The following is a 115343-nucleotide window of genomic DNA, read 5'->3' as shown; positions in this document are numbered from 1 at the left end:
TCGACCAGAACAACACCTGCTGGGCTTGTGCTGCGCCGGCAGCAAGCGACAACGCCAGCACCGCACTTGCCAATGTCCTCAACGCATTCATCGTCGTCTTCCTCCCTGGTTGTGCGCCGCTAAGGCGTCAGTTCCGTCCTGTGGGTGCCGGGCCATGGCTTGCCCGCGAGACAAGTGTCGGCCGGACCAGCCGCGTCAGTGGCGCGTCCGGCCTGTCGCCGATGACGGTCAGCAGCATCTCGCCGATCTCGCGCGCGCACTGGCGGATCGAGGCGTCGAAAGTGGTCAGCCCCGGCGGCGCATAGGCGGAAGCGGCTATGTTGTCGAAGCCGATCACCGAAAGGTCGCGAGGAATGGCAAGTCCGGCGCGCCCCGCCTCTTCCATCACAGTCAGCGCCAGCTCGTCGAACAGTGCGACAATCGCCGTCGGCCGCTCGGTGGCGTGCAGAAGCCGGTTGATTGCCTGGATGCGGGCACCGCGATCGAAACGCGGCGCCGTCGCCACATCGAGACTGACGGACGGATCGCCCCGGCGGGCGATCGCGGCGGCGAGCCCGTCCTGCCTGAGATGGCGAAATGTCATCGGCTCCGAAATCGTCACCAGGCCGAAATGGCGGTGTCCGAGATCGTAGAGCATGTCGAAGGCCTCGCCGAAAGCATGCGCGCCATCGGTATCGAGCCAATGGTAGGCAAAGTCGCCGTCGAGCAGCCGGCCATGCGCGACGAACGGGAAATTGCGCTGGCGCAGATAGGCAAGCCGCTCGTCGACCTCGGCGATGCGGGTGACGACGACCCCGTCGGCGCGGCCCGATTCGACGACATGGCGAAGCACGGAAAGTTCCGACTGGCCCTGCGCCGCTGCGGCCAGGATCAGGTCGGAGCCGTGCGAAACCAGCCCTTCGCCGAGCCCTGTGACGAATTCACCGAGGAAGGAGTCGACCAGATTGGGGCCGCGGATCGGAAGCACCATGCCGACAAAGCCGCTGCGGCCGGAGACCAGCGTGCGGGCTGCGGTGTTCGGCACATAGCCGGCCTGATGCGCAGCCTCGGCGACACGTTGGCGCGTTTTCAAGGCGATCTGCACGTGGCCGGCAAGGGCGCGCGAAACGGTGGTAATCGACAGGCCGAGCTGCGCAGCAAGTTCCTTGAGGGTGGTAACGCGGGCCGGCATCGTTTCTCCCGAACGAAGTTTGAAACGTTTGTAATGCGTCCAATCCAAATTGCAAACGTTTTAAATGCGCATGGTCGGTGTTATTTCTTGCCCGTTGGTTAGCGCGGCCCAATTCGGCCCCGGCCGGCAAGCTCCTGGCCGGAGATTTAAACGCAGCGGTTGCTTGACTCGGGCGACGCCTTGTGAAAAATTTTGCAGCAACTGATAAAAATATCAAAGGGCGGAAATGGTTGGTTTTGGCAACGGCCTGCTGCGCGACGATGAGACCGGGATGGCCGCCCGTGCCGCCTGGCTTCACTATGCCGGCGGCCTGACCCAGTCGGAGGTCGCCAAGCGGCTCGGCCTGACCAGTCTCAAGGCGCATCGCCTGATCACCAAGGCCAATCAGGAAGGCCTGGTCAAAGTCTACATCGACGGCGAAGTCTCAGAATGCGTGGAGCTTGAGGATGAGTTGTCCGGCCGCTACGGCCTCGACTACTGCGAGGTGGTTCCGGACTTCGATGCCGAAGACCTGCCGCTCAAGGCGCTCGGCATTGCCGGCGCGCAGTTTCTCAAGCGCGAGATCGAACGCGGCGAAGAGGCGCTGATCGGCGTCGGCCACGGCCGCACGCTTGCCGCCTGCGTCGAATATCTGCCGCGCATATCGGCGGGCAGGATCCGTTTCGTTTCGCTGCTTGGCGGCCTGACGCGCAAGTTCTCCGCCAATCCGCATGACGTCATCCACCGTGTCGCCGAACGCACCGGCGCGGAGGCCTATGTGATGCCCGTACCGATGTTCGCCAACACGGTCGAGGATCGAACAGTATTGCTCGGGCAGAAAGGCGTCAGCGATGTCTTCGACCTCGCCAAGTCCGCCGACTTGCTCATCGCCGGCATCGGCACCGCCGAACGTGAGGCCTCGCTTGTCGCCACCGGCATGATCGAGAAGGGCGAGATGGAGGAGATCCGCCGCAACGGCGGTGTCGGCGAACTGCTCGGCCATTTCTTCGACGATGCCGGAAAGGCCGTTGCGACGACGCTTTCCGACCGGGCGCTGGCACTGGCGCGCGAAGACATCAGCAACCGCAGGATTGTCGCCGTCGCCGGCGGCAAGGTGAAGGTTCGCGCCATCAAGTCAGTGCTGGAGGGCCGTTATCTCAAAGGCTTGATAACCGACGAGCGGACGGCGCGATCGCTCGTGGAACAGACGCCGGTCGGGTAGCCGGCAACCATTTCGTTGAAACTACCCTGTGGAGGAGAAGAGAAATGCATGAGAAAGAGAAAGACCTCATCGACGCATTCCTGCGTGGACAAGTCGACCGCCGTGGGCTGATCAAGGGCCTCGGTGCAATGGGCCTTGCCGCCAGCACCGCCGGCACACTGCTCAATTTCGGGCAGACCCGCGCCCTGGCGGCTGATTTCGACTGGCAGGCGCATAAGGGCAAAACCATCAAGCTGTTGCTCAACAAGCATCCTTACGCCGATGCGATGATCGCCAACCTCGACAATTTCAAGAAGCTGACCGGCATGGAAGTCGTCTATGACGTGTTCCCCGAAGACGTCTATTTCGACAAGGTTACCGCCGCGCTGTCGGCCAGCTCGCCCGAATACGATGCCTTCATGACCGGCGCCTACATGACCTGGACCTACGGCCCGGCCGGCTGGATCACCGACCTCAACGAATGGATCAAGGATCCGGCCAAGACCAACCCGAAATATGCCTGGGACGACTTCCTGCCGGGCGTCAAGAATTCCTGCGCCTGGAACGGCCAGCCGGGCGGCGCGCTCGGTTCGGAAGACGCCAAGCAATGGTGCATTCCGTGGGGCTTCGAACAGAACAACATCACCTACAACAAGGGCATGTTCGACAAGGTCGGCGTCAGCGTTCCCGGCAATATGGATGAGATGGTCGCTACGGCGGCGAAGCTCACCAAGGACGTCGGCGGTGGCGTCTACGGCATCGGCGTGCGCGGCTCGCGCTCCTGGGCAACGATCCACCCGGGCTTCCTGTCGGCCTACGCCAATTTCGACCAGAAGGACCTGAACGTCTCGGCTGACGGCAAGCTGTCGGCCGCGATGAACACCGCCGAATCCAAGGCTTTCCACAAGCAGTGGGTCCAGATGATCCAGGAGAGCGGCCCGAAGGACTGGTCGACCTACACCTGGTACCAGGTCGGCACCGATCTCGGTGCAGGTGCTTCGGCGATGATTTACGACGCCGACATCCTTGGCTACTTCATGAATGGCGGCGACAACAAGATGGCCGGCAAGCTCGCCTTTTCGGCATTCAAGGCCAATCCTGCCGCCAAGGCGCCGACGCCCAATATCTGGATCTGGTCGCTGTCGATGTCCAACTTCTCCAAGGACAAGGACGCCACCTGGTACTTCATGCAATGGGCATCCGGACCCGAGCATGCATTGTTCGGTGCGACCAAGATGGACTTCGTCAATCCGGTTCGTCAGTCGGTCTGGAACGACGAGATGTTCCGCGAGAAGCTGAACAAGAGCTATCCGGGTTATGTCGAGATGTTCGACGTCTCGGCGCCGGGCGCCAGCATCAAGTTCACCCCGCAGCCGCTGTTCTTTGATCTCACCACCGAATGGGCGGCGACGCTGCAGAAGATGGTGGCCAAGGAAGTGCCGGTCGACGAGGGCCTCGACAAGCTGGCCGAGAGCATCAACAGCCAGCTCAAGGAAGCCGGGCTCGGCTAAGCCGCGGCCAAGGCTGGCCCGTCCGCGGGCCAGCCTTTGAGATGTGATACGTTTGCGACGCGGTCCCGAAAGGTGCCGCCTGCTCGCCCGACCGGCCGCCTTGCTCCCTTGGGCGGCCGGGACGGCGAAGCAACAGGATGACGGAGCAGCCGATGACTGCGGCGACAATACAAAGAAACAGGCCGTCGGGCTTCAGGATCAGCAAGCGGGTGCTGCCCTATCTCCTCAGCCTGCCGGCTCTGCTGGTCTGCATCGGCATCCTGATCCCGTTCCTGACGTCGGTGGTCTATTCATTCCAGCGCTACCGGTTGAGCCAACCCTGGGCGCGGCAGTTCAACTGGGGCGACAACTATATCTCCTTCTTCACCGACCCGAAGTTCTGGAACACCCTGGAGATCTCGCTGCTCTACGCCGGCATCACCGTTGTGCTTGAACTGCTTCTCGGTCTCGGCATCGCCATGCTGCTGCAAAAGCGCTCGACGCTGAACAACTTCATCTCGATCATGCTGCTGATGCCGCTGATGACGGCGCCGGCGCTCGCCGCGCTGATGTGGAAGCTGATGACCAATCCCGGTTTCGGCGTGCTCAGCTATCTCGCCAGCCTGATCGGGTTGCAGGATTTCCGCTGGGCCTCGTCTCCGTCGACGGCGCTGCTCACCGTCGTGCTCGTCGACATTTGGGTCTACACCCCCTTCATCATGATCCTGCTGCTTGCAGGCCTGCGCAGCCTGCCGACGCAGCCCTTCGAGGCGGCAGCACTCGACGGCGTGCCACGCAGCTTCGTCTTCTTCCGCATCACACTGCCGATGCTGACCCCCTACATCCTGACGGCGACCCTGTTCCGCCTGCTTGATTCCATCCAGCAGTTCGACATCATCTACGCCATGACGCAGGGCGGTCCGGGCGACACGCTGACCGTGTTCCAGGTCGAGGCCTATCTCAATTTCTTCCAGTCGACCAATGTCGGCCGCTCGGCGGCACTGATGATCATCCTGTGGGCGATCACCTATTTCCTCTCGAACATTTTCATCAAGAACTGGCTGCGGCTGCGCGAACGCGCCCGCGGCCAGGCATAGGAGGCTGGCGTGGAACACACCTCGCTTCTCGAACGCATCCTGCGCGGCATTGCCCTGGCGCTGGTCGTGATCTTCTTCATGTTCCCGATCGTCTGGATCCTGATGATGTCGTTCCAGACCAACGAGACAATCCTGCGGATTCCGCCGCAGCTTGTCTTCGAGCCGACGCTCGCCAACTACACTGCCTTGATCACCGGCAAGCTGATGACGGCGGCCGGCACGCTCGACATCGCCTTCATGCGCAACCTCTGGAATTCCGTCTTCCTGTCGGTCACGTCGGTTGCCGTCGCGTTGCTGCTCGGCGTTCCGGCGGCCTACGCCTTTGCGCGGCACAAATTCCGCGGCTCGGAGGACATTGCCTTTACGCTGCTGTCGTTCCGGTTCGCGCCGGCGCTGCTGGTGCTCCTGCCGCTCACCCTCTATTTCCAGAAGCTCGGGCTGGCCAACACCTATATCGGGCTGATCTGGGTCTATCAGCTGATCTGCCTGCCGTTGATCCTGTGGATCGTGCGCGGCTATTTCGAGGACATTCCCGCCGACATCGAATACGCCTACCGCATTGCCGGACATTCCTGGTTTGCCACCTTCCGCAAGATCGCGCTGCCGCTCGCCGGCCCAGGCATTGCCGCTGCCGGTCTGCTCGCCTTCATCTTTGCCTGGAACAATTTCGTTTTTGCGCTGGTGCTCGCCTCGGCCGACAAGCAGCCGGTGACGGTCGGCGCGCTCGCCTTCATCACCTCCTCGGGCATCCAGTATGGCCAGATCTCGGCGGCGATCGTGCTGTCGATCACGCCAACGCTGGCGCTCGCGCTCTATGCGCAACGCTATCTCGTCGAAGGCCTGTCGCTTGGCGCAGTGAAAGGATAGTCCGATGGCAAGCCTCGAACTGCGAAACATCGTCAAGCGCTATAAAAGCCAGACTGTTCTCGACAATCTGTCGCTGACCGTCGCCGACGGCGAAACGCTGGTCCTGTTCGGGCCGTCCGGCGCCGGCAAGACCGTTCTGCTGCGGCTGGTGGCCGGCGTCATCGACCCCGACGAGGGAAAGATACTCATCGGCGGCGAGGACATGACCGATCTCGACGCCGAGTTCCGCGGCGTCGGCATGGCATTTCAGAACTTCGCGCTGTTCCCGCATATGACGGCGTTCGATAACATTGCGACGCCGCTGCAGGCGAAGCACTCATCGCAAGGCACGATAAAGACCGGCGTCGAGAGCGTCGCCAAGCTGTTGAAAATCGGCCATGTGCTCAGCCACAAGCCGCGGGCGCTGTCCAATGGCCAGAAGCAACGCACCGCGCTTGCCCGCGCCCTGGTCGGCTCGCCGCCGGTGCTGCTGCTCGATGATCCCTTGCGCAACGTCGATGCCAAATTGCGCTTCGAAATGCGGCTGGAACTGCCAAGACTGCTGGCGGATCGTGGCGCGACCGTCATCTACGTCACCCAGGACTACAAGGAAGCGATGGCGCTCGGCGACCGCATCGCGGTGATGTCGCAGGGCGTCGTCAAACAGCTCGGCACGCCCGAGCAGATCTATCGCGAGCCGGCCAATGTCGAGATTGCCCGGCTGTTCGGCGACCCGACCATCAACCTTCTGGACGTCAAGCCGGCGCGGGACGCCAAGGGCATCTATGTCGGCCTGTCCAACGTCCAGGTCCATCTTGCCGGCGCTCATGAGACGGCGGTCGGCCGCGACTGCGTGATCGGTTTGCGGCCGGAGGCGCTGGCGTTTGTCGATGAACGCACGCTCGGCGCCATCCCGGTGACGGTCGAGGCTGAGACGCCGCTCAACGAGAAGATCGTCACGCTGGTGCGCACCGTGCGCGGCCGTGAAATCCTGGTTTCGCGTCCTTCCGGGACACCGGGCCAATCCGAGGGCAAGGTCTACATTGCCGTCGACAGTAAAAGCGCCCTTTTGTTCGATCGCACAAGCGGCGAGCGCATCGGCTCGAAAAACGTCGTCAATTTGCGCAGCGGAGAAGCGGCATGAGCCCGACCGCAATCACCATTTCGGGCGTCGACAAGTTCTACGGTCCGATTGACCGTGGCGTACACGCCGTCAAGAACCTGACGATGGAAATCGTCAAGGGCGAGATCGTGGCGCTGCTCGGCTCCTCCGGCTGCGGCAAGACCTCGACATTGCGCATGATCGCAGGCTTCGAAGAGGTCTCGCGCGGCGCCATCGCGGTTGCCGGCCGCAAAGTGCACATGCTGCCGCCGGTCAGGCGCAACGTCGCAATGGCCTTCGAGGGCTATTCGCTCTACCCGCCGCTGACCGTGCGCGAGAACATGGCCTTCGCCCTCAAGGCCGCCAGGCTGGCGAAGAGTGCAGTCGATGCAAAGGTTGCCAACATCGCCAAGCTGCTCGAGATCGAGGACATTCTCGAGCGCTATCCGAGCTCGATCTCCGGCGGCCAGCAGCAGCGCGCCAGCCTTGGCCGGGCGCTGATCCGCGAGGCCGACCTGCATCTGCTGGACGAGCCGATGGGCCAGCTCGAGCCGCAGCTTCGCGCCGTGCTGCGCGGCCGCATCAAGCATTTCATCAAGGAGCGCGGCCTGACCGCGATCCTGGTCACCCACGACCAGACCGAGGCCAACGCGCTTGCCGACCGCATTGCCGTCATGGAGGGCGGCGTGCTGCAGCAGTTCGATACGCCTGACAGGCTCAAGGAGCGGCCGGCAAACCTGTTCACCGGCACCTTCGTTGGCGAGCCGCCGATGAATGTCTTCGAGGCCTATGTCGGCACGGCCGCCGGCAAGATCAGTCTCAAGCTGCCCGACGGGCTTTCGCTCGACTACGACAAGGATGCGTTCAGCGGCCCGGTTCGCGACGAATTGCTCAACCGGCAGCGCGTCGTCATCGGCGTCAGGCCCTATGCGGTCCGCCGCTCGAAGGATGGTGTGCCGGCGACGGTTTCGGCCAATCAATGGCTCGGCGACCAGACCCATATCGCCGCCGATTTCGCCGGCGGTTCGCTGGTCCTGGTCGAACATGACCGAACCCGCTTGGAGCTTGGCGCGCCGATCAAGATCAGCATCGATCCGAAAAACCTTCACGTCTTCGATCAGGCGAGCGGCAATGCCATTTCGCACGGCACGGAGCTGGCTTGATGCAGGATGTGCTGATCGGCATCGACGCCGGCACGTCTGTCATAAAATCCGTCGCCTTTGACACGGCGGGCAGGCAGATCGCGTCCGCCGCGCTGCCCAATAAATACGAGACACTGCCGGGCGGCGGCGCCGAGCAGGACCTGACACGCACCTGGGCCGATACCGCGACGACCTTGTGCGAGCTTGCCGACAAGGTGCCGGATCTCGCCAGCCGGACCATTGCCATCGCCGTGACCGGGCAGGGCGACGGTACCTGGCTGATCGACAAGGATGGCGAGCCGGTTGCCAAGGGCTGGCTGTGGCTCGACGCGCGCGCTGCCGCGGTCGTCGAGGAGATCCGCGCGCGGCCGGAGGACCGGCTGCGCTTCGAAAAGACCGGCAGCGGGCTCGCTGCCTGCCAGCAGGGATCGCAGTTCGCGTTCATGAAGCGCCACATGCCCGCGATGCTTGCCAATGCAGCGACGGCGTTCCACTGCAAGGACTGGCTCTATTTCAAGTTGACCGGCCACCGCGCCACCGACCCGTCCGAGGGCACCTTCACCTTCGGCGACTTCCGCACGCGCGGCTATTGCGATGATGTGCTCGAGGTACTCGGCGTCACCGATCTCCGGCATCTGTTGCCGCCCATCGTCGATGGCACCAGGCAAAGCACCTCGCTGTCGGCGGCAGCAGCCGATGCGACCGGCCTGCTCGCCGGCACACCGGTCGTTCTGGCCTATGTCGATGTCGCCTGCACGGCGCTCGGCGCCGGCCTGTTCGATCGCGAACGCAAGCCGGGATGCTCGATCATCGGCTCCACCGGAATGCATATGCGGCTTGCCGAAACGCCGGACGAGGTTCTGCTCAACGAGGCTGCAACCGGCTACACGATGACGATGCCGGCACCCGGCGTCTTTGCGCAGATGCAGTCGAACATGGCGGCAACGCTCAATATCGACTGGGTCCTTGGCCTCGCCTCCGGCATTCTCGCCTCGCAAGGTATTACGCGGACCAATGGTGAGATGATCGCGCTGGTCGACCAGTGGATATCGTCGTCCGAGCCAGGCTCGCTGCTCTACCAGCCCTATGTCTCGGAGGCCGGCGAGCGCGGGCCGTTCGTCGATGCCAATGCCAGGGCCGGCTTCATCGGCATTTCGTCCAGGCACGGCTATGCCGACATAGTCCGCGCGGTGTTCGAGGGGCTGGCTTTCGCGGCACGCGATTGCTACGCCGCCATGGGCCCCCTGCCCAAGGAAATCCGCCTGACCGGCGGAGCGGCCAGGAGCCCGGCTCTGCGCAAGATCCTGGGTGCTGCGGTCGGCGCCGACATTCGCACCAGCGAGCGCGAGGAGGCCGGTGCTGCGGGCGCCGCAATGATTGCTGCGGTCTGCGTCGGCCAATACGCATCGATGGACGATTGCGTCAGCGAATGGGTCACGCCTTTGCTCCGTACGGCCGAACCCAGCGATCGGAAACTTGCCGCTGCCTATGAGGCGATGGCTCCGTCCTACACATTGGCGCATGAGGCGCTGCGGCCGGTCTGGCGCTCGATGGCCGCGTCCAGGCAAACCGACGTGAATTGAGAAGAGCATGCCCAAGAAAATTGCGATCATCGGCGACCGCTTCATGCTTCCGGAAGTGTTTCGCGAGAAAATCGAGGCGGCCTGCGGCGACAATCTCGACATCCGCAGCATTGAGACCGCTTGGCCCGACGAGCCGATGCAATTCGGCAATGCCGCGCTTGGTCTGGACAAGGTCAAGGAGTATTTCGGCGATCCCGACGAGGTGGTGGATTTCATCGGCGACGCCGAAATCTTCGTCACCCAGCTTGCGCCGCTCTCCGAAAGCATGATGCAGCGCCTGCCCACGCTCAAGCTGGTTGCGGTCTCGCGCGGCGGACCGATCAACATCGACATGGCCGCCGCCAAGGCCCACGGCATCACCGTGGTCAATGTGCCCGGCCGCAACGCCAGCGCCGTGGCCGAGTTCACCATCGGCGCCATTCTCGCTGAAACGCGGCTGATCCGCGTCGGTCACGAAGCCTTGCGCAAGGGCGAATGGCGCGGCGATCTCTACCGCGCCGATCGCACCGGCCGCGAGCTCAACGAAATGACCGTCGGCGTCATCGGCTACGGCAATATCGGCACCAGGCTGGTTCGCCTGCTGCGCGCCTTCGGCTGCCGCATCTTGGTTTGCGATCCCTATGTGCAATTGAGCGCCGAGGACCGCAATGCCGGCGTCGAACTGGTTGCGCTGGACGATCTGCTGTCGCGCTCCGATGTGGTCACGCTGCATTCCCGGGTCACCGAGGAGACGCGCGGCCTGATCGGCAAGAACGCCATCGCCCGGATGAAACCCGGCGTAATCTTCGTCAATACCGCGCGCGGACCGCTGGTCGACTACGATGCGCTCTACGATGCGCTCGTCTCGGGGCAGATCGGCAGCGCTATGCTGGAGACGTTCGCCATCGAGCCGGTGCCTGCCGACTGGCCGCTGTTGCAACTGCCGAACGTGACGCTGACGCCGCATATCGCCGGCGCGTCGGTACGCACCGTGACCTACGCGGCCGAGCAGGCGGCCGAGGAAGTGCGCCGCTACATCGCCGGGCTGCCTCCGGTCAATCCATGCTGACGACAGGGCATAGAGCGAGATGAACGGTGAAACCGAAATCGTCGACCTCTTCGTCATCGGCGGCGGTGTCAATGGCGCCGGAATCGCGCGCGATGCGGCGGGCCGGGGTCTGTCGGTCATTCTTTGCGAAAAGGACGATCTTGCCGAGGGCACCAGTTCGCGATCGGGAAAGCTCGTTCATGGCGGTTTGCGCTATCTCGAATATTACGAGTTCCGCCTGGTGCGGGAGGCGCTGATCGAGCGCGAGGTGCTGCTCGAATCCGCGCCGCACATCATCTGGCCGATGCGCTTCGTGCTGCCACACAGCCCCGATGATCGGCCGGCCTGGCTGGTGCGGCTCGGCCTGTTCCTCTACGACCATCTTGGCGGCCGCAAGCGACTGCCGGCCACCCGCACGCTCGACCTGCGCACCGCGCCAGAAGGCGCGCCGATCAAGGACAGCTTCAAGCGCGGCTTCGAATATTCCGACTGCTGGGTCGACGACGCCCGCCTGGTCGTCATCAATGCGCTCGACGCCGCGGAGCGTGGGGCCAGGATATTCACCCGCACTGCCTGCACCGCTGCCCGCCGCGAAAACGGCCTGTGGTCGGTGGAGATGCGCGACGGTCGAACCGGCGTCAGGACCACAGTCCGGGCACGGGCGCTGATCAACGCCGCCGGACCCTGGGTCAACGACGTCATCAACCGCGTCGGCGGCCAGAATTCCAGGCGCAACGTGCGCCTGGTCAAGGGCAGCCACATCGTTGTGCCGAAATTCTGGGAAGGGCGGCAGGCCTATCTCGTTCAGAACAGCGACAAGCGGGTGATCTTCATCAATCCCTATCAGGACGATCTGGCGCTGATCGGCACCACTGACATTCCCTATGAAGGGCGGCCGGAGGACGTGACCGCCGATGCGAGCGAGATCGATTACCTGATCAAGGCAGTCAATCGCTACTTCAAGCGCCAGCTCGCACGAAGCGACGTCGTCTACTCGTTTTCCGGCGTCAGGCCGCTCTATGACGACAATGCCGACAATCCGAGCGCGGTGACCCGCGATTACATATTCGAACTCGACGCACCGGCTGGGCAGGCGCCGCTGCTTTCGGTCTTCGGCGGCAAGATCACCACCTTCCGCAAATTGGCCGAGCACGCGCTCGACCGTATCGCCCCGTTCTTTCCGAAAATGGGCAAGCCGTGGACCTCGAAAGGGCACCTGCCGGGCGGCGATATCGCCAATGCCGATTTCGAGCAGTTCCTCGGCGACCTCGGCCATGAATTTCCCTGGATGCCGGCATCGCTGGTCAAGCATTACGGCAGGCTCTTCGGCACAAGGACGCGCGATCTGGTCGGCGCGGCCACCTCGCTCGCCGAACTGGGCCGGCGCTTCGGCAAGGATTTTTTCGAGCGCGAAGCCAATTACCTGTTCGAGCATGAATGGGCCGAGACCGCCGCCGATATTCTCGAAAGGCGCACCAAGCACGGCCTGCATCTGTCCGCCGCGGAAAGAACCGCCTTCGAGGACTGGTGCTCGAGCCGGCTGGCAAAGGCCGGCTGATGGCCTTTACGCTTTCGCTCAACACCAATCCGCTGGTCAACCGCTTTGCGGAGCCGGACGACCTGATCGACGCGATCGCCTATCAGATCGGTATCAGGGACGTCCAACTCACCCATGAATTCGTCAATCCCGGCTGGCCGGCGGCGACGATCGCCAAATTCGTCCGCCTGTTCCGCTCCGCGCTCGACCGCACCGGGGTGCGCGTGACCTCCGCGATGACCGGCCCTTACGGCCGGCTCAATCATTTCGGCCATCCCGATGCCGACGTGCGGCGCTACTACGTCGACTGGTTCAAGACCTTTTCAGAAGTTTCGGCCGAGCTCGGCGCCGCAGGCATGGGCACGCAATTCGCGATCTTCACTCACCGGGATTACGACAATCCTGAACGTCGCGCGCGGCTTTTCGACATCGCGCTGGAATGCTGGCGCGAGGTCGCCGAGCATGCCAAAGCAGCCGGCTTGACCTACCTGTTCTGGGAGCCGATGTCGGTCGGCCGCGAATTCGGCCATACGATCGAAAGCTGCCGGGCACTGCAGCGCGAGATCGAAGCGGCCGGCATGGCCGTCCCGTTCAAGATGATGGTCGACATCGACCATGGCGACGTGACCTCGAGCAATCCGGCGGACACCGACCCTTATGCCTGGGCCGAAGCCTTTCCCAGGCAATCGCCGATCATCCACGTCAAGCAGTCGTCGATGAACAAGGGTGGTCACTGGCCGTTCATTGCCGCTCACAACAAGGACGGCCGCATCACGCCGGAAAAGCTGCTGGAGACGGTTCGCCGTGGCGGCGGCGTCGACAACGAGATCTGCCTCGAATTGTCGTTCCGCGAGCGCGAGCCCGTCGACCACCAGGTCATCGCCATGATCCGCGAGTCGGTCGACTACTGGGCACCCTTTATCGAGACCGGCAGGGCCGATCTCTTGCCGCGAGCATGATCGGATGAGCAGGAGCTGAGGCAGCTCCTGCTCAGAGCCGGAATACGTCAGCCAAATTTCGGATCGAGGCTTCCGGACTTGTAGCGCTTGGCCATTTCCGACAGCGGCAGCGGCTTGATCTTCGGTGCGTTGCCGGCGGTGCCGAATTGCTCGAAGCGCTCCTTGCACAGCTTCCGCATCGCGGCCATTGCCGGCGTCAGATATTTGCGCGGATCGAATTCGCTCGGGTTCTCGGTCAGCACCTTGCGGATTGCGCCGGTCAGCGCCATGCGGTTGTCGGTATCGATATTGATCTTGCGCACCCCGTGCTTGATGCCGCGCTGGATCTCTTCGACCGGCACGCCCCATGTCGGCTTCATCTGGCCGCCATATTTGTTGATGATCTCCTGCAACTCCTCCGGCACCGAGGACGAGCCGTGCATGACGAGATGCATACTCGGCAGACGGCGGTGGATTTCCTCGATGACGTTCATGGCCAGTACAGCGCCGTCCGGCTTGCGGCTGAACTTGTAGGCGCCGTGGCTGGTGCCCATGGCGACTGCCAGCGCATCGACACGGGTGTCGCGCACGAACTGTTCGGCCTGCACGGGATCGGTCAGCAGCTGGTCGTGGCTGATGACGCCCTCGACGCCATGGCCGTCCTCCTGCTCGCCGCCGCCCATCTCCAGCGATCCGAGAACGCCGATCTCGCCTTCCACCGAGACGCCGCCCCAATGCGCCATGTCGACGACGCGGTGGGTGATGCCGGAATTATAGGCGTAGTCGGCCGGCGTCTTGCCGTCTTCCTTCAGCGATCCGTCCATCATCACCGAAGTGAAGCCGTGCTGGATCGCGGTGACGCAGGTCGCTTCGTTGTTGCCATGGTCGAGATGCATGCAGACCGGGATATCGGGATGGATTTCGACCAGCGCGTCGATCAGCTTGGCCAGCACCACATCATTGGCGTAGGCTCGCGCGCCGCGGCTCGCCTGCAGGATAACCGGCGATTTGGTCTCCTCGGCTGCCTCCATGATGGCGAGGCCCTGTTCCATATTGTTCATGTTGAAGGCAGGCACGCCATAGCCGTATTCGGCGGCATGATCGAGCAATTGTCTCAGTGTGATGCGAGCCACTCAGTAGTCTCCCGTATCCGGTTTCGAGCCAGTGTTTGCGGGCCGTTCGGTTGTCGACGAGCCCCTGATGCTTCTGGCCGGATTTCCGCGGCACCGCAACCGCTGGGCGCTCGGCCGGCAGCAATTCTTGTTACAGGACGCGACCAGAAGCGTCATGATATCCCAAAGAGATATAACATTATCACAAAAATTTGGTGGCTTGTGCGACGTTTGCTGTTATATCTCGGAACCGGATTGCACAAGGATGCCGCGGAAATGAAGAGCGACGGCCGCCGGCAAGGCATCATGGATTTTCTGATGGACATCGGCACCGCCAGTGTCGACGATCTTGCCTCACGCTTCGGCGTGTCAAAGATGACTGTCCACCGCGACCTCGACGAGCTCGAGGAAAGCGGCTTCCTGCGCAAGGTGCGCGGCGGCGCCTCGATCCAGCCGAGCAGCCTTTTCGAGAGCGATTTCCGCTACCGCCAGCGGCTGGCCGGCGACGAGAAGAAGCGCATCGCCGCCGCTGCCGTGACGATGATCGAACCGGGTCAGACGGTGATCATCGACGATGGCTCAACCGCGGGCGGCGTTGCTCGGCATCTTGCCGATCTGCGTCCGCTGACGGTGATCTCGAACAATCTGGCCGTCATCCAGGATTTGGCGGGCGTTGCCGGCATCAACCTGATTGCGCTCGGCGGCCAATACAACAAGAAGTTTCACGGCTTCTTCGGCCTGCTCGCCGAGGACACGCTGAAATCATTGCGCGCCGATGTCGCGTTCCTGTCGTCATCGGCCATCCATGGTGCCTCTGCCTTTCACCAGGATCAGGAAGTGGTCCAGACCAAACGGCTGATGATGGCCGCAGCAGCGCGCAAATATCTGCTGGTCGATCATGGGAAATTCGGCCGCACTGCCTTGCACTTCCTGACAGATCTCAAGGCCTTTGACACGGTCTTCACCGGCCGCGAGCCGCAGCCGCAGATGCGCGCCGCGCTGGATGGTGCCGGCGTTTCGCTGACAGTGATCGCAGAATAGGAGGGCACGTATGGTTTATTGGGTCGGCACCAGCTGGAAAATGAACAAGACGCTCGCCGAGGCGATGGCTTTCGCCGAGGCGCTGGCGGAGTTCGTCCCCGGTTTCGACGAGCGCATCCAGCCTTTCGTCATCCCGCCCTTCACGGCGATCCGCGAGGTCAAGAAAGCGCTGTCGCCGACGCGCATCAAGGTCGGCGCGCAGAACATGCATTGGGCCGACGCCGGCGCCTGGACCGGCGAGATCTCGCCGGTCATGCTGAAAGACTGCGGCCTCGACATGGTCGAGCTCGGCCACAGCGAACGGCGCGAGCATTTCGGCGAGACCGACAACGCCGTCGGTCTGAAGACTGCGGCGGCGGTGAAGCACGGTCTCGTGCCACTCATCTGCGTCGGCGAGACCCTGGCTCAACGCGACAGCGGGCAGGCCGCTGCGGTGCTGGCCTTGCAGGTGCACGGCGCGCTGCAGTTTCTCGAAGGCGCGGCGAAGGCGGCGACGATCCTGTTTGCCTATGAGCCCGTCTGGGCGATCGGCGACAAGGGCGTGCCGGCCAGTTCGGACTATGCCGACACGCAGCAGGCGCTAATCAAGAAAATCGCACGCGACCTGCTGCCGGTGGTGCCGCCGGTGCTTTATGGCGGCAGCGTCAATCCGCAAAATGCCGCCGAACTGGTCGGCCAGCCCAACATCGACGGCTTGTTCATCGGCCGCTCGGCCTGGCAGGCGGACGGCTATATCGACATCCTCAAGCGCGCCTCGGCGGCGATCTGAATCACCAAACAGGAAGGAAACGGAACATGAAAATTGCCATTGGAGCTGATAGCGCCGGCAAGCCGCTGCTCGACGTCATTGCCGCTCACCTCGCTACCAAGCCTGGCCTCACGGTTAGCGACCTCAGCCAGTCGGGCTACTATGCCGACCTGTCACAGAAGCTCGCGCAGACCATCCTGGACGGCGAAAACGATCGCGGCATCCTGTTTTGCGGCACCGGCATCGGCGTATCCATATCCGCCAACAAGGTGCCCGGCATTCGCGCCGCACTCACCCACGACACCTATTCGGCCGAGCGCGCGGCAAAATCCAACAACGCCCAGATCATCACCATGGGCGCCCGCGTCATCGGCCCGGAACTGGCCAAGTCGATCGTCGATGCATGGCTTGCATCGGAATTCGATGAGAAGGGACCGTCGGCCGGCAATGTCCAGGCGATCGACAGGCTCGACGCGGCGAAGCGGGGTTAAGCCAGACTGTTCCACATCGCTCTGATAATCGTCACGGCCGATGCGGCGCCGGGGTCCATATGCCCGAGCGAGCGCTCGCCGAGCCGCGATGAGCGGCCCTTGGCGGCGATCATGTCCTTGGTCGCCTCGGCACCTCGTTCGGCCGCTGCAAGTGCAGCCTCCAGGCTCTCGGACAGGCTCTTGCCGGCTTCCTGCGCGGCACCCGCTGCTTGCGCAGCCGGCAGCCAGGCGTCGACCATGGTCTTTTCGCCGAGCTCGGCCTTGCCGCGATCCTGGATGCCTTGCGCCATCGCCCGGAGCATGGCGATGGTGTCAGCGTCCTCCAGAATTGCCTTGCCTTTGACGGCGGCGGCACCGCGCATGAAGGCGGTCGCATAGAGCGGGCCTGACGAGGCGCCGACCGCGTTGAGGAAGGATTTCGCCGCAGTGTTGAGCAGCGCCGTCGGCTCGGTCGCCGCGAGGTCGAGTTGTGCTAGTGCATCGCGCGCAGCTGTGAAGCCTAGTGCCATGGCGATGCCATGGTCGGCGTCGCCGATGACGCCGTCGAGTTGGCAGAGCCTGTCCTTGTCGGCGTCGATCGCCGCCGCGATCTCATCGAACATTCTTTTCAAGCCGACTGAATCGATCGAGGTCATGATGCTTTCTCAGCCGGCGCGGAACATGGCGCAGTCGCAAGGATGGTCGAGCATCGCCTGCAACTCGCCGTCGAGATGCATCAGCGTCACCGAGGCGCCAGCCATTTCGAGCGAGGTGCAGTAATTGCCGACCCAGGTCGCGTGGACGGAAATACCGACGTCATCCAGCCTCTGCTTGACGCGTCGGTTCATGATGTAGAGCTCCATCAACGGCGTTGAGCCGAGCGAATTGACCAGAACGGCGACCTTATCGCCGCGCGCCGGCGCCATCTCGTCGAGGACCTTGTCCAGCATTTCGTCGGTGATCTCGTCGGCCGTTTTCAACTTTCCGCGCGCGATGCCTGGCTCGCCATGGATGCCCATGCCGATCTCCATCTCGTCCGGTCCGATCTCGAAATTGGGCCGGCGGGTCTGCGGCAGCGAGCAGGGCGACAGCGCCACGCCCATGGTGAAGGTGTGATCGTTGGCCTTCCTGGCGATACGCTCGCATTCATCGAATGACAGCATCTGGTCGCATGCGGCACCGGCGGCCTTGAAGATGAAGAAATTGCCGGCGACGCCGCGCCGCTTCTGCCTCTGGTCGCGCGGCGCCGAGGCGACATCGTCGGTGGTCAGCACGGTGCGCACCTCGATGTCGTCCATTGCCGCCATTTCGGCGGCCATGTCGAAGTTCATCACGTCGCCGGCATAGTTGCCGTACATGAACAGCACGCCGGCGCCACCGCTGGCCGCCTTGGCGCATTCGAGGATCGGGTCCGGCGGCGGCGAGGCGAAGACATTGCCGATCGCGGCGGCGTCGGCCAGCCCCTTGCCGACGAAGCCGAGGAAGGTCGGCTCGTGGCCCGAGCCGCCACCGATGACGAGACCGACCTTGCCTGGGCGCGGTCCGTCGCGGGCGATAATGGCGCGCGGACTGCCGTCCGCGCTTCTGAGATGGCGCGGATGCGCGGCCAGGATGCCCTCCAGCATCTCGTCGACGGAGCGGTTACCGTCATTGATGATCTTCTTGGTCTGCACCGGCATCCTCCCTGGTTTTCGTGAGATACTACAGCGCCTTACCGGGATTTCCACCCGGCGGTGGAGGTTTCACGCCGCGATGTGTTCGCGTGCCGCCAGCAGTCGCACGCAGGCACTGGCCGCCTCTTTGCCCTTGACCTTGAAATGCTCGAAGAAGAAGCGGTGATGGTCCGCGCTGTCATGGTAGTTGTGCGGCGTCAGCACCGCCGAAAGCACCGGCACGCCAGTCGACAATTGCACATTCATCATGCCGTCGATGACCGCGCTTGCAACAAACTCGTGCCGGTAGATGCCGCCATTGACGACGAACGCGGCGCCGAGGATAGCGGCATAGCGGCCGGTCACGGCAAGCGTCTTTGCATGCAGGGGAATCTCATAAGCGCCAGGCACATCGAAGACATCGACGGCAACGCGTTTCTCTCCGAGAACCGCCAGTTCCGCCTCGAATGCTTCAACGCATTGGTCGACGATATCGGCATGCCAACGCGCGCGAATGACGGCAACGCGGATCGTTTCATAGTCGTTGTGGGAATGCTGATTCATGGGTCCATCCTTCCGTTTCGAACCAGAATCAGGACGCACGATATGGAGTCCGAACCGCGAAAGCGGACCGTCTTCCATTTCGTTCTCTTCCATCCGGACTGTGACCGTCGGCTCCGGAATCACACCGGATCTGCTGACCCCTCCGGCTAACCGGAAAGCGCTCGCGGGCTTGGGCCGAGACCCTTACCGCCGGTGGGGACTTTCGCCCCGCCCTGAGAACATTGACGGCGTTTGTATGGAAGGACCGGAAAGCGCTGTCAACCACCGGCATCGTCATCGATGGCGCAGAAATAGCGATCCGTTTCGACCTGGTCACCGTTGAGGGCGAGGGAGGAGAGCGTCAAATGGCGATCACAGATAAGGCAGGCAGCACCTTGTCCAAGGTGATGGGAAATTCACGCACTCGCACGCCGGCCGCGTTGTAAACGGCGTTGGCGACAGCAGCCCCCGCACCGCACACGCCGAGCTCGCCGAGACCCTTTGCGCCAAGCGGGTTGGCCTTGTCGTCGTCTTCCTCGAGGAAGGCGACCTCCATATCGGGGACATCGCCATTGACCGGCACATGATACTCGGCAAGATCGTGATTGACGAAGTGGCCGTAGCGCGGGTCGAGCACCGTCTGCTCCATCAGCGCTGCACCGATCCCCCAGGTCATGCCGCCGATGATTTGCGAGCGCGCGGTCTTGGCGTTGAGGATACGGCCCGCGCCGATCACAGCCAGCATCCGGCGCATGCGGATTTCACCGGTATCGCAATCGACAGCGACCTCTGCGAAATGCGCGCCATAGGAATGCTGCGAATAGGTCTTGTATGACTGGGTGGTGGCGCCCGCGGCTACGGAGCCTTCGGCTTCGAGCCCGTCGGGAGAGATCCCTCGGATAAGATCGGCCAGGCTCGCCGATCGCTGGCCGACCCTGACCTCGCCGTCGGCAAAGCTTGCCTCGGTGGCGTTCGCGCCGCGCAACGGCGAGGCTTCGTTCGACTGCGCCGCCTCCAGGATCTGTTTCTTGAGGATGTTGCACGCATCATGCAAGGCCGAACCCGCGCTTGCTGCGCCCCAGGATCCGCCGGAGCCGGCGGTACGCGGGAAGCGGCTGTCGCCGAGCTCCACCTTGACGGACGAGATCGGCAGGCCGAGGCTCTCGGCGGCAATCTGAGTCAGGATCGTATAGGTGCCGGTCCCAATATCGGTCATGTCGAGCCGCGCCGTCACCCGACCGTCCCGGTCGATCGCAACCCGCGCCGTCGCCGCGCCGATATAGTTCGGACGGATCGCCGCCGCCATGCCGTGGCCGATAAGCTTGCGGCCCTCCCGAGTTCGGCCCGGTGTCGGGTTTCTCCGCTCCCAGCCGAAACGGCGGGCGCCTTCCTCCATGCAGGCGACGAGATTGCGGGTGGAGAACGGCACGCCGCGCTCGGGATCCTGTGCCGGTTCGTTGCGGATCCTGAGTTCGATCGGGTCCAGACCGGCGCGCTCGGCGAGCTCATCCATGGCGCATTCGAAAGCCAGCATGCCGGGCGCTTCGCCGGGCGAGCGCATCCATTCGCCGCGGTTGATGTCCAGCGGAACCAGGCGATGGCGGGTGAGACGGTTCGGCGCCGCGTAGAGCGAGCGCGCAAAAACTGCCGTTTGTTCGCAGTACTCCTCGAAGCTGGACGTTGCCGACCAGACATCGTGCGCGATCCCGGTGAGCCGCCCGTCAGTGTCCGCGCCGAGACGTACCTGTTGGACCATCTCTGCGCGATGACCGGCATTGGCGAACATCTGTTGTCGCGTCAGCGCGATCTTCACGGGGCGCTGCAGCACCTGCGCTGCAAGTGCGGCCAGGATCGTGTCGGCATGGGCAATCAGCTTGGAGCCGAAGCCTCCGCCAATGAAGGGGCTGACGATGCGCACTCGCTCGAGCGGGATGCGAAGCGTGCTGGCGACCCCGGCCCGGAAGTTCGCGAGGGTCTGCGCCGATGTACGGATCGTCAGCTCGTTGCCTGACCAGGCAGCATGCGTCGCATGCGGCTCCATCGGATTGTGATGTTCGAAGGGGGTCCCGTAAGTGGAATCGATCTTGATCGGCGCCGTCGCAAAGGCGCGCTCGAAGTCGCCGACCACGCTGTCGGTCTCGAAGCCGGCATTGGTCCGCCTTGGCGCGTAGGCGTCGGCGATATGTCCCGGTAGATCGTAGAGGCCTGGCTCCTCGTCGTAGCGTACTCTGATGAGGCCCGCAGCAGCGCGTGCAGCCTCGAACGTCTCCGCAACGACCAGCGCGACCGGCTCGTCGTAATACCGTACCCGATCGCTGTTGAGCGCGGGCCGGGGGCGCGTGAAGACCTCCGGCACCGTTGGCGTGACCGTTGGGCCGAAATCCGGCTGGGCCGGCGCATTCCGGTGCGTCATGACGAGCAACACTGCCGGCGCCCGTTCGGCTTCGGTCGTGTCGATCTCGGCGATGCGGCCCTTGGCGACGGAGGCGCCGAGAATGTAGCCATAGGCTGTACCATCCAGCTTATTCTCGTAAGCGTATGTGGCGCCGCCCGTCACTTTGAGCGGACCGTCGATGCGGTCGATCGGCCGCCCGATGATGCCAGCATCGGCACGAGGTTTCACCCTTGAATGGGTGGCGGAGCCGGGCAGTCCGGGTATGGTCTCGTTCATAAGTCACCTAAAGATTTTTCATCTGGAGTTCGGAAACATCGAGGCCGCGACGACGCCGCTTCCTCGCACCTTTATGTTCGTCGCGCGGCGGCCGGAGCTCACGCGGCGATCTCGCCGAAATACTCGCGAAACTCGACCAGCCTCCCTGTTGGGCCGGCTCGCATGAAGATCGCATGCAGGCCAGTGTAGGGCGCGCCACCGATTGTCCCGCTCCCGCGATCGCAGACGATGACCCAGTCGGCGGCGAAGAGCTTGAGATCGACGGTCGATTTGGTGATCCTGTTCCCCAGCGCTTGGTGCGCGGCGGTCCAGGCTGCGAGTGCCCGTTTGCCCTCTGGCGGTCCGTGTCGGCCTCGTTGCTCGCCGACAGGGAATTGGAAGGTCATCGTCTCATCGCAACAGTCAAGGAATGCCGTCCAGTCGCCAGAGGCCCAGCCGGCAAAGAAGGCGTCTACGGCGGCCTCGAGGCCGTGACGAGCTCCCGGATCGGATGTGGCGCCCCAGGCTGTGGCGGCAGAGACGAGAAGGCCGCCACCCGCGGCGGCAACGGCGCGTCGCGTGAGTTTCATATCGATCTCCTGCTCGGCGCCTGCATCTGGGAACCGCGATTCGGGGTCGTCGTCTCTGTCATCGCATCACCTCATGCACTCTCGGCGGCAGCAGCGAGCGTGTGCCGCATCGTCCGTTTCGCCAGCGGGATCTTGAAATCATTGCCGCCATGCCCGACGGCTCCGGCGAGCGCGGCTTCGGCGGCGTCGCTAAAGGCGCCGTCGGATGCCGCCGCTCCTGCGAGCGTCCGCTCCGCCTCCGTCGCGCGCCATGGCTTGGCTGCCACGCCGCCCATGGCGATCCGAGTGCTTCGGATACGGTCGCCGCTTTTCTCGACGATTGCTGCCACCGACACCAGCGCGAAGGCGTAGGCACGGTCGCGCACCTTGCGGTAAACCTGTCGGCCGGGTGGCGGCGGCGGCAGGGCAACCGCGACGACTATTTCGCCGTGGCCGAGCACGGTCTCCACCTGGGGCGTCGCCTCGGGCAACCGATGGAAATCGCCGATCGGGATCGTGCGGGTCTCGCCGCCGGGCGAGACGGTCTCAATCCTGGCGTCGAGCCCGGACATGGCGACCGCCATGTCGGAGGGATGGACCGCAATGCAGGCTTCGCTCGCGCCGAGTACGGCGTGCATGCGATTGAAGCCCTGAAGTGCCGCGCAGCCCGAACCCGGCTGGCGCTTGTTGCAGGGCATGTTGCGGTCGTAGAAATAGGGACAGCGCGTGCGCTGCAGGAGATTGCCGCTGGTCGAGGCCTTGTTGCGTATCTGTCCGGACGCTCCCGCCAGCAGCGCTTGCGTGAGCATCGGATAGCGCGACCTTACCCGCGGGTCGGCGGCAAGATCGCTATTGCGGACCTGGGCACCGATCCGAAGTCCGCCTTCCGCCGTCTCCTCGATCCGATCAAGCGGCAGCCGGCTGATGTCGACGAGATGCGCTGGGCGCTCGATCTCGAGCTTCATCAGGTCGAGCAGGTTGGTGCCGCCGCTGATGAACTTGGCGTCCGGCCGGGCCGCAACCGCGGCCGCCGCCTGCTCAGCACTCGCCGCACGTTCATAAGTGAAGGACTGCATTGCTCATGCCTCCTCTGCCGCGTCGCGGATTGCAGCGACAATGTTCGGATAGGCGGCGCAACGGCAGATGTTGCCGCTCATCCGCTCGCGGATCTCGGCATCGGTGAGAGCGACGGAAGCCGCTGCCACGTCGGCGCTCGCATGGCTTGGCCAGCCGGCCCGCGCCTCGCCCAGCATGCCAACCGCCGAGCAGATCTGGCCTGGCGTACAGTAGCCGCACTGGAAACCGTCGCGGGCGACGAAGGCGGCCTGGACCGGATGCAGCCGGTCACCCTCGGCAAGGCCCTCGACCGTGGTGATCTCGTCGCCTTCATGCATTGCGGCAAGCGTCAGGCAGGAATTGATCCGGCGCCCATCGACGAGCACCGTGCATGCGCCGCACTGGCCGTGGTCGCAGCCCTTCTTCGAGCCGGTGAGGCCGACATGGTTGCGCAGCGCGTCGAGCAGCGTCGTCCGCGGGTCGAGCTCGACGGCAAGATCCTTCGCGTTGATCCGTAACGACATCGTCATCGTCGGTAGCGGCGAGGACGATGCAGCCGCCGTGACGGTCTCGGCCGGCTCGGCGTCAACCGGTAGTCCGGTAGCCAGCAGCACCCCGGTCGCAACACCGCCTTCCAATACCATCCGACGCGTCGGCCCGCTCCTGTTGTCCGTTTTGGCCATGCATGATCTCCCAGCCGCAATGAGGCGCAGACGGCAACTTGACCCGAGCGAACCCTCGGGTTCTGTCACCCAACGACACTGGAGGTGGGAGTGCGGGCGGCGGCTTTCTTTCAAGAAACCGGCGGCACTATCAGGATTCTGGAGAAGAATTCACCCGATAGGCACGAGGCGTCATGCCCCTCAGACGTCGGAAGGTCGTGGTGAAGTGGCTCTGGCTTGAGAAGCCGAGCCGAAAGGCAATGACACCGATCGACAAACCCGTTTCGCGCAGTAGCGCCTCCGCTCGCCGCACCCGTTCCTCGATCACATAGGCGTAGGGTGCAAGGCCGGTCGTCGCCTTGAAGCGACGCGCAAAACTGTCGACGGCCATGCCCGCGGCGGCTGCCAGCTCACTTAGCGAAATGTCGGAATTCATATGCGCATCGATGTAATCCCGAACGCGACCAAGTGCCCGGCGGCTGAGACAGCCGTGACGTACAAACCGCGGTTGCTCCCGGCTCAGGTTGGCCACGCGGAGACTGACGAGGGCGACCAGATGCTCGACATAGGCAGTGTCTGGCTTGTGGCCGAGTGCCATCTCGTCACGAAGCGAACTCAAGAGCGTGGCGACGACCGCGTCTTTCTTGTTTACCAGTATAGGCAGGTTCCTCAGGCGTTCGCATCCGGGAAGCCCGATATCGGGATCGATCCACAGGGCTGAATAGGAGAGGTTTACATCGCGATAGAAGCCCTGTCGTTCCGCGCCTGCCGGGACGAAGGTGAGGGCTCCGGGACGGTCCATTCCGTCGTAAAGGGATCGTGCCTCGTGCCGGATGGATGTATGGGACGTGCCGCCTTCTTCGGTCAGCACGATCAGATGATGAGGGGCTGTCCAGCGGAGCTCCGCCTCCCGGCACGCCCACCGCCGGTTGTCGAAGACGATCGAGGAGCTGACCCATGACGCGGTTTGCAGGGGCTCCGACTTCTCGTCCTGGCTCCGAACCCGTCCGTCACCAAGCAACGGTCTGAATGACATCGCGGTATCCCGCTGGTTCACTCGCCGAGCCGTGGGCAGCCCGGCTTCGAGCGTTGGGCGCCGCCCCGCCGCTACGCATACGGCCGTCCATGTGGGACAGGCAACGGGCGTTTTTAACCGTGCCGTGTTCAAGAAATCGTGAGATCAGGCAAATCCGGAGCGCCCTCCCGGAAAAGCGGATCATCCGCGCTCGGGAAACATCGCCCTCAGACCTTCGCGCGAGGCCGTAGCGACACCGCGTTCGGTGATCAAGCCGGTGACCAGCCGCGCCGGCGTCACGTCGAAGGCCGGATTGGCCGCCGGCGTGGCTTCCGGGGATACGCGGACCTGGGCGATCTCGCCGGAAGCGGTCTTGCCCCAGACCAGTGAGACCTCGTCGGGCGAGCGCTGTTCGATCGGGATGTCGGCCAGCCCGTCGCCCACGGTCCAGTCGATCGTCGGCGACGGCAGCGCGACATAGAACGGCACGTCGTTGTCGGCGGCGGCCAGTGCCTTGAGATAGGTACCGATCTTGTTGCACACATCGCCGTCGGCGGTGGTCCTGTCGGTGCCGACGACGACCATGTCGATCTGGCCGCGCTGCATCAGATGGCCGCCGGCGTTGTCGACGATGAGCGTATGCGGCACGCCGTGGCCGGCCATCTCCCAGGCGGTCAATTGGGCACCCTGGTTGCGGGGTCGCGTTTCGTCGACATAGACATGGACTGGAATACCGGCTTCCGTCGCCAGATAGATCGGCGCGGTGGCGGTGCCGTAGTCGACGGTGGCCAGCCAGCCGGCATTGCAGTGGGTCAGGATATTGACTGGTTCGCCCGGCTGCTTGCGCGCCGCGATCGCCTTGATGATTTCGAGCCCATGGGCGCCGATGGCGCGGTTGAGGCCGACATCCTCGTCGGCGATCTCGCCGGCACGCCGATAGGCAGCCGCGGCACGTTCTGCCAGCGGAAGCGTCAGCAGGAAGCGCTGCATTTCGTTCAGCGCCCAGCGCAAATTGATCGCCGTCGGGCGCGTTTCGTGCAAGGTTGCCCAGACGGCGTCGAGTGCTGCATCCGACGGATCGTCGGCCATCTGCATGGCGACGCCATAGGCCGCGGTGACGCCGATCAGCGGCGCCCCGCGCACCCACATGTCGCGGATTGCCGTGGCGATGCCGGCGACGGTATCGATCTTTTCGATGCGGAAATCATGCGGCAGCCAGCGCTGGTCGATGATCTCCACCGAACGCCCGTCGTCACTCGGCCAGATGGTGCGGTAGTGGCGGTCGCCGACGTTCAAATCCTGCTCTCCCGTTCGATCAGCGCGGCCAACCGGTTGACCTCGTCGATGCTGTGGATCTGGCGCCGGTTGACGGCGAGGTGACGGCCGAATTTCAGCGCCTTTGCCTCACATCTGGCGCGCAGATCCGGATCGGCAATGGTCTCGAAATCGGCATTGTGGGCAAGGCCGAGAATTCGCCGGTGAACCTCGACGCCGGCGAAGCCGAGCAGATCGGTCCAGATCGACTGCAGCATGTGGTCGAGCGCCTGCTCGGCGCCAAGCCTGTCGCCCTGATCTTCGAACAGGCTCTTCTGGTAGAGCATGCCAGTACGCCCGGTTCGCCACAGATGCGAGAACTCGGCGCGAAACACCGACCATGTCTCGACCGTAACGCCGAGCAGATAGCCACGCATGGCGTCGCGGCTTCCGTCCTGTTCATGGCCACGCTGCGAGAAGAACGCCATCCAGAAATTGGCGAGCAGCATGCCGACGTCGAAGGCGATCGGCCCGTAGAAGGCGAATTCGGGGTCGATCATCCTCGTTTCGGTGTCGGTGACCATGATCGAGCCGGAATGCAGGTCGCCATGCAGCAGCGTCTCGGCATTGGCAGCGAAGATGTGCTTCATGCGCTGCGCCTCGACCTTGAGGTCGCGGTCGGCGCGCAGCTCGGCGACAATGCCGTCGAGCTGCGGGCTGGTGTGCCGGTTCATCTTGGCATCGAAATACGGATCCGAGAAAACCAGGTTCTCGGTGATGTCGCAGAGTTCGACATTGTCGGCGAACAGCGCCAGATCGGCCTTGCGGTCCTTGGTCGCCATATGCAGGTCGGAGCCGCGAAACAACGTGCGGGCCATGAACAAGCCGATGTCTGTCGCGATGTTGGGCAATTGCCGGCCTTCGATCAGCGCCCGCCGCAGGATAATGTGCGGCGACAGATACTCCATGATGATCAGCGCCTGGCCTTCGTCGAAGTGATAGATATCGGGCACCGAACCCGGCGCCCGCGCCTGTTGCCGCGTCAGCGCATGGTATTCGAAGAAGGAGCGTTTTAGCGGCAGCGGCCAGCTGTCGCCGACCAGCCGGACGTAGGGCAGGGCCTGCTTGACGACGGCCGCACCCTCAGCACCCTCGACGATGAACACCAGGTTCAGATTGCCGTCGCCGACTTCACGAACCTTCCACTGGCTCGTATCCTTGCCGATCTGCGAACACAGGGCCTCGTTGGCACCGAGACGGCCCGCCAGTGTCTCGACCGACAGTGCTTCGAACGGCGATTTCCCAGTCATCCTCACCTCCCGCTCATGTGCTCCGATGATAGCGGAGCCAACGCGGTCGGGCCAAGCTAGGAAGCCTGCTGGCAATTGTCAATCGTGTTGACAATTGCCGATATAGCCCATAGCGTCATGGTCAGGGAGGAGCGAATGGGCAATGATGCCGTGTTCCGCGTCGACGGCCTGAGGAAATCCTTTGGCCATATCGAGGTGCTTGGCGGCGTCTCGCTCGAATTGCGTGCCGGCGAAGTGACCGTGCTGATGGGCGCCAACGGCGCCGGCAAATCCACCCTCGTCAAGATCATCAGTGGTGTCTACGACCATGGCGGCGGCACGATGTCGCTTGCCGGTCACGTGTTCGACCCGAAAACGCCGGCGGAGGCGATCCGCGCCGGCGTCGTTACCGTCCACCAGAACATCAATGACGCTGTCGTCGCCGACCTCGACGTCGCCACCAACCTTACCCTCGACAGGTTGAGCGGCAGCGGCGTGCCGACCCTGTTCAATCCAGGCCGGGTGCGTCGCGAGGCAAAGGCGGTGGCCCACCGCATGGGACTGGCCATCGACCTCAAGGCCCGGATCAGCGATCTCTCTCTGGCCGACCGCCAGATGGTGGCGATCGCCCGCGCCATGGCGCATCGGCCGAAAGTGCTGATCCTCGACGAGCCGACCTCCTCGCTGTCCAGCGCCGAAGCCGACCGGCTATTCGCGCTGCTCGACCGGCTTCGCCAGCAAGGCGTGGCCATCCTCTACATCTCGCACCGTATGTCGGATATCAGACGGCTTGCCGATCGCATCATTTCGATGCGCGATGGGGTTATCTCAGGTATCTTCGACAAGAAGCCGCTGGATTACGAAGGTGCGGTCAACGCCATGCTCGGCCGCAAGATCCAGCTCGAGCGGATCGTCGCCAGGAATTCGGCCAAAGCAATTTTCACTGCCGACGCGCTGCGGATTGCTGAAGGCGCCAGGCCGATCTCGCTGACCCTCGGCGATGGCGAGGTCGTTGCCATCACCGGCCTTGTCGGTGTCGGCAAGACCGTGCTCGCCGAGACGCTGTTCGGCCTGCGCCAGCCGCTGGCCGGGACCATGGTGCTGAACGGGAAACCTTATGCTCCGGCATCGACCGGCGAAGCGATTGCCGCCGGTGTGTTTCTCGTCGCCAAGGACCGAGGCGAAAACGGCATCGTCGGCGACTTCAACATCCAGGAGAATATCAGCCTGCCGTTCCACAGCCGCATGTCGCGTCTCGGTGTTCTCAAACGCCGTATCGAACGCGCCATTGCCCGCCAGCAGATCCAGGAGCTCGGCATCGTCTGCCGCTCGGAGAGGGACGAGATGGCGTCGCTTTCCGGCGGCAATCAGCAGAAGGTGATGGTCGCCCGCTGGATGTCGCAGGCGGCAAGGCTTTTCATCCTCGACGAGCCCTTTCAGGGCGTCGACATTTCGGCTAGGCGCGACATCGCCGCCAAGCTGCGGGCCAGCGCCCACGGCCGCGCGACGCTGCTGTTCGTCACCGAACTCGACGAAGCCCTGGAGACGGCCGATCGCATCCTGGTGATGTCGGAGCAGACGATCGTCGGCGAGCACCGCAATACCGATGTCGATCTCGAGCGTCTGCTGGCCGAAGTGGCGGGCGGGCCGTTGCACAGCGCAGCCTGACGGCGGGATGACGATGAGAATTGGAATGGAGAGGGCATGAATTCGGGTTGGATAAAGACGGTGCCGGCGTGCGGGAGCGCTGAATGATCCTGCGCGACAATGCTATTCGCTACGGCTTCATCGTTCTGTTGTTCGGGCTGATCGGCTATTTCGCCGTCGCTGCCGATGGTTTCGTCTCGCCGCAAAGTGCTGTCTTCATCTTCCAGTCGGTCGCCATCACCGGCGTTCTGGCGCTCGGCGTCACCGCCACGCTGGTCGTCGGCGGCTTCGACCTGTCGATCGGCTCTGTCGCCACCAGCGCCATGATGGCGGCTGCCTATGTCATGGTGGTGCTGGGGCAGAACGCCGTCGTGGCGGTCGTCGTCTGTCTTGTGATCGGCGCCGTCGTCGGCCTGATCAATGGCTGGCTGATCGTCTATATGCGGGTTCCGGACCTTTTGGCGACGCTCGGCATGATGTTCCTGCTTGTCGGCCTGCAGCGCATCCCGACCGAAGGCCGTTCGATCGCCACCGGCATGACCATGCCCGACGGCTCGGTCGCCAACGGCAGCTTCGGCGCCGCGTTCCTGGCGCTTGGCCGCCATCGCTTCGATTTCTTCATCCCGAACCTCATTCCGGTGTCGGTCGTCGTTCTGCTCGTGCTGGCGGTGCTGATCTGGTTTTTTCTCGAATACACGCGTTTCGGGCGCATGATGTATGCGGTCGGCAGCAACGAACGCGCCGCAGAACTCGCCGGCGCGCCTGTCAAGGCATACAAAATCTGGGCCTACGTTATTTCGGGAGTTTTTGCCTCGATCGGCGGCATTTTGCTCGCTGCCCGGCTTGGACGCGGCGACATCGCCTCGGGTAATAATCTGTTGCTCGACGCGGTGGCTGCGGCACTCATCGGTTACGCGGTTCTCGGCGCCGCCAAGCCGAACGCCTTCGGCACGGCTGTCGGCGCGGTGTTTGTCGGCGTGCTGCTGCAAGGCCTGACGATGATGAACGCGCCTTACTACACGCAGGATTTCGTCAAGGGCGTGGTTCTCGTGGTCGCCCTTGTCTTTACCTTCGCCCTTTCCGGCAGGGGCAGGAGATAGGGTTCGACCGGGTCATATTTTGGGTTCAACAAGTGGAGGAAACGACGTGAACATCACAAGAAGGCTTTTGGGGAAGGCAGCGCTCGGGCTTGCCGGCGCAACATTGCTGATGCAGATGCCGGCAATAGCGCAGGACAGGCCGGCGCCGTTCGACAAGCCGGGTGCCGTCAAGATAGCGCTGGTCCGCTATCTCTCGACCGGCGACTTCTTCCAGGCCTACCTTTCCGGCGTCGAGGCGCAGGCCAAGGCGCTCGGTGTCGACCTGCGCGTGCTCGATAGCCGCCAGGACGCGGCGCTTCAGGCGGACATGGTCGACCAGGCTATCGCGCTCGGCGTCCAGGGCATCATCATCCAGCACGGACTGACGGAATCGATGAAGGACGCCGCCCAGCGTGCGGTCGACGCCGGCATCAAGGTTGTCGCCTTCGACGTCAATGTCGAAAACCCCAAGATCCCGCAGATCGAACAGTCCGACCGCGACCTCGCGCGCCTGGCGCTCGAACAGGCGGTCAAGGACAATGGCGAGAGCTGGAAGGCCGGCTATGTCTATGTCGCCGGCATCGCGCCGCTCGACCGCCGCAACGAGACCTGGGTCGAATTCAAGAAGAAATATTCGGGCATCAACGAAGCCGCCATGTTCGGCACGCTCGACAATCCGATCGCCAATTCGGTCGCCAACCAGGCCCGTTCGGTGCTATCGGCCCATCCCGACATCAAGGTGATGTTCGCGCCCTATGACGAATTCGCCAAGGGCGTGAAGATCGCGGTCGACGAGGCCGGGCTGAACAAGGACATCAAGATCTATTCGGCCGACATCTCGACCTCGGATATCGCCGCGATGCGCGAGCCGGACAGCGCCTGGGCGGCAACCGCCGCCACCAACCCGGCCGTCGTCGGCCAGGTCTCGGTGCGTGCGCTGGCGCAGCTCCTGGCCGGCGAGGATCCCGGCCACAACGTCATCGTGCCGCCGACGCTGATCACCCAGAAGGATCTGCTCGACAAGGACATCAAGAACATGGAGGACCTCTCGGCCAAGCTGCCGCAATTCGCCCATGCCGATGTCGCGATGCCGACCTGGATGCCGAACCCGAACGCGAAGTAGCGTTTCAAGCAAAAGGAAAGAGCGGACAAGGCTATAAGCCTTTGGCGGACATGTGGAACTAGACGCGTACTCGGAACCAAGAGCCGCCTGCTGCAGGGTGTTGCAGGCGGCTCTTCTTGTCTTGCCGAAGATGTTTTCACCGCGGGTTTGCCGGATTTAATTGTCGCCAGTTCCGATTTTGCAACGTTGCAAAAATCATGCGCGAAAGTATCGGTTTATCGGGAGTTTTGCGAAAGGCTGATGATGTCAGCGAATGAGATTGATGTTGAAGTCTTTAAGCAGATCGAACAGCAATTGCACTGGCCAGAGGTTCGTTCTTCCCGGGACGCCGTCTCCCCATTTTTGGGGGAAATTTCTTGGATTTTGGCAGTTCTGGCGGGTTTATGACAAAGCTGTAGTGATTGATTCTCTGTTCCAAGAAACGCACTCGGGCAGAGCCACTCTACCTGAAATCCGTGATTTCGCCGTCAAGCCCATCGCGGCGGATGCTGTCTTGGTTCTATATCGTAGTATCCGCCGATCAGATGGGGGGACGCCTGAGAGGAGGACTGTTCGGAGTTCGATCTGGAAGCTTTTTGATGGGCGATGGCAGATGCTCTTCCATCAAGGAACGATTGTTCCGTATGTGTCGTCAGTTTCGGATATTTGCGAACCTCGGAGAGGTAGCTTGTGAAGATTGAGGTTTTGACAGAGGCAACTCCGACCGTGACGGAAGCGATCTCCCAATTGGTGTCTCAACTATCAACGACGGCAGCCACCCCAACATTCGACAGCATCACTAGGGTCGTAAAATCGCCTGCTACTATTCTTCTCGTAGCCCGTTCGGAAGAGGGTGCCTACGTTGGCATGTTGACGCTCGTGCTCTTCGAAATCCCTACGGGGATCAGGGCTATAATTGAAGATGTCGTTGTTGACGCTGGTCATCGAGGTCAGGGCTTCGCGGAAGCCCTGACACGAGAAGCGCTGAGGCAGGCACAAGAGGCTGGCGCAAGAACAGTGGACTTAACTTCCCGCCCGTCGCGAAAGGCTGCCAACGCCTTATATCAGAAACTTGGTTTCGAGCGGCGGGAGAGCAACGTGTATCGCTTCTCGTTCCCTTTCCAGTCGCAGAATTCCTAAGTTTCGCGACAGCTTCGGCTATTCGTTGAACAGATCGGAATGGGAGCCGGTGCGAGCTAGCTGGAGTTCATCGCCGGCAACTCGGTAGATCAAGAGCCAGTCCGGTTCTATGTGAGCGTCACGAAAGCCTTTCCAATCGCCTTTCAGCGAGTGGTCCTTATAGCTCGCCGGTAGCTCATCTCCGGCGAGCAGGAGGCCTAGCAGTTCGCGCAACTTGCCAAGATCTTTGCCCCGCTTCTCCGCACGTTTCACGTCGCGACGGAATTGCCCAGAGCGAACGGGCGTCAGCACGTCACATTCCCAAATCCTTGAACAACTCATCGGCCGAGGCGAAAGGCTTGCCCCTGCCACGTTCCAATTCGGTCATGGCCTTTCGAGTCGTTGCGTTCGGCACTTTCACCGGGAAGGGAAATTCCTTGTCGGCGGCGACGCGGACCAGCAGCAGGCGAATGGCGTCGGAAACGGACAATCCCATTGCCGCCAAGGCCTCCGTTGCCTGATCCTTTGTCGCCGTATCGATCCGAGCGCGGACCACGGTATCCGTTGCCATGTTGTGACTCCTTAAGAGAGCCACAATGTAGCTACAAAATACCAATTACGCAAGTGTGATCCCCGATCGCGCCTACCTCAACGCCGCCGCGATGTTGCCGCCATCGACCGTCGTCACATCGGCGGTGGTCCGCTCGGCCAGCGCCTGATGCAGGAAGGCCTGGGCCACGTCTTCTGCCGTCACTTCCTGCCCGAGCAGGTTGCCCGACATGTACTCCTTCTCCGACACGCCGCGCGCGCCCGAGCGGCTGGCGATCATGGCGTCGGTCAACAGCCCCGAACGGATGCGGTCGGCGTTGACGGCATTGGAGCGGATGCCATGCGCGCCGTAGTCGAGGGCATATTGCCTGGACAAAAACAGCGTTGCCGCCTTGGGAATGCCATAGGCGCCGAATTTCGGCCCCGGATTGACCGCCTGCTTGGAGGTATTGAACAACAGCACGCCGCCGGTGCCCTGTTCCAGCATGATGCGCACGGCATTCTGCGCCGCCGACTGGTGGGCGAAGAAATTGAGTTCGAAACTCTTGCGCAAGGTGGCGTCGTCGAGCTCGCCGATGCGGCCCTCCCAGGCAGCACCGGCATTGGAGACGAGAATGTCGAGGCCGCCGTAGACGTCGACCGCTTTGTCGAAGGCGGCGCGCATCTGCACCGGATCGGTGATGTCGGCGCCAATGCCGATCGAATTGTTACCGGCCTTTTTTGCCGCCTCGGCAGCCCTTGACCCATCGAGATCGACGACGACGGCATGGGCACCGTTGTCGGCGAACAGCTTTGCCGTGGCAGCACCGATCGCGCCGGCGCCGCCGGTGACCAGCATCACCTGGCCGGTCAGCGGCTTCGGCTTGTTGGCGGCGAGCTTGGCCTGTTCCAGCGACCAGTATTCGAGCGGGAACAGGTCGGCTTTGGAGAGCGGGCGGAAATCGCCGACGGCTTCGGCGCCGCGTACCGCCTCGATCCACATTTCGCCGACGTCGGAGGCGATCTTCGCATCCTTGAGCGTGCGACCGTGGCCGAACATGCCGAGGCCGGGCACCAGCGTCAGCCGCGGCATCGGGTCGAGCATGGTGCGCTTCACGTCGTCGAGCGCATCATTGGTTTCGAAATAGGCGCGATAGTCCTTGGCGAATTTCTCGACATGCTGGCGGATGACGGATTTGTAGTCGCCGACCTTGTCCGCGTTGGGCGCCGGCAGTGCCATCGGTCCGGTCTTGATGCGGATCGACAGGTCGGGTGTCGACACGCCGCGTCCGGCATAGTCGGCAATTTTTGCCGAATTGGTGAAATCGACGATCGCATCCGAGGTGCGGAAATCGCTGATCATGCGGTCGAAGCGGCCTTCGCCGCGTGCCACCGCCGCTGCGCCGCGCAGCATCGGCGCAATCTCCGCGGGCTTCGCCAGCCTGGCCGGCAGTGCCACCTTTTCGGTGCGCGGCTTGCCGTTCCCAGCGATGAAATCCTCGGCGACGTTCACATAATGGATCATCCTGTCATAGGCCTGCCTGGCATCGTCGCCGAAGGTGAAGATGCCGTGCTTGTCGAGGATCAGGCCTTCGACCGTCGGATCGGCGTCGAATACATCGGCGGCCGCCTTGGCCAGATCGAAGCCCGGCATGATGTAAGGCACGAATCCCATTTTCTCGCCGAACACCTTCCGGCTCAGCGCCTCGCTGTCCTCCTGGTCGACGATGGCCAGGATCGCCGTCGAATGGGTGTGGTCGACGAATTTGTGCGGCAGGAAGGCGTGCAGCAGCGTCTCGACCGAAGGGTTGGGCGAGGACGGGTCGATGAGGTTCGCCCGCTGCAGCGCGACCATGTCCTCGTCGGAGAGCTTCTTGAGCGACCGCGCCTTCAACAGCGCGCCGAGCTTGACCGCCGGCAGGCCCTGCGGCTCGATGACGCCCATGTCCCAGCCGCTGCCCTTGACGCAGAGCACGTCCCATTCGTCGCCGACAAGGTCGGTGGCCTTGGTCTTGCACGATGTATTGCCGCCGCCATGGAGGACGAGCCGCGGCTCGCCGCCCAGCAGCCTGGTCGTATAGACGCGCAGCGCCAGGTCGCGGGCCACACCCTTCTTTGCATAGTCGGCGACCAGCTTCTCCGCCTCGCCGTCATTCCACAGGTTCTTCATGTCAGCTTCGTCCGATTTCTCTTTTGTTGTGAACAGGAATACCGCGACGCCTTGATGACAATGCGTCGGCGGCTCTAGGTATCAGGCGACCTCTTTTGCTGCTGCTCCGGCATGGTCGAGCAGCCGTCGCGCCATGCGCGCGCCTACGACCAGATGGGTGCAGAGCCCGCCGGCGATCGCCGCGACGAGCGGTTCGAACTTGCTGTCCTCCTGCACCACCACAAGGCGCTTTTCGATGCTGTGCAGCGATGACAGCTCTGCCGAAATCAGCCGGCGGTTGTAGCTGCAGTCGAGCGCCTGGCCTCGGGCGTCGATGATCTGCCCGGCAATGACGCCGGCCGCACCCGCCTTGCGCAATGCAGCCATTTCGCTCTCGGTCAGCGCGCCGCATTTGACCAGATGGCTGTCGGTGTCCACCGAGCCGACCGAATACAGCGCCAGGTCGCACTCACCGATGCCCGACAATTGCTCGCGGATCACCGGCTCGGCGCGCAGGCCGCGTGCCAGTTCTTCCGTCGTCAGAACCAGCGGCGCGTAGAAATTCAGCCCCTTGGCGTTGAGCCGGCGCGCGATTTCCATCGTGCATTGGTCCGGCCGGTACGAATAGGGGGCGCCCAGATTGCCGCAGAGCTGCACCACGGTGACGTCCTGCAGATCGGCATAGGACATGATGTCGGCGATGGTGTAGATGGTCCGCCCCCAGGCGACGCCGATGCGGTCGCCCTTCCTGACCAGCTCGAGAAAGACGCTTGCCGCCAGCACCGCGATGTCGGTCGAGGGGTCGGCGACATAGCCGTTTTCCGGCGCTATCCAGACGGCGTCGAGTTGCAGTGCGTCTTCGAGCTTGCGCGCCAGCACGTCGTCGGTGAAAAGCTGGGTCGAGGTCGAGATGTTGACGATGCCGGTCTCGCGCGCCTTGCGCAGATACATCGCCACCGAGGCACGGGAAATCTTGAGCTGGCTGGCCACCTGGTCCTGGCGCAGGCCGTGTGCATAGTAAAGCCAGGCGGCCTTGTGGATAAGCTGTTCTGCCGGTCGGATCGCCATGCCATCTCCTCGCTGACATTATTCACGGCTCTCGACAAAAGTCAAACCTTAGGCTGCGCACCTGATCCGACACCTGGCATCCGGATGTCAGTAATTGCGCATTTATTGTTATCTCGGTACAATAAACCGATCAGGAGGTCCGACAATGAACGTATCACTGGGAGAGCGTTGGGAAACCTTTGTTTCCAACATCGTCAAGCGCGGCCGCTACGGTTCTGCCAGCGAAGTCGTGCGCGAGGGCCTGCGCCTTGTCGAAGAGCGCGAGGAAAAGCTGAAGGCGCTCCGTGCCATGGTGGACAAGTCGTTTGCTGAAGGCGGCGAAGCCACCGAGCAGGATATTGACGCCGCCTTGGAAGCCAAGGCCAAGCAACTCGCAAGGGAAGGCTTTTAGGAGTGCCACGGCTGCGCATGCTGCCGTCGGCACAAGCAGATTTGGTCAATATCCTTGAATACCTCACTCGTGAAAGCGGCAGCCTGTTGATTGGCGGGCGTTTTTGTGGATGCTCTGCGCCAGAAATGCCGTGATCTGGCGAGCTTGCCGGCGACGATTGGTCGTGCTCGTCCCGAACTCCGGCCGGACGTCCGAAGTTTCGCTTTCAGGGGATACGTGATTTTCTTCCGCTATAATGGCGACTTTTTCGAAGTGGCGAATATCGTGGAAGGGCATCGGGACATCGACGCTTTGTGGCCGGAGGGTGAGGGCGGGGAGGGGCGTCCCAAGTAATGGGCGAAGGGTCTGATGGCGGTGCACGAATCCAGTACGCGCTCAGGATCTGGTGGTAAGAAGGCTCGACCAGACATTCGGAGGACGGGATGGGCAATCCCTACGAACAGGATCTCGACAGGAACCCGGCCAACCACCAGCCGCTGACGCCGCTGACCTATTTCGAGCGGGCGGCAAAAACCTTTCCCGACCGGACTGCCATCATCCATGGCCGCCAGCGCACGACCTATCGCGATTTCTGGAAGCGCTCGCTGAGGCTTGCCTCGGCGCTGGCGAAGCGCGGCGTCGGCAAGGGCGACACCGTCACCGTCATGCTGTCCAACACACCGCCGATGCTGGAAGCGCATTTCGGCGTGCCGATGACCAGGGCGGTGCTCCATTCGCTCAACACCCGCCTCGACGCCGCCGTCATTGCCTTCCAGCTTGATCACGCCGAAAGCAAGGTGCTGATCGTCGACCGCGAATTCGCCGGCGTGGTCCGGCAAGCGCTGGCGCTGGCCAAGGTCAGGCCGCTGCTGATCGATTACGACGATCCCGACTATGCCGCCGATGCGCCCTATGCCAAGGGGGAGCGGATCGGCACGCTCGACTACGAGGCGTTTGTCGCCGACGGCGACGAGGATTTCGCCTGGTCGATGCCGAACGACGAATGGGATGCCATTTCGCTCAACTACACCTCCGGCACGACAGGCAATCCGAAGGGCGTCGTCTGCCATCACCGCGGCGCGGCACTGATGGCCTATGCCAACACCATCCATGCCGGGATGGGCAAGCACCCGGTCTATCTGTGGACGCTGCCGATGTTCCACTGCAACGGCTGGTGCTTTCCCTGGACGCTTGCCGTGCAGGCTGGCACCCATGTCTGCCTGCGCTGGGTGCGGCCGAAGCCGATCTACGACGCCATCGCCGATCACGGCGTCACCCATCTGTGCGGTGCACCCATCGTCATGTCGGTGCTGATCAACGCCAGGGACGAGGACAAGCGGCAGTTCCCGCAGACCGTCACCTTCAACACCGCCGCGGCGCCGCCGCCCGAGGCGGTGCTGTCGGGCATGGCCGATGCGGGCTTTGCCGTCACCCATCTCTACGGCCTGACCGAAACCTATGGCCCGGCCGTCGTCAACGAATGGCACGGCGAGTGGGACCGGCTGGAGAAAGGGGCGAGGGCGGCGAAGAAGGCCAGGCAAGGCGTGCGCTACGCCGCGCTCGAAGGCCTGACTGTGATGGACCCGCAGACGATGCAAGAGACGCCGGCCGACGGCGAGACCATCGGCGAGGTGATGTTCCGCGGCAACATCGTCATGAAAGGCTATCTCAAGAACCGCAAGGCGAGCGACGAGGCCTTTGCCGGCGGCTGGTTCCATTCGGGCGACCTCGGCGTCATGCATCCGGACGGCTACATCCAGCTCAAGGACCGTTCCAAGGACATCATCATCTCCGGCGGCGAAAACATCTCCTCGATCGAGGTCGAGGAGGCGCTGTACAAGCATCCCGCAGTCGGCTCCTGCGGCGTTGTCGCTAGATACGACGACAAATGGGGCGAGGTGCCAGTCGCCTATGTCGAGCTGAAGCCGGGCAAGGCGGCGACCGAGGCGGAGGTAATCGAGCACTGCCGCGCGCTGCTCGCCCGCTTCAAGGTGCCGAAAGCGGTGATCTTCGCGGAAATCCCGAAGACTTCGACGGGCAAGATCCAGAAGTTCCGGCTGCGGGAGATGGCAAAGCAGCCTTAGGGCCTGATCCGAAAACGGAACCGATTTCGGAAAGCATCTTTTCAAGATCCTTCGCAAAAAAACACGGGGCGGCGTTGCAGGCGCGCCCGGCGGAAACCACATGCGTTTCGTGGGCCAACTCCGTCGGGGGATGTCACCATCTGTCACTAGTAGCCAAAATCGTGGCTTGACAGGTGATGGTTTTCAATTTACGAGTGACGAAATTCTAAATTCGTCAGTCGTAAATTGGCCAACGAGATGCTTGAAACCCTAGACGCCACCGCCGATTCCGCCCGCCAGGAAAATGTCACGCGCATCCTGGATTGCGCGGAGCGATTGTTTCGCCACTACGGCTACGGCAAGACCAACGTCGCCGACATTGCGCGCGAACTCGGCATGTCGACTGCCAATATCTATCGCTTCTTCGCCTCCAAGGTGGAAATCCACCAGGCGGTTTGCGGCCGCATGCTCGAGACCTGCTACCGGTTGAGCTACGAGGCCTGCCATGGTTCCGGCACCGCCAGCGAGAAGCTCCGCCGCTACGTGCATACGCACTATCAGTGGACGCTGGAAACCATGATCGACCAGGAGAAGGTGCACGAGATGGTCATCGTCGCCATCGAGCGCGACTGGCACGTCATCGAAAAGCACATCGACAGCATCCATGAACTGGTCGCGGAAGTGATCCGCGAGGGAATCGCTACCGGCGAGTTCATCGATCAGGATCCGGTGATCGCTTCCCGGTGTTTCGGCGCTGCCATTATCAGCCTCTCTCATCCGCAGATAATGGCCCAGTGCCTCGCCAAGAAGAACCGGGCGACGCCGGACGAGCTTACCGAGTTTGCCATCAGAGCCTTGAAGAAATGACCATTGCCGCCCGTCGGGCGGTGATGTCGGCAATTCATCTCCACAATTCGGGAGTACGAAAAGTGTCTTTGTCCAAGTCCATCACCTACAGGCGACCGGCCGCCGGCCTGGCACTGATTGTCGTTGCCGCTCTCGGCCTCGCCGGCTGCTCGCAGGAGAAAGCCGAGGTCACCGAGATCATCCGCCCGGTCAAGGTGGTCGAGATCGCCAAGGCGAGCGATACCCGTCAGCTTTCCTATTCCGGATCGGTGCGTGCCCGCACCGAGATGAATCTCGGCTTTCGCATCAACGGCAAGATCACCGAGCGCCTTGTCGACATCGGTGACCGCGTCAAGCCGGGTGACGTTCTCGCCCGCGTCGATCCCACCGACTACGAGCTCTCGGTGAGAAGCTCTCAGGCCAGCCTCGATGCTGCCGACCGTCAGGTCGAGACAGTCGAGCTTACGCGCAAGCGGGCCGAACAGCTCTACGCCAAGAATTTCGCGCCGAAGTCGCAGCTCGAGCAGGCGACGCTCGCCTATAATCAGGCGGTCGCCACGCGAGACTCCGCCCGCTCGCAGCTTGCCCAGGCACAGAACCAGGTCCGCTATACCGATCTCAAGGCGGACAAGAACGGCATTGTCACCGCCGTTGCCGCCGATGTCGGCCAGGTGGTCGGCTCCGGCACGCCGGTGGTGACCGTTGCCATCGACGGCGAGAAGGAAGTCCTGATCGCTGTTCCGGAAACCGATATCGCCGAATTCAAGCCGGGCAAGACCGTGAAGGCTGGCTTCTGGTCCGATGAGGCGCTGACGCTCGACGGCAAGGTCCGCGAAGTCGCCGGCAGCGCCGATCCGCAGTCGCGCACCTTTGCCGTTCGCGTCAGCCTGCCCAACGATCCTCGCGTGCTGCTAGGCATGACCGCCTCCATCGAAGCCGCGGCGGACAACCGGCAGCAACTGGTGTCGATCCCGCTGGCCGCGTTGGCGCAAAAGGACAGCCAATCGATCGTCTGGACAGTCGACCGCAACGGCGGGACCGTCCATGCGCATCCGGTCAAGGTCGCCGCCTTCACCCCCGACGGCGTCAGTGTCGCCGATGGGCTGAAGCCGGGTGACGTCGTCGTCGCCGCCGGCACGCAGTTCATGACCGAGAATCTGAAAGTCAAGCTGACCGGTGATGCAGCGCAACAGTCGGCGTCGGCCGATGACGCTGCAAGGCGCTTGCGCTGACGGCCAGGCAATTCACGGTTTCCGGGCGGCAGGCGCCCCCGATTTTCGAGATCTCAGGTCGATGTAACCCCCACGTCGATCCTCGCGTCCCACCGCGATGTAGATCTCTCAACTCGGAAAGCCACGCCGCCCGGAAGCCCACATCGGAAGTTCCTTGGGCATGCAAAAGCGCGTGCTCTGTTGATCAAATTGAAACGGACTGACGCCGATGACCATCGACACAAATGAAAAGCGGTCTTTCAATCTTTCGCGCTGGGCAATCGGCCATCCGAGCATTGCCCGCTTCCTGTTCGGGCTGATCATCGTCGCCGGTGCACTCGGCCTGATGCGCATGGGCCAGAAGGAAGACCCCGATTTCACCTTCCGCGTGATGGTCGTCCAGGCGATCTGGCCAGGCTCCTCGATCAAGGAGATGGAGGACCAGGTGGTCAACAAGATCGAGCGCAAGCTGCAGGAAACGCCGCACCTCGATTTCGTTCGCTCCTACACCCGCGCCGGCAGCGCCATCATCACCTTGCAGGTCAAGGGCGACACCAATCCAGCGCAGGTCGCCGATGCTTTCTATCAGGTGCGCAAGAAGGTCGGCGATATCGCCAATGAGCTGCCGCAGGGGCTGCTCGGGCCTTACTTCAATGACGAATTCGGCGACACGTTCATCACCCTGCATTCGATCAGCGGCGACGGCTACAGCTATCCCGAGCTGAAGAAATTCGCCATCCAGGCGCGTGACATGCTGCTGACGACGCCCGGTGTCGAGAAGGCCGTGATCATCGGCGACCAGCCGGAAAAGCTCTACATCGACGTTTCATCCAAGGTGCTTGCCGAACGCGGCCTGACGTTGACCGACCTGCAGAATGCGATCCAAGGCCAGAACAATGTCGACCCGGCAGGTTCGGTCGACACCGGCCAGCGTTCGGTGCGTATTTCGGTCGAGGGCGATGTCACCAGGGCGGCCGACATCCGCGAGCTTCGCCTGCGCGCCGGCAACCAGGTGACGCGCCTCGGCGACATCGCCACCGTGACCTCCGGCCTCGAGGATCCGTACCAGCGCAAATACCGTTTCAACGGTCACGACAGCGTCCAGCTCGGCGTCGTAATGGCCAAGGGCTTCAACGTCACCGACGTCGGCAAGGACGTCGAAGCGACCTATAAGCGCTTCGAAGAGGCGCTGCCCTATGGCGTTTCGGTCGATCAGATTTCCGACCAGCCGCATGTCGTGAAGGAGGCTGTGAGCGAGTTCATGGAAGCGCTCGGCGAAGCGCTGCTGATCGTGCTTTTCGTATCGTTCCTGTCGATCGGCTGGCGCTCGGGCCTAGTGATCGCGATCGTCATTCCGCTGGTCCTGGCCGCCACGTTCGCCATCATGTACGAGCTCGGCATCGACCTGCAGCGCATTTCGCTCGGCGCGCTGATCATCGCCCTTGGCCTCTTGGTCGACGACGCGATGATCGTCGTCGAAATGATGGAGCGAAAGCTCGAGGAAGGCTTGGTCAAGGTCGAGGCGGCGAGCTTCGCCTATTCCTCGACCGCCTTCCCGATGCTGACCGGCACGCTGATCACCACGGCCGGCTTCATCCCCGTCGGTTTCGCGGCCTCGACGGCCGGCGAATATGTGCGCACCCTGTTTTACGTCGTCGGCATCGCGCTGGTCGTGTCCTGGTTCGCGGCGGTCTATTTCACGCCGTGGCTCGGCCACATGATCCTGAAGCAGCGCAAGCACGCCGGCAACCATCACGATGTCTTCGACACGCGCTTCTACCGCCGTCTTCGCTCGACCGTTGCATGGGCGGTGCGCCACCGCATCATCGTCCTGGTGATGACGCTGATGACGTTTGCCACCAGCCTGTGGGCGTTCCAGTTCATCCCGCAGAATTTCTTCCCGCAATCGTCGCGCCCGGAAATCCTTGTCGACCTCTGGCTGCCGGAAGGCACCAGCATCAAGGAAGTCGAGACCCAGGCCAAGGCGCTCGAAGCCAGGATGATGGACGACAAGGACAAGCGCTTCATCGCCACCTATGTCGGCGAAGGCGCGCCGCGCTTCTTCCTGCCGCTCGACCAGCAGCTTCGCAACCCGAATTTCGCCCAGCTTCTGGTGATGGCCAATGACGAACCGGCCCGCGAGCGGCTGATTGTCAAGCTGCGCACCATCCTGGCCAATGATTTCCCATCGATCCGCGCCAAGGTCGACCGCCTGTTCCTTGGTCCGCCGACCGGCTGGCCGGTGCAGATGCGCGTCATGGGTCCGGATCGCCAGGAGGTGCGCCGCATCGCCGACGAGGTGAAGGCGAAGTTCCAGGCAAATCCGCTGCTCGGCGCCATCCACGACGACTGGCTGGAGCCGGTGCCGATGATGAAGCTGGTGATCGACCAGGATCGCGCCCGTGCGCTCGGCGTCACCTCGCAGCGCATCCGCCAGACGCTGCAGGCGGCCATGTCGGGAGCGCCGCTCGATGATTTCCGCGACGGCGAGGAGACGGTTTCGATCGTCGCCCGTGAGCCGGAGGCAAGCCGTCACCTGCTGTCGGCGGTCGACTCCGTCTACATCCCGACCGATTTCGGCGGCTCCGTGCCGCTGTCGCAGGTCGCCAAGGTGGTCCCGGCGCTGGAGCAAGGCGTCGAATGGCGGCGGGACCGCTTGCCGACCATCAGCGTACGCGCCACGCTGCCGGACGGCGTGCAGCCGAACGATGTCGCCATGAAAATGTACAGCGAGATGCAGGGCCTGCGCGCCAGCCTCGCACCCGGCTACAAGATCGAGATACAGGGCGGCGCCGAGGATGCGGCCGAAAGCCAGGCCTCGATTGCGGCGAAAGCGCCGATCATGCTGGCCGTCATCGTCGTGCTGCTGATGATCCAGCTGCAGCATTTCGGCAAGGCCATGCTGGTGCTGGCGACCGGTCCGCTCGGCATCATCGGCGCGGCGGCGGCACTGTTGATCAGCGGCGCGCCGTTCGGCTTCGTCGCCATCCTCGGTGTCATCGCCCTGCTCGGCATCATCATGCGCAACTCGATCATCCTGGTCGATCAGATCGACCAGGACATCGCCGCCGGCGTGGAGCGTTCCGAGGCCATCATCGGCTCGGCGGTGCGCCGGTTCCGGCCGATCGTGCTGACGGCGCTGACGGCGGTGCTGGCCCTGATCCCGATCTCGCGCGGCGTCTTCTGGGGGCCGCTCGCCTACGCCATGATGGGCGGCATTCTCGTCGCCACGGTGCTGACCATCCTTGTCCTGCCGGCAGCCTATGCGCTGTTCTTCGGCAGGGAGCCCAAGAAGGTGGTGGAGCAGCCGGCCGAGACGGAAGAAAAGAACGAAAGGCCGCAACTGGCCCTGGCGGCCGAATAGCGGTCGAGCGAACGTCTTCCATAGATAACCCCGCCGAGGCGGGGATATCAGGGTCGGGTCAGGCCGCAATCAGTTCGTACGGCCGAGCATCGTTATTCATTTTCTGTATTTTGATCGGTTGCTCGTCCGCGGTAGGAACGCTCCGACGCGACAACTCATCGATTCCCGCGTCAACAGGCAGCCCCAGCTTTTCGATTGCCAAACGACGCACCAGGGCCTCAGCCGAGCTGTCAATGTCGATTTCGTTGCGCTCCCATCGGCCAATCGACTGCTTGTCACGGTGGACCATGGCGGCCAATTCAGCTTGGGTCAGACCCATTTCGGAGCGCAGGAAACGAAGCTCGTCCCCGCTCATGCCCTTGGCATGGCTTACGATCCCAAGCGCGATTACTTGATGCAGTTCATTCACAGCAGGAATCGTGATGATGTCGTCGCCATCGTCATCCACCTCAACGGCGATGCCTTCGATGTAAACGTTGAGCAGACCGCTTTCTGTGTAGTGGTGTGCGTTATTCATCAGCTTCAACTCCAATTATCGAGCCCGCTTTTCGCTCGAACTCATCGATCCACATGACCGAAATAACTTTGACGAGACATCCGTTCTTGGAAGGGATGATAACGACCCCGATGGATCGACTCCCGCTGTTCGGTGTCTTGCACTCCACGCGATAACGGAAATGACCCGGCCGGGTTGCGGGCACAGGTGGTTGGTACACATTTCCAAACTTGAGCGCATGCAGCACATCAGACATGATCAAGCCGCGTCGGAAAGCCGATCCTGCGCATGCAGCTTGTACGAGATGTTTAGTTTCAGATTTCTCGCGATAGATCTTATTTCAATCGTCGCACGGCCGGCATCCCAAGGTTGCGTGATCGTCACAAATCCCCCTTCTATGGCATTCCTTCCGGTGCTTCATCTATCATGGTGATACCTTACATAAGTGCTGAACGTCAATAAACAAGCGGCATGCCATTGACGCCCGTTGGGTGGTGACAAATTCGCTACCGAACACAGGACGACACCGCTATTAAGACTAGCGCGTGGTTGGAGGACAGTCATGACCATAGCTCAGACAAAGGCACCGCTGCGGCTGCCGATCGACGGGCGCCATCGCCGGATGTTCATCGGCGGCGGCTGGGTCGATGCCCGCTCCGGTCGGACCACGGAGAGCCGCAATCCCGCCACCGGCGCGGTCATCGCCACGGTGCCGCGCGCCGACCGCCAGGACATCGACTTGGCGGTGACTGCTGCGCGCAAGGCGTTCGAGGGCCCGTGGAGCCGGTTCAAGCCTTACGAGCGGCAGGTGCTGCTGCTGAGGATCGCCGACCTCTTCGAAAAGCACTGGGAAGAGATCAGCCGCTCCGACACCACCGACATGGGCATGCCGATCATACGCACCCGCGCCAATCGCAACCGGGTCATCGGCATGCTGCGCTACTATGCCGGCATGGCGACGGCGCTGCACGGCGAGACGATCGACAACTCGCTGCCCGGCGAAATCGTCTCTTTCACCCACAAGGAGCCGGTCGGCGTCGTCGGCGCCATCATTCCCTGGAACGCGCCAACGGCGGCGTCGATCTGGAAGATCGGCCCGGCGCTGGCGACCGGCTGCACCATCGTGCTGAAACCATCGGAAGAGGCGCCGCTGACGCCGCTTTTGATCGCCGACATCATGAACGAGGCCGGCGTTCCGGAAGGCGTCGTCAACATCGTCACCGGCACCGGCACCGAGGCAGGTGCCGCACTCGCCGAGCATATGGGCGTCGACAAGATCGTCTTCACCGGCTCGACGGCGACCGGCCAGTCGATCGTGCGGGCCTCGGCCGGCAACCTCAAGCGCGTCTCGCTGGAGCTCGGCGGCAAGTCGCCGGTCATCGTCTGCGCCGATGCCGATCTCGACAAGGCGGTGCCGGTGGCGGCGATGTCGGTGTTCGCCAATTCCGGCCAGATCTGCATCGCCGGTTCGCGCCTTTTCGTCGAACGGCCCGTCCATGACGAGTTCGTCGAGCGGCTCGCGGCATACGCCAAGGGTCTCAGGGTCGGCGACGGCATCGACCCGGCGACCGAGATCGGTCCGCTCGTCTCCGAAAAGCAGCTGCAACGGGTCACCGGTTACCTCGAGGCCGGCACCGCGGAAGGGGCGAAACTCGTCACCGGAGGCACCCGGCTTGTGGAAGGCGCGCTTGGCGCCGGCAATTTCGTCGCGCCGACTGTCTTTGCCGGCGTCTCGGACGACATGAAGATCGCCCGTGAGGAGATCTTCGGGCCGGTGATTTCAGCCTTGCCGTTCGATACGCTGGACGAGGCGGTCGAGCGGGCCAACAACACGCCTTACGGCCTGGCTGCAGGGGTCTTCACCCAAAATCTCGCCACCGCCCACCAGCTGTCGCGCAAGATCCGCGCCGGCTCGGTCTGGGTCAATACCTATCACGCCATCGATCCGGCCGTGCCCTTCGGCGGCTACAAGATGAGCGGCTACGGCCGCGAGGGCGGCGCCGAGCACCTCGCCGAGTATCTCAACACCAAGGGCGTGTTCATCAAGATCGATTGATCGGTCCGCCGCCCGCACAAAAAATGCTCCCCGACACCGGTTTTGCAAAACAGAATTCCTTCCCATGGCCGCAAAGCCATCCCATGCTCGAGCAATTGGAGCGTTACGCTCGTCGTCATCGGTGCGTTTTTCCATGGCAGAAAATCGACAATTGCGGCTTGGCGCTTTCATGCGGCCCGTCAGCCTTCATACCGGCGCCTGGCGTTACCCGGGCGCCTATCCCGACGCCAACTTCAATTTCGCGCATCTCAAGCACTTCGCGCAAAGGCTGGAAGCGGCGAAGTTCGACGCCTTCTTCATGGCCGACCACCTGGCCGTGCTCAACATGCCGATCGAGGCGCTGCGGCGCAGCCACACGGTCACGTCCTTCGAGCCGTTCACGCTGTTGTCGGCGCTTGCCGCCGTCACCGATCGTATCGGGCTGATCGCAACCGCCTCGACGACGTTCGACGCTCCGTACCACATCGCCCGTCGTTTCGCCTCTCTCGACCATATCAGCGGCGGGCGCGCCGGCTGGAATATCGTCACCACATCCAATCCCGACGCCGCGCTGAATTTCGGCCTCGACGAGCATGTCGAGCACGACGAGCGTTATCGCCGGGCGCGGGAGTTCTACGATGTCGTCACCGGCCTGTGGGACAGTTTTGCCGACGATGCCTTCATCCGCGACGCCGAAAGCGGGATCTATTTCGATCCGGCGAAGCTGCATGTGCTCGACCACAAGGGCGAATATCTTTCGGTGCGGGGACCGCTCAATATCGCGCGGCCGGTGCAGGGCTGGCCGGTCATCGTGCAGGCCGGCGCGTCGGAGGCCGGACGACAGCTCGCGGCGGAAACGGCCGAGGTGATCTTCGCCGCCCATGCCGATCTCGCCTCGGGACAGCGCTTCTTTGCCGACGTCAAGGGACGTGCGCAAAAACTTGGCCGGTCGCGCGACGACATCAAGATCCTGCCCGGCGCCTTCGTCATTGTCGGCGAGACTGCCGAGGAGGCGCAGACGAAGCGGGCCAAGCTCGACAGCCTCGTCTACTACGAGAGCGGCGTCGCCTCGCTGTCGATCGCGCTCGGCCACGACGCGTCGCGGTTCGATCCGGATTCAGTCTTGCCCGAAATCCCGGAAAGCAACGCCAGCAAGAGCGGCCGCGAGCGCGTCATCGAACTGGCGCGCAAGGAAAACCTGACCGTCAGGCAGCTTGCGCAGCGGCTGGGCGGCTATTCCGGTCTTGCCTTCGTCGGCACTTCGAAAACCATCGCCGACGAGATGGAGGAATGGCTGGTCACCGAAGGCTCGGACGGGTTCAACGTCATGTTCCCCTATCTTCCCGCCGGATTGGATGATTTCGTCGAGAAAATCGTGCCCGAATTGCAGCGGCGCGGCATTTTCAGGAGCGAATACGAAGGATCGACCCTGCGCGAAAATCTTGGCCTGAAGCGGCCGCCAAACCGGTTCTTCCAACCTGAGACGGCAGCGATCCGCAAAGCTGGCTAGAACCGGTAATGATTTTAGACCGTGGCAAGCATCCGTTCTTTTCGTTCGGCCCGAATGTCCATAGGGTCAGCAGCGGGCTGGCAGCCCGAAATCATCGCGAGGGCTTTGCATCATGACCAATCCGGCCGTTGTCGGTTTCTCAGGCAATTTCACCCGGCCGTCCAAGACGCGCGGCTTCGTCGATCGTATCGTGAACGAGGTAGCCGGCAGATATGGCCTGGCCGCCAGCACGCATGACGTCGTCGACCTCGGCCCCAGCCTCGGTGGCGCCAAATGGGCGCGTGAACTGGATGCGCAAGCGGGCGATATCCTCAAGCGCGTCGTCGCGGCGGACGTGCTCGTCGTCGGCTCGCCCACCTACAAGGGCAGCTATACCGGCCTGTTCAAGCACTTCTTCGATCTTGTCGACCCAACGGCGCTCAGGGGCAAGCCGGTGGTGCTGCTGGCGACCGGCGGCGGCGACCGGCATGCGCTGATCATCGAGCACCAGCTGAGGCCGCTGTTCGGCTTCTTCGAGGCCTTTACGCTGCCGACCGCGATCTACGCTTCGGACAGGGATTTCATCGACGGCGTGCTTGCGTCCGAGACGATCCAGGCGCGCGTCGGACAGGTGCTCGAGGATATCGGTGCAGCGCTTGGCGGTCGCTCCCGCGCAGGCACCGCTGCCGAATAGCCCCTAAAAAGAAAAACCCGCCTCGGCGGCGGGTCTCGGGGCGAATCAGCACCATACCGAAATTAGTAGCATAGCTGCCGGCACAAAGCAAGAACAAAATGCAGGGACCGAGCGCGCCTTGCGCGCCCGATCCCTCAAGGCAAGCCGTCAGATGACGAACAGCCAGTTGGCGAGCAGCATCACCACGACGCCGGCGACGAGCGTCAGATAGGGCAGCATCCCCGCCTTTTTCACCGCAAGGTCGGACGAGCTCATGCCGAGATCGGCCAGCATGTGGTCGGGGAATTTGCCCTTGTCCTGGATGTAATGCCGGAAGCAGAACACCGGGATGATCAAGGCTGCCGTGATCAGCCCGGCCCACAATGCCATCGGGTTCCAGACCTTGGCTCCGGCGCCCATGAAGACCGCGTTGACGTAGGCAAAGATCGCGCCGAGGCCGAGCAGCCAGCTCGGCGCCTTCCATGGCCGCGCGATGTGGCCATTGTCGATGCGGTGAATCCAGCCGGCATTGAGATTGAGGAAGTTGAAGATGATGTAGCCGCAATTCGACACGGCGAGGATGAAGAAGAAGCTCGTCGCGTCGGCCGAGGCGATGGCCAGCACGATCAGGTTGAAGATCAGGTCGGTCCACATCGCCCGCGTCGGGGCGCCGTGCTCGTTGACATGGCTGAGATAGCGCGGCAGCCAGCCGTCGACCGAACCTTGATAGAGCGTGCGCGAGGAGCCGGCCATCGCCGTCATGATGCATAGCACCAGGGCCAGGATCATCAGCATCACCAGCAGGCTGTGGATCAGCTGTCCGCCGCCGACCATGCCGGCCAGCGCATCGGCAACGCCGGAGCCATCGACGATCGGCGTCGCCAGCATGCCGTTCAAGCCGAGCACGCCCTGGAAGGTGAACGGCACCAGGATGAACAGCAGCATACACAGCAGGCCGGAATAGAAGATCGCCTTGAAGGTATCGGTGCCCGGGTTCTTGAACTCGGAGGTGTAGCAGACCGCGGTCTCGAAGCCGTAGGTCGACCATGCCGCGATGAACATGCCGCCGAGCACCAGCGTCCAGCCGGCGATGTTCCATGCGCCGGGCTCCGGCGCATAGGCGGCGGCGAGCGGCACCAGCGGCGAAAAATTTGCCCAGTTGATCTGGCCGGTGACGATCGGCACCACGCCGACGATGAGCATCGGGATGATGACCAGCAGGCCGATATATTTCTGCACGTTGGCCGTGCCCAGGATGCCGCGATGCTGAATCGAGAAGATGATCAGCATCAGCACCGCGCCGATGAAGAAGGTGGCGTTGAAGGTGAAGGAAACCGGGCCAAGCGTGTGACCGTAGAGCGTCCAGTTGCGGATCGCCGGCGTCGCCGCCGCGGTGACCGCGGTGATGGCGTCGGCGGCGCTGGTTCCGGCATGGGCCGCGATATAGGCGGCGACCTCGGGCGAAGTGTCGGTGAACAGCGGCACCGGTGCCAGCGCGTTGAGGATATAGGCGGCGGCGATCGAGCAGCCGAGCGACAGCACCGGTGACCAGGCGAACCAGTTGCACCACACCGAAAGCGGCGCGATGAATTTCGAATAGCGCAGCCACGCGGTGGCGCCGTAGACCGAGGCGCCGCCGGATTTGTTCGGGAACAGCCCGGCGATTTCCGCATAGGTGAAGGACTGCAGGAAGCCCATGACCATGGATACGGCCCAGATCAGGAAGGCCAGTGTTCCGGTGGTGCCGGCGATGCCGCCGATCGAAAACAGGACAAGGGCCGGAACGCCGCTTGCCACCCAGAAGGCGCCGCGCCAGTCGATGTTCCGGTGCAGCTGCCCTTCGGCAGGCGGCACCAAGGTGGTGACTATCGTGCTCATTTACGTGGATTCCCCATTTTTGATGTTCCCCATCGGCAACAGCCGCAATCTCGCGAGGCGTCATCGACGCTCACGTTGAACGGCCCCAGGCGTTTTCCGCTCAGTAGTATTTTTTTCTTAGCAGTGAAGATCGACCCAACGCGCTTTCACGTCAAGCGCTTTGTGACGCTGTGCACATTGCGCTTGTGAAACAGTCGAGCTTCGCTGGCGCTGCCGACGGGTGCGGTCTTTCCTTCTCCCCTTGTTGTGGGAGAAGGTGGCCGAGCGAAGCTCGGTCGGATGAGGGGCGTTCCAGATTGGCAAAACCGCACTTCGTCCAGCACCCTCAACCGTCTTGGCGCTGCGTGCCAATCCACCTTCTCCCACAAGGGAGAAGGGAAGAACCAGGCAGCGTCGGTCAGGAGCGCGGCCTGGTCTTTTGCGGGTCGTAATGGGCGAAGGCGACGACGCGCGCCGGCAGCCGCTTGCTGTGACCATCGAGCTTGCCTATCTCGACCTCGGTGCCGATCGCCGAATGCGTGACGTCGAGCCTGGCCAACGCGATGGTCTTGTTCAGCACCGGCGAACGCATGCCGGAGGTGACGACGCCGATCTGCGCCCGGCCGATATGCACGCAATCGCCGTGGCCGACGGCGACATTGGCGTCGACGTCGAGGCCGACCAGCTTCTTCTGCGGGTTTTCCTTGCGCCGGATCAGTGCCTCGCGGCCGATGAAATCGTCGCTCTTGGTCTTCAGCGGTACGGTGAAGCCGATGCCGGCCTCGAACGGATCCGTCTGGTCGGAAAACTCGTGAGCAGCAAAGATCAGCCCGGCCTCGATGCGCACCATATCGAGCGCCTGCAGCCCCATCGGCTTCAGGCCGTGCGGTTGGCCGGCCTGCCAGATCGCGTCGAACACCTTTTCGGCGTCGCGCGGATGGCACCAGATCTCGTAGCCGAGCTCGCCGGTGTAACCGGTGCGCGAGACAACGACCGGAATGCCGTTGCCGCCGCCGATGCGGGCGACGGCGAAACGGAACCATTCGAGTTCGTCGATCGACGGCTGCAGCGGCGAGGTCCAGATGATCTGCCGCAGGACGTCGCGGCTTTTCGGTCCCTGCACGGCAACATTGTGCATCTGGTCGGTCGAGGAGCGCACCAGCACGGTGAGGCCGAGTTTTTGCGCCGTTTCCCGCAGCCATTGGCCGGATAGATCGTCGCCGCCGACCCAGCGGAAATTATCCTTGCCGAGCCTGAGCAGCGTGCCGTCGTCGATCATGCCGCCATGCTCGTAGCACATGGCGGAATAGACGACCTGGCCGACGCCGAGCTTCTTGATGTCGCGGGTCAGCGTGTATTGCAGCAGCGCCTCGGAGTCCGGCCCGGTGACCTCGAACTTGCGCAGCGGCGACAGGTCCATGATCACGGCGTCCTGCCGGCAGGCCCAGTATTCATCGATCGGGCCTTGCTTGGCGAAGGAATTGGCCAGCCAATAGCCCTTGTACTCGACGAAGTTGCGGGTGTGCTTGGCAAAGCTCGAATGAAAGGCGGTCTCGCGGGTCATTTTCGGTTCCGAATCGGGCGTCATGCGTCTGGCGATCGCTCGCGAGAATTTGTGCTGGCCGGGATAGGTTCGCACATGGATGTCGGTCAGGTTCCAGCCATTGGCCGGCGTCGTATCGTCGGGGCAGGCGGACGAGACGCAGACGATGTCCGTGAGCGCCTTGAGTAGCACATAGTCGCCCGGCCGCGACCACGGCTCGTCCGATACCACGACGCCATGCGCGTCGATGGCCGTGTTGAAGAAGAAGTTGATCGCCATCCAGCCGGCGCGAGGCGTGACACCCTTGTCGGCCAGCGCGCGGTTGAAATTCTCCGAGCAGTTGGGATGGCCGGGATAACCGATGTCGTCGTAATATTTGGCCGCGCAGGCGAGCGCGAATGCATCGTGGCGGCCGCAAGTGTCCTGCACAACCTCGACCAGCGGCTCCATGTCCTGGTCGTAGTATTTTGAGTGCAGACCGGGCATCGGATAGCTCGAACCCATCAGCGTGCGCGTCGTCGTCACGTCGAGCGGATGATCGCGGCCCTTGTCCAGCTTGCGCGCCGAAAAGCACTGGAAGTCGGTGCATTGGCGCCCGTCGACATCGATGATCTGCAGATAGTCGCCCGCCTTGACGAAGTAGGCCTCCGCCGTCGCCGAATGGACGCGCAGGTCGAGCACGGGATCGGCCAGCGGGTCGGCAAGCCTGGATTTCGCTGCCGGGCGGATGGTGGCGCGGCGGACGATGACGCTAAGCGGCGTCGCCGTATCGTGGCCGTCGACCAGCATCGGCCCGCCGGGCGCGGCAATCAGCATCGACCCATCGCGGGCGACGGTAAAAGCCTGTTCGGTACCGGCAGGGGTGGCGCCGCCGAAAACGCGAACCGCCTTCGCCTGGTCGAGCTGCACCTGGCGCCGGTCGAGCCCCCGGCGCAAGGATGCGAGGCTGTGGTCGCCTTCGGCCAGCAGCGCCTTGATGCCGGCGGCATTGCTGTTCGATTTCTCGCCGAGAATGCCGGGATCGGCCGCCTCGCTGCTGTCCCATGCCAGCAGCTCGCAGGCCTGCCCGCCCTCGACATCGCGCACGGTGACAATGTCGCCGGCCTCGACCTCGATCAGCACCGCGCCATTGCCCTGAACCGTGTAGCGCTCCATTCCGGCCGGCAGCGTAATCTGGCCTGGCCGCAGGATCAGGCTCGGCCGGGGCGGTCCGGCGACGACGGCGGGGTAGGGCGACTGGCTCATCTCAACCTTGGTTTCGAGAAACAAGTTTGCCTGTGTGTGAAATTATTTTAGCGGGAAGAATAGGATAGAAGAGCCGGAGTTGGCAAGTGAAGGCGAGGCGCGCGCCTCTTCCTTCTCCCCTTGTGGGAGAAGGTGGATCGGCGCGCAGCGCCGAGACGGTTGAGGGGTGTTGGACGGAGTGCCGTCATAGCCAAGCTGGAGCACCCCTCATCCGACCGAGCTTCGCTCGGCCACCTTCTCCCACAAGGGGAGAAGGGAAGGTGGCGCACAATCCTACCCCAATTCCTCGGAATGCCCGATCTCGACGCCATACTCGGCGGCAGCGTCCAGTATCGTATGCGACAGGCTTTCGGCGAAGGTGGCGAACACCAGAAGATTGAACACCGCCTGTCCGTCCGGCCGGTCATTGCCGCGCCAGAGATTGATGCTGGTCTGATCGACCGAGGTCGCCGCAGCGGTGCCGGCCGGGAACACCGCGGGGTGCAGGTCTAGCGACGACAGTTTGGCCAGCATCGCGCGCGCCTTTTCTCCGGAAACGCTGATCAGCGCGCGAGCATGCGACTGGTCGGACAACGAGGCGGATTGCGCAAACGTCTGGCTCAGCGGTTCGCTCGCGTGCTTGCCGCCATTGGACAGGACCAGGAACTGATCCGGTCCCGACCAGATTAGCGTAGCGTCGGGAGTTCGGGTCGCCTTGGGCGTTTCCGGGGCGGCAACGCCGAAGCGGGTTTCGGCGGCCTTCGCCAGTTCTGCCGCTTTGCCGCGCCGCGCCATCACCTGGATCAGGTCGAAATTGCGGATCTCGGCGAGCGATACGCCGGCCGCCGTGCCACGCGCGCCATAGGCGCCGACAACAAGCGCTTTCTCCAGCGGACTGCGGGCAATCCAGGAAAACTCAGCCACGCTGGCGCCCTCCATCCGGATCGTAGAAGACCGGGCTGCACAGCTCGACGTCATAGTCTTCGCCGCGCAGCGGGTCATGCGCATGGACGATCTCGCCAATGCGCTCGCGGCCACGCTCAACAAGCGCCAGCCCGATCCACTGGTCGAGCATGGGCGAGAAGCAGACCGAAGTGACGTAGCCCTGGTCGTTATCGGGACCGGGCGTCTCGCCCTTCGGGATGATATGCGCGCCGGAACGCAGGCGGCGCGTCTTGTCGACCGGCTTGATGCCGACCACGACCTGGCGGTCCGGCGCAATCAGCGCCTCGCGCCCGGCCATGACGCGGCCGATGAAATCTTTCTTGCTGGACATCATCTTGCCCAACCCGAGGTCGGCGGCGGTCGTCGTGCCGTTCAGCTCCGGGCCGGCGACATGGCCCTTTTCGATGCGCATGACGCCGAGCGCCTCGGTGCCGTAGGGCGTAACGCCGAACGGCTTGCCGGCCAGCATCAAATTGCGCACCAGCGCCTCGCCATAGCGGGCGGGAACCGAAATCTCGAACGCCATTTCGCCCGAAAACGAGATGCGGAACAGCCGCGCCTTGATGCCACCGCGAAGCGCGACTTCCCGCGCCCCCATGAAGGGAAAGCCCTCGTTCGACAAATCCTCCGCCGGATCGACCATTTCCCGAAGCAGGTCCCGGGTCTTCGGCCCGGCGATCGAGAACTGTGCCCATTGATCGGAGACGGATGTCAGCTGCACGTCGAATTCGGGGAACAGCACCTGCCGGCAGAATTCGAGATGCTGCATCACCAGCCCGGCCTTGGCGGTGGTGGTGGTCAGGAAATAATGGTCTTCGGCCAGCCGCGACGTCGTGCCGTCGTCATAGACGATGCCGTCCTCGCGCAGCATCAGCCCGTAGCGGGCTTTGCCGACGGCGAGACTGGAGAAGGTGTTGATGTAGACGCGGTCGAGAAAGGCGCCGGCATCCGGGCCGTGCACGTCGATCTTGCCGAGCGTCGAGACATCGCAGAAGCCGACGCCGGAGCGCACCGCCTTGACCTCGCGGGTGACCGATTCCAGCCAGTCCTTTTCGCCGGCGCGCGGATACCATTGCGCGCGCTTCCACAGGCCGGTGTCGACGAACACCGCGCCCTGTTCGGCTGCCCAGTGATGCGACGGCGTCAGTCGTGTCGCATGAAAATTCTCGTCGCGATGATGGCCGGCGAAAGCGCCGATGGCGACCGGCACATAGGGCGGGCGGTAGATCGTCGTGCCGGTTTCGGGGATCGATTTGCCGCTGATTGCCGCCATGATGGCGAGACCGGCGACGTTCGAGGTCTTGCCCTGGTCGGTGGCCATGCCGAGCGTCGTATAGCGCTTGAGATGCTCGACCGATTCGAAACCTTCGCGCTGCGCCAGCTCGATGTCGGACGCGGTCACGTCATGCTGGTAATCGACGAAGGCTTTCCCTTTGCCGGCCACATACCAAAGCGGCGTCAGCGAAAACGCCTCGCTGTCGGCGACCGGCGATGTGCCGGCATTGCCGCCGCGTCCAGCACTCTGCGCTGCCGCAGCACCCGCGGCAAAGCCCTGGCGCAGGCAGTCGCCCAGCCCGAAGGCGCCGTTGGCGGCGCCGACGGCCATCATGCCGGGCGGCGCACCATCCGGCACGAAGGCTGCGATATCGTCCTGCCATTTCGGCCGGCCGCGATGATAGGAGGTCAGCCCGACCGCCGGATTCCAGCCGCCGGACACGGCAAGCCCGTCGGCTTCGACTTCCGCCCGTGCGCTGCCGGTCAGCGCCACCACGATTTTCCGGACCCCGTCCTTGCCGCCTTCGACCCCGCTGACCGAGCCGTTGAGCACGGCAAAGCCGCCCTTGGCGGCAAGCGCGCGATGCGCGGCGGAGACGTCCGGGCGCGCATCGACGACCGCCGCGATCTGCAAACCGGCGCCAAGCGCGGTCTCGACCGTGCGCCAGCCATCCTCATTGTTGGTGAACAGCGCGATCCTTCTGGCAGGGGTAACCGCGTAGCGCGCGACATAGGTCCGCATCGCCGAAGCCATCATCACGCCCGGCGTGTCGTTACCGGCAAAGACGATCGGTCGCTCGATGGCGCCGGCGGCGACGACGCAGCGCTTGGCCACGATCCGCCACAACCGCTGGCGCACCTGGTGCTCGGGCGGCGAGGGCAGGTGGTCGTTGACCCGCTCGATGGCGCCATAGGTGCCGCCATCATAGACGCCGAACAATGTCGTGCGGGTCATGATGCGGACATCGGGCAGTGCGGCGAGTTCGGCCAGCGTGCGCGTAATCCATTCGGCCGCCGGCGCGCCGTCGATCATGCCGCCGTCGGCGAGCAGACGGCCGCCAAGCGCAAAATCTTCCTCGCACAGGATGACGCGGGCGCCGCCGCGCCCGGCCGCCAGTGCCGCAGCCAGCCCGGCCGGGCCGGACCCGGCAATCAGCACGTCGCAATGCGCCCACGCCTTGTCGTAATGGTCGGGATCGGCGACGCCAGCAGCGCGGCCGAGCCCGGCGGCGCGGCGAATCGTTGGCTCGTAGATCGTTTCCCAGAATTTCGCCGGCCACATGAAGGTCTTGTAGTAGAAGCCGGCGACGAAGATCGGCGCGAACAGCTGATTGACTGCCATCAGATCGTGGCGCAGCGACGGCCAGCGGTTCTGGCTGGCGGCTTCGAGCCCGTCATAGAGTTCGGCTGTGGTCGCCTTGGTGTTCGGCTCGCGCCGCGCTCCGCTGCGCAGTTCGACCAGCGCGTTGGGCTCCTCCGAACCAGCGGTCAGGATGCCGCGCGGCCGATGGTATTTGAACGAGCGGCCGACCAGCTTGACGCCATTGGCGATCAGCGCCGAGGCCAGCGTGTCGCCTTGGAAGCCGGCAAAGCTCTTGCCGTCGAAGCGGAAGGCCAGCGGCGCGGCGCGATCGATGAGACCGCCTGATACGAGACGATAGGGCTGGCTGGAGGTCACGTTTGCTGGCCCTTAAGCAGGAGCGCCGCGCTGCCCCTCATCGCCCTGCCGGGCACTTCTCCCCGTATAGGGACGGGGAGAAGGGGGCTGCCCGCAACCTCGGCGCCTTTCAGGGAACGTCGATGATTGGCGAAACAATCGGCGACGGCGCCCCTCTCCCCGTCTCTATACGGGGAGAGGAGGCCGGCAGGCAGGTGAGGGGCGGCGCTAACCTGGACAGAATTCATCTTGCAGCCTGCCTCGCACCAACGCCGGCCGCCGGCTCGACGGAGGAAATCTCATGCGTCAGCGTGTTGCGGGCGACCTTCAGCCAGGCCCGGCAGCCGCCGCCATGGTACCAGTATTCGCTCATCGGCCCGGCGACATTGTCGCGCAGATAGACGTAGTCGAAGACCTCGTCTTCGGTGGCGCCGGCCGCCGGACGCACCGGCTTGGCGTCGCCCAGATAGGTGAACTCGCCGAGTTCGCGTTCGCCGCAGAAGGGACAGACAATGCGCATGCTTCTTCAGCCAGTCTTCAATGCAGGTTCGGCTGGGCGCCCTGGCCCTTTTCGTCGATCATCGCACCTCGCCGGAAGCGGTCGAGGCGAAAGCGGGCAGCCTCCTTGTGCGGCTCGTCGCGCGCCAGCAGATGGGCAAAGACCAGGCCGGAGCCGGGCGTCGCCTTGAAGCCGCCATAGCACCAGCCGGCGTTGAGATAGAGCCCGTCGACCGGTGTTTTGTCGATGATCGGCGAGCCGTCCATCGACATGTCCATGATGCCGCCCCACTGACGCAGAAGCCGTATCCGGCCGATCATCGGCATCAGCGCCATGCCGCCTTCGCAGACGTCTTCCATGACAGGCAGATTGCCGCGCTGGGCGTAGGAATTGTAGCCGTCTATATCGCCGCCGAAGACCAGGCCGCCCTTGTCGGACTGGCTGACGTAGAAATGCCCGGCGCCGAACGTCATGACATTGGGGATCAGCGGCTTGATCGCCTCCGAGACGAAGGCCTGCAGCACATGGCTTTCGATCGGCAGCCGCATGCCGGCCATCGCCGCGACGCGCGACGAGGAGCCGGCGACCGCCATGCCGACCTTGCCTGCGCCGATCCTGCCGCGGCTCGTGTCGACGCCGGTCACCTTGCCGCTGCCATCGCGGACAAAGCCGGTCACTTCGCAATTCTGGATGATGTCGACGCCGAGCGCGCTCGCCGCATGCGCGTAGCCCCAGACCACGGCATCGTGTCGTGCCGTGCCGCCGCGTCGCTGCAAGAGGCCGCCCTGCACCGGGAAACGTGCGTTGTCGAAGTTCAGGAACGGCATCATCTTCCTGACCGCCGCCAGATCGAGCAGTTCGGCATCGATGCCGTTGATGCGCATGGTGTTGCCGCGCCGCGCATAGGCGTCGCGCTGCGCGTCGGAATGGTAGAGGTTGATGACGCCGCGCTGGCTGACCATGGTGTTGTAGTTGAGGTCCTGCTCCATCCGCTCCCACAGCTTCATCGACAGCTCGTAGAAGCCGGTATTGCCGGGCAGCCCGTAATTGGAGCGGATGATGGTTGTGTTGCGGCCGGCATTGCCGGAGCCGATCCAGCCCTTTTCCAGCACCGCGACATTCCTGATGCCGTATTCGCTGGCGAGGAACCATGCCGTCGCCAGGCCATGGCCGCCGCCGCCGATGATCACCACGTCGTAGTGGCTCTTCGGGCTGGCGTCGCGCCAAGTGCGCTGCCAGTTCTTATGGCCGGAAAATGCCGCCCGGGCGAGGGAGAAGATCGAGTATTTCATGAACCTGTTTCGCGCCGGGCGTGCAACAATTCCGGATCAGATGTCGAGCGTGTGGTCGCGCTCCCACTGGGTGAAGTGGGAAGCATAGGAATTCCATTCCTGCTGCTTGAGCTTTAGATAGGCCGACGAGAATTCCTCACCCAGCGCCGCCTTGAGCGATTTGTCGTTGTCAAACTCGCGCAACGCGTCGAGCAGGTTGAGCGGCAGCTTCGGCGCGCCCTCGACCGTATGGCCGAACTGGTACATGTCGATATCGTAGCGCCGGCCGGGGTCGGCCTTCGAGCGGACGCCGTCAAGGCCGGCGGCGATGATGACGGCCTGCAGCAGATAGGGGTTTGCCGCGCCGTCCGGCAGGCGCAGCTCGAAGCGGCCGGGGCCGGGCACGCGCACCATGTGGGTGCGGTTGTTGCCGGTCCAGGTCACCGTGTTCGGCGCCCAGGTGGCGCCGGAGATGGTGCGCGGTGCGTTGATGCGCTTGTAGGAATTGACCGTCGGGTTGGTGATGGCGGCAAGCGCGGACGCATGTTTCATGATGCCGCCGAGGAAATTCCTGCCCTTGGCCGACAGGCCGAGCTCCATCGCATTATCGGCAAAGACATTGGTCTTGCCGTCTTTGTCCCACACCGAGATATGCGCATGGCAGCCATTGCCGGTCAGGCCCTGGAAGGGTTTAGGCATGAAGGTTGCGCGCAGGCCGTGCTTTTCGGCGACCGATTTCACCATGAATTTGAAGAAGGAATGCTTGTCGGCGGTCGCCAGCGCATCGTCGAAGGCCCAGTTCATCTCGAACTGGCCGTTGGCGTCCTCGTGGTCGTTCTGGTAGGCGCCCCAGCCGAGCGCCAGCATGTGGTCGCAGATCTCGGCGATCACGTCGTAGCGGCGCATCACCGCCTGCTGGTCGTAGCAGGGCTTCGACGCCGTGTCATATTCGTCGGAAATCGTCTTGCCATCCGGCGAGATCAGGAAGAATTCGGCCTCGACGCCGGTCTTGATGTGCATGCCGTCGCCAGCAGCCTCGGCGATCAACCGCTTCAGCGTGTTGCGCGGCGCCTGCTCGACCGATTTGTCGTCCATGATGCAGTTGGCGGCGACCCAGGCGACCTCCGGCTTCCAAGGCAACTGGATCACCGAGGCCGGATCCGGCACCGCCAGCATGTCGGGATGCGCCGGCGTCAGATCGAGCCAGGTGGCAAAGCCGGCAAAGCCGGCACCGTCCCGCTGCATGTCGGCGATCGCCTGCGCCGGCACCAGCTTGGCGCGTTGTCCACCGAACAGGTCGGTGTAGGATATCATGAAATATTTGACGCCCTTTTCCTTGGCGAAGGCGGCGAGATCGTTCCCCATTATAGTTCCTCGCTTACTGGCATTTGGTTTGTCTTAGAAGCCGTTCTTGCCCGGTATCCAGTTGGTGCCGGCCAGCGGCACGCCGGCCATGGCGGCGGCTTCGATCGTCAAGGCCACAAGATCCTCGGGCTCGAGATTGTGCAGGCTGTTCTTGCCGCAGGCGCGGGCGATTGTCTGAGCCTCAAGTGTCATTACCTTAAGATAATTCGCCAGCCGTCGGCCGGCCGCAATCGGATCGACCCGTTTCATTAGCTCGGGATCCTGCGTGGTGATGCCGGCCGGGTCGCGACCCTCATGCCAGTCGTCATAGGCGCCGGCGGTGGTGCCGAGCTCGTTGTATTCCGCCTCCCAGCGCGGGTCGTTGTCGCCGAGCGCGACAAGCGCTGCCGTGCCGATCGACACCGCATCGACGCCGAGCGCCAGCGCCTTGGCGACGTCGGCGCCGTTGCGGATACCGCCGGAGACGATCAGCTGCACCTTGCGGTGCATGCCGAGATCCTGCAGCGCCTGCACGGCCGGCCTGATGCAGGCAAGCGTAGGCTGGCCGACATTTTCAATGAACACTTCCTGGGTCGCCGCAGTGCCGCCCTGCATGCCGTCGACGACGACGACATCGGCGCCCGATTTCACCGCAAGCGCGGTGTCGTAATAGGGCCGCGCGCCGCCGACCTTGACGTAGATCGGCTTTTCCCAGTCGGTGATCTCGCGCAGTTCGAGGATCTTGATCTCGAGGTCGTCCGGCCCGGTCCAGTCGGGGTGGCGCGAGGCCGAGCGCTGGTCGATGCCTTTCGGCAGCGTGCGCATTTCGGCGACGCGGTCGGAGATCTTCTGGCCGAGCAGCATGCCGCCGCCGCCTGGCTTGGCGCCCTGGCCGACGACCACTTCGATCGCGTCGGCGCGGCGCAGGTCGCGCGGGTTCATGCCGTAGCGTGACGGCAGATACTGGTAGACCAGCGTCTTCGAATGGCCGCGCTCTTCCTCGGTCATGCCGCCGTCGCCGGTCGTCGTCGAGGTGCCGGACAGCGTCGCGCCGCGGCCAAGCGCTTCCTTCGCCGGGCCGGACAGCGAGCCGAAGCTCATGCCGGCAATAGTGATCGGGATTTTCAGTTCGATCGGTTTTTTCGCATAGCGCGAGCCGAGCACGACGCTGGTGTCGCAGCGCTCGCGATAGCCTTCGAGCGGGTAGCGCGAGATCGAGGCACCGAGGAACAGAAGGTCGTCGAAATGCGGCAGCTTGCGCTTAGCGCCGGCGCCGCGGATGTCATAGATGCCGGTCGCCGCGGCGCGGCGGATCTCGGAAAGCGTGTAGTCGTCGAAGGTCGCGGATTTGCGCGGCGTCGTCGGCGGGTTGCGATAGGTCATTGAGCCTCAATACGCGTCGGCGTTGTCGATATTGAAATTGTAGAGGGTACGAGCCGAGCCATAACGCTTGAACTCCGTCGCCTTGACGCCGGTCACACCGGCGCGGTCGAGCAAGCCTTGCAGCAATTCGAGATGCTCGGGCCGCATCTCCTTGGCGATGCAGTCGGCGCCGAGGCTTTCGACCTTGCCGCGCACGAAAAGCCGCGCCTCGTAGATGGAATCGCCGAGCGCATCGCCGGCGTCGCCCAGCACCACGAGGTTGCCGGACTGCGCCATGAAAGCCGACATGTGGCCGATATTGCCGTGGACGACGATGTCGATGCCTTTCATCGAGATGCCGCAGCGCGACGACGCGTTGCCTTCGATGACGAGCAACCCGCCCCGGCCGGTGGCGCCGGCATACTGGCTGGCATCGCCTTTGACGACGATCTGGCCGGACATCATGTTCTCGCCGACGCCGGGCCCGGCCGAGCCATGCACGGTGATGGTGCCGCCGTCGTTCATGCCGCCGCAATAATAGCCGACGCTGCCGCGCACATCGATGGCGAGCGGCTGGTCGACGCCGACGGCGACCGAATGGCTGCCTCGCGGGTGGAGCACCTCCCAGGCGGTCTCGTTCGAACCGGGCGCCAGATCGTGCAGCGCCTGGTTGAGCTCGCGCAGCGACATTTCGGCCAGATCGAAGACCCGTGACGCATGGCCCGGCTCGCGAGCCGCCTTGGAGAGGTTAATTGCCGGCATTGGTTCAATGCTCCCAGAAATAGACGGTTGCGGGCTCGGGTTCCCAGACCTTCGCATTGTCTATGCCGGGCAGTTTGGTGAGCGCACGATATTCCGAGCCGAAGGCGACATACTGGTCGGTTTCGGCCATTACTGCGGGCTTGCAGGCGATCGGGTCGCGCACCACGCCGAAGCCGTTCTTGGTGCCGACGACGAAGGTGAAAAACCCGTCGAGATCGCTCAGCGTGCCTTCCAGCGCCTCGCCGAGGTTCTTGCCATGCGCCATCTGCGAGGAGAGATAGGCGGCAGCGACCTCGGTGTCGTTCTCGGTCTCGAATGTCATGCCTTCGCGGATCAGCTCGCGGCGGACATTGTTGTGGTTGGACAGCGAGCCATTATGGACCAGGCACTGGTCGGCGCCGGTCGAGAACGGATGCGCGCCCATCGTCGTCACCGCCGATTCGGTCGCCATGCGGGTATGGCCGATGCCGTGCGTGCCGGTCATCTCGCGGACGCCGAAACGGTCGACGACCGCTTCGGGCAAGCCGACTTCCTTGTAGATTTCGACGACGTCGCCGGCGCCCATGATGCGGATGTCGGGGCGCAGCGCCTGGATCGTCTCGCGTGCTTCGTCGATCTTGGCAGGCGTCGTCCGGACCACGGCATGCGTCGACTTCGCAGCAATGCTCACCGGCGCGCCGATTGCCTTGGCAAGTTCGGCGTCGAGGCCGCGGAAATCGCGCTCCGGCTTGGCCGACTGGATGGTGATCTTGGCTTCATTGGAGGACGCGCCATAGATGGCGATGCCGGCGCTGTCGGGACCGCGATCGCTGAGCGAGATCAGCATCTCCGACAGCATCGCGCCAAGCTGGGGCTCGAGCGACTTGTCCTTCAAAAACAGTCCGACGATTCCGCACATGTCAGCCTCCGCGAGTTTGTTCCCTCCGAGATGTATCGAATGAGTCCCGGGAATTCAATTGGTATGAAAAAAATTTTCCTGTCGTTATATATCGGCTGAGGCGCCGCCGGCCGCACTATCGCTGCGCTGGCCGCCATTGTGAACCCATTTGGCATAGCGGATGCGGGCGATCTTGTAGGCATCCAGGATCGACAGGGCATAGATCAGGAAGCCGCCGGCATGGCGTCCGACGAAGCTGGCGTCGGGCGGCGCGATCTTGGCGGTGATCCAGGCAAGGATCACCATGAAGAACAGGAATTGCAGGCCGCGCACCGGCACGCCGAGCACGACATGCCCGCTCGCCGGCAAAACGATCGCAGCGCCCAGAACCAGATAGGGGCTCGGTGGTGCGGGGGAGGTGGTGATCTGGCTGATCATGCCGCTTGCCGTTCGCTTTGATTGATGGCATCGCGCAGCGCCGAAGCCGACGACAGCAGCCTCTCGATCAGCACCGGATCGAGCCTGACCGCGCCGAATTCGGCCTGCCGGAATACGCCGTAGCGCGCCCGCTCGGCCTCGGCCAGCAGCCAGACGATGCGCACGCCGTTCGGCGTGATCAGCAATTCCTTGGCGCGCTCCTCGGCAAAGACATCGAGGTGGCCGGCGATGATGGCTTCGGGGAAGCGCACGCCCTTGCGGTCGCTCCGCAGCACCGCCTCGGCCGGAAACCCCGCCGCCTTCGGCAGCGGATGGACGAGATGATCGAAATTGGAAAAAGTCGTCGGCGATCCGGGCCGCATCATCATATCGAAAGTGCCTGGTATCGCGACCTTTTCGGTGATCGAAACACTCAGCCAGCGCGCCGGCAGCTTCCTTATCGCCAGCGTGTCGACGATGGTCCGTACCTGCACCCGCCGACCGTTCCACGAGCCGGCGAAGGTGACGACGCCGGCGGTGCCGTCCGAGACGTTGGCCGCGTCGGGGATGACGGCGCGGACGCCGGCTTCGTCGGCGGCAAGCCCGGTCGAGGCCTTGGCGCGGCTGGCCCGCGCGAGCCAGGCTATATGGAGGAAGAGAGCCAGGGCAACCGCCCCGGCGAGCAATGCTGAGATCACCTAACGCACCTCGTCACACAAATGCCCGCCCAGACCGGGCGCGCCGTCAGTAGCCCTGCGGCTTCGGCCACGGCATGGTGAACTGGGCGCCACGGCGCACGAATTTGTAGCGGTAGAAGTGGAACCACAGCGAGATCAGGAAGTAGAAGGCGACCATGGCGATCAGCTGCGAGCCGAAGCCGAGGAAGATCGCAAAGAAGGTGACCACGCAAAGGCAGAACAAGACGATCGCCGGCAGCGGGTGGAACGGATGGGTGTAGCCGCGGCGGATCGAGCCGAGCGGCCACTTTTTCCTGAACATAATGATGTTGATGCTCATGAAGGTGTATTGCAGCACGCCCGACAGGATCGAGAAGGTGATCGCCTGGTTGAGGTCGGCGATGAAGGCGAAGGCGAGCGCGATCGGCAGCAGAAACAGGATCGAGCGATAGGGCGTGCGGTATTTCGGATGCACCGCCGAGAACCAGGTCGGCAGATAGCGGTCGCGGCCGAGCGAAAACCAGGCGCGCGCGGCGTCGTTGATGCAGCCATTGGCGGAGGCGAGCGCGGCAAGCAGCGTCGCGATGAACAACAGGTTTTCCAGCAGCGCACTGCCGGTCAGTTTGCCCGCGTCCCACAGCGGATAATAGGTGATGCCGAGATATTCCCAGGGCATCAGCGAGGCGCAGACATACCAGGTCATGGCGGCGGCGATCAAAAGCGTGATCATGCCGGCCATCGTGCCATAGGGCAGCGAGCGCGCCGGCGAGCGCACTTCCTCGGCGGCCTGCGTGGTGCCCTCGATGCCGAGATAGTACCAGATGCCGAACTGGAAGGCGGCGATGACGCCGATCCAGCCATAGGGCAGGGCGTTGCCCGGGGTCACCAACTCGTTGAGCTTGAGCACGGCGCCTTGCGTCCACGGGCTGACCGAGAAGAACAGGATGACGATCGAGACATAGGCGATGGCAGTGATGACGAAGTTGACGTTAAGCGTCATCAGCACGCCGCGATAGTTCAGCCATGCCAGCACGACGATTGTCGCGGCGATGAAGGAATTGTGGGTGAGGCCCTCGACGCCGGCTTTGGCGACGATGGTGTCGCCGAGCAGGATCGCGTCCGACACTTCGAGCATGGTGTAGGCAAAGACCAGGAACAGCGCGACGTTGAAGGCCATCAGCGGCCCGACAATGTGCTTGGCCTGCGCATATTGGCCGCCGGCGGCGGCAACCGTCGAGGTCACTTCGGAATCGATCATCGCGACCGAGGTGTAGAGCAGCCCGACGATCCAGCAGACGATCAGCGCCGCCAGCGCGCCGCCCTTGTCCGCCGCGAAATTCCAGCCGGTGAATTCGCCGACCAGAACGATGCCGACACCGAGCGCCCAGACATGGGCGGGGCCGAGCACCCTGAGCAGTGAAACCCTGTCGCCCTGCACTTGCACCGCTGGTTCAGCCGTGATCGTCATCGTTCAATCCCCCACTCAGATCCGGTGTTTTTCGGACACGGCTTCAAGTTCGCCTTCCCTGGACGAGGTCAGCATCTCTTCGGAATAGGTCGTGTCGATCTTGAACCAGTCGTAGAGCATCCACAGCGCGAGCACGATCGAGATGCCCCAGCATGCGTAAGAGAGTGCCACCCACATGACGATGCTTCCTATCTATTTGTCGCCGAACTTTTCGTCGATGACGTCGCGGTATTCGCGGTCCGATGCGCGGAACAGAAAGATGAAATAGCCGATCAGCACCGCCGCCATAATGATCAGCGTCGGCCAGTCGATGATGTAGTGGAACCGGTTCTGGATGATGTCGTGCGCGGTTTCCGGCGTGTAGCCGAGCTTTTCCCAGATCGAGGCCATGGTCGGGTTCTGGCCGAGCGCTTCCCACGTCTTGGCGTCGAGCGCGTCGATGGATTTTGCCGCCCCTGCCAGACCTAGTTTCAGCGGCAGCCACAGCGCGACGAAAATCGCGACCACGACGACGGCGATATCGAAAACCTGTCCGGCCTTGCTCTGTTCGGGCGGTGTATAGCGGGCCATGCGTCTCCCCCTCAGGACTTGCGGTTGCGGTAGGCGTCGGCGTTCTTGATGTCGAGGCCGTAGATGAAGTCCTTGTCTTCCTTGTAGTGGTTGACCATCGCCAGGATGGCGGCCGTGTTGAAGATCAGCACGGCGGCGGCGGCGACCGCGACGACGAGCTTGATGCCTGGGTCGGGGACGTATGGCCATGTCATGAACAGGACAAAGAGGATCGTCGCCCACAGGCAGATGATCAGGAGCATGGATCCACGCACGTCGGAACGGTACAACGCTTCCACGCGCTGTTGCAGGTCGGACATCGGCTTTCCCCTTTTTCAACGCCGGTCCGGATTGGCCGGTCATTGCCCTCTTTCAAGAGAGTGAAATTTTTTTCATAAAATCCGGCCGAATTCTGGAATTGTCAAGACGATTTTACGCGACGTTAACCGTTTGTTTGGGCGCGCCGGATTTGCCTGACAATGAAATTATTTGCTTACGGGTATTGCAGGCTCCCGGCGTTTGCGATCAATATTCAAGGCAACGCTCCCGCCTGTGTGCAGGGAGCAGGGGAAAGCAAAAAAGTTTCTTTCGAACGGAGGACAGCGGATGACGGCATCCTGGAGATTTTCGACGCTTGCGGATCGCCATCGCGCGCTCGGCTCGAAGCTCGAGGACTGGAGCGGCATGGGCACCGCCTGGACCTACGACAAGGACGCCGACGAAGAGTATATCGCCATCCGCACCAAGGCCGGCCTGATGGACGTGTCCGGCTTGAAGAAGGTCCACATCACCGGGCCGCACGCCTCGCACCTGATCGATCTGGCGACGACGCGCGACGTCGAAAAGATCTATCCCGGCAAGTCGGCCTATGCCTGCATGCTCAACGAGGCCGGCAAGTTCACCGACGACTGCATCCTCTACCGCACAGGCCCGAATTCCTGGATGGTCGTGCATGGCTCGGGCACCGGCCATGAAGAGCTGCAGCGCGCTTCGGTCGGTCGCGACGTGTCGCTGCGCTTCGACGACAATCTGCACGACCTTTCGCTGCAGGGGCCGCTAGCCGTGGATTATCTGGCAAAGCATGTGCCCGGCATTCGCGACCTCAACTATTTCCATCACATGCAGACGCAGTTGTTCGGCTTCCCGGTGATGATCTCGCGCACCGGCTACACCGGCGAGCGCGGCTACGAGATCTTCTGCCGTGGCCAGGACGCCGGAACGATCTGGGACAGGATCCTCGACGAGGGCAAGAGCGCCGGCATCATCCCGTGCCGCTTCACCACGCTCGACATGCTGCGCGTCGAGAGCTACCTGCTGTTTTACCCCTACGACAATTCGCAGAAATACCCGTTTGAGAACGAAGGCCCGGGCGACACGCTGTGGGAGCTTGGTCTCGACTTCACCGTCAGCCCCGGCAAGACGGGCTTTCGCGGTGCCGAGGAGCACTACCGCCTCAAGGGCAAGGAGCGCTTCAAGATCTTGGGCGTGCTGCTCGAAAGCAAGGAGCCGGCCGACGAGGGCGCACCGGTCTATCGCGACGGCAAAAAGGTCGGCGTGGTGACCTGCGCCATGTATTCGCCGCTGGTCAAAAAATCGATGGGCATTGCCCGGCTAGACGTCAACTGCGCGGTGCAGGGCACCAGGCTCGAGATCCGCAACAAGAGCGGCACCATCAGCGCAACCGCCGAGCCGCTTCCCTTCGACGATCCGAAGAAGACCAAGCGCACGGCGAAAGGCTGAGGCATACTGCGGGTATGGCAGCGAAAAGCATCATCAGCCGGCCGGTCTATGGGACCCTGTCTCCGCAGCCCGGCAAGCATCATCTTTTCGTAGCGGACGCAGAGGGAGCGCTGGCGATTGCCGATCTGGCCGCCAAGGCACCGGCGGATTTCTTCGGCGGCGCCCACATCATCTTCATTCCCGGCCGCGACGGTAAATATGCCGATGCGCTCGAAGCACTGAAGCCGGCGCAGTTCTACCTCGGCCATTCCTTCGCCAGCGCCCTGCCGCGGCTGAAGCAGACGCTGGCCAACGCCCATATGGGCCTCAGGCTCTATCTCGCCGGCACCGAAGGGCTTATCGGCCAGGCCATGCAGGCGGCGCTCGAAGCCGGCATCGACCACACCTCGATCCAGACCGAGCATCGCGGCTCGCTGGCGCGCCGCATGCAGTGCGTCCATTGCAAGGGCATCACCGACAACGTGACGACGCAGCCAGCAACCTGTTCGCATTGCGGCCTCTTGCTTCTGGTGCGCGATCACTATTCGCGGCGCCTCGCCGCCTTCCAGGGCGTCTGCATCAACGCCGAGGACCGCAGCGAAATTCCTCCGATCGAGGAGGTCTTTCGATGAGCACCGGCACCACCAAGCTCGATGTCGTCGTCAGTGATGTCGTCCCGGTCAACGAGCTGGTGACGCGCTTTCATTTCCGCCGGCGCGACGGCGAGCTTTTGCCGACCTTTTCCGGCGGCGCCCATGTCGTCGTCGAGATGCGCGATGGCGAACGCACCAGGCTCAATCCCTATTCGCTGATGGGCTCGCCGCTCGACACCCGCGAATACACCATCTCGGTGCGCCGCGACGACGCCGGCCGCGGCGGCTCGCTGTTCATGCACAGGCAGGTCAGGCCGGGCACGGAGATGGTGGTCAGCTATCCCGTCAACCTGTTCTCGCTCGATCTGCGCGCCAGGAAGCATCTGATGCTGGCCGGCGGCATCGGCATCACGCCGTTCATGGCGCAGACCGCGCAACTGGCGGCGGAAGGCGGCAATTTCGAATTGCATTACACCTGCCGCACCGCCTCGCTAGGCACCTATGCCGACCTGCTCAGGGAGCGCTACGACCGCCGGGTCAGGCTCTATCACGACGACCGCGACGAGCGCGTCGATCTCGACCGGCTGCTGTCGTCGCAGCCGCTTGGCACGCATCTCTATGTCTGCGGCCCGTCGGGCATGATTGGCTGGGTGCGCGAGCGTGCCGCCGCCCTCGGCTGGCCTCCCGAGACTGTCCATTTCGAGCATTTCGCCGCACCCCAGCCCGGCGCGCCCTTCGACGTGACGCTGGCGCTCAGCGGCAAGACAATCCGTGTCGACGAGCAGCAGAGCCTGCTTGAGGCGATCGAGGCGGCCGGCGTCGATCCGCCCTATCTCTGCCGCGGTGGCGTCTGCGGCCAGTGCGAGACCAACGTCATTTCGCATGACGGCAAATTCATCCACAACGACCACTGGCTGAGCGAGGAAGACCACCGTTCGGGCTGCAAGATCATGCCCTGCGTCTCGCGCTTCGAGGGCAGGTCGCTGGTGCTGGAAAGATAGGAGGCGAGCTTGGGCATCACCTTTCGCAAGGAAACCTTCCGCGACGACTTCACCTTCAGGAACAGCCCCGAGCACATCAGGCGGTTCCCGTTCCCGTTCCACGAAGACAGCTACATGTATGCGGTCAACATCGAACCGCATGTCGTCGGGCCGAAGGGCAGCGTGCTGGAGAATTTGATCGACGTCGACGAGCACTATGTCGCCGAGATGCAGGACCGCGCTTTGGTGCTGGCCGAGGACCCGCTGCGCTGCCAGTCGCTGCCGCACATGACGCTGGCCGGCTGGGATCTGCTCGAGCTTTTGATGGAGCAGCAGGCGCTGGGCTATCCCGAGCATTTCACGCTGACGCGCCATGGCGACCGCTGGCGCTGGATCAACCGGCCGCTCGGCATCGACGACAGCTTCACCTTCGGCGACGTCTCGACCCTGCCTTATGGGCCGATGGAGTACATCACCCGGCAGAGCCAGGGCGATTTCTGCATCCTCGATCAGCGCGACGGCAATCTGTGGATGGATGCCGGCATGGTCACCACCCAGGCCGACTGGTCGCTCGATTTCGACATCGGCATGAACTTCTTCGAATGGCACGCGCCGGTGCCGCTGGCGCATGAGAAGGGCATCTTCGTCCGGGCGCTAAAATTCCTCACCAACATCCAGCAGGGCAAGCCGGCGCGCCGGCTGAACTGGACGATGACAATCAATCCTCGCCTCGATACCAGCCCGGAAAATTACCACAAATGGGGTCCGGACCGCGCCACGGTGACGCCCGAGAATGTCGGCGACAAGGTGCATCTTCGCGTCGAGCTGCAAAGCTTCTGGCGGCTGCCGCGCTCGAATTCGATCGTCTTCCCGATCCGCTGCTACCTGATCAAGATGGACGAGCTGGTGACGCAGCCGAAATGGGCAAGGCGGCTGCACCGCGTCATCCGCGACCTTCCCGACGAACTCGCCAACTACAAGGGTCTGACGCGCTACCGTGCGACATTGGTCGAGTGGCTGTCGAAGCTGGATGACGGCAGTGCGACGTCGGTGGGTTTTGGGCCGGATTGAGTTTTTCCTGCTGATATTTGCGCTGCCCTCTCAAGCTGCCAATCTCCCCCCAAGAGGGGGAGATGCCCGGCAGGGCAGAGGGGGGCGCCGTAGAGCGCCGGCCTTTAGCCCCCTTGCGACCAATCGAGGACGAGCTTGCCCTGCAGTTCAACGTAGCAGAGACCCTAGGATCCATGCCGTTACCGTGGCCGTGGAGTGCAGCGATCCAGGATTGCTTGCGCGCCCTCATCTCCGGCTCACCCCGCGCTGCTCTGCGGATAACAGATGATCGACAAATACCGCATCGGCAGGACGCTCAGCACTTCCGGTCCGTGCGGCGCATCGGCGTCGAAGAACAGGCTGTCGCCAGGCCTCATCGGGTAGAGATTGCTGCCGTGCCGGTAAACCACCTCGCCCTCGAGCATATAGAGGAATTCCATGCCTTCATGCTGGAAGGTCGGGAACACGTCGGAATCCTCGGTCAGCGTGATCAGATAGGGTTCGACGACGACGCCGCTGGTGTTGGAGCCGATATGGCCGAGCAGATTGTACTGGTGGCCGGCGCGCGTGCCGCGGCGTTCGACGTCGAGGCCTTCGCCGGCCTTGACGAAGACGGCACTGCGCTCTTCCTCGAAGCGGCGGAAGAAGGCGGTGACGGGAACGCCGAGCGCCCGCGACAGCGCCTGCAACGTGGTCAGCGATGGCGAGGTGATGCCGTTCTCGATCTTCGACAGCATGCCAAGCGAAATGTCGGTGGCGGCAGCCAGATCGGCGACGGTGATACCGAGCTTCTTGCGGAAGGCCCGCACCTCGCGGCCGATCGCGACCTCCAGGACTTTTTCGCGGGTGTCGCGAATGGCGTGCGGGTTCTGGGTGAGCGGCGCGCGTATCTTGCGCGGATCGACTGCAGCGACCGACGGCTTGGCCTTGGCGGCGACGACGGCCGCAGCGGGCTTTAGACTGGATGCTTTTTTCGCCATGTTGCCACCCCGGACCTTGCCGATTCATTTCACTCACGGTGAACATATTCGGTGCCGATACAGAAGCGCAACTGCCACGGCAAGCCACCCGTGTCGAATTGCGCAATGTCTGGATTTCGCCCGAGCTACTGCGTCGCTTGGAAATCCAGCTGGGCGAAACGCGGTTTCGCGACAAGCCCTGTTGACAGCATCGAAGGGGCAATTACTGTCCTGTCAGTGAAATTTGTTTCGTTAGGGAAATGAGATCGGGAGGCCCGCAATGAAAGATCGTGTTGCCGTCATCGGAGCCGGGCCGTCCGGCATGGCTCAGCTCAGGGCCTTCAAGTCGGCTGCCGACAAGGGCGCCGACATTCCCGAGATCGTCTGCTTCGAAAAGCAGTCCGACTGGGGCGGCCTGTGGAACTACACCTGGCGCACCGGCCTCGACGAGCACGGCGACCCGGTGCACGGCTCGATGTACCGTTACCTCTGGTCGAACGGCCCGAAGGAATGCCTCGAATTCGCCGACTACACCTTCGAGGAGCATTTCGGCCGGCCGATCGGCTCCTATCCGCCGCGCGCCGTGCTGTGGGACTACATCAAGGGCCGCGTCGAAAAATCCGGCGTGCGCCAATGGGTGCGCTTCAACAGCCCGGTGCGCATGGTCACCTTCTCCGAAACGACAAAAAAATTCACCGTCACCGCGCATGACCGCACCAGCGACGTCACCTACTCGGAAGAGTTCGACCATGTCGTCGTCGCCTCGGGCCATTTCTCCGTGCCCAACGTTCCCTATTTCGAGGGCTTTTCGACCTTCAACGGCCGTATCCTGCACAGCCACGATTTCCGCGACGCCATGGAATTCAAGGGCAAGGACATTTTGATAATCGGCCGCTCCTATTCAGCCGAGGACATCGGCTCGCAATGCTACAAATACGGCGCCAGATCGATCACCTCCAGCTACCGCTCGAAGCCGATGGGCTTCGAATGGCCGGAGAACTGGAAGGAAGTGCCGCTTCTGCAGAAGGTCGTCGGCAAGACGGCGCTTTTCAAGGACGGCAGCACCAAAGACGTCGACGCCATCATCCTGTGCACCGGCTACCTCCATTCCTTCCCGTTCCTCACCGAGGATTTGAAGCTGAAGACCGCCAACCGCATGTGGCCGGACGGGCTCTACGAGGGCGTCGTCTGGGAGAAAAACCCGAAGCTGTCCTATATCGGCATGCAGGACCAGTTCTACACCTTCAACATGTTCGACGCGCAGGCCTGGTTCGCCCGCGACGTCATCATGGGCCGCATCAATCTGCCCTCGGCCGAAGCCATGGCCGAGCACGGCCGGAAATGGCGGGCACGCGAGGAAACGCTTGAAGACGCCGAGCAGATGATCTGGTTCCAGGGCGACTACACCAGGGAGCTGATGGAGCAGACCGACTATCCGGGCTTTGATGTCGAGGCTGTCAATCAGACCTTCATGGAGTGGGAGCACCACAAGGCGCAAGACATTATGGGCTTCCGCGACCATGCCTACCGCTCGCTGATGACCGGCACGATGGCGCCGCTGCATCATACGCCCTGGCTGCAGGCGATGGACGATTCGATGGAAAGCTATCTCGAGATGAAGGGCGTGGCGGCGGAGTAGCAGTCCGAACGGCGATTGACTTGCCTCAGACAACTTCCCGCGCCGGGTCGGCCGCCAGCGCCAGGGAATTTGCGACGTGCTCGAGGTGCTCCTCGTTCAGAATGCTGGTCGCGACGCGGACAGCGTTCGTTTTTCCGGTCGAAAACTTCGCCCCGGCATGGACCGCGATGCCGTGGGCGGCCAGCGTGACCATCGCGTAAGGTTCCGAAGCAACCGGAATGAGGACGCTGAGACCGTGTCCGGCGTCGATATCGACATTGCGTTTGGCCAGTTCGCCGGCGAGCCGTTCGCGACGGCCGCGGTATACCTCCTTCGCCTGCTCCACCAGGGCGGCCGTGGCCGGGTCGTGCAGCAGCCAGGCGGTGGCCGCCTGCAGGATGCGGCTGGTCCATCCCGAGCTGAAGCTGCGGTAGGACTGGATCTGCTCGACGATCGTCGCCGATCCGGACAGCACGGCGAGCCGCAAATCCGGGCCGTGGGTCTTGGAATAGGACAGGATATGGACGACGCGATCGGGAAAACGCCGGCCAAGCGAAATGCGCGGCGCCGAGGCAATATCGCCGACGCCGTCATCTTCGACAATCAGCACGTCGGTGCCGGCGAGCAGGTCGCCGATGACTTCCAGCCGCGCCGACGACATGCAGGCGCCGGTCACCGAATGGACGCGCGGCTGGAACAGGAACGCGACGGGCCGCTGCCGCAGAGCGTTGGCAAGTGCATCCGGCAAGGGACCGTCGCTGTCGCAGTCTACCGGGATGATCGGCACATCGAGATCCTCGAGGATGTCGAGCAGGCGAAGCGCCGTCGGGTTCTCGATGGCCACCGGCGCTCCCGGCGGGACCAGCGCATGCAGCAAGGTGTAGATGGCGTTGTAACCGCCATTGGTGGCCAGGAACGCGCCGGGATCGTACGGCCATGACGGGCGCACTGCCGCCTCCAGCTCGGGCAGGATGCGCACCCGCTCGTAGCTGTTGAGCTTTTCGGCGCGCGCACCATGCGCCAGCGCGATGTCGAGCGGCGGCAAGAGCCTCACATCGGGCTCCGCGATCGCCAGGTTCAGAACATCCTGTCCGTAATTGCCGCCGCTCATGTGGCGCTCGGGCCGGGCGGCAAAGCGGTTGCCCATGATCCAGGTGCCGTTGCGTCCGCGGCCGCCGATGATCTTGTAGCGCCGCAACTCGCTCCACGCCTGCGAGACCGTCGCCGGGCTGACGCCAAGCACATAGGCCAGATCGCGCACCGGCGGAAGCTTTGCGCCGACAGGCAGCGCGCCGCTTCTGATCAGCGCTCCGGTCTCGCGCGCGATGCCGCGCATCGTGCGGTCGCCAAGGCGTTCAGCGAACCATCCTGCATCGAAATCCATCGGCACCCGCGACCATCAAAGCTAATGTTCAATAACATAATAACATTTGATCGGCCAAAAATAAACATTTACCAATCGCCGGTCAAACATAGCTTTGAAGTTCATGCCGATGCCCGTCTCCATCACCATAGCCACCCGCGATTGGGACTATCTCACCCCTTTGGTGCTGGGTGACGTCGCTTCGAGCCGCTTGTCGGTGAAGGTTGACCGCGTCGCCACGCTCATTCCGGATCTCGGCACCGATCCGAACTACGATGCGGCGGAGGTCTCATTCAGCCGTTATGTGTCGGCCATGGCTTCGGGCAGGGACACGGTGGTTGGAACACCGTGCTTCATCATGCGCGGCTTTCGCCATCGCTGCATCATAACGGTCGAGGCCAGCCCGCTGGAACGGCTTTCCGACCTTGCCGGCAAACGCATCGGCGTGACCGGCTGGCGCGATTCCGGCAACACATGGACGCGCGCGGCACTTCGCCGGGCAGGCGTCGGCGTCGAGGATGCCTATTGGTTCGCCGGCAGGCTGACATCGGAGCACCCGATCGCCGATCGCCTCGACGGATTCGGCAGGCCGGGGCGCATCGAAGCAGCACCAGGCGAGCGCCCGATGATCGAGCTGCTGTCGCAAGGCGAGCTCGACGCCGTTTTCACGCCCTTCATGCCGGACGGCTTTTTCGGCCCGGCTTCCGGCTTCCGGCAAGTGCTGCGCGATTTTCGCGCGGCCGAACGCGCCTATTTCGCCGACGTCGGTTATGTCCCGGGCATGCATCTGGTCGCCGTCAAGGCGGCAGTGGCCAGGGAGCACCCCTGGCTGCCGCAGGAACTCGCCAGGCTGATCAACGAAAGCCAGCGCGTCTGGACGGCAAAGCGCCGAAAATATGCCGATACCTCGCCCTGGATCCTCGAGGAGCTGCTTCATGCGGGGCGCGACCTGCCTGCCTCCTGGAACGCCAGCGGCCTGCCGGCCAACCGGCGCATGATCGAGGATTTCGTCACCGAGCTCCATGCCCAGGGCATTCTGGCGGAACCGATTTCCGCCGAAGCCTTGTTTCCTTTCGAGGCCAGATCGCGGGCCACCGCAGCCTGACAACGTACAACGAAGAACACGAAGGAGAATGCCATGAGGACAATCAGCTTCATATTCGCCTCGCTCGTCACCATGCTGGCGCAGGCCAGCTTTGCCCAGGATATCCAGAAGCAATCGGTGAACGAGGATTTGCGGGCCCGGCTGCCGGGAGAGATCCGCACGGCGGGAAAGATCACAGCCGTCAACAACGGCTCGTTCCCGCCCTATGAGATCGTCACCGGCACCGAACTGTCGGGGGCGACCAGGGACATTTCCGACGCCATCGGCCAGCTGCTCGGTGTCGAGATCGATCATGCCTCGGTCGCCGGCCTGCCGGCTTTGCTGAGCGGCATCAATGCCGGCCGTTATCAGTTCGCGATGGGGCCTGTCGGCGACTATCCCGACCGGCAGAAATCCAACGACTTCATCGATTGGGTGCGCGAATACGTCGTCTTCGCCGTCGAGAAGGGCAACCCGCAAGGCATCACCTCGCTCGACACCACGTGCGGCAAGCGCATCGCGGTCATGTCGGGTGGCTCGGCCGAAAAGGTCATCAAGCAGCAGGCGCAGAAATGCACCGAGGGGGGCAAGTCGGTCGTCGAGGTGCAATCCTTCACCGACCAGCCGAGCTCGATACTGGCCGTCCGGTCGAAACGCTCCGACGCATTCTTCTCCTCGCAGGCGCCGCTGACCTATTTCGTCGAGCAGGCGAAGGGCCAGCTGGAACTCGCCGGGATCGGCCAGGCCAACGGCTTCAAGGACATCTATCAAGGCGCCGTCGTCAAGAAGGGCTCTCCGCTGGGCGGCGTGCTGCTCGACGCGTTCAAGATCCTGATGAAGAACGGCACCTACGCCGCGGTCATGAAGAAGTGGGGTCTCGAGAAGAACATGATCGATGCGCCAGGCATCAACCAGGGCCAGTAGAGGCTGCCATGACCGACGCCACCGCTGCCTACGCGGCCGGGCTGCCGCGACGTCCCGACGACGCGCTGCGCGACGTCAAACGAGCCCACCGGCCGTTTCCGCTCGCCCGGCTGGCGCTCTGGGCGTTCACCGTCGCCGTGGCAGCCGGCTTCGCCTATATCGTTGCAGTCAACCCGAATTTCGGCTGGCCGGTGGTCGCCCAGTATTTCTTCGATCCGACGGTCATGCAGGGGCTTTCGGTGACGCTCGGCCTGACGGTTGTGGCAATGATCCTGGGCATCGTGCTCGGCCTGCTGCTCGCCATCGCGCGCATGTCGAGCGACAGGCTGGCATCCCTTCTCTCCGGCCTGTTCATCTGGTTCTTCCGGGGAACGCCGCTGCTGGTGCAATTGATCCTGTGGTACAACCTTTCGACGCTGTTTCCGCGCATTTCCATCGGCTTCGCCAGTTGGAACACCAACGACCTGATCACGCCGTTGACCGCCGCCGTTCTTGGTCTGGCGCTGAACGAGGCCGCCTACATGGCCGAGATCATCCGTGGCGGGCTGCTGTCGGTGGACAAGGGACAGGCCGAAACGGCTGAAGCCTTCGGCATGACCCGCGCGCGGGCCTTGCGGCGCATCATCATCCCGCAGGCGATGCGGTCGATCGTGCCGCCGACCGGCAATCAGCTGATCAGCATGATCAAGGCAACGTCGCTTGTCAGCGTCATCGCCATGGCCGACCTACTCTACTCGGTGCAGTCGATCTACAACCGCACCTTCGAAATCATTCCGCTGCTGATGGTTGCAGTGCTGTGGTACCTGCTGATCACCTCGGTCCTCAATGTCGCGCAAGGCGCGATCGAACGCCACTACAGCCGCGGCGATCGCGGTGCGCGCGAGAAGACGGCGACCGCCACCCTGGAGGCCGCCAATGAGCGCGCATGACACGCCCCTGGTCCGGGCGCGCAACGTTCACAAGGCCTTCGGCCCGCTCGAGGTGCTGAAGGGCATTGATCTGGACGTCGCGCCTGGCGAGGTGGTGGTCATTCTCGGACCGTCCGGCTCCGGAAAGTCGACCTTCCTGCGATGCATCAATCATCTCGAGGCGATCGACCAGGGGTCGATCGAGGTGGACGGCGAGCAGATTGGTTACCGGTTGCACGACGGCCGCCTCGACAAACTTTCCGACCGCGCGATCGCCGCGCAGCGGCGCAAGATCGGCATGGTGTTCCAGCAGTTCAATCTCTATCCGCACATGACGACCCTGCAGAACGTCATCGAGGCTCCGGTCGGCGTTCACCGGGAGAACCGCAAGGAGGCGATCGGCTACGCCCGCGAACTGCTGACCCGTGTCGGTCTTGCCGACAAGATCGACGCCTATCCGCGCCAGCTTTCAGGCGGCCAGCAGCAGCGCGTCGCCATCGCCCGTGCGCTCGCCATCCGCCCGAAATTGATGCTCTTCGACGAGCCGACCTCGGCGCTCGATCCGGAGCTGGTCGGCGAGGTGCTCGCCACCATGCGCGATCTCGCCAGGCAGGGCTTGACCATGATCGTGGTCACGCATGAGATCGGCTTCGCCCGCGAAGCGGCGGATCGGGTGGTGTTCATGGACGACGGTAATGTGATCGAGGCCGGGCCTCCGGACGAGGTTCTCGCTAAACCCAGGCACCCGCGCACGCGGGCTTTCTTAAGCCGTTTCATCTAACAGCAAAGCCGGCGCGATTTACCTATTCGGCCGGCAAAGGACCTTCCATGCCAAAGACCTCCAACCAGTTCGCCGATATTTCCGACTTCGCCGACAAGGCCGCCGAGCTTGCAGCGGCCCGCCAGCACCTGCACGCGCATCCCGAGCTTTCATTCCAGGAGCGCGAAACGGCTGTATACGTTGCCGAACGGCTCGAAAGCTGGGGCTATGAGGTGACGCGCAATGTCGGCGGGTTCGGCGTCGTCGGTCGCCTGCGCCAGGGCAGCGGCCGCAGCATCGCCATCCGTGCCGACATGGACGCCCTGCCGATCACCGAAGCTACCAATCTCCCTTATGCCAGCCAGGCCAGCGGCAAGATGCACGCCTGCGGTCATGACGGCCACACCACGATGCTGCTCGGCGCCGCCGAATACCTGGCGCGCACACGGCATTTCAACGGCACGGTGAACCTCATCTTCCAGCCGGCCGAGGAAGCCGGCAAGGGAAGCGGGGCGCAGGCGATGATCGCCGACGGCCTGTTCGAGCGCTTTCCCTGCGATGCGATTTTCGGGCTGCACAACCACCCGGGCGCGCCGACGGGTTCGTTCCTGATGCGCGCCGGGCCGCTGATGGCGGCGAGCGATACCGTCACCATCAGGATCGCCGGGCGTGGCGGCCACGCCTCGCGTCCGCACCTGACGGTCGACCCGATCGTCGCTGCCGCCAACATCGTCATGACCCTGCAGACGGTTGTGTCGCGCAACGTCAACCCGATCGAGACCGCTGTCGTCACCGTCGGCACGATTCACGGAGGCACGGCCTCCAACGTCATTCCGGAACACGCCGAAATCACGTTGAGCGTCCGCTCCTTCTCCGCCGAGATCCGCGACACGCTCGAGCAGCGTATTCGCAATATCGCAGCACTTGTGGCGCAGGCGCATGGCGCAACGGTCGAGATCGATTACGAGCGCGGCTACCCGGTGGTGGTCAATTCCGAGCGCGAGACGTCCTTTGCGACAGACATCGCTGTCGAACTCGTCGGTCAGGACAAGGTGTCCGTCTGCCCGTTGATCCCCGGCAGCGAAGACTTTTCTTATTTCCTCGAACACAAACCCGGTTGCTTCCTGCGCCTCGGAAACGGCGAGGATTCAGCCATCCTGCACAGCTCGAAATATGATTTCAACGACGGCAATCTGACCGTCGGCGCAGCGCTCTGGGCTCGTTTGACCGAGAGATTCCTGGCCGCCTGATCCATGACTGCGGCTTGGATTGTCGATCGGCCGGTCGAGCATTATTGGGGCGACCGGCCGCGCGACGATGCTCAACGAATTCTCACGCATTCCCCCTCTTCGAATGCGATAAGAGCTTCGCTTTCAGACAAACAAAAAGTCGCTCGTCGTCAGCGGGCTTGTAAAGTTTGCGAGAGTAACTTGATCGACTCCTGCGGTAATGATGGTGTCGGTTCCACTTTGCGCAATTGTGAGATCATCGAACGATTGCACGCCCTCCACGCCACTAAATACAATGGTGTCGTCTTGGGTCTGGCTGAAATCGTAGATGGTGTTTTGGGTTCCGACCGTCATTGAACCATCGTCCTTGAATATGAATTGATCTCTGCCGCCCTGAGCCAGTTCGCTCAGTTGCCCGTCACCCCACATGTCGTTGACGACGATGCAGCCGGGTGCCGCGCTCCCGGCGTACAGGGTATCGTTTCCGCCCAGAGCCGAACCGGACATTTGCAGGGCGTCGCCGCACAGGAAGTTGCGGACCTGGCCGCTTTCGCTGTTGTGGCCCCCGGTAAGAATGTCGTTGCCGCCCGCGGCGGACCCGGACATAGCGAATGTGTCGCCATACAACTCGCTTTGAACATCAGGACCAGAGCTCTTATTGCCGCCGGTTAGGATATCATTGCCGCCCACAGCATTGCCGGCCATCGCGCCAGCGTCGCCATAGGCGAAATTATGGGTGCCTTGCAGCACGGCCACGTCATCGCCCCCGCTAGCAGAGTCGGACATGATGCCGGCCGCGTCACCATAGAAACTTATCACGAACCCACCCACGCTCGTGAAGGTGTCGTCGCCGCCCTTAGCAAAGTCGGACATATGTAGGCTCGCGTCGCCAAAGAAGGTTTTGGTCTGAATCGTGCCACCAAAGTCTGTGTAATGGTCGTCGCCACCCTGAGCATGGCCAGACATGCTGCGACCGGCATCACCGTAGAAAATAGTGTTGGCGTCACTAGCGCCATTGAAAGTGTCGTTGCCGCCCTTGCTGTAGTCCGACATATCGCCGCTGGTGTCCCCGTAGAAAGCGTTGCTGGAGTCGCTCCTGGCCGTGAAACGGTCGTCGCCACCTTGAGCATGGCCAGACATGTTGTTCCCGGCGTCGCCAAAGAAAATGTTGACGGCCACGCTGGTGCCCTCGAAGGTGTCATTGCCACCCTTGCTGTGGTCGGACATATCGACGCCGGCGTCACCGTAGAAAGTGTTGAAGGAGTTGGGAAAGGCCGTGAAACGGTCGTCGCCGCCCTGAGCATGGCCGATCATGTTGCCGCCGGCGTCGCCGAAGAAAATGTTGCTGGCTTGCGCGGCGCCCGTGAAAGTGTCGTTGCCGCCCTTGCTGTGGTCCGACATATCGTCGCCCGCGTCACCGTAAGCAGTGGTGGTGGAGGAGCTCGACACCGTGAAGGTATCGTCACCGCCCCGAGCAAAATTGAACAAGCTCCGAGCCGCGTCACCGTAGAAGGTGTAGGTCGACGGTGCGGTTTCCGTAAAGGTGTCGTTGCCGCCTCTTGAGAAATCGAGCAGGCTGCCGCCAGCGTCGCCGGTCAAGATATTCGTATTCGGATCGCCTGTGAGGGCGTCATCGATACCCCGCTGATGATCTGCCAGATCACCGGTAGTAAAGGGAACGCGTTTAGACATTATCCGCTCTCCTGTTGAGCCTACCCGTCCCATCACAGCCGTACGATGTGAGGCAAAAACGAGCAATAATCCCGAATGGCTATGTCTTTAGACGTAGGGATCGGTGCCTCGTTAACGGCGCGCTTGGCGGCAGCTTCCTGAGGCCGTCCTATTCCGGACTATCCCAGCCTTGCCCGAGCCTTCGCCGTCCAGGCGTTGAACAGCCGGTCTGCGACGATGCCGATGAAGGCGATGGCTAGGCCGGCGACGATGCCGCGACCGGAATCGGCCTTGGACAGGGCGATGAACACCTCCTGGCCGAGATCGCGCGTGCCGACCATGGCGCAGATGATGATCATCGCCAGCGCCATCAGGATGGTCTGGTTGACGCCGAGCATGATCTCGGGCAACGCCAGCGGCAGCTGCACGCGAAAGAAGGTCTGGCGCCTGGTGCAGCCCGAAACCTTCGCCGCCTCGATCAGCGCCGGCGGCACCTGCCGGATCCCGTGATTGGTGTAGCGGATCGCCGGCACCACGGCGAACGCGACGGTGGCGATCATCGCGGTGACGTCGCCGACCCTGAACAGCATCACCACCGGAATGATGAAGCAGAACGACGGCAGCACCTGCAGCGTGTCGATGACCGGAGTGACGGTCTTTTCGAAGCGGTCGCTGCGCGATGCCATCAGCCCGATCGGGATGCCGATCAGGCAGGCGATAAAGGCCGAGATGCCGCACAAATAGACCGTCGCCATGGTCTTTTCCCAAAGTCCGGTGACGGCGCAGAACGCTGTCAAAGCCGCGACCAGGGCGGCGAGGCGCAAGCCGCCGAGCTGGTAGCCGGCAAGGCCGAGGAGACACACCGCGCCCAGCCACGGAAAACCCTCGCAGAAGGCGCGCACCGGGTTCAGCACGTTGAGGATAAGCGCCACGCGGAACGCTTCGATCGTGTCGAAGAAGTTGATGGTGATCCAGTTCACCGCCGCCTTCCACAAAGGCGCGGTGGTGAAGGTGATCGCTTTCGGCACCGCGGCGAACGCCGGCACGAACAGGCCGAGCAGCGTGGCGACGGCGAGGATGGCAACAGCCAGCGCCAGATTGGGATAGCGCCGCCAGAAACTGGTGCTGGCCTGGTGGCGGACATTGCCCTTGGCGTGATTGTGCGCGATCGCCTGGCTCAGCCGGTCGAGTGCAATTGCCAGTGCGACGATGGCTAGGCCAGCTTCCATCGCCTCGCCGACCTTGAGCGCGCGCAACGCCAAAAGCACGTCATAGCCGAGCCCACCGGCACCGATCATCGAGGCGATGATCACCATATTGAGCGCCAGCATGATGACTTGGTTGACGCCAACCATCAATGTCGGCCGCGCCGACGGCAACAGCACCCGCCACAGTTTCTGCCGTGCCGTGCAGCCGGCCATCTCGCTGAAATCGTCGATCTCTGACGGCACCCGCGACAGGCCGAGCATCGTCGCCCGCACCATTGGCGGCGTCGCGAAAATTGCCGTCGCGATCATTGCCGAGACCGGGCTGTTGCCGAACAGAAGCAGCATCGGGATCAGATAGGCGAAGGTCGGGATCGTCTGCATCAGATCGAGGGCAGGGGAGATCAATAACCTCTCCGCCCAAGGCTTGCGCCATGCCCAGATGCCGGCGAACAGCCCGGTGACAATGCAAAACGGCACGGCGATCGAGATCAAGCCCAGCGTCAGCATGGCGCTGGTCCACTGCCCGAACAGCGCGATGTAGAGAAAACAGCCGCCGGCCAGCGCACCCAGCTTCCAGCCGCCGGCGGCGCGTCCGGCAAGGTAGGCGGCAGCGCAGACGCCGACCCAGGACAGGCGCGGCAAGACGATCATATCCGCGCCATGGCCGATCTTGAAATTCTTGGCCAGAAGACCGAGCGCGAAATCGAGCGGCACGCCGAGCACCGCGGTGATCGAGCGGGTCAGCCAGGAGAAGTTCGACTTCACCCAGTTCATCAGCGCACCGACCCAGTCTGCGACAGGAACGATCGCGCCGGCCGGGTAATTGACCGCCCAGGGCAGGCTTTCCTGCAGCAGGAAGACAATAAGCACGGCGGCGAGCGCGCAGGCCCAGATCGCCAGCCAGGTCTGAACCGGCCGGGGCCTCGCTGCGCTGGCGCTTGCCGTGACCGTCATGCGCCGGCCCCACGACGTTCTATGCCGGCGAGAAGATCGATCACCGCCTGCGGCGTGACTAAGCCGATCGGCTTGCCGGTGCCGTTGACCACCGCGAAAGGCTTACCGGCAGAGACGATATCAGCCGAAAAACTTGATATCTTGGCATCCGGCACGACCGTGCCGCCGTACTCGGCTCCGTCGCAGGCGCGCATCAGGCTGCGCGCCGATATCACCTTGGCGCGATCGACATCGCGGGTGAATTCGGCGACATAGTCGGTCGCCGGATTGACCACCAGTTCTTCCGGCGTGCCGATCTGGATAACCTCGCCGTCCTTCATGATGGCGATCCGGTCGGCCAGCCGGATGGCCTCGTCGAAATCATGGGTGATGAAGACGATGGTCTTGTGCAGCATGGTCTGCAGCCGCATCAGCTCGTCCTGCATCTCACGGCGGATCAGCGGATCGAGGGCCGAGAACGGCTCGTCGAGGAACCAGATTTCCGGCTTTGTGGCGAGGCTGCGGGCGATGCCGACACGCTGCTGCTGTCCGCCGGAAAGCTCGCGCGGATAGAAATGCTCGCGGCCGCGCAAGCCAACCAGCTCGATGACTTCACGGGCCCGCTTCTCGCGCGTCGGCCGGTCCTGCCCCTGGATGCCCAAGGGAAAGGCGATGTTCTCCAGTACGTTGAGATGCGGCAGCAAGGCAAAATTCTGGAACACCATGCCCATGCGATGGCGTCGCAGCTCGATCAGCGCGGCATCGGAAATCTTGAGCAGGTCCTTGCCTTCAAACTCGACCTTGCCGTGGGTCGGCTCGATCAGCCGTGACATGCAGCGCACCAGCGTCGACTTGCCTGACCCCGAAAGTCCCATGATGATGAAGATCTCGCCCTGGCGGATTTCGAGATCGACGGCGCGCACCGCGCCAACCAGTCCGGCAGCGGCGATGTCCGCCAGGCTGGCCTTGCCGTCGCGCCGGCGGATGAAATCGGCCGCGTCCGCCCCGAACAGCTTCCAGACATTGCGACAGCCAAGCTTTATCGGGCGGGCATCCTTGCCCGTTGCTTTCACCGCCTGTTCAATCGTATCGCTCATGCAATCGTCCTTCTGGAATAGGGGATCGAGACCCGGCCCTGACTGGCCGGGTCGTCGCGTTTCCAGTCAGACGGTCACTCGGCCCAGGCTTTCCAGTCGGCTTCGTGGGCGGCGATCCAGGCGGCGGCGACGTCTTCCGGCGTCTTGCCTTCGAGATCGATCTCGCCGCTCATCTTGTTGAGCTCGTCGGTATCGACCGTGTAGTTTTTCGCGACCTTGTAGGCGACCGGCCATTTGTCCTTCATGCCGGCCCAGGAATATTTCCAGATCTCGCCATGCGGCTTGCCGCAGTCATATTTCGCGTCGGGGTTCACACCCCATTTCGGGTCAGTGTAGCACTCTGTCGTATAGTCGGGGAATTCGACCCATTCGCCCTTGTATTTGGCTGGCGCCCAATGCGGCGAATAGATCCACAGCATGATCGGCGCCTTGCGCTGATAGGCCGAGTCCAGTTCGGCGAACATCGCCGCGTCGGTGCCGGCATGGATGACGGTGAAGGGCAGTTTCAGCGCCTCGACGCGTTCGTCGTCAAAACCTTCCCATGTCACGGGTCCGCCAAGATAACGCCCCTTCGGCGCGGTTTCGGCCGTCGAGAAGGCCTCGGCGCATTTCGGGTCTTTCAGCGCTTCCCAGTTCGGCAGGCCGGGGCATTTCTCTTTCATATATTCGGGAAACCACCATTCTTCCTTGGCCTTGGGTCCGAGCTTGCCGAGGCGTTCGGTCTGGCCCGTCGCGTCCGAGGCCTTCATCGCCTCGCCGGCCGTCGTGTCCCAGAATTCCAGGCCGACATCGATGTCGCCATTGGTCAGGCCGGTGGTCAGGCTGGAGAGATAGTCCGCGGTCGGATACTCGACGGTATAGCCGAGCTTTTCGAGGATGCCGCCGAGTATCTTGGCGTTCAGATTGACGCTGGTCCAATCGAACAGCGCGATCTTGATCGGGTCGTTGGATTCCGGCGCCGCCGCATAGGCCGAAGACGTCAGCGCGCTCGCTGCGGCAAGTGTTAAGGCTCCCATTGAGAAATTCGAAATCATGCTCCGAAGTGACATGCTTGTTCTCCTGTCAAGCTCTGGTGGAAATTATCGTTAGTTCCCTTCTTGCGTCTTTTTTTGATTGTGTTGGAAAAGCTGGTCGTTGCGCAAGGCCGTAGGCGCCACAATGCTGCCGAAGCGGATGCCGGCGCAAAACGGGGGTGGTGCCCAAATTGGTGAAGATGTGGCGGGACCGGCCGCGTCATGACTGCCGAAGGATTGCTGCCAAAGCAGTCATCCACGGATCGATCGCCGGTCTTGAGGGGCAAACCATCAAAGTCCCATGATCTCGGCTGTTGGCTCCGCAACTCGCCCAGAGCCACTTTCATGAGATGAAATTATATATACCAACGGTCATGTCGCGCAACGAATAACGCCGGTGCCAATTTCACAGCCCGTCTTTTTACATGGATCCGCAGATCGGTTCGAAAAAAGCCAAGGTTGCCGATCATCCCGTATGCGAGCCGCAAGATAGGGTACCGATACAATGCAGCAGACCTCTTCCTTGAACAGACTGCGCATCGCCGTGCTCTTTGGCGGACGTTCCGCCGAGCATGACGTTTCGGTGCTTTCAGCAACCAATGTCATGCGTGCGCTGCTGCCCGCCAAATACGATGCCGTCCCAATCTTCGTCACGCGCGAAGGACAGTGGCTGCTGAGCAGCTTCCAGGATGGTACGCTCGCAAAGCCTGCGGGCGGTTTGGAAGTTTGCCTGGTTCCGGGCGGGCACGGACGGATGATGGCGATCCCGGCCGACGGCACGCCCTATGACCTGCCGAAGATCGACATCCTGTTTCCCGTACTGCACGGCTCTCATGGCGAAGACGGCTCGGTACAGGGGGTGGCCGAGGTGGCTCGGGTGCCGCTCGCCGGCTGCGGCATCCTGGGTTCGGCAACCGCGCTGGACAAGGACATCGCCAAACGGCTCCTGGAAGCGGCGGGGCTGCCAATCGCGCGCTCAGTGACGATCCATGAAGGTGCGGCGCCCGCCCTCGCCACACTGGAAGGCGAGCTCGGCCTGCCGTTCTTCATCAAACCGGCGCGTCAGGGATCGTCTGTCGGCGTCGGAAAAGTCCATGCCAGCCAGGAATTCGATGGAGCGCTTGCTGAAGCCTTCCGGCACGATTGCAAGCTGTTGGCTGAGGAATTCATTCGTGGGCGCGAGATCGAATATAGCGTGTTGGAGGACCCGGCAGGCGACCTGTTCGTCTCGCGGCCAGGCGAGATCGTGCCGGCCGAAAGCCACGATTTCTATAGCTACGATGCCAAATACATCGACGAGAACGGCGCGGCGCTAAGAGTGCCGGCCGATCTGCCGCCGGAGGTCGAGGCAGGCATGCGGGACGTGGCCGCAAGGGCTTTCAGAGCCGTCGGCTGTGACGGGATGGCCCGCATCGACTTCTTTCTGACGCCGGACATGCAGTTCCTGGTCAATGAAATCAACACCATCCCCGGCTTCACCGACATCAGCATGTATTCCAAGGCAATGGCGGCAAGCGGCGTCAGCTATTCCGAAATCATCGACCGGCTCGTGGAACATGGATTGGCTCGGGCGGGCCGAGCAGCCTGAACGCAGCGAAGCGGCATTCATATCCGGTCGATGGTACGTCGGCCCGCGCCGCTCACGACATGATCAGGCCGCCATCGACATTGATGGTCTGGCCGGTGATGTAGGCCGCATCGTCGCTGGCGAGAAAGCTGACCAGGCCGGAGACATCCTCGCCGCTGCCGGCGCGGCCCATCGGGATGTTCTTCACCCATTCGGCCATCAACTCGCCGGGCTTGTACTCGCCCATCAACTTGCCCCATGCGGCGTCGTTATAGGCCCACATATCGGTGTCGATGATCCCGGGGCAGATCGCGTTGACGGTGATCTTCTCCTTCGCCACTTCCTTGGCCAGGCTCTGGGTGACGCCGACGACGCCGAATTTCGACGCCGCATAATGCGGCGTGTAGATAAAGCCCTGCCGCGCCTGGCCGGATGCGGTGTTGATCAGCCGGCCGCCATCGCCATGCTTGCGGATGCGCGCGATCGCCTCCTGGCAGCACAGGAACACGCCCTTGGTGTTGACCGCCATCACCTTGTCCCATTCGGCCTCGGTCATCGCCTCGATCCTGGCGATGGTGATGACACCGGCATTCTGCACGGAGATATCGACGCGGCCGAACTCCTGCTCGGCCAGGTCATAGAGGGCGACGACTTCGTCTTTCTTCGTCACATCCATGCGCAGCGATGCGACCCTGGCGCCCGCAGCCTTGAGATCGGCGGCGACCTCTTCGACGCGCGCGTCGATGGCGCTGACGACGACCGCGGCACCTTCCGCCGCGAAGCGCCTGGCCATTGCCGCGCCGATGCCGCCGCTGGCGCCGGTGATGACCGCCGTTTTTCCCTGGAATCGCTTCTGCATCTTTTCTCCTACCAGCAGACGAAGCCGCCATCGACGATCAGGTCGATGCCGGTGACGAAACTCGAGGCGCGGCTGGCCAGGAACACGGTCGGGCCGACCATCTCTTCCGGCGCCGCCATGCGGCCCATCGGCGTGTCGCGCTCAAAGATCCTGACCTGGTCGGCGACCTCCGGCCGCTTGTTCATCGGCGTCAGCGTGTAGCCGGGGCTGACGACATTGACGCGCAGGTCGCGATCGGCCCATTCCATGGCGAGGCTCTTCGACATGTGGATCACCGCGGCCTTCGACGAATTGTAATGCGCCTGGGTCAGACCGCGATTGACGATCGAGCCCGACATCGACGCGATGTTGATGATCGAGCCCTTGCGTCGCGTCAGCATGGCGCGGGCCTCGGCCTGGCAGGACAGGAACACGCCGCTGACGTTGACGTCATAGAGCTTCTGCCATTTCTCCAGCGACAGCGTCTCTGCCGGCTCAGCTCCGGCGACGCCGGCATTGTTGACGGCGATGGTCAACGCGCCGAGTTCCATCTCCGTACACTCGATCGCGGCCGCGAGATCGGCGTCTGAAGTCACCGTGCCGGTCAGCACCAGCGCCTTGCGGCCGAGTGCCGTGATCCGGTGCGCGGTCTCCTCCAGCCCGCCTTTCGAGGCATGGCCGAAGCAGGCTATGTCGGCGCCGGCCTCGGCCAGCCCAATGGCGATTGCCTGCCCGATGCCGCTGCCGGCGCCTGTCACAAGTGCCACGTCACCATGAAGGTCGAATAATTTCATCGTCGGTCCCTCTGCTCCAACCGCCGTCCTCCGGAAATAAAGGGGCGCCAACTCTGTTGCTGGCGCCCCGCGCGGTCTGGTGCCCGGGAGGATACCACCTGCTGCGCTTTGTTTCGATGGGCGTCCTAGCTCGTGGCTAGTTCCATCACGGCGATATTGCTTGCTTCGCTGCGGTCGAGAATGCCGCGTTGCCGGCCGCGGCTCAGCACCAGCACGCGATGTGACAGGCCGAGCACTTCCTCGAGGTCGGAGCTCACCACCACCACCGCCATGCCGGAGCGGGCAAGGTCGGCGATGACATCATAGATCGCGGCGCGTGCACCGACGTCGATGCCGCGCGTCGGCTCGTCCAGGATGAACACCTTGGGCGGGCGCGACACCCATTTGGCGATGATCACCTTCTGCTGGTTGCCGCCTGAAAGCTTGCTGACCGCCTGGTTCGGCCGGCCCTTGACGCCAAGCCGGCGAATGCCGGCCTCGGCGAATTTCTGCACCGCCTTCGGAAACACCCAGCCATTCGGCGCGACATGGTCGAAATTGCCGATCGCCAGGTTCTCGCCGATCGTCTGGTCGAGCACCACGCCCTGCGCCTTGCGGTCTTCCGGTACCAGGACGACGCCGGCCTTGATCGCCGCCGCCGGGCCATTGAGATGCACCGGCTTGCCGGCGACGCGCACCGATCCCGATGAGATCGGATCGGCACCGGCGATCGCCCGCACCAGCTCCGTGCGTCCGGCGCCGATCAGCCCGGCAATGCCGAGGATTTCGCCGGCCCGCACTGAAAAGCTGACATTTTGAAAGCTGCGTTCCGGCGAGGACAGGTTCTCGACCTCGAGCAGCGTGTCGTTGCCCGGCGCCGATATCGTAGGGAACATCCGCTCGACACTGCGGCCGACCATTTGCTCGACGACGGTGCGCACCGGAATGTCGGCGCGCTCGTGCCGGGCGACGATGCGCCCGTCGCGCATCACCACCACGCGATCAGCGATCTGGGCGATCTCGTCCAGCCGGTGGCTGATATAGATGAAGGACATGCCTTCCGCCTTGAGCTTGCGGATCTGCTGGAACAGGAGCTCCGTTTCCTCGCCGCCAAGGGCGGCCGTCGGTTCGTCGAAGATCAGCAGCTCGGCATTGAGCGTCAGCGCCTTGGCGATCTCGACCTGCTGCTGGGCGGCGATACGCAGCGTGCGCACCTTGCGCTCGGGCGAGACATCGAGGCCGAGGCGCTTCAACTGGGCCGATGCCCGTGCGTTCATTGCCGCGCGGTCGATGCGGCCGCCACGCATCGGCAGGCGGCCGACATAGACATTTTCGGCGACCGACAGATCGGGCAAGAGCTTCAGCTCCTGGTGGATCATGCCGATGCCGGCGTCGATCGCCGCGGCAGGATTGGCGGGGGAATAAGGGTTCCCCCGCCAGGAGATGGTGCCAGCATCGGGTTTGGTCGAGCCGGCGATGATGTTCGAGACGGTGGACTTGCCGGCGCCGTTTTCGCCAAGCAGCGCCACGACCTCGCCCGGCCGCACCTCGAAGCTCGCATCGGCCAGGACCTGCACCGGCCCGTAGCTTTTGCAGAGGCCGCTGACGACGAGCCCGTTATTGGCGCTGTGCGTGTGGCGAGGATCGGTGGACATCGTTGCGCTCGTCGACTGCCGGACTGGTCTCAATCAGGGATGCTTGGCGATGAACTGCTCGACATTGTCCTTGGTGGTCAGCGTCGCATCCTGCAGTTGTTCGGCGGGAATGGTCTCGCCGGCCACCAGCTTGATTGCTGCGTCGACGGCGAGCCGGCCCATGCCCTGGGTTTGCTGCGTCGCGGTCACGTCGAAGACGCCGTCCTTCAGTGCCTTGAGCGCCGCCACATCGCCGTCGAAGCCGGCAACCCAGACCTTATGGCCGGGATTGGCGACCTTGACCGCCTGCGCCGCACCGAGCGCCAGCGCATCGGCCTGGCCGATGACGATCGACACGTCGGGGTGCGACTGCAACAGATCCTGCGTCAGCTTGAAACCTTCGTCCTGGTGCCAGCCTTCGCTCCACAATTCTCCGACAACCTTGATGTCGGGATAGCCTTTCAGCGCTTCGCCGCAGCCCTTCGAGCGGTCGACTTCGGGCGTCGTGCCCTTCTGGCCGTGGATGATGATCAGCTCGCCCTTGCCGCCGGCCTGCTTGGCGATGTAGTCGCAAACCGCCTTGGCCGATGCCACGCTGTTGGTTGCGATGAAGGTATCGCCGGGCGCGCCATCGGCGTTGCGGTCGACATTGACGACCGGGATGCCGGCAGCCTTGGCGGTCTTGGTCGGCACGGTGGCGGCGGTGGCGCCGGCCGGAATATAGATCAGCGCATCGATGTTCTGCGTGATCAGGTCCTGCACCTGGCTGACCTGAGTCGCCGAATCGCCCTTGGCGTCGACGGTAACGACCTCGATGCCCTTTTCCTTGCCGTAGGCTTCGACGGACTGCTTGATCTGGTTGAAGAAGTCGGCCTGCAGATTGGCGACGGCGAGCCCGAGCTTTTTGGCCTCCTTGGCCGAGGCCATGTCGGACAGGCCAAGCAGCGGGATGACGGCCGCGGCGGCAAGCAGCAATGAACGTTTGGTCAGCATGTTTATTCCTCCGTTGATGTTCAATCTGTCCTGCCCGCGCATCGCGGCGCCCCTTGGCCGAACAACTCCCAGTTTCGGATCACCGATCCGTTTTCGCCCGAATATCGGGGCGAATCTCATTGAGCCCAATTCTTCATTGTGCCCCATTCTTCATTGTGCTCGGCGCCGCCACGTGTCGGTGGCCACCGCCAGCGCGATCACCACGCCGATAACCACTTGCTGGATGAAGGGCGAGACACCGAGCAGGTTCAGCCCGTTGCGCAGCACGCCGATGATGAGGACGCCGATGGCTGTGCCGCCGATCGAACCGACGCCGCCCGACAGGCTGGCGCCGCCGATCACCACCGCCGCGATGGTGTCGAGTTCGTAGCCAAGGCCGGAGCTCGGCTGGACGGAATCGAGCCGGGCGGCAAGCACGATGCCGGCGAGACCGGCCAGCACGGCGCAGATCGCATAGACCCAGTTTGTCAGCGACTTGACCGGTATGCCGGACAGCCGGGCGACTTCGGCGCTGCCGCCGATTGCGTACAGGCTGCGGCCGGTAGCGCGATAATTCAGGAAGATCGCGAAAATGACGGCAAGCACGATCATCAGCCCGACGGTGACCGAGAGGAATCCGAAATGGCGGATTATCGACAGGCTGGTGAACCAGTCGGGAAAGCCGACGATCTGCGAGCCGTCGGTGATCATGTTGGCGAGGCCGCGCGCCACCGACATCATCGCCAACGTGGCGATGAAGGGCGGTAGCCTGGTGACCGTCACCAGCAGGCCCGAAACCAGGCCGCAAAGACCGGCGACGACGAGGGCCGCGGCGATGCCGGCGGGCAGGCCGAGATTGAGATAGTCCGGATGGGCGACGAAGCCCATCACCATGGAAGCCAGCGCCAGCACCGAGCCGACGGACAGGTCGATGCCGCCGATCAGGATGACCAGCGTCATGCCGATCGCCATGATGCCGAGCACGGTGACCTGGTCGAGCACGTTGAGGATGTTGCGGATGGTCAGGAACGTGTCGGTAGTCAGCGAGAGCGCCAGGCACAGCAGAGCCAGCCCGATCAGCGGACCCATGGTTCCGGCAAAGACAGCCGAAAACCTTGCGCCCGCCGTAGCCTGCGCGCCAGAGCCTGCCTTCAACTCGCCTGCCTTCAAATTGCTTGCGTCGTTGCTCACAGCCACTTTGTCTCCTCCACAGCAATCCGGCGCTGCATCACCGGGCCACTTTGCTCACCAGGCCCCTCCCTGTGAACAATTTATCTTTAACATGCAATTTTGTTCAGCTAAACTGTTCGTCGGAAAATTGTCAAGGCCTGCCGCTTCATTCGACGACGGGTTTGCGCTGTCCGCCGGTTTGCCTTACGCAAGGTCTCCGAAATCTTGGGCATTTCGAAGTCGCCGGATTGGAATATCATGAGCAGAGCCGGCGGCTGCGGCAAGGCAAACAGATGACGATCGTTGAGAACGAAAAAGCCTCGCGCTTCCCCGACGCCGAACTCAAGGCCCGCGCCGCCTGGCACTATTACGTCGAGGGTCTTACACAGGAGCGGATTTCCGAAATTCTCGGCGTCGGCCGCATCAAAGTGCATCGCATTCTCTCCGCCGCCCGCGAAGAGGGTGTCGTCCAGTTTCGCATCCGCGACAGCGTCGTCGAATGCGTGATTTTGGAGGAAAGCCTCAAGCAGCGGTTCGGGCTCAGCCAGGCTGTTGTCGTGCCGTCGGCGGCCGACCGAAGCAACGCGCCGCTGATGATCGGCCACGCCGCCGCCGCCTACCTGGCCGACCATGTGAATGCCGGCGATGTCATCGCACTGGGCTGGGGGCGGACACTGAAATTTGCCATCAATGAATTGCCGCGGCGGCCCATCGCCAGGACGACGGTGGTTTCGATGCTTGGCGGCCTCACCCATGCCCAGCCGCTTAACCCGACAGAAAGCGCCTGGGATTTCGCCGAAAAGATCGGTGCGGAGTGCTTCCTGCTGCCGGTGCCGGTCTATGCCGACAGGCCGGAGCAGCGCGACGCTTTCATGAGCCAGCGCAGCGTTCAGGACGTCGTCTTCCGTGCACGCCGGGCAAACATCGCCGTGCTCAGCGTCGGCTCGTTTTCCAACGACAGCCCGATCGCCAATTACGGCTTCATCAAGCCAAGCGAACTCGAGGAATTGCAGGCGGCCGGTGCCGTCGGCGATATTCTGTGTCATTTCATCGACGCCGAGGGCCGCCCGGTCGACCACGAGGTCAACCGCCGCGTCTGCGCCTATCCGCTGCAGGATCTGTCGGATATCCCGAGCATCATCCTGGTGTCGGGAGGCAGCGAGAAGGTAGCGGTAATGCGGGCTGCGCTCGCCAACACCAAGGTATCGGTTCTGATCACCGACGAAGACGCGGCCAAGGGCCTGCTCAACCGCTAGATTTCGCCGAGAGCGCTGAGGCGGGTGTGGATGTCGCGCGTCGCCTGATAAAGGTCGCGGTAGATTTCCTTGCGGCTGCGATAGGCGGCGACAAGCCCGTCGACCGGATCGACATGCCTGGTGGGAGCGGCAGCCATTGCCTGCGCGGCGGCTTCCGGCGAGGCAAACCAGCCGACAGCCGCTGCCGCCAGCATGGCAGCGCCGAGTGCGGCGGCTTCGTTGACCGGCGAAACCGAGAGCGGCCGCTCGAGCACGCTTGCCATGATCTGCATGAGCAGCGCGCAATTGGTGCCGCCGCCGGCGGCAATCATCGCGGCCGGTCCGCCGGCCTGGGCTTCCATGGCCTCGGTGGCGACGGCCTGCTCGAAGGCGATGCCTTCCAGGACAGCGCGGAAGAGATGCTCCGGCCGGTGATCCAGCGACAGGCCGACAATGGCGCCGCGCGCCGCACCGTCCCAATACGGGCTCATGACGCCGGCCCAATAGGGCATGATGAGCAGGCCCTCGCTGCCCGCGGCAACATCCAGCGCCACTTTCTCCAGCGCTGCCGCCGAGGGCGAACCGGTGGTTCGCACGATCCAGTCGACCAGCTGCATGCCCGAGCGCAGCACGGTCTCCAGCATGAAACCGGAGCCGGTCGGCGAAACCAGCGTGCGAAACGCGTCCGAGGTTTTCACCTTGCCGGAATAGCAGCCGCTGACCACGCCGGAGCCGAGCGAGAGATAGCTCTTGCCCTCCCCGTAGACGCCCATGCCGAGGCCCATCGCCTGGCCGTCCCCAGCGCCGGCAACGACCGGCGTGCCGGCCCTCAGGCCGGTCAGCTGCGCTATGCTTGCGGAAAGACTGCCGCAGACCACGCCTGGCGCGACCAGCTCGGGCAATTGCTCCGTCTGCAGTCCGGCGGCCGCAACGAGGCGGGGATGCCAGGTACCTTTCTCGACGTCGAGCAGCCCGAGCGGATCCGCACTTGCGGTGCTGGTGACCAATCGCCCGGTCAGCCGCTGGACGAAGAAACCGTGCACGTCGACCAGTGCCGCTGCCTGGCGAAGCACTTGCGGCTGGTGCTCGGCAAGCCAGGCAATGGCGTAGAGCGCCGGCGTCGGGTCCGGCGGCTTGCCGCTCCAGTCGCGGATCGCCTCGCGGCCGAGTTCGGCCGAAAGCCTGATAACTTGCGGCCGGGCGCGTTCGTCCAGCCACAGGATTGCCGGCATGAGTGCTTTGCCGGCGCTGTTCACCAGCGTGAAGGTCTCTCGCTGGTGAGCGATGCAAACCGCCGCCACCCGCGCTGCGCCGACCGCCTCGGTGACCTGCTTCAATGCGCCAAGCAGCGCCGTCCACCACTGTTCGGCCTCCTGCTCGAAATGGCCGGGCTTCGGATTTGAAAGCGGATAGGTCTCGCGCGCCTGGAACAGCTCCTCGCCGGCGCGGGTGAAGGCAATCGCCTTCACGGCCGTGGTCGAGGCGTCGATCCCGATTACGACATCGTCCATCAGGCGGAGATCCGGCGGGGTCAGGCTGCGTTTGTAACGAACCGTCCGTCCGACTGGTCGAGACGGCGGCGGATCTGGGTTATCACCATCGAATCGTCGGGTACACAATTTTCATAGGTCAGGAAGTCGCCGGTCTTGAGCGGCTTGACCACCTTGGCGCGTTCGGCAAGGCCGAGCGGCAGGGCGCCGCGGGCGCGCGCATCCCCCCAGGTCATGGCGAAGCCGCGATAGTCATTCTCGCCGATCATGCCGAGAGATTGGCCCACACCAAGATCGCTCTTGGCGACCGCCACCGCCTCGGCGACCGGATGGTCGAGCGGCTCCATGTCCGCACGCTTGTAGACCACCGCACGCGCCGCCGACAGCGGCACTTCCAGGCTGGTCAGATGATAGGGCCGGAAGATCGTGAAATAGGGCCCCTTGCCGACCTTGAGGTCGATCATGCGCTCCAGCACACGCGGATGCCGGGTCTCGATGATGCAGAACACGCCGGGCGCCACACCCTTGCCGATCGAGTAATCGACCACGCCCTTGCGATGCAGCACGCCGCCATCCTCGCGCGGGCAAAGCACGCTGGCCAGTTCCTCCAGCGTCGCGGTCGGGCCGTGCATGCCCGGCACGTCGGGCACCAGCCCGGTCGCATTGGCGATCGCCACCATCTCGATCGCCGTCTTCGAGCCGTCGACGAATTCGACCAGCATGCGCGCATTCATGTTGCGCTCGGCCGCCTCCTTCTCGTAGTCGGCCGGCATGGCGTCGATCTTCAGCGGATTGTTCTTGCCCTTGCCGGCGGCGATGATGTTGAAGCCGAGGCTCTTGGCAAAGCCGATGATCTCCAGCGTGCAGGCGGGCTCGTCGCCGGCCGCACCGGTATATACGACGCCAGCCTTACGCGCTTCGTCCTTGAGGAAACGGCCAATGGTGATGTCGGCCTCGACATTGAGCATGACGATGTGCTTGCCGTTCTTCATCACTTCCAGCGCGAACAGCGTGCCGATATTGGGATTGCCCGTCGCGTCGATGATGACGTCGATCCGGCCGGCCGCCGCCAGTGCATGCAAATCTTCGGTCACCGCGATCTTGCCGGCCTCGATGGCGCGGTCGATCGCGGCCGCATTGCCGGCCTGGACGATGTCCGAATGGTCATGGCCAGCGAGCAGCGCCGCGTCGATCGCTGCCTGCGGCCTGACTTCGGAAATAGCGCCGATCCGCATGCCCGGCATCAGCGCGACCTGGACGACGATGTCGGTGCCCATCTGTCCGGCGCCGGCAAGCCCGATGGTGATCGGCCCCTGCTGTTCAGCGCGCTGCAGAAGTTCCGCTGCAAATTGCGGATGGGACATGTCGTTTCCTCCAGTTCCTGACGCGCCGCAGCGTCCGAATCAGCATTTTGAACATTTCTATTTGCAAATGAAAAATATTTCAACCGGCAATTGGGCATTGTCGCTCTGCAATCGGCCGAAGACGATTGGATGAGCGGTCAATCCACACGGCCGTGCCTCCGCAGTCAGAAGGACGCGGCATATTCAGCTTGATTGGGTGCAGCCTTATTGCAGCTCAGCTGCCGATTTCGAAGAAGGGCGCACCAAGCAGGCCGGGAACGACATCGATGCCGAGGCCCGGCCCGTCCGGAATGCCCATGCGGCTGCCCGAAACCGGCGGCATGTTGGATGCGGTGCGCACCGTCACCCATTCGTGGAAGGCAATGGCGTGCAGCCGGCGCTCCTCCGGCGTCGACAGCGACAGATGCGCCATGGCCGATGTGTCGATCTCGGCGCCGCCAGTGTCCTCGACCGTGATCATGAAGCCGAGGTCGACGGCAAGGTCGCGGATCTGGCGCGTTTTGGTGACGCCACCGAGGCGTGAGATCTTCAGCGTCAGCCCGTCGGCCGCGCCCTTGCGATGGATATCGAGCATATCATCAAGCGAGGCGACGGATTCATCGAGCACCATCGGCTTGTCGAGCGAGCGGCGCACCGACAGGCATTCGTCGATCGTCGTGCAGGGCTGCTCGAACGTGTAGTCGATGGTGCGCGTCGCATCCACGAACTGGCGCGCCTGGTAAGACGTCCAACCGGCATTGGCGTCGCAGAAGATGACGGTGCCCTTCGGCACCGCGGCGGCAATGGCCGTGACGCGTTCGATGTCGTCATGGACGTTGCCGCCGACCTTGACTTGCAGCCGATGAAAGCCGTCCTTGACGATGCGCTTGGCGAGTGCGGCCATCGCGTCGACCGTGCCGTGGGTGACGACTTTGTAGAGTTCGGCCGTCTTGCTTTCGCGCCCGCCAAGCAGGGTGACCAGCGGCACGTCGGCGGCGCGCGCCGCGAGATCCGAGCACGCCATGTCGAGCGTCGACTTGACGTAGGGATGGCCCTTGAACACCGTGTCCATCAGCCTGTTGATACTGGCAAGCCCGCGTGGGTCATGGCCAATGAGATGCGGCGCGATCTCGACGACACCGGCGCGAGTACCCGCAGCGAAGGCAGGCGAATAGAAATTGCCAAGCGGCGCCATCTCGCCCCAGCCGGTTAGCCCGCTATCGGCGGTGACGGCGACGATCACCGCGTCGAACGCATCGGCGACACGCCCCTTCGACATGCGGTAGGGCCCGTCGACGAAGGGCTGCACGACATGGTAGGCCTTGATGGTTTTGATCTGCACGTTTTCTGTCCGTTGTCTCTGTTCCGGGATGTCCGTCAAATTTGTCGGGCTCAGCCGCCTCTAGGTCGGCCGGCACGATCGGCACCGGCGCCCTTTGAGCCGCGCTGTTCCAGCCCGCGCGCATAGGCGAGCAGTTCTTCGAAATCCAGGTCGATATGCTCCTTGGCGTGGCGCTGTGCGGCGCGCATGTCGCTGCCCTTGAGCAGCCGTACATAGGTCTCGTGAGCATCTTCGGCAGGCACCGGCTCGTTGCGCGCCCGCTGGTGCAACGCGAAATACATCTGCAGCCGGCTGGTCAGCCGTTGCCACGTTTCAAGCAGCACCGAATTGTCGGCCCATTCGTGGATCAGGCCATGCAGTTGCAGCGCTGTTTCGATCTGCCGCGTCGTGTCCAGTTCGCGCGTCGCCTGCTTCACCGCCGCATGACGCCGGTCGAGTTCGTCGAAGAAGCGCTGGTCGCGAAGCGGCCAGGTCCGCGCGATGGCGAACTCGTCGAGCACCTTGTTGAGCGAATAGGCGTCGTCGATGTCCTTGGCGGTGACGTCGATGACAAAGGTTCCGGCGTAGGGAATGCTGGTCAGGATGCCTTCCTGCACCAGCTCGCGCATCGCCTCGCGCAGCGGCGCGCGGCTCACCCGCATCTGCTCGGAAATCCTGAGTTCGTTGAGCTTCTGTCCAGGTTCCAGCTGGCCGGTCAGGATCGCCCGCCGGAGCAGCCCTACGATCTCGGCCCTGCGTGTCGTATCCGCGATCGGACTGAAATCCAGCTTTGCCATTCGGCTGCTCCAGGGAACCGAAATCAAGACAAGCAGATTGTCGACAATCTAACAAGAGGCGGGTTGTGGATTTCTTGACTTCCGCTTGGCCGGCTGGCTTGCGGCGCCGGCAAGGCCGTCAGGCCGCACGGCCGCAAAAACCGACCCGTCTTTCATCGCTGAACATCACACCGGCTTCTCGAAGCCGGCGTATGTAGCGCTTTCCCCAAGGAATTGCGTAGAACGAAACATAGCAAAACGGCGCCCTTGGCGTGGGAGCCGAGGGCGCCGCGGAACCGGACCTGATGGGGGTTATCAGGTGGCCGGTTTCTCGGGCAGCGGCGAGACCGGCATTCCCGGGCCGATCTTCTGCAGATTGCCGGTAATCACCCGGTCGCCTTCGGCCACACCGCTCAAGATGGCGACCTGATCGCCATTGGTCGGTCCGAGCGAAACGATACGCTGGTCGACCGTGTTGTCCTTGCCAACGACATAGAGGTATTTGCCGAGCTGGCCTGAGCCGAGTGCCGTCTGCGGTACCATCAGCGCATTGGGCTGCTCTTTGACGTGCAGCCGGACGCGGACATATTGGCCGGGCAGCAGCGTGAACTTGCCGTTGCCGATCGTCGCCCGTGCCGTGATGGTGCCGGTCGAGCGATCGATCGTGTTGTCTATGAAGGTAAGATCGCCCTTCTGGCGCGGTTCCGTTTCACCGGGAAGCAGGACGTCGACGCTGATCGGTCCCGCGGCCCGGGCTTCCTCGATCTGTGTCAGGTCCGTTTCGCTCGGATTGAAGGTGACGTAGATCGGATCGAGCTGCACCAGCGAATTGAGCACGGTGCCGGCAACGCTGACCAGCGTTCCAACGGAAGCCTGGCTGCGTCCGATGCGTCCCGCGAACGGGGCACGGATTTCGGTATAGCTCAAATTGAGCTCGGCGGTCCGCAAGGCGGCCTGGTTCACGGCGAGCGAGGCCTGAGCCTCACGCAAGGTGCTGGTGCGCTGGTCGAACACGTCCTTGGCGAGATAGCCGCTCTTGGCGAGTTCGCTGCCGCGCCCGAGATTGGAGCGCGCATAGTCGAGCGTCGCCGTGTCGCGCTGGATAAGCGCCTTCGCCTGCTCGAGGGCAGCCTGAAAATCCTCCGGCGCGATCTTGTAGAGAAGGTCGCCCTTCGCCACGTCGCTGCCGTCGGTGGCGACCTGCTCCTGCAGATAACCCGGCACGCGCGCCTGCAGCGTGATGCTGCGGATCGGCTCCACCCGGGCGGCGTAGTCGAGATAGATCGGGATCGTCTTCTTGACGACGCTCACCACCGGCACCGGCATGACAAAGGCTTCCGGCTTGGGTGTCGCCGCCCCGGCTGTGCCCGCGTTGAGGCTGAGGCTGCCCATGTCGAGCAGGTGAACGCTCGCCACCGAAATCGCCCCAAGGGCGACGGCCGTTCCCAGCGCGATTTTCCATTTACGCATGATCAATTCTCCAGTCCTATTCGGCGGCTTCGGCCAATGGCTCGAAGGCGGGTTCGGCAGTTGGTTGTTCGGTCGCTTCGGAAACCGGTTCGCTCTCGCTGCGGCGCTCGCGCAGCTGCTCGATCACCGCATAGAAGACCGGCACGAACACCAGCGACAGGATCGTCGCCGCGACCATGCCGCCAAAGACGGTGGTGCCGATCGACTGCCGGCTTGCGGCACCTGCACCTGTAGCGAACATCAGCGGCAGCACGCCGAGGATGAAGGCGAAGGCGGTCATCAGGATCGGTCGCAGCCGAAGCCGCGCCGCTTCCATCGCGGCGTCGACGATGCTGAGGCCTTCTTCGCGCCGGCGCCGGGCAAACTCGACGATCAGAATCGCGTTCTTGGCCGCCAGTCCGATCAGCATGACGAACCCGATCTGCGAATAGACGTCGATCTGCATGCCGCGCAGCCACAGCACGACGAACGCACCGAACAATGCGAGCGGCACCGCCAGCAGCACCATGAACGGCATCGCCCAGCTCTCATATTGCGCGGCGAGGATCAGGAAGACGAAGACGATCGCGAGACCAAAGACAACGGATGCGATCGATCCCGCCTTGAGCTCCTGATAGGTGATGCCGGTCCATTCGTAGCCGAAGTCTCTCGGCAACGCCGTGGCAGCGGCACGTTCCATTGCCGCCACCGCCTGGCCGGACGAAAAGCCGGGCGCGGCGCCGCCATTGATCAGGGCCGACGCATTGTTGTTGTAATGCGGCACGGTCTCGGGGCCGACGATCGGCACAAGCTTGCCCAGCGTGCTCAGCGGCACCATCCCACCCGACGCATTGCGGACATAGAGCCGCGATATGTCGGCCGGACCGGCGCGAGAATCCTTGTCGGCCTGGATCGTTACCCGGAAGGTGCGGCCGAACAGGTTGAAATCGTTCACATAGAGCGAGCCGAGATAGATCTGCAGCGTATTGAACACGTCCGGCAGGTTGAGCCCGAGCAGCTTCGCCTTGGCGCGATCGAGATCGTAGTTGAACTGCGGCGTCGAGGTCGAGAACGACGAGAACAATTGCTGTGGGTTGAGCTCGGGCTGCTTGCGCGCCTCGGCAATCACCGCTTGCGTCGCATCGTTGAGCGCCACGCTGCCGCGGCCGGTCAGGTCCTCGACCTGGAACTCGAAGCCACCAGTGGTGCCGATGCCCGGGATCGACGGCGGATCGAAGCTCAGCGCAAAAGCCTCCGGAATTTGCAGCAGCTTGTTGCGCACGTCGGCGACGAGCTTAGAGGCGCTCTGGTCGGGGCCGCGTTCGTCCCATGGCTTCAGGATCGCGAATTCGACCGCCGAGTTCGACTGCGCGGCGCTGGTCAGGAAGTTCAAGCCGCTGATCGAGCCGACGATGTCGACGCCGGGCGTGTTCTGCAGGATGTCGCGTGCCTTTTGCGCCACCGCGTCGGTGCGTTCCAGCGAGGCCCCGTCGGGGAGCTGGATGACGACGAAGAAATAGCCCTGGTCCTCGACCGGAAGGAAGGTCGAGGGCAGGCGCTGCCAGACGAAATAGGTCGCGACAAGTCCGGCCGCGAACACGCCAAGCATGATCCAGCGCAGGCGGATGAGAATGCGCACACCATTCGCATAGGCATGCGCCAGCCGTTCGAAGCCCATGTTGAACCAGCGGAACAGCACGAACTGCGTTTCCGGCCGGTGGCGCAGGAAGGCGGCGCTGAGCGACGGGGTAAGCGTCAGCGAGACGAAGGCCGAGATGCCGAAGGAGATCGCCACCGTCAGGGCGAACTGGTTGTAGAGCCGGCCGGACACGCCGGGAATGAAGGCAACCGGCACGAACACAGCCATCAGCACGGCGGTCGTGGCGATGATCGGGCCAGTGACCTCGGCCATCGCCGTGCGCGTGGCAGCCAGAGGTTTGAGACCGGCCTCAAGTTGGCGTTCAACATTCTCGACGACGACGATGGCGTCGTCGACGACGAGGCCGATCGCCAGCACCATGCCGAGCAGGCTGAGCATGTTCAGCGAGAAGCCAAGCATATGCATGACGGCCAGCGTCGCCACCAGCGACACCGGAATTGCGATCGTCGGGATGATCGTGGTGCGCCAGCTTTGCAGGAAGATAAACACCACGGCGACGACCAGGACCAGCGCTTCGCCGAGCGTGATCAGCACGTCGTGCATCGAGGCCGAAACGAAACGTGTCGTATCGTAATGCATGGCGTAGCTGACGCCCTTCGGGAAACGGGCCGACAGCTCCTGCATCTTGTCCTTGACGCGCTGCTGCAGATCGAGCGCGTTGGAGCCCGGCATCTGGTAGACCGCGAGCACCACCGTCGGGTCCTTGCCGAAGAAGGCCGACGACGAATATTGCAGCGCACCGAGTTCGATGCGCGCAACGTCGCGCAGCCTGACCAGCGAGCCGTTGGCGGTATTGGCCCGCACGACGATGTCGCCGAACTCCTTGGGATCGCTCAGCCTGCCGACGGCGTTGACCTGCATCTCGAAGGCAGTGCCGGCCGGAGCCGGTGATTGCCCGATCTTGCCGGCCGCCACCTGGACGTTCTGCTCGGCGACGGCGTTCTGCACGTCGACGGCAGTAATGCCGAGATTGGCGAGCTTGTCGGGGTCGAGCCAGATGCGCATCGAATAGCGCCGCTCGCCGAAGATCTGCACGTCGCCGACGCCGGGCAGGCGCTTCAGCGGATCGACCACCTGCAGATAGGCGAGGTTGCTCAGCGCGACCGGGTTGACGGAACCGTCCGGCGAGGTGAGGTCGACGATCAGGACGAAGTTCGGGTTCTGCTTCTTGATCGTCACGCCGCCCTGGTTGACGATGGCCGGCAACGAGGAAGCCGCCTGCGAAACGCGGTTCTGGACGTCGACGGCCGCCGTGCTCAGATCGTAGCCGACGTCGAAGGTGATGGTGATCGTCGACGAGCCGTCATTGGAGCTCGACGACGACATATAGGTCATCCCCTGGACGCCGTTGATCTGCTGTTCGAGCGGCGTCGTCACCGTGTCGGCGACGACCTGCGCGCTGGCGCCCGGGTAATGGGCGCTGACCACGACCTGGGGCGGCGTGATGTCGGGAAACTGCGAGACGGGAAGGAGGAAATAACAGATCGCTCCGGCGAGCACCATGATGATGGCGATCGCCGACGCAAAGATCGGACGATGAATGAAGAAGTTTACCATGATATGCACGCCTCGCCCGATGCTCTGGCCCGGCCAAACGCCCTGGCTACCCTGGAAAGCCGCCGGCTGCGTGTTGAGCCGGAATCTTCGAGAAAGCCGAAATCTTCAAGGCGGCGCGGCGCATTGCGGCGCTCGGCCTGTTCGTCCGCCAGCGCACGCAGCATCGCCTCGAAGGACCGCGGGTCGACGCGGTCGGCCTTCATCAGCATGCGGATCATCGGATCCCTCACGACTTCATCGATCGTCAGATCATTGCGCTGCGACATCGAAGCGGCTCCTGGTTTTTGGCGATCCGCGGCAAGCCCCGGATCGGGTGTTTTCTTGCTCGCCGGCCGAGGCCGTAAGGTGCGGTTCGTCCCCTTGCCGATCGGGGCGGGGCTGGTGGCCGGCACTTGCGAGTTTGACATGATGTAATGCGGGTGTTACAGGTAAGTAACATCTCTAACGTTACAGACCGGTAACACCCTAGTCAAGAGGTGCACCGAGGGAATTTCGGGAAACGCAATCACGGAGGTTTTGATGACAGACGGTGTTGTGGAGCGTGTTCGCCCCCGGGACAGGATCCTGGAGACGGCACGGGACATGTTTCACAAGCATGGCATTCGCGGCGTCGGCATCGACGCCATCACCGAGGCCGCCGGCACCAACAAGATGACGCTCTACCGGCATTTCGAGTCCAAGGACGACCTGATCATCGAATGTCTGCGGGCGACCGCTTGCAGCGCCAACGCGATGTGGGAAAAGTTCGAGGCCGAGAATCCGGGCGACAAGCTGGCGCAGCTGCATGCCTGGGTCCGGATGGCGGCCGATTGCCTGATGTCGGATCGTCGCGGTTGCGACATGGCCAACGCCGCCATCGAGCTGAGCGAGGCCGATCATCCGGCAAGGCAAGTGATCAAGGAACTCAAGGAAGCGCAGCGCGAGCGGCTGGTCTCGCTGTGTCGCGATGCCGGCATCGGCCAGGCCGAGCTTCTTGCGGACACGCTGTCGCTGTTGCTCGAGGGCGCCCGCGTCAGCCTGCAAAGCGTTGGCGCCGAGGGTCCGAGCGCGCAGTTCGTCCGCATGGCGGAAGGCCTGATCACGTCTTTCAGGGCCAGATAGCGGCGAAACGACACGTGGCGTTTCGATTGCGGGCCGCGCCGCCGGGTGATGTCTCGTCCCATCGCGATGTGCCATCTCGCGTCTCCTGTGCCGATCCTCCGCACCATGGCCGGCGCGGCGTTGATTGCTGGTCGTGAGGCAGGATAGGGCCGCCGGCGAACCGGTGAGAGTGACAAGTGTGACAGGATTCTGCCCGACAAGCCGCGGCGGTCGCAGCGAAGCTCATCGATCCGCGGATCAGCAAACGTGTCCGGTGCTGTCCCGACCGCAAGCATTGGCCGCTATCCCGGAGCTGGAACAAAAAAAGCCCGCTGCCGGGAGGAGGTGGCAGCGGGCTCGATTTCGAATACGGCACGGGAGGAGGTGTGCCGCACTCAGCGTCGGCATCGCATCTGGGAGGAGTAGATGGCCGACACCTGCGAAACTATCGATTGCCCAATGATTCGGCAACCACAAAAGTTGCATAGGTGATGTGCAGATTTGCGGTATCAACCGAATTTTAACCATCGAGGCCCGAGCGACCATCGCCTCGCGCGACATCACTGCACCGGGACATTTTCCTTGAAGATCAGGCGCGGCTCGATAAATTTTCGCGTCAGATAGGGCGCCGACGAGGCGATCGAGCCGAGCAGGCGAATGACCGACTGTTCGGCAATCAGCCGCGCATTCTGGTCGATGACGACGTCGAGCAGATCGTCGACGAGATAGCCGCGCGTCTCGCGCGTCAGATCATGGCAGATGAACACCGGCTTCGTCTGCGGCCTGACTTCGAGCAATGCTTTTGCCACGCCCGAGCGCCCGGCGCCGATACAGTAGATGCCGAGCAGCTCCGGCTCGCTGTGCAGCGCCTTCATGGTCGCGGTATAACTGGCCTCCGGCTCATCGTTGATCTCAACGGCGCTTGTGACCGTCAGATTGGGGAACTCCTCGCCGAGCACGGAACGAAAGCCCATCTCGCGTTCCTCATGGCCGCGGTAGGAGCGTGAGCCGACGACCATCGCCAGATGGCCCTGGCGGCCGCCGAGGAACCGTCCCATCAGCAGCGCCGCGGTGCGGCCGGCCACCCGGTTGTCGATGCCGACATAGGCCGAGCGGGGCGCACCCGGAACATCGGACACCAGCGTGACCAGGCGGATGCCGGCCTCGACGATCTCGCGCAAGATGTTGCGCGTTCTCGGATGATCGATGGCGATGACGCCGACGCCGTTCGCCTTGAGCGAGAGGTTTTCGACGGCCGCCTGCAAGGCGCTCGGCGAGATGCCGGCGAGCTTGTGGATGCGGCAGGAGGCGACCAGCGGCAGGCGCGCCGCATAATCCTCGATGTGCCTGGCCAGATCGGCCATGAAGGCATTGCTGCCGATCGGCAGGAAGAATTCGAGATGCGCCGGCCGCGATGGCAACGCGACCTGGTCGACGACCGGCAGATAGCCGAGCTGCTTGGCCGCCTCCATCACGCGCTGCCGGTTGGCGGCACTGGCCCCCGGCCGGTTGTTGAGCACGCGGTCGACCGTCGCGGTCGACAGGCCGCAGCTCCTGGCAATATCCGAAACGGTGGCTTTCATGTCGCAACCATGTGGCGATGCGATCCAGTGCCTCGACGATCAGCCCGACCCCCGGCTGCTCAGCCGGGCCGTTGCGTGCCCTCGACCAGCGCGTCATGGATCTCCTTGTCCGACATGCCGGTGATGACACGTTCGACTTCGGCGACGCTGGTCTTCTTCGGGTCAATATCGTCGGCGACCACCTTACCGCGGCGCATGACGACGATGCGGTCGACCACCTGGAAGACATGATGGATGTTGTGGGCGATGAAGATGCAGGAATGGCCGGAATCGCGGGCGCTGCGCACGAAGCTCAGCACGCCTTGCGTTTCGGCGACGCCGAGATTGTTGGTCGGCTCGTCGAGGATGATGAGGTCGCTGTCGAAATGCATGGCGCGCGCAATCGCCACCGCCTGCCGCTCGCCACCGGAGAGCGAGCCGATCGGCGTCGTCGGCGGGATGTTCTTCGAGATGCCGACCTGCTTGAGCAGGTCGCGGGCAACCACGTTCATTGCCTCCTGGTCCATCCGATTGAGGAAGCGCGGCGGCTTGATCGGCTCGCGCCCGAGAAACAGGTTGCGGGCGATCGACAGCTGCGTCACCAGCGCCGAGTCCTGGTAGATCGTCTCGATGCCATGCGCGATGGCGTCGCTGGTAGTGCGCAAATTCACCTTCTTGCCGCGGATGAAGATATCGCCGCTGGTCAGCGGGACCGCGCCCGACAGCACTTTGATCAGCGTCGACTTGCCGGCGCCGTTGTCGCCGAGCAGGCCGACGATCTCCCTTTCGTTGACATGGAAATTGGCATCAACCAGCGCCTGCACGCGGCCATAGGACTTGCGGATATTTTCCATGCGGACAAGCGGTTCGGCCATGGTTCAAGTCCCTGCCTGATGCCGGCGTTCCAGCCATGAATGGAGCGCCATCATGCCGAGGATGATGGCGCCGATGAAAATATTATAGGCAAGGCCCGGCACACCGATCAGCACGATGCCGTTGCGCATCACGCGCAGGATCAGGATACCGAGCACCGTGCCGATGATTGTGCCGCGCCCGCCTGTCAGCGCCGTGCCGCCGATCACCACCATGGCGATGACTTCGAGCTCGTAGCCGGTGCCGCTGTTGGGGTTGGCCGCCGAGGTGCGCAGCGAGGAGATGACCCCGGCAAGCGAGGCCAGGATCGACGACAGGATGAACAGGCCGATCTTGACACCGCTGACATTGACGCCGCGCGCCCTTGCAGCACTCGGGTTGCCGCCGGCTGCCTGGATCCAGTTGCCTGTCCGGCTCTGCGTCAGCACGTAACCGAGCGCGATTGCGGCGGCGATGAACCAGAACAGCGACATGTAGATACGGAACGGCCCGATGAAGAAATCGCCGACCAGCGCTTCCGCCAGCCAGCTGCCCTCGGCGCTCCAGGTCCGCTGCGGAAACCCGTTGGTGACGAACAAAGCGGTGCCGCGCACCACCAGCAGCATGCCCAGCGTCACCAGGAAGGACGGGATCTTGAGCTGCGTCACGAACCAGCCATTGACCAGTCCAATGAACGCAGCGACCACCAGCGCAATGACGAAAGCAGCTTCCAGCGAGGCGACGCCGCTGTTGAACAACGTCCACATCAGGACCGGCGAGAAGCCGAACACCGAGCCGACCGAGAGATCGAATTCGCCTGATGTCATCAACAGCGTCATCGCCAGCGCGATCAGCCCGAGCTCGACCGTGAAGGCCAGCGTGTTCGAGATGTTTTGCGGCGACAGGAAGTCGTGGTTGATGCCCCAGAACACGGCGATCTCGATGACGAGCAGCACGAACGGCCCGAACTCGGGCCGCGCGATCGAGCGTTGGATAAGAGAACGATTTTCCACCTTGGACCCGCGATAGGATTGGATTTGGCCGCGACCGCAACCGGCTTCGGCGGAATGATGAGACAGTCACGGCCGCCGAAGCGGCCGTGACCAACTCGATCGCGGATTTATTTGCCGGACAGGATCTTGTCGTAGACTGCCGCGGTGTCCTTCTCGTAGAGCGCGCCGGTGATCACGTCGAAGCCGGGCGGAATACCGCTCGCCGCCATGTTGGCGAGCGAGAGCGCGACGTAGCTGGTCGCCTGCGGATCCTGCCACTGCGCGGCATTGACGTAGCCGTTCAGCACTTCCTGGGTGGTGTCGAGCGAGTTGCCCCAGCCGACGACCGGGATTTCGCCCGGCTTGACGCCGACCTGGTCGAACACCCGCTTGATCGAACCGGTGACAAGGTCGCCGAGGCCGATAACCGCCTTGACCTTGGCCCTGTTGGCAGTGAGGTAATCGACCATGCGGTTGATCACTTCGGCCTGGTCGAGCGTCGCTTCGGTGATTTCGTAGGTGATGCCGAGCGGCTCGAACACGCTCTTGATGCCTTCCTCTTCCTGGACGCCATAGGTGGCGCCGGGAATCTCGACCGGCATCCAGACGAAGTCGCCCTTCTTCACAAGGCCCTTGTCGACCAGATACTGCGCCCAATGTTTGCCGAAGGTGACGTTGTCGCCGCCGACATAGGCGTTGAAGTCCGCCTTCGGGTCGGGCGTGTTGAAGTTGATGATCGGGATGTTCGCCGCCCGCGCTTCCTTGGCGATCTCGACAAGGCTGCCCGGATCAGGGCTGGTCGTGGTGATGCCGTCGGCCTTGGCGGAAATCGCGGCGCGAACAGCCTCCTGCTGCGACGCCACGTCGCCATTGTGGAACGACGTATTGACGGTGTTGCCGGTGTCCGCCGCCCATTGCTTGGCGCCGGCAAGGAAGTAGGTCCAGACCGGATCGGCCGGGCCGCCATGCGAAATCCAGTAGAACGTCTTGGCCTGTGCCGCGGCCGGAATGGCCAGCGCCACCACCAAGCCAAGTACAAGCAGTCTTAGCCTCGTCAGCATTTGATTTCCTCCCATTTGAACCGAACTCCTCCTCCGACGACGATCGCGGCCAAAAACCGTGCGCGGCCAAAGCCGTGATCGCATTTACCAGCGTCGACCTGGGCGCATTAGAGCATTCCCTTTTTTGATCGATGGCAAGCCTCGATTGCCAATGGACGTTGGCGCAAGGCACCGCGCCATCAGCAATCCCATCAGATTGCATCAGTTTGGCTGGTATTTTCCAGGCGGCCGACGATCGGCCTTGCGACCGTCATGCAATCCCGCGCGGCGGCGCGCCGAGCACGTGTTGCTCTAGGTCGATAAGCGTCCCGGTCATCAGCCCGGAGGCGTCGCTGAGCAGGAACAGCGTTAGCTGGGCGACTTCGTCCATGGTCAGCAATCGACCAAGCGGCAGGCCGGCGGCGGCAATCTTTGCCCAGTTTTCGCCCTTGCCCAGCGTGCGCGCCTGCATCTCTTGTTCGGCCGGCGTCGCTACCCAGCCCATGTTGATGCCGTTGACGCGGATGCGATCGGAAAGATGCGCGTTGGCAATGTTTCTGGTCAGCGTCGAAAGCGCGCCCTTGGTTGCGGAATAGATGGCAAGGTCCGGCGCACCGCAATGCGCATTCACCGACAGTATGTTGACGATGGCCCCCGCCGCCCGCCGTGTCTTCATGTCGGCTACGGCCGCCTGCATGAGGAAGAACGGCGCGCGCGCATTGACGGAAAATAACCTGTCCCAGTCGTCGATTGTGCCAGTTTCCAGCGAGGCCCGGTCGGTGAGGGCCGCGGCGTTCACCAGACAATCGATGCGGCCGAGTCTTTTGATCGCTTCCGCCATGACAGCTGCAGGCGCGGCCGGATCTGCAAGATCGGCCTGGATGAAGACGACGGGCCGGCTTGGTCGTGAAAGCTCTTCGGCGATGCGTCTGCCACGCTCGGCATTGCGGCCGACAATGGCGATCCCTTCGCCGCCGTCGGCTGAGGCCAGCCGGGCGATGGTCTCGCCAAGCCCTTGCGTTCCGCCGGTAACGACAAGGGTCTTGCCCTCAAGAGCGACGATCAATGGACTCTCCCGAATGCCGACGAGCAGGTAATTTCCAATCAGAGAATTCTAGAAACTATCGGATGTTAGGCTGCGGGACTAGATGAGGTCGGCCCTGGCGAGGTCGCGCATCAGGTGGCTGGCGCCGTAGGTCCAGTGCGGACAGTCGGGCGACAGCCGCACGCGGTTGACCAAGGCGCCGAATTTCTCCGACGAGATGGTGACGATGTCGCCGACCTTGTGGGTAAAGCCCTTGCCTGTTTCGCCCCGATCCTTCGACGGCACGAACATGGTGCCGAGATAAAGTGCCAGCCCGTCGGGGTATTGATGATGCGGCCCCATGGCGGCGGCGACCAACTCTTCCGGCGAGCGGCTGATCTCGGCCATCGAACTGGCGCCCTCCAGCGAGAACCCATCCTCGCCCTCGACCTTCAGGCGTACGATCGCCTGCTTCACGTCGCCAATGGAAAACGTCTCATCGAACAGCCGGATAAAGGGGCCAAGTGCTGCCGAAGCGTTGTTGTCCTTGGCTTTGCCGAGCAGCAGCGCCGAGCGCCCCTCGACGTCGCGCAGATTGACGTCGTTGCCGATCGTCGCCCCGACAATCCTGCCGCTGCTGGCGGCAATCATGGCGATCTCCGGCTCCGGATTGTTCCATGTCGAAACCGGATGCAGGCCGACATCGGCGCCGAAGCCGACCGAGGCCATCGGCTGGCACTTGGTGAAGATCTCGGCATCGGGGCCGATGCCGACTTCCAGATATTGCGACCAGGCGCCGCGCGCAATCAGCTTGGCCTTGATCTCCATCGCTTCCGGCGAGCCGGGCTTGAGCTTCGACAGATCGTGGCCGATCAGCCCGGCGATGTCGGCGCGAATGGCGTCGGCCTTTTCCGCCGAACCGCGCGCCTGCTCCTCGATCACCCGTTCGAGCAGGCTGACGACAAAGGTGACGCCAGACGCTTTGATCGCCTGCAGGTCGACGGGGGACAGCAGGTACGGTTTCCCCGGATCGCGCGCTGTCTCGAAACTGCTGGCGGCAATGGCATCGAGCGGGCCGATCGGCCGCCCCTTGGCCGAGCGGACGTGCCCCGCCGGATCCGGCAATTCGCAAACGTCGCGCACGGTCGGCGCCACATTTGACGTGATATCGAAGACCGTGCCGTCACGCACCGTGACCACCAGCGGATGGGAAGCATCGCTCGCCCTGGCGCGGCCCACGAAGAGGCCTTCGGCGGGCACATGTGTGGCGTTCGTCATGGCTTACATTTCCTGTTGTCTTGTCCTTCGGCCGCGGCACTTTCAACAAATTCCCGCCAAAGGTCTATCCCGCCTGCAGGACGAGCTTTGTCAATTCTTTCAAGCGGTCTTCGCATCGCCGGACCTTGATTGAGCCTGACGTGCGCCAACGGCGACGGAAAACGCTCTTTCAAAATAATGAAACCGTCGCTAGGGTTTTCACCTACTGAAATCTCCAGGTGACGCTTGCCCGTACGGTTTTCCGATCCAATCTGGCAGAAGCCGCGGACAGCCACCGCGTTCCAGTCGCTTTTTCCCGCCGGCCAATGCGTCGATGTCGTTATCGTCGGCGGCGGTATCATGGGGCTGTCGACAGCCTTGCACGCTGCCCGGCTCGGCCTTGCCGTCCAGGTGCTGGAGGCCGGCGAAATTGGCAATGGCGCATCCGGCCTGAACGGCGGTCAGGTCATTCCCGGCCTGAAATACGATCCGGACTGGCTGCTGGAGCATTTTGGTCTCGAACGCGGCGAAGCGCTCGTCAACTTTGCCGCCTCGACCGCTGACACCGTCTTCGAATTGATCCGCGACGAAAGACTGGCGGTGCCGTTCGTCCGCAATGGCTGGATCCAGGCCGCGCATACCGAGACCGCGCTGAAAGCGGCGGCAAGCCGGGATCGGCAGTGGCGGGCGCGCGGCGCCGATGTCCGGCTGCTGAGCGCGACGGAGATCGCGACGATGACCGGCGCGCAAGGCTATCTCGGCGGCTGGCTCGATCGCCGCGCCGGTGTCATCGATCCGCTCGCCTACACGTCGGAACTGGCGCGCGTCGCTGTAGCGGCGGGCGTGAAAATCGCCGAACGCCAGAACGTGATGCAGATCAGCCAGAATGCCGGCATTTGGCACGTTTCTACGGAAAGCGGCGCCGAACTCAAGGCCAAGGCGATTGTCCTGGCGACCAACGCCTATACCGGCGGCCTGCTTCCCGGCCTCGCCGAGACGATCGTCCCGCTGCATTCCTTCCAGATCGCGACAGCACCGCTATCGTCCAATCTCGCGGCGGCTATCCTGCCGGAAGGGCAGGCAGTGTCGGATTCGCGCCGCATCCTCGTCTATTACCGCAAGAGTGCCGATGGCCGGCTGGTGCTCGGCGGACGCGGCCGCATGGCCTTGCCGAACGGCCCGGCCGACTGGGCGCATCTGGAGCGCGCGCTGCTGCGGCTTTATCCGGCGCTGTCAGACATTGCCATTGAAAAGCGGTGGTTCGGCCGAGTGGCAATGACGCCGGACCATCTTCCGCATATCCACGAGCCAGAGAAGGGTCTGCTGGCGGTGGTTGGCTGCCAGGGCCGCGGCATCGGCCTGATGACCGCGCTTGGCGAGCGCATCGCCTCCTATTTGTCGAGCGGCGACACCAGGCAATTGCCGTTCCCGGTCTCGCCGATCCGACCGATCCCGTTTCACGCCTTTCGGCAGGTCGGCGTCGCCGCGACCATCGCCTGGTACCGGATGCTGGACGCGTTCGAACGCTGACGTTCATGCCCAAGCATGAAACAGCTTGACAATTTCATAAATATGAAAAAAGCTTAATCGATTTCAAATTTCGATGGACAGCCGATGTCGACCATCGTCGTAACGCAGTCGTTGCCGGAAACCCGGTCTTCGCCGGCCTTCCGCTTCGCCATGCTGCTGCCCGGCGGGCTGGTCACCTTCTTGCTGATCCTTTTCGCCCTTGGCCTGGTGTTCTTTCTCGCCTTTCGCGGCAATGACGGCTCGCTGCTGGGGGCTGGTTTCACCCTTGCGAATTTCGTCACTGTGGCCACCGATCCGCTGTACTGGACGGTGACGCTGCGCTCGCTGGGTATCGCCGGCCTGGTGACGCTGGCAACCGTCGTCACCGCCTATCCCGTTGCCTACTATCTGGCTTTCCATGCCGGGCGGCGGCGCGGGCTGCTGTTGTTCCTGCTGACCCTGCCGTTCTGGACCAGCTATCTCCTGCGCGTCTTCGCCTGGAAGATCGTGCTTGCCTATAATGGCGTGCTGAACTCGGCGCTGATCGAAAGCGGCATCTGGTCGGAGCCGACATTGGCCTTCCTTAATACGCCGGCAGCGGTCGTCGTCACGCTCGCCCACGCTTATGCGCCGTTCGCCATCCTGCCCATCTATGTGGCGCTGGACACCATCCCGAAGTCGTTGCTCGAGGCCGCTTCCGATCTCGGCGCAAAACCATTCACCAGCTTCCGCCGCATCGTGCTGCCCAATTCGATGCCGGGCGTGCTGGCGGCCGCTCTCGTCGTCTTCGTGCCGACCGTCGGCGATTATGTGACGCCGGCGCTGGTCGGCGGCCCTGCCAGTACAATGATCGGCACACTGATCCAGGCCGAGTTCGGCAAGGCCAATGACTGGCCGTTCGGCGCCGCACTCGCCGTCGCCGTCATGCTGGTCATTCTCGCCGTGGTGCTGGTGGTGCGCTTCGCCGACCGGCGATACGGCAGCCGCACATGAACACGGCGCGTATCGATGCAAGGCAGGGCGGCGGCTGGCTGGGTGTCTATGTCCTTGCCTATCTGGTGTTCCTGTATCTGCCGATATTGCTGATCCCGCTGTTTTCCTTCAACAATTCGATCCAGGCGGCATTTCCGCTGCAAGGCTTCACACTTGAGTGGTACGGCACACTTTACGGCAATTCGGCGCTGTCCGGTGCGCTTGCCACCAGCCTCGTCATCGGCGCCATTGCCGCCAGCGGCGCAACACTCTGCGGCATCACCGTGTCCTATATGGACCTCTACGGTCGCTCGCCGCTGGCCGCCACGATCAGTGCCATTGCGCGGCTGCCGATCCTGATCCCCGGCGTCATCGTCGGCATCTCGCTGTTGATCCTGGTCAATCTCGCCGGTTTCGGGCCGTCGCGCATTGCCATTGTGCTCGGCCACGTATTGGTGGCGCTGCCGACGACGGTGGTGGTCATGCGCAGCCGCTTCGCCGCCATCCCGAAGACCATCCGCGAGGCAGCGCTCGACCTCGGCGCCTCGGACTGGACGACCTTCAGACGGGTGATGCTGCCGCTCAGCCTGCCCGCCATTATTTCGGCGTTCATGCTGGCCTTCCTGACCTCGTTCGACGAGTTTATCGTCGCCTTCTTCCTTGCCGGCACCGAGCCGACGCTGCCGCTTTATATCTGGAGCCAGCTGCGCTTCCCGAAATCGCTGCCGACCGTCATGGCGCTCGGCACGGCGATCCTGGCCGTGTCGTTCGTCATCGCCGCACTCGCCGAAATCCTGCGCCATCGCGGGCTTGCCGCCACCCGGCGGCCAGCGCCCGCCAGCCTGTCAAAACCAGAAGAAACCGAAAGAGGAGAACTGCAATGGCATTCGACTTGAAATCGATAACGGCAAAGACAGCGAAAACCGGACTGGCTGCCTTCGCGCTGGCGCTTGCATCGACTGCCGCCTTTGCCGGCGACAAGCTGCAATATTTCACCTGGTCGGGCTATGAACTGCCCGACTTCAACAAGAGCTTCCTCGCCGCGCACCCCGATGGTGTCGAAGCCTCGATGTTCGGCGACGACGATGACGCCTTCACCAAGGTCAAGGCCGGCTTCCGCCCCGATGTCGCGCACCCTTGCTATGACAAGGTGGCGCGCTGGAACAAGGAAGGCCTGCTGCAGCCGATCGACACCAAGCGCATCAAGAACTGGGATTCGATCTTCCCGGTCTTCAAGAACCTGCCCGACCTGCAGGCCGGCGACGGCAAGGTCTGGATGGTGCCGTGGGACTGGGGCAATACCTCGATCCTCTACCGCACCGATCTGGTGAAGAACCCGGAAGCCAGTTGGAACCTGCTCTGGGACAAGCAATATGCCGGGCGCATGGCGACCATCGATGCCGTCCACGACACACCGGTGGTGGCGGCCCTTCTGGCCGGCGTCAATCCATTCGACATGACACCGGAACAGATGAACAAGGTGGCGGAGAAACTGCGCGAGCAGCGCCCGCTGCTCTCGAACTACACCACTGACATGACCTCGGTCGAACAGGCACTGGCGAGCGGCCAGCTGGTCGCGGCCATGACCTGGAACGCCTCGGCCACCTCGCTGAAGAAGCAGGGCGTGCCTGTAGAGTTCATGAAGCCGAAGGAAGGCATGCTGACCTGGGCTTGCGGCTTCGTCATGCTCAAGGACGCCAAGAACGTCGATCTTGCTTATGACTTCATCAACAGCCGGCTGGAAACGGATTCCGGAAAGTATCTGATCCAGGCCTACGGCTATGGCAGCTCGACCAGCTCGGCTTTCGCCGCTGTGCCGAAGGAGGAGTTGGAGAAACTGCAGCTGCCTTCCGATCCCGAGGTGATGCTGAAGACCACGATCTTCACCGGGCCGATGAAGCAGAATGACGAACTCGCCAAGATGTTCGAGAAGGTCAAGGCAGGCGGCTGAGTTCGCTCTTCCTTCTCCCCTTGCGGGAGAAGGTGTCGCCGAAGGCGACGGATGAGGGGTGTTCCAGATG

104 protein-coding genes and 1 riboswitch (1 of these 105 cut by a window edge) are annotated in these 115343 nt (G+C 63.2%); of the genes, 45 read left to right on the top strand and 59 right to left on the bottom strand.

Annotated elements, in window-relative coordinates; translation table 11 throughout:
* Positions 1–91, bottom strand: partial view of an ABC transporter substrate-binding protein gene (locus tag NKH30_RS01850; protein ID WP_352993967.1) — the start only. 1178 nt of this gene lie to the left of the window's left edge; only the first 91 of its 1269 coding nucleotides appear in the window; its start codon is at positions 89–91; its stop codon lies off the left edge, out of view.
* Between the two features lie 36 nt (positions 92–127).
* Positions 128–1171: a substrate-binding domain-containing protein gene (locus NKH30_RS01845; RefSeq protein WP_352993964.1), complete on the bottom strand. Its 1044-nt coding sequence runs from the start codon at positions 1169–1171 to the stop codon at positions 128–130.
* Positions 1172–1397: 226 nt separating this feature from the next.
* Between NKH30_RS01845 and NKH30_RS01840 the strand changes: the two genes are divergently transcribed.
* The 10 genes from NKH30_RS01840 to NKH30_RS01795 all read left to right on the top strand — a co-directional run bounded on the left by NKH30_RS01840 (position 1398) and on the right by NKH30_RS01795 (position 13134).
* Entirely contained in the window at positions 1398–2372 is a 975-nt protein-coding gene (locus NKH30_RS01840) for a sugar-binding transcriptional regulator (RefSeq protein ID WP_023676028.1), read from the top strand.
* A gap of 44 nt (positions 2373–2416) precedes the next feature.
* The gene (locus tag NKH30_RS01835) at positions 2417–3862 is read left to right on the top strand and encodes an ABC transporter substrate-binding protein (RefSeq protein WP_352472259.1); all 1446 of its coding nucleotides are present in this window, start codon (positions 2417–2419) and stop codon (positions 3860–3862) included.
* Positions 3863–4014: 152 nt separating this feature from the next.
* A complete protein-coding gene (locus NKH30_RS01830; RefSeq protein WP_352452414.1) occupies positions 4015–4938 on the top strand; it encodes a carbohydrate ABC transporter permease in 924 nt (307 codons plus the stop codon).
* A 9-nt stretch (positions 4939–4947) separates the two neighbouring features.
* On the top strand, positions 4948–5805 hold the full coding sequence (locus NKH30_RS01825) for a carbohydrate ABC transporter permease (protein WP_023676025.1): 858 nt from the start codon (positions 4948–4950) through the stop codon (positions 5803–5805).
* A 4-nt stretch (positions 5806–5809) separates the two neighbouring features.
* Positions 5810–6928: an ABC transporter ATP-binding protein gene (locus NKH30_RS01820; RefSeq protein WP_352680993.1), complete on the top strand. Its 1119-nt coding sequence runs from the start codon at positions 5810–5812 to the stop codon at positions 6926–6928.
* On the top strand, positions 6925–8049 hold the full coding sequence (locus NKH30_RS01815) for an ABC transporter ATP-binding protein (RefSeq protein ID WP_352680995.1): 1125 nt from the start codon (positions 6925–6927) through the stop codon (positions 8047–8049). Before NKH30_RS01820 ends, NKH30_RS01815 begins: the two co-directional genes overlap by 4 nt.
* Positions 8049–9611: an FGGY-family carbohydrate kinase gene (locus NKH30_RS01810; RefSeq protein WP_352993961.1), complete on the top strand. Its 1563-nt coding sequence runs from the start codon at positions 8049–8051 to the stop codon at positions 9609–9611. Before NKH30_RS01815 ends, NKH30_RS01810 begins: the two co-directional genes overlap by 1 nt.
* 7 nt (positions 9612–9618) lie before the next feature.
* On the top strand, positions 9619–10659 hold the full coding sequence (locus tag NKH30_RS01805) for a 2-hydroxyacid dehydrogenase (protein ID WP_352612246.1): 1041 nt from the start codon (positions 9619–9621) through the stop codon (positions 10657–10659).
* 19 nt (positions 10660–10678) lie between these two features.
* Positions 10679–12196: a glycerol-3-phosphate dehydrogenase gene (locus tag NKH30_RS01800; RefSeq protein ID WP_352542233.1), complete on the top strand. Its 1518-nt coding sequence runs from the start codon at positions 10679–10681 to the stop codon at positions 12194–12196.
* On the top strand, positions 12196–13134 hold the full coding sequence (locus NKH30_RS01795) for a sugar phosphate isomerase/epimerase family protein (RefSeq protein ID WP_352472317.1): 939 nt from the start codon (positions 12196–12198) through the stop codon (positions 13132–13134). The genes NKH30_RS01800 and NKH30_RS01795 overlap by 1 nt, the downstream gene beginning before the upstream one ends.
* A 47-nt stretch (positions 13135–13181) precedes the next feature.
* Here the strand turns inward: NKH30_RS01795 and fba are convergent, their stop codons facing one another.
* A complete protein-coding gene (fba, locus tag NKH30_RS01790; RefSeq protein WP_352472270.1) occupies positions 13182–14246 on the bottom strand; it encodes a class II fructose-bisphosphate aldolase in 1065 nt (354 codons plus the stop codon).
* A 255-nt stretch (positions 14247–14501) separates the two neighbouring features.
* Between fba and NKH30_RS01785 the strand changes: the two genes are divergently transcribed.
* From NKH30_RS01785 to derI, 3 genes are read left to right on the top strand one after another with little or no spacing between them, the layout of a single operon-like run.
* The gene (locus tag NKH30_RS01785) at positions 14502–15266 is read left to right on the top strand and encodes a DeoR/GlpR family DNA-binding transcription regulator (RefSeq protein WP_023676017.1); all 765 of its coding nucleotides are present in this window, start codon (positions 14502–14504) and stop codon (positions 15264–15266) included.
* A gap of 10 nt (positions 15267–15276) precedes the next feature.
* Positions 15277–16035: a triose-phosphate isomerase gene (locus NKH30_RS01780; RefSeq protein WP_352993958.1), complete on the top strand. Its 759-nt coding sequence runs from the start codon at positions 15277–15279 to the stop codon at positions 16033–16035.
* Between the two features lie 26 nt (positions 16036–16061).
* On the top strand, positions 16062–16505 hold the full coding sequence (derI, locus tag NKH30_RS01775) for a D-erythrulose-4-phosphate isomerase (RefSeq protein WP_023676015.1): 444 nt from the start codon (positions 16062–16064) through the stop codon (positions 16503–16505).
* Here derI and dhaL read toward each other — a convergent pair.
* The 10 genes from dhaL to mtnK all read right to left on the bottom strand — a co-directional run bounded on the left by dhaL (position 16502) and on the right by mtnK (position 27195).
* A complete protein-coding gene (dhaL, locus tag NKH30_RS01770) occupies positions 16502–17140 on the bottom strand; it encodes a dihydroxyacetone kinase subunit DhaL (RefSeq protein ID WP_352472272.1) in 639 nt (212 codons plus the stop codon). The genes derI and dhaL overlap by 4 nt on opposite strands.
* Before the next feature lie 9 nt (positions 17141–17149).
* Positions 17150–18157, bottom strand: coding sequence for a dihydroxyacetone kinase subunit DhaK (locus NKH30_RS01765; protein ID WP_352768455.1), 1008 nt, complete (start codon positions 18155–18157; stop codon positions 17150–17152).
* Positions 18158–18226: 69 nt separating this feature from the next.
* Positions 18227–18700 (bottom strand): 6,7-dimethyl-8-ribityllumazine synthase, encoded by a 474-nt coding sequence (locus NKH30_RS01760; protein WP_352681001.1) that lies wholly within the window; start codon positions 18698–18700, stop codon positions 18227–18229.
* Positions 18701–18777: 77 nt separating this feature from the next.
* A riboswitch (FMN riboswitch) is annotated at positions 18778–18924 on the bottom strand.
* 116 nt (positions 18925–19040) lie between these two features.
* Positions 19041–21350, bottom strand: coding sequence for a xanthine dehydrogenase family protein molybdopterin-binding subunit (locus tag NKH30_RS01755; protein ID WP_352993954.1), 2310 nt, complete (start codon positions 21348–21350; stop codon positions 19041–19043).
* Between the two features lie 98 nt (positions 21351–21448).
* Positions 21449–21919 carry a nuclear transport factor 2 family protein gene (locus tag NKH30_RS01750; protein ID WP_352472276.1) on the bottom strand — a complete coding sequence of 157 codons (471 nt, stop codon included), beginning with the start codon at positions 21917–21919 and terminating at the stop codon, positions 21449–21451.
* Between the two features lie 71 nt (positions 21920–21990).
* Positions 21991–22974, bottom strand: a complete 984-nt coding sequence (locus NKH30_RS01745) for an FAD binding domain-containing protein (RefSeq protein WP_352993952.1) — start codon at positions 22972–22974, stop codon at positions 21991–21993.
* A gap of 3 nt (positions 22975–22977) precedes the next feature.
* Positions 22978–23637 carry a 2Fe-2S iron-sulfur cluster-binding protein gene (locus NKH30_RS01740; RefSeq protein WP_352681006.1) on the bottom strand — a complete coding sequence of 220 codons (660 nt, stop codon included), beginning with the start codon at positions 23635–23637 and terminating at the stop codon, positions 22978–22980.
* Between the two features lie 130 nt (positions 23638–23767).
* Positions 23768–24652: a helix-turn-helix domain-containing protein gene (locus NKH30_RS01735; protein ID WP_031211585.1), complete on the bottom strand. Its 885-nt coding sequence runs from the start codon at positions 24650–24652 to the stop codon at positions 23768–23770.
* A 180-nt stretch (positions 24653–24832) separates the two neighbouring features.
* Positions 24833–25927, bottom strand: a complete 1095-nt coding sequence (gene mtnA, locus NKH30_RS01730) for an S-methyl-5-thioribose-1-phosphate isomerase (protein ID WP_352542227.1) — start codon at positions 25925–25927, stop codon at positions 24833–24835.
* Entirely contained in the window at positions 25924–27195 is a 1272-nt protein-coding gene (mtnK, locus tag NKH30_RS01725; protein WP_352814666.1) for an S-methyl-5-thioribose kinase, read from the bottom strand. The genes mtnA and mtnK overlap by 4 nt, the downstream gene beginning before the upstream one ends.
* A 135-nt stretch (positions 27196–27330) precedes the next feature.
* Here mtnK and NKH30_RS01720 point away from each other — a divergent pair, with 135 nt between their 5' ends.
* The 6 genes from NKH30_RS01720 (at position 27331) to NKH30_RS01695 (ending at position 32142) form a co-directional block, all read left to right on the top strand.
* Complete coding sequence (locus NKH30_RS01720) at positions 27331–28842, top strand: sugar ABC transporter ATP-binding protein (protein ID WP_352768535.1); 1512 nt, start codon at positions 27331–27333, stop codon at positions 28840–28842.
* 83 nt (positions 28843–28925) lie between these two features.
* Complete coding sequence (locus NKH30_RS01715) at positions 28926–29921, top strand: ABC transporter permease (RefSeq protein ID WP_352472281.1); 996 nt, start codon at positions 28926–28928, stop codon at positions 29919–29921.
* 46 nt (positions 29922–29967) lie between these two features.
* The gene (locus tag NKH30_RS01710) at positions 29968–31023 is read left to right on the top strand and encodes a substrate-binding domain-containing protein (protein WP_352472282.1); all 1056 of its coding nucleotides are present in this window, start codon (positions 29968–29970) and stop codon (positions 31021–31023) included.
* A gap of 240 nt (positions 31024–31263) precedes the next feature.
* Positions 31264–31410, top strand: a complete 147-nt coding sequence (locus tag NKH30_RS01705; RefSeq protein ID WP_352472319.1) for a hypothetical protein — start codon at positions 31264–31266, stop codon at positions 31408–31410.
* 10 nt (positions 31411–31420) lie between these two features.
* Positions 31421–31696, top strand: a complete 276-nt coding sequence (locus NKH30_RS01700) for a DUF4440 domain-containing protein (protein ID WP_352768540.1) — start codon at positions 31421–31423, stop codon at positions 31694–31696.
* Complete coding sequence (locus NKH30_RS01695) at positions 31693–32142, top strand: GNAT family N-acetyltransferase (protein WP_352472283.1); 450 nt, start codon at positions 31693–31695, stop codon at positions 32140–32142. The genes NKH30_RS01700 and NKH30_RS01695 overlap by 4 nt, the downstream gene beginning before the upstream one ends.
* 18 nt (positions 32143–32160) lie before the next feature.
* On the opposite strand, the gene NKH30_RS01690 is transcribed toward NKH30_RS01695, so the two are convergent.
* From NKH30_RS01690 to NKH30_RS01675, 4 genes are all read right to left on the bottom strand, one after another.
* The gene (locus tag NKH30_RS01690) at positions 32161–32433 is read right to left on the bottom strand and encodes a type II toxin-antitoxin system YafQ family toxin (protein ID WP_352502059.1); all 273 of its coding nucleotides are present in this window, start codon (positions 32431–32433) and stop codon (positions 32161–32163) included.
* Between the two features lies 1 nt (position 32434).
* Positions 32435–32692 carry a type II toxin-antitoxin system RelB/DinJ family antitoxin gene (locus NKH30_RS01685; RefSeq protein WP_352993947.1) on the bottom strand — a complete coding sequence of 86 codons (258 nt, stop codon included), beginning with the start codon at positions 32690–32692 and terminating at the stop codon, positions 32435–32437.
* A gap of 72 nt (positions 32693–32764) precedes the next feature.
* Positions 32765–34819 (bottom strand): bifunctional aldolase/short-chain dehydrogenase, encoded by a 2055-nt coding sequence (locus tag NKH30_RS01680; protein WP_352768544.1) that lies wholly within the window; start codon positions 34817–34819, stop codon positions 32765–32767.
* A gap of 81 nt (positions 34820–34900) precedes the next feature.
* The gene (locus tag NKH30_RS01675; protein ID WP_352819126.1) at positions 34901–35866 is read right to left on the bottom strand and encodes a sugar-binding transcriptional regulator; all 966 of its coding nucleotides are present in this window, start codon (positions 35864–35866) and stop codon (positions 34901–34903) included.
* A 145-nt stretch (positions 35867–36011) separates the two neighbouring features.
* Between NKH30_RS01675 and NKH30_RS01670 the strand changes: the two genes are divergently transcribed.
* From NKH30_RS01670 to NKH30_RS01645, 6 genes are all read left to right on the top strand, one after another.
* Positions 36012–36257 carry a type II toxin-antitoxin system ParD family antitoxin gene (locus NKH30_RS01670; protein ID WP_352453248.1) on the top strand — a complete coding sequence of 82 codons (246 nt, stop codon included), beginning with the start codon at positions 36012–36014 and terminating at the stop codon, positions 36255–36257.
* A 105-nt stretch (positions 36258–36362) separates the two neighbouring features.
* Complete coding sequence (locus tag NKH30_RS01665) at positions 36363–36590, top strand: type II toxin-antitoxin system RelE/ParE family toxin (protein WP_352849918.1); 228 nt, start codon at positions 36363–36365, stop codon at positions 36588–36590.
* Between the two features lie 89 nt (positions 36591–36679).
* The gene (locus NKH30_RS01660; RefSeq protein WP_352993944.1) at positions 36680–38320 is read left to right on the top strand and encodes an acyl-CoA synthetase; all 1641 of its coding nucleotides are present in this window, start codon (positions 36680–36682) and stop codon (positions 38318–38320) included.
* A gap of 237 nt (positions 38321–38557) precedes the next feature.
* Positions 38558–39166: a TetR/AcrR family transcriptional regulator gene (locus NKH30_RS01655; protein WP_352993941.1), complete on the top strand. Its 609-nt coding sequence runs from the start codon at positions 38558–38560 to the stop codon at positions 39164–39166.
* A 62-nt stretch (positions 39167–39228) separates the two neighbouring features.
* Entirely contained in the window at positions 39229–40377 is a 1149-nt protein-coding gene (locus NKH30_RS01650; protein WP_352993938.1) for an efflux RND transporter periplasmic adaptor subunit, read from the top strand.
* 208 nt (positions 40378–40585) lie between these two features.
* Positions 40586–43720: an efflux RND transporter permease subunit gene (locus NKH30_RS01645; RefSeq protein WP_352993935.1), complete on the top strand. Its 3135-nt coding sequence runs from the start codon at positions 40586–40588 to the stop codon at positions 43718–43720.
* Between the two features lie 58 nt (positions 43721–43778).
* Here NKH30_RS01645 and NKH30_RS01640 read toward each other — a convergent pair whose 3' ends face one another.
* Positions 43779–44237: a helix-turn-helix domain-containing protein gene (locus NKH30_RS01640; RefSeq protein ID WP_352455217.1), complete on the bottom strand. Its 459-nt coding sequence runs from the start codon at positions 44235–44237 to the stop codon at positions 43779–43781.
* A 541-nt stretch (positions 44238–44778) separates the two neighbouring features.
* Between NKH30_RS01640 and NKH30_RS01635 the strand changes: the two genes are divergently transcribed.
* From NKH30_RS01635 to msuE, 3 genes are all read left to right on the top strand, one after another.
* Positions 44779–46272, top strand: coding sequence for an aldehyde dehydrogenase family protein (locus tag NKH30_RS01635; protein ID WP_352993932.1), 1494 nt, complete (start codon positions 44779–44781; stop codon positions 46270–46272).
* 133 nt (positions 46273–46405) lie between these two features.
* Entirely contained in the window at positions 46406–47761 is a 1356-nt protein-coding gene (locus tag NKH30_RS01630) for an LLM class flavin-dependent oxidoreductase (protein ID WP_352472297.1), read from the top strand.
* Between the two features lie 112 nt (positions 47762–47873).
* Positions 47874–48434, top strand: coding sequence for an FMN reductase (msuE, locus tag NKH30_RS01625; protein WP_352455213.1), 561 nt, complete (start codon positions 47874–47876; stop codon positions 48432–48434).
* Positions 48435–48581: 147 nt separating this feature from the next.
* On the opposite strand, the gene NKH30_RS01620 is transcribed toward msuE, so the two are convergent.
* The 16 genes from NKH30_RS01620 to NKH30_RS01545 form a co-directional block, all read right to left on the bottom strand.
* Positions 48582–50291 carry a trimethylamine N-oxide permease gene (locus NKH30_RS01620; RefSeq protein WP_352768481.1) on the bottom strand — a complete coding sequence of 570 codons (1710 nt, stop codon included), beginning with the start codon at positions 50289–50291 and terminating at the stop codon, positions 48582–48584.
* A 397-nt stretch (positions 50292–50688) separates the two neighbouring features.
* Complete coding sequence (locus tag NKH30_RS01615) at positions 50689–53058, bottom strand: trimethylamine N-oxide demethylase (protein ID WP_352849907.1); 2370 nt, start codon at positions 53056–53058, stop codon at positions 50689–50691.
* A 273-nt stretch (positions 53059–53331) separates the two neighbouring features.
* A complete protein-coding gene (locus NKH30_RS01610; protein ID WP_352993929.1) occupies positions 53332–53961 on the bottom strand; it encodes a sarcosine oxidase subunit gamma in 630 nt (209 codons plus the stop codon).
* Positions 53954–56935, bottom strand: coding sequence for a sarcosine oxidase subunit alpha (locus NKH30_RS01605; RefSeq protein WP_352993926.1), 2982 nt, complete (start codon positions 56933–56935; stop codon positions 53954–53956). The genes NKH30_RS01610 and NKH30_RS01605 overlap by 8 nt, the downstream gene beginning before the upstream one ends.
* A gap of 223 nt (positions 56936–57158) precedes the next feature.
* Entirely contained in the window at positions 57159–57434 is a 276-nt protein-coding gene (locus NKH30_RS01600) for a sarcosine oxidase subunit delta (protein ID WP_352993923.1), read from the bottom strand.
* 17 nt (positions 57435–57451) lie between these two features.
* Positions 57452–58705: a sarcosine oxidase subunit beta family protein gene (locus tag NKH30_RS01595; RefSeq protein ID WP_352993920.1), complete on the bottom strand. Its 1254-nt coding sequence runs from the start codon at positions 58703–58705 to the stop codon at positions 57452–57454.
* 36 nt (positions 58706–58741) lie between these two features.
* Complete coding sequence (gene glnT / locus NKH30_RS01590) at positions 58742–60049, bottom strand: type III glutamate--ammonia ligase (protein ID WP_023673983.1); 1308 nt, start codon at positions 60047–60049, stop codon at positions 58742–58744.
* Positions 60050–60082: 33 nt separating this feature from the next.
* Positions 60083–61411: an FMN-binding glutamate synthase family protein gene (locus tag NKH30_RS01585; RefSeq protein ID WP_023673984.1), complete on the bottom strand. Its 1329-nt coding sequence runs from the start codon at positions 61409–61411 to the stop codon at positions 60083–60085.
* Positions 61412–61417: 6 nt separating this feature from the next.
* Positions 61418–62152 carry a GltB/FmdC/FwdC-like GXGXG domain-containing protein gene (locus tag NKH30_RS01580; protein ID WP_352993917.1) on the bottom strand — a complete coding sequence of 245 codons (735 nt, stop codon included), beginning with the start codon at positions 62150–62152 and terminating at the stop codon, positions 61418–61420.
* Positions 62153–62156: 4 nt separating this feature from the next.
* Entirely contained in the window at positions 62157–63050 is an 894-nt protein-coding gene (locus tag NKH30_RS01575) for a class II glutamine amidotransferase (protein ID WP_352878500.1), read from the bottom strand.
* A gap of 84 nt (positions 63051–63134) precedes the next feature.
* On the bottom strand, positions 63135–63467 hold the full coding sequence (locus NKH30_RS01570) for a hypothetical protein (RefSeq protein ID WP_352502042.1): 333 nt from the start codon (positions 63465–63467) through the stop codon (positions 63135–63137).
* Entirely contained in the window at positions 63464–64144 is a 681-nt protein-coding gene (locus NKH30_RS01565; protein ID WP_352502041.1) for a hypothetical protein, read from the bottom strand. The genes NKH30_RS01570 and NKH30_RS01565 overlap by 4 nt, the downstream gene beginning before the upstream one ends.
* A 46-nt stretch (positions 64145–64190) precedes the next feature.
* The gene (locus NKH30_RS01560) at positions 64191–65591 is read right to left on the bottom strand and encodes an APC family permease (RefSeq protein ID WP_352755444.1); all 1401 of its coding nucleotides are present in this window, start codon (positions 65589–65591) and stop codon (positions 64191–64193) included.
* 15 nt (positions 65592–65606) lie between these two features.
* Complete coding sequence (locus NKH30_RS01555; RefSeq protein WP_023673991.1) at positions 65607–65768, bottom strand: hypothetical protein; 162 nt, start codon at positions 65766–65768, stop codon at positions 65607–65609.
* A 15-nt stretch (positions 65769–65783) separates the two neighbouring features.
* Positions 65784–66161 (bottom strand): hypothetical protein, encoded by a 378-nt coding sequence (locus NKH30_RS01550; protein ID WP_023673992.1) that lies wholly within the window; start codon positions 66159–66161, stop codon positions 65784–65786.
* An 11-nt stretch (positions 66162–66172) separates the two neighbouring features.
* A complete protein-coding gene (locus NKH30_RS01545; RefSeq protein ID WP_352993915.1) occupies positions 66173–66460 on the bottom strand; it encodes a hypothetical protein in 288 nt (95 codons plus the stop codon).
* 286 nt (positions 66461–66746) lie between these two features.
* On the opposite strand from NKH30_RS01545, the gene NKH30_RS01540 reads away from it, so the two are divergent.
* Genes NKH30_RS01540 through NKH30_RS01525 form a run of 4 tightly spaced genes read left to right on the top strand, consistent with a single transcriptional unit; the run spans position 66747 to position 70503 of the window.
* Positions 66747–67880, top strand: a complete 1134-nt coding sequence (locus NKH30_RS01540) for an aminomethyl transferase family protein (protein WP_352993914.1) — start codon at positions 66747–66749, stop codon at positions 67878–67880.
* 14 nt (positions 67881–67894) lie between these two features.
* Complete coding sequence (locus tag NKH30_RS01535) at positions 67895–68491, top strand: dimethylamine monooxygenase subunit DmmA family protein (protein ID WP_352993912.1); 597 nt, start codon at positions 67895–67897, stop codon at positions 68489–68491.
* Entirely contained in the window at positions 68488–69453 is a 966-nt protein-coding gene (locus tag NKH30_RS01530; RefSeq protein ID WP_352835197.1) for a PDR/VanB family oxidoreductase, read from the top strand. The genes NKH30_RS01535 and NKH30_RS01530 overlap by 4 nt, the downstream gene beginning before the upstream one ends.
* A gap of 9 nt (positions 69454–69462) precedes the next feature.
* Complete coding sequence (locus NKH30_RS01525; RefSeq protein WP_352993909.1) at positions 69463–70503, top strand: heme-dependent oxidative N-demethylase family protein; 1041 nt, start codon at positions 69463–69465, stop codon at positions 70501–70503.
* Positions 70504–70739: 236 nt separating this feature from the next.
* On the opposite strand, the gene NKH30_RS01520 is transcribed toward NKH30_RS01525, so the two are convergent.
* Complete coding sequence (locus tag NKH30_RS01520; RefSeq protein WP_352502037.1) at positions 70740–71462, bottom strand: helix-turn-helix domain-containing protein; 723 nt, start codon at positions 71460–71462, stop codon at positions 70740–70742.
* Positions 71463–71721: 259 nt separating this feature from the next.
* On the opposite strand from NKH30_RS01520, the gene NKH30_RS01515 reads away from it, so the two are divergent.
* Positions 71722–73080: a trimethylamine monooxygenase gene (locus NKH30_RS01515; protein ID WP_352993906.1), complete on the top strand. Its 1359-nt coding sequence runs from the start codon at positions 71722–71724 to the stop codon at positions 73078–73080.
* Positions 73081–73105: 25 nt separating this feature from the next.
* On the opposite strand, the gene NKH30_RS01510 is transcribed toward NKH30_RS01515, so the two are convergent.
* Positions 73106–74443, bottom strand: coding sequence for an aminotransferase-like domain-containing protein (locus NKH30_RS01510; RefSeq protein ID WP_352993903.1), 1338 nt, complete (start codon positions 74441–74443; stop codon positions 73106–73108).
* Positions 74444–74552: 109 nt separating this feature from the next.
* Between NKH30_RS01510 and NKH30_RS01505 the strand changes: the two genes are divergently transcribed.
* From NKH30_RS01505 to NKH30_RS01485, 5 genes are all read left to right on the top strand, one after another.
* Positions 74553–75527, top strand: coding sequence for a substrate-binding domain-containing protein (locus NKH30_RS01505; RefSeq protein ID WP_352918018.1), 975 nt, complete (start codon positions 74553–74555; stop codon positions 75525–75527).
* A gap of 72 nt (positions 75528–75599) precedes the next feature.
* Positions 75600–76430, top strand: coding sequence for an ABC transporter substrate-binding protein (locus tag NKH30_RS01500; protein WP_502911448.1), 831 nt, complete (start codon positions 75600–75602; stop codon positions 76428–76430).
* A gap of 8 nt (positions 76431–76438) precedes the next feature.
* Positions 76439–77359, top strand: coding sequence for an amino acid ABC transporter permease (locus NKH30_RS01495; protein WP_352612313.1), 921 nt, complete (start codon positions 76439–76441; stop codon positions 77357–77359).
* Positions 77346–78119 (top strand): amino acid ABC transporter ATP-binding protein, encoded by a 774-nt coding sequence (locus tag NKH30_RS01490; RefSeq protein ID WP_023674014.1) that lies wholly within the window; start codon positions 77346–77348, stop codon positions 78117–78119. Before NKH30_RS01495 ends, NKH30_RS01490 begins: the two co-directional genes overlap by 14 nt.
* Before the next feature lie 47 nt (positions 78120–78166).
* Positions 78167–79348 (top strand): M20 aminoacylase family protein, encoded by a 1182-nt coding sequence (locus NKH30_RS01485; protein WP_352768889.1) that lies wholly within the window; start codon positions 78167–78169, stop codon positions 79346–79348.
* A gap of 123 nt (positions 79349–79471) precedes the next feature.
* Here NKH30_RS01485 and NKH30_RS01480 read toward each other — a convergent pair whose 3' ends face one another.
* From NKH30_RS01480 to NKH30_RS01465, 4 genes are all read right to left on the bottom strand, one after another.
* Positions 79472–81019, bottom strand: a complete 1548-nt coding sequence (locus NKH30_RS01480) for an autotransporter outer membrane beta-barrel domain-containing protein (protein ID WP_352993898.1) — start codon at positions 81017–81019, stop codon at positions 79472–79474.
* 158 nt (positions 81020–81177) lie between these two features.
* Positions 81178–83160: an ABC transporter permease gene (locus NKH30_RS01475; protein ID WP_352473410.1), complete on the bottom strand. Its 1983-nt coding sequence runs from the start codon at positions 83158–83160 to the stop codon at positions 81178–81180.
* Positions 83157–84236 (bottom strand): quaternary amine ABC transporter ATP-binding protein, encoded by a 1080-nt coding sequence (locus NKH30_RS01470; protein WP_352993894.1) that lies wholly within the window; start codon positions 84234–84236, stop codon positions 83157–83159. The genes NKH30_RS01475 and NKH30_RS01470 overlap by 4 nt, the downstream gene beginning before the upstream one ends.
* A 74-nt stretch (positions 84237–84310) precedes the next feature.
* Positions 84311–85285, bottom strand: a complete 975-nt coding sequence (locus tag NKH30_RS01465) for an ABC transporter substrate-binding protein (protein WP_352918014.1) — start codon at positions 85283–85285, stop codon at positions 84311–84313.
* 469 nt (positions 85286–85754) lie between these two features.
* Here NKH30_RS01465 and NKH30_RS01460 point away from each other — a divergent pair, with 469 nt between their 5' ends.
* Complete coding sequence (locus NKH30_RS01460) at positions 85755–86837, top strand: D-alanine--D-alanine ligase family protein (RefSeq protein WP_352918013.1); 1083 nt, start codon at positions 85755–85757, stop codon at positions 86835–86837.
* A gap of 52 nt (positions 86838–86889) precedes the next feature.
* Here NKH30_RS01460 and NKH30_RS01455 read toward each other — a convergent pair whose 3' ends face one another.
* The 5 genes from NKH30_RS01455 to NKH30_RS01435 all read right to left on the bottom strand — a co-directional run bounded on the left by NKH30_RS01455 (position 86890) and on the right by NKH30_RS01435 (position 92188).
* Complete coding sequence (locus tag NKH30_RS01455) at positions 86890–87675, bottom strand: glucose 1-dehydrogenase (protein ID WP_352918011.1); 786 nt, start codon at positions 87673–87675, stop codon at positions 86890–86892.
* 8 nt (positions 87676–87683) lie between these two features.
* Positions 87684–88448: an SDR family oxidoreductase gene (locus tag NKH30_RS01450; protein ID WP_352918009.1), complete on the bottom strand. Its 765-nt coding sequence runs from the start codon at positions 88446–88448 to the stop codon at positions 87684–87686.
* Positions 88449–88573: 125 nt separating this feature from the next.
* A complete protein-coding gene (locus NKH30_RS01445) occupies positions 88574–90082 on the bottom strand; it encodes a sugar ABC transporter ATP-binding protein (RefSeq protein WP_352473403.1) in 1509 nt (502 codons plus the stop codon).
* Between the two features lie 33 nt (positions 90083–90115).
* Positions 90116–91054: a sugar ABC transporter substrate-binding protein gene (locus tag NKH30_RS01440; protein ID WP_023674026.1), complete on the bottom strand. Its 939-nt coding sequence runs from the start codon at positions 91052–91054 to the stop codon at positions 90116–90118.
* A 150-nt stretch (positions 91055–91204) separates the two neighbouring features.
* Positions 91205–92188, bottom strand: coding sequence for an ABC transporter permease (locus NKH30_RS01435; protein ID WP_502893735.1), 984 nt, complete (start codon positions 92186–92188; stop codon positions 91205–91207).
* Between the two features lie 308 nt (positions 92189–92496).
* On the opposite strand from NKH30_RS01435, the gene NKH30_RS01430 reads away from it, so the two are divergent.
* Positions 92497–93459: a sugar-binding transcriptional regulator gene (locus NKH30_RS01430; protein WP_352918007.1), complete on the top strand. Its 963-nt coding sequence runs from the start codon at positions 92497–92499 to the stop codon at positions 93457–93459.
* Here NKH30_RS01430 and NKH30_RS01425 read toward each other — a convergent pair.
* The 7 genes from NKH30_RS01425 to NKH30_RS01395 form a co-directional block, all read right to left on the bottom strand.
* Positions 93456–94949: a xylulokinase gene (locus NKH30_RS01425; protein WP_352918005.1), complete on the bottom strand. Its 1494-nt coding sequence runs from the start codon at positions 94947–94949 to the stop codon at positions 93456–93458. The genes NKH30_RS01430 and NKH30_RS01425 overlap by 4 nt on opposite strands.
* Before the next feature lie 20 nt (positions 94950–94969).
* A complete protein-coding gene (locus NKH30_RS01420) occupies positions 94970–96292 on the bottom strand; it encodes an NAD(P)H-dependent oxidoreductase (protein WP_352473396.1) in 1323 nt (440 codons plus the stop codon).
* Between the two features lie 214 nt (positions 96293–96506).
* Positions 96507–97613: a mandelate racemase/muconate lactonizing enzyme family protein gene (locus tag NKH30_RS01415; protein WP_352473395.1), complete on the bottom strand. Its 1107-nt coding sequence runs from the start codon at positions 97611–97613 to the stop codon at positions 96507–96509.
* Between the two features lie 50 nt (positions 97614–97663).
* The gene (locus NKH30_RS01410) at positions 97664–98389 is read right to left on the bottom strand and encodes a GntR family transcriptional regulator (RefSeq protein ID WP_352473393.1); all 726 of its coding nucleotides are present in this window, start codon (positions 98387–98389) and stop codon (positions 97664–97666) included.
* Between the two features lie 294 nt (positions 98390–98683).
* A complete protein-coding gene (locus NKH30_RS01405; protein WP_352993889.1) occupies positions 98684–99838 on the bottom strand; it encodes an efflux RND transporter periplasmic adaptor subunit in 1155 nt (384 codons plus the stop codon).
* Positions 99839–99854: 16 nt separating this feature from the next.
* The gene (locus tag NKH30_RS01400; protein ID WP_352473392.1) at positions 99855–103034 is read right to left on the bottom strand and encodes an efflux RND transporter permease subunit; all 3180 of its coding nucleotides are present in this window, start codon (positions 103032–103034) and stop codon (positions 99855–99857) included.
* Positions 103028–103300 (bottom strand): hypothetical protein, encoded by a 273-nt coding sequence (locus NKH30_RS01395; RefSeq protein WP_031211028.1) that lies wholly within the window; start codon positions 103298–103300, stop codon positions 103028–103030. Before NKH30_RS01395 ends, NKH30_RS01400 begins: the two co-directional genes overlap by 7 nt.
* Before the next feature lie 253 nt (positions 103301–103553).
* Here NKH30_RS01395 and NKH30_RS01390 point away from each other — a divergent pair, with 253 nt between their 5' ends.
* Complete coding sequence (locus NKH30_RS01390) at positions 103554–104135, top strand: TetR/AcrR family transcriptional regulator (RefSeq protein ID WP_031211029.1); 582 nt, start codon at positions 103554–103556, stop codon at positions 104133–104135.
* 539 nt (positions 104136–104674) lie between these two features.
* On the opposite strand, the gene NKH30_RS01385 is transcribed toward NKH30_RS01390, so the two are convergent.
* From NKH30_RS01385 to NKH30_RS01355, 7 genes are all read right to left on the bottom strand, one after another.
* Positions 104675–105697 (bottom strand): LacI family DNA-binding transcriptional regulator, encoded by a 1023-nt coding sequence (locus NKH30_RS01385; protein WP_352473391.1) that lies wholly within the window; start codon positions 105695–105697, stop codon positions 104675–104677.
* Between the two features lie 59 nt (positions 105698–105756).
* Positions 105757–106551 carry an ATP-binding cassette domain-containing protein gene (locus tag NKH30_RS01380; protein WP_352473390.1) on the bottom strand — a complete coding sequence of 265 codons (795 nt, stop codon included), beginning with the start codon at positions 106549–106551 and terminating at the stop codon, positions 105757–105759.
* A gap of 3 nt (positions 106552–106554) precedes the next feature.
* Positions 106555–107541 carry an ABC transporter permease gene (locus tag NKH30_RS01375; RefSeq protein WP_352473389.1) on the bottom strand — a complete coding sequence of 329 codons (987 nt, stop codon included), beginning with the start codon at positions 107539–107541 and terminating at the stop codon, positions 106555–106557.
* Between the two features lie 107 nt (positions 107542–107648).
* A complete protein-coding gene (locus tag NKH30_RS01370; RefSeq protein ID WP_352473388.1) occupies positions 107649–108581 on the bottom strand; it encodes a substrate-binding domain-containing protein in 933 nt (310 codons plus the stop codon).
* Positions 108582–108831: 250 nt separating this feature from the next.
* Entirely contained in the window at positions 108832–109626 is a 795-nt protein-coding gene (locus NKH30_RS01365; protein ID WP_352473387.1) for an SDR family oxidoreductase, read from the bottom strand.
* A 78-nt stretch (positions 109627–109704) separates the two neighbouring features.
* Positions 109705–110862: a fumarylacetoacetate hydrolase family protein gene (locus NKH30_RS01360; RefSeq protein WP_352993886.1), complete on the bottom strand. Its 1158-nt coding sequence runs from the start codon at positions 110860–110862 to the stop codon at positions 109705–109707.
* Positions 110859–111203, bottom strand: coding sequence for a hypothetical protein (locus tag NKH30_RS01355; RefSeq protein WP_352993883.1), 345 nt, complete (start codon positions 111201–111203; stop codon positions 110859–110861). The genes NKH30_RS01360 and NKH30_RS01355 overlap by 4 nt, the downstream gene beginning before the upstream one ends.
* Here NKH30_RS01355 and NKH30_RS01350 point away from each other — a divergent pair.
* The 4 genes from NKH30_RS01350 to NKH30_RS01335 all read left to right on the top strand — a co-directional run bounded on the left by NKH30_RS01350 (position 111088) and on the right by NKH30_RS01335 (position 115273).
* Positions 111088–112371: an NAD(P)/FAD-dependent oxidoreductase gene (locus NKH30_RS01350; protein ID WP_352473384.1), complete on the top strand. Its 1284-nt coding sequence runs from the start codon at positions 111088–111090 to the stop codon at positions 112369–112371. The two genes, NKH30_RS01355 and NKH30_RS01350, sit on opposite strands and share 116 nt — an antisense overlap.
* Before the next feature lie 84 nt (positions 112372–112455).
* Positions 112456–113343 carry an ABC transporter permease gene (locus NKH30_RS01345; RefSeq protein ID WP_352473383.1) on the top strand — a complete coding sequence of 296 codons (888 nt, stop codon included), beginning with the start codon at positions 112456–112458 and terminating at the stop codon, positions 113341–113343.
* Complete coding sequence (locus NKH30_RS01340; protein ID WP_352473382.1) at positions 113340–114218, top strand: ABC transporter permease; 879 nt, start codon at positions 113340–113342, stop codon at positions 114216–114218. Before NKH30_RS01345 ends, NKH30_RS01340 begins: the two co-directional genes overlap by 4 nt.
* Entirely contained in the window at positions 114203–115273 is a 1071-nt protein-coding gene (locus tag NKH30_RS01335) for an ABC transporter substrate-binding protein (RefSeq protein ID WP_352473381.1), read from the top strand. Before NKH30_RS01340 ends, NKH30_RS01335 begins: the two co-directional genes overlap by 16 nt.
* Positions 115274–115343 lie beyond the last annotated feature (70 nt).

Source organism: Mesorhizobium sp. M1273, assembly GCF_040318195.1.
Taxonomy (GTDB): domain Bacteria; phylum Pseudomonadota; class Alphaproteobacteria; order Rhizobiales; family Rhizobiaceae; genus Mesorhizobium.
Note: the sequence above shows the minus strand (reverse complement) of the source record. Positions and strands in the feature narration are given on the sequence as shown.

What these genes read in the sequence shown, in the direction of transcription:
- NKH30_RS01845 (WP_352993964.1), bottom strand. Translation starts at nt 1,171, where the DNA reads ATGCCGGCCCGCGTTACCACCCTCAAGGAACTTGCTGCGCAGCTCGGC.
- NKH30_RS01840 (WP_023676028.1), top strand. Translation starts at nt 1,398, where the DNA reads ATGGTTGGTTTTGGCAACGGCCTGCTGCGCGACGATGAGACCGGGATG.
- NKH30_RS01835 (WP_352472259.1), top strand. Translation starts at nt 2,417, where the DNA reads ATGCATGAGAAAGAGAAAGACCTCATCGACGCATTCCTGCGTGGACAA.
- NKH30_RS01830 (WP_352452414.1), top strand. Translation starts at nt 4,015, where the DNA reads ATGACTGCGGCGACAATACAAAGAAACAGGCCGTCGGGCTTCAGGATC.
- NKH30_RS01820 (WP_352680993.1), top strand. Translation starts at nt 5,810, where the DNA reads ATGGCAAGCCTCGAACTGCGAAACATCGTCAAGCGCTATAAAAGCCAG.
- NKH30_RS01815 (WP_352680995.1), top strand. Translation starts at nt 6,925, where the DNA reads ATGAGCCCGACCGCAATCACCATTTCGGGCGTCGACAAGTTCTACGGT.
- NKH30_RS01810 (WP_352993961.1), top strand. Translation starts at nt 8,049, where the DNA reads ATGCAGGATGTGCTGATCGGCATCGACGCCGGCACGTCTGTCATAAAA.
- NKH30_RS01805 (WP_352612246.1), top strand. Translation starts at nt 9,619, where the DNA reads ATGCCCAAGAAAATTGCGATCATCGGCGACCGCTTCATGCTTCCGGAA.
- NKH30_RS01800 (WP_352542233.1), top strand. Translation starts at nt 10,679, where the DNA reads ATGAACGGTGAAACCGAAATCGTCGACCTCTTCGTCATCGGCGGCGGT.
- NKH30_RS01795 (WP_352472317.1), top strand. Translation starts at nt 12,196, where the DNA reads ATGGCCTTTACGCTTTCGCTCAACACCAATCCGCTGGTCAACCGCTTT.
- NKH30_RS01785 (WP_023676017.1), top strand. Translation starts at nt 14,502, where the DNA reads ATGAAGAGCGACGGCCGCCGGCAAGGCATCATGGATTTTCTGATGGAC.
- NKH30_RS01780 (WP_352993958.1), top strand. Translation starts at nt 15,277, where the DNA reads ATGGTTTATTGGGTCGGCACCAGCTGGAAAATGAACAAGACGCTCGCC.
- derI (WP_023676015.1), top strand. Translation starts at nt 16,062, where the DNA reads ATGAAAATTGCCATTGGAGCTGATAGCGCCGGCAAGCCGCTGCTCGAC.
- dhaL (WP_352472272.1), bottom strand. Translation starts at nt 17,140, where the DNA reads ATGACCTCGATCGATTCAGTCGGCTTGAAAAGAATGTTCGATGAGATC.
- NKH30_RS01760 (WP_352681001.1), bottom strand. Translation starts at nt 18,700, where the DNA reads ATGAATCAGCATTCCCACAACGACTATGAAACGATCCGCGTTGCCGTC.
- NKH30_RS01755 (WP_352993954.1), bottom strand. Translation starts at nt 21,350, where the DNA reads ATGAACGAGACCATACCCGGACTGCCCGGCTCCGCCACCCATTCAAGG.
- NKH30_RS01750 (WP_352472276.1), bottom strand. Translation starts at nt 21,919, where the DNA reads ATGAAACTCACGCGACGCGCCGTTGCCGCCGCGGGTGGCGGCCTTCTC.
- NKH30_RS01745 (WP_352993952.1), bottom strand. Translation starts at nt 22,974, where the DNA reads ATGCAGTCCTTCACTTATGAACGTGCGGCGAGTGCTGAGCAGGCGGCG.
- NKH30_RS01740 (WP_352681006.1), bottom strand. Translation starts at nt 23,637, where the DNA reads ATGGCCAAAACGGACAACAGGAGCGGGCCGACGCGTCGGATGGTATTG.
- NKH30_RS01735 (WP_031211585.1), bottom strand. Translation starts at nt 24,652, where the DNA reads ATGTCATTCAGACCGTTGCTTGGTGACGGACGGGTTCGGAGCCAGGAC.
- mtnK (WP_352814666.1), bottom strand. Translation starts at nt 27,195, where the DNA reads ATGACTGGGAAATCGCCGTTCGAAGCACTGTCGGTCGAGACACTGGCG.
- NKH30_RS01720 (WP_352768535.1), top strand. Translation starts at nt 27,331, where the DNA reads ATGGGCAATGATGCCGTGTTCCGCGTCGACGGCCTGAGGAAATCCTTT.
- NKH30_RS01715 (WP_352472281.1), top strand. Translation starts at nt 28,926, where the DNA reads ATGATCCTGCGCGACAATGCTATTCGCTACGGCTTCATCGTTCTGTTG.
- NKH30_RS01705 (WP_352472319.1), top strand. Translation starts at nt 31,264, where the DNA reads ATGATGTCAGCGAATGAGATTGATGTTGAAGTCTTTAAGCAGATCGAA.
- NKH30_RS01685 (WP_352993947.1), bottom strand. Translation starts at nt 32,692, where the DNA reads ATGGCAACGGATACCGTGGTCCGCGCTCGGATCGATACGGCGACAAAG.
- NKH30_RS01680 (WP_352768544.1), bottom strand. Translation starts at nt 34,819, where the DNA reads ATGAAGAACCTGTGGAATGACGGCGAGGCGGAGAAGCTGGTCGCCGAC.
- NKH30_RS01675 (WP_352819126.1), bottom strand. Translation starts at nt 35,866, where the DNA reads ATGGCGATCCGACCGGCAGAACAGCTTATCCACAAGGCCGCCTGGCTT.
- NKH30_RS01670 (WP_352453248.1), top strand. Translation starts at nt 36,012, where the DNA reads ATGAACGTATCACTGGGAGAGCGTTGGGAAACCTTTGTTTCCAACATC.
- NKH30_RS01660 (WP_352993944.1), top strand. Translation starts at nt 36,680, where the DNA reads ATGGGCAATCCCTACGAACAGGATCTCGACAGGAACCCGGCCAACCAC.
- NKH30_RS01655 (WP_352993941.1), top strand. Translation starts at nt 38,558, where the DNA reads ATGCTTGAAACCCTAGACGCCACCGCCGATTCCGCCCGCCAGGAAAAT.
- NKH30_RS01645 (WP_352993935.1), top strand. Translation starts at nt 40,586, where the DNA reads ATGACCATCGACACAAATGAAAAGCGGTCTTTCAATCTTTCGCGCTGG.
- NKH30_RS01640 (WP_352455217.1), bottom strand. Translation starts at nt 44,237, where the DNA reads ATGAATAACGCACACCACTACACAGAAAGCGGTCTGCTCAACGTTTAC.
- NKH30_RS01635 (WP_352993932.1), top strand. Translation starts at nt 44,779, where the DNA reads ATGACCATAGCTCAGACAAAGGCACCGCTGCGGCTGCCGATCGACGGG.
- NKH30_RS01630 (WP_352472297.1), top strand. Translation starts at nt 46,406, where the DNA reads ATGGCAGAAAATCGACAATTGCGGCTTGGCGCTTTCATGCGGCCCGTC.
- msuE (WP_352455213.1), top strand. Translation starts at nt 47,874, where the DNA reads ATGACCAATCCGGCCGTTGTCGGTTTCTCAGGCAATTTCACCCGGCCG.
- NKH30_RS01620 (WP_352768481.1), bottom strand. Translation starts at nt 50,291, where the DNA reads ATGAGCACGATAGTCACCACCTTGGTGCCGCCTGCCGAAGGGCAGCTG.
- NKH30_RS01615 (WP_352849907.1), bottom strand. Translation starts at nt 53,058, where the DNA reads ATGAGCCAGTCGCCCTACCCCGCCGTCGTCGCCGGACCGCCCCGGCCG.
- NKH30_RS01600 (WP_352993923.1), bottom strand. Translation starts at nt 57,434, where the DNA reads ATGCGCATTGTCTGTCCCTTCTGCGGCGAACGCGAACTCGGCGAGTTC.
- NKH30_RS01595 (WP_352993920.1), bottom strand. Translation starts at nt 58,705, where the DNA reads ATGAAATACTCGATCTTCTCCCTCGCCCGGGCGGCATTTTCCGGCCAT.
- glnT (WP_023673983.1), bottom strand. Translation starts at nt 60,049, where the DNA reads ATGGGGAACGATCTCGCCGCCTTCGCCAAGGAAAAGGGCGTCAAATAT.
- NKH30_RS01585 (WP_023673984.1), bottom strand. Translation starts at nt 61,411, where the DNA reads ATGACCTATCGCAACCCGCCGACGACGCCGCGCAAATCCGCGACCTTC.
- NKH30_RS01580 (WP_352993917.1), bottom strand. Translation starts at nt 62,152, where the DNA reads ATGCCGGCAATTAACCTCTCCAAGGCGGCTCGCGAGCCGGGCCATGCG.
- NKH30_RS01575 (WP_352878500.1), bottom strand. Translation starts at nt 63,050, where the DNA reads ATGTGCGGAATCGTCGGACTGTTTTTGAAGGACAAGTCGCTCGAGCCC.
- NKH30_RS01570 (WP_352502042.1), bottom strand. Translation starts at nt 63,467, where the DNA reads ATGATCAGCCAGATCACCACCTCCCCCGCACCACCGAGCCCCTATCTG.
- NKH30_RS01560 (WP_352755444.1), bottom strand. Translation starts at nt 65,591, where the DNA reads ATGACGATCACGGCTGAACCAGCGGTGCAAGTGCAGGGCGACAGGGTT.
- NKH30_RS01555 (WP_023673991.1), bottom strand. Translation starts at nt 65,768, where the DNA reads ATGTGGGTGGCACTCTCTTACGCATGCTGGGGCATCTCGATCGTGCTC.
- NKH30_RS01550 (WP_023673992.1), bottom strand. Translation starts at nt 66,161, where the DNA reads ATGGCCCGCTATACACCGCCCGAACAGAGCAAGGCCGGACAGGTTTTC.
- NKH30_RS01545 (WP_352993915.1), bottom strand. Translation starts at nt 66,460, where the DNA reads ATGTCCGACCTGCAACAGCGCGTGGAAGCGTTGTACCGTTCCGACGTG.
- NKH30_RS01540 (WP_352993914.1), top strand. Translation starts at nt 66,747, where the DNA reads ATGACGGCATCCTGGAGATTTTCGACGCTTGCGGATCGCCATCGCGCG.
- NKH30_RS01535 (WP_352993912.1), top strand. Translation starts at nt 67,895, where the DNA reads ATGGCAGCGAAAAGCATCATCAGCCGGCCGGTCTATGGGACCCTGTCT.
- NKH30_RS01530 (WP_352835197.1), top strand. Translation starts at nt 68,488, where the DNA reads ATGAGCACCGGCACCACCAAGCTCGATGTCGTCGTCAGTGATGTCGTC.
- NKH30_RS01520 (WP_352502037.1), bottom strand. Translation starts at nt 71,462, where the DNA reads ATGGCGAAAAAAGCATCCAGTCTAAAGCCCGCTGCGGCCGTCGTCGCC.
- NKH30_RS01515 (WP_352993906.1), top strand. Translation starts at nt 71,722, where the DNA reads ATGAAAGATCGTGTTGCCGTCATCGGAGCCGGGCCGTCCGGCATGGCT.
- NKH30_RS01510 (WP_352993903.1), bottom strand. Translation starts at nt 74,443, where the DNA reads ATGGATTTCGATGCAGGATGGTTCGCTGAACGCCTTGGCGACCGCACG.
- NKH30_RS01505 (WP_352918018.1), top strand. Translation starts at nt 74,553, where the DNA reads ATGCCCGTCTCCATCACCATAGCCACCCGCGATTGGGACTATCTCACC.
- NKH30_RS01500 (WP_502911448.1), top strand. Translation starts at nt 75,600, where the DNA reads ATGCTGGCGCAGGCCAGCTTTGCCCAGGATATCCAGAAGCAATCGGTG.
- NKH30_RS01495 (WP_352612313.1), top strand. Translation starts at nt 76,439, where the DNA reads ATGACCGACGCCACCGCTGCCTACGCGGCCGGGCTGCCGCGACGTCCC.
- NKH30_RS01490 (WP_023674014.1), top strand. Translation starts at nt 77,346, where the DNA reads ATGAGCGCGCATGACACGCCCCTGGTCCGGGCGCGCAACGTTCACAAG.
- NKH30_RS01485 (WP_352768889.1), top strand. Translation starts at nt 78,167, where the DNA reads ATGCCAAAGACCTCCAACCAGTTCGCCGATATTTCCGACTTCGCCGAC.
- NKH30_RS01480 (WP_352993898.1), bottom strand. Translation starts at nt 81,019, where the DNA reads ATGTCTAAACGCGTTCCCTTTACTACCGGTGATCTGGCAGATCATCAG.
- NKH30_RS01475 (WP_352473410.1), bottom strand. Translation starts at nt 83,160, where the DNA reads ATGACGGTCACGGCAAGCGCCAGCGCAGCGAGGCCCCGGCCGGTTCAG.
- NKH30_RS01470 (WP_352993894.1), bottom strand. Translation starts at nt 84,236, where the DNA reads ATGAGCGATACGATTGAACAGGCGGTGAAAGCAACGGGCAAGGATGCC.
- NKH30_RS01465 (WP_352918014.1), bottom strand. Translation starts at nt 85,285, where the DNA reads ATGTCACTTCGGAGCATGATTTCGAATTTCTCAATGGGAGCCTTAACA.
- NKH30_RS01460 (WP_352918013.1), top strand. Translation starts at nt 85,755, where the DNA reads ATGCAGCAGACCTCTTCCTTGAACAGACTGCGCATCGCCGTGCTCTTT.
- NKH30_RS01455 (WP_352918011.1), bottom strand. Translation starts at nt 87,675, where the DNA reads ATGCAGAAGCGATTCCAGGGAAAAACGGCGGTCATCACCGGCGCCAGC.
- NKH30_RS01450 (WP_352918009.1), bottom strand. Translation starts at nt 88,448, where the DNA reads ATGAAATTATTCGACCTTCATGGTGACGTGGCACTTGTGACAGGCGCC.
- NKH30_RS01445 (WP_352473403.1), bottom strand. Translation starts at nt 90,082, where the DNA reads ATGTCCACCGATCCTCGCCACACGCACAGCGCCAATAACGGGCTCGTC.
- NKH30_RS01440 (WP_023674026.1), bottom strand. Translation starts at nt 91,054, where the DNA reads ATGCTGACCAAACGTTCATTGCTGCTTGCCGCCGCGGCCGTCATCCCG.
- NKH30_RS01430 (WP_352918007.1), top strand. Translation starts at nt 92,497, where the DNA reads ATGACGATCGTTGAGAACGAAAAAGCCTCGCGCTTCCCCGACGCCGAA.
- NKH30_RS01425 (WP_352918005.1), bottom strand. Translation starts at nt 94,949, where the DNA reads ATGGACGATGTCGTAATCGGGATCGACGCCTCGACCACGGCCGTGAAG.
- NKH30_RS01420 (WP_352473396.1), bottom strand. Translation starts at nt 96,292, where the DNA reads ATGTCCCATCCGCAATTTGCAGCGGAACTTCTGCAGCGCGCTGAACAG.
- NKH30_RS01410 (WP_352473393.1), bottom strand. Translation starts at nt 98,389, where the DNA reads ATGGCAAAGCTGGATTTCAGTCCGATCGCGGATACGACACGCAGGGCC.
- NKH30_RS01405 (WP_352993889.1), bottom strand. Translation starts at nt 99,838, where the DNA reads ATGCGTAAATGGAAAATCGCGCTGGGAACGGCCGTCGCCCTTGGGGCG.
- NKH30_RS01400 (WP_352473392.1), bottom strand. Translation starts at nt 103,034, where the DNA reads ATGGTAAACTTCTTCATTCATCGTCCGATCTTTGCGTCGGCGATCGCC.
- NKH30_RS01395 (WP_031211028.1), bottom strand. Translation starts at nt 103,300, where the DNA reads ATGTCGCAGCGCAATGATCTGACGATCGATGAAGTCGTGAGGGATCCG.
- NKH30_RS01390 (WP_031211029.1), top strand. Translation starts at nt 103,554, where the DNA reads ATGACAGACGGTGTTGTGGAGCGTGTTCGCCCCCGGGACAGGATCCTG.
- NKH30_RS01385 (WP_352473391.1), bottom strand. Translation starts at nt 105,697, where the DNA reads ATGAAAGCCACCGTTTCGGATATTGCCAGGAGCTGCGGCCTGTCGACC.
- NKH30_RS01380 (WP_352473390.1), bottom strand. Translation starts at nt 106,551, where the DNA reads ATGGCCGAACCGCTTGTCCGCATGGAAAATATCCGCAAGTCCTATGGC.
- NKH30_RS01370 (WP_352473388.1), bottom strand. Translation starts at nt 108,581, where the DNA reads ATGCTGACGAGGCTAAGACTGCTTGTACTTGGCTTGGTGGTGGCGCTG.
- NKH30_RS01360 (WP_352993886.1), bottom strand. Translation starts at nt 110,862, where the DNA reads ATGACGAACGCCACACATGTGCCCGCCGAAGGCCTCTTCGTGGGCCGC.
- NKH30_RS01355 (WP_352993883.1), bottom strand. Translation starts at nt 111,203, where the DNA reads ATGATACCGCCGCCGACGATAACGACATCGACGCATTGGCCGGCGGGA.
- NKH30_RS01345 (WP_352473383.1), top strand. Translation starts at nt 112,456, where the DNA reads ATGTCGACCATCGTCGTAACGCAGTCGTTGCCGGAAACCCGGTCTTCG.
- NKH30_RS01340 (WP_352473382.1), top strand. Translation starts at nt 113,340, where the DNA reads ATGAACACGGCGCGTATCGATGCAAGGCAGGGCGGCGGCTGGCTGGGT.
- NKH30_RS01335 (WP_352473381.1), top strand. Translation starts at nt 114,203, where the DNA reads ATGGCATTCGACTTGAAATCGATAACGGCAAAGACAGCGAAAACCGGA.